The organism is Methylobacterium fujisawaense (genome assembly GCF_039619325.1).
Lineage (GTDB): Bacteria > Pseudomonadota > Alphaproteobacteria > Rhizobiales > Beijerinckiaceae > Methylobacterium > Methylobacterium fujisawaense.
The window spans coordinates 3396954-3510172 of sequence record NZ_CP155000.1 but is presented as its reverse complement, the minus strand read 5'-3'; the positions used below and the strand labels follow the sequence as shown (position 1 = coordinate 3510172).

Annotated in this window: 102 protein-coding genes, 1 tRNA gene, 1 other RNA gene and 6 pseudogenes (1 of these 110 only partly in view); 59 read left to right on the top strand and 51 right to left on the bottom strand. The window is 69.1% G+C overall.

Features of this window, described 5'->3' with window-relative positions; translation table 11 throughout:
- The 5 genes and pseudogenes from ABC766_RS16700 to ABC766_RS16675 all read right to left on the bottom strand — a co-directional run.
- Positions 1 to 370: the 5' end (the start) of a CheR family methyltransferase gene (locus ABC766_RS16700; RefSeq protein ID WP_345819085.1), read on the bottom strand. Its footprint begins 3107 nt before the window's first position; only the first 370 of its 3477 coding nucleotides appear in the window; the start codon lies at positions 368 to 370; its stop codon lies off the left edge, out of view.
- Positions 351 to 911, bottom strand: coding sequence for a PAS domain-containing protein (locus ABC766_RS16695; RefSeq protein WP_053610625.1), 561 nt, complete (start codon positions 909 to 911; stop codon positions 351 to 353). Before ABC766_RS16695 ends, ABC766_RS16700 begins: the two co-directional genes overlap by 20 nt.
- Positions 912 to 1230: 319 nt before the next feature.
- Positions 1231 to 4261 (bottom strand): annotated as a pseudogene (locus ABC766_RS16690) (PAS domain S-box protein).
- Between the two features lie 112 nt (positions 4262 to 4373).
- Entirely contained in the window at positions 4374 to 4733 is a 360-nt protein-coding gene (locus ABC766_RS16680) for a hypothetical protein (protein WP_043351061.1), read from the bottom strand.
- Positions 4734 to 4840: 107 nt separating this feature from the next.
- On the bottom strand, positions 4841 to 5941 hold the full coding sequence (locus ABC766_RS16675) for an SMP-30/gluconolactonase/LRE family protein (protein ID WP_345819084.1): 1101 nt from the start codon (positions 5939 to 5941) through the stop codon (positions 4841 to 4843).
- Positions 5942 to 6157: 216 nt separating this feature from the next.
- Here ABC766_RS16675 and ABC766_RS16670 point away from each other — a divergent pair, with 216 nt between their 5' ends.
- A complete protein-coding gene (locus ABC766_RS16670; protein WP_043387267.1) occupies positions 6158 to 6400 on the top strand; it encodes a DUF6894 family protein in 243 nt (80 codons plus the stop codon).
- Between the two features lie 3 nt (positions 6401 to 6403).
- Positions 6404 to 7414: a Holliday junction branch migration DNA helicase RuvB gene (gene ruvB, locus ABC766_RS16665; protein ID WP_043759692.1), complete on the top strand. Its 1011-nt coding sequence runs from the start codon at positions 6404 to 6406 to the stop codon at positions 7412 to 7414.
- Positions 7415 to 7475: 61 nt separating this feature from the next.
- Here the strand turns inward: ruvB and ABC766_RS16660 are convergent, their stop codons facing one another.
- On the bottom strand, positions 7476 to 9425 hold the full coding sequence (locus ABC766_RS16660; RefSeq protein WP_342140833.1) for a putative bifunctional diguanylate cyclase/phosphodiesterase: 1950 nt from the start codon (positions 9423 to 9425) through the stop codon (positions 7476 to 7478).
- A gap of 416 nt (positions 9426 to 9841) precedes the next feature.
- On the opposite strand from ABC766_RS16660, the gene ABC766_RS16655 reads away from it, so the two are divergent.
- Both ABC766_RS16655 and gph read left to right on the top strand, forming a co-directional pair.
- Positions 9842 to 10207: an MliC family protein gene (locus ABC766_RS16655; RefSeq protein ID WP_043351262.1), complete on the top strand. Its 366-nt coding sequence runs from the start codon at positions 9842 to 9844 to the stop codon at positions 10205 to 10207.
- A gap of 397 nt (positions 10208 to 10604) precedes the next feature.
- Positions 10605 to 11309 (top strand): phosphoglycolate phosphatase, encoded by a 705-nt coding sequence (gph, locus tag ABC766_RS16650; protein WP_342140834.1) that lies wholly within the window; start codon positions 10605 to 10607, stop codon positions 11307 to 11309.
- Here gph and rclC read toward each other — a convergent pair.
- The 4 genes from rclC to ABC766_RS16630 form a co-directional block, all read right to left on the bottom strand.
- A complete protein-coding gene (rclC, locus tag ABC766_RS16645; protein ID WP_342140835.1) occupies positions 11306 to 11929 on the bottom strand; it encodes a reactive chlorine resistance membrane protein RclC in 624 nt (207 codons plus the stop codon). The two genes, gph and rclC, sit on opposite strands and share 4 nt — an antisense overlap.
- A gap of 37 nt (positions 11930 to 11966) precedes the next feature.
- Positions 11967 to 12314, bottom strand: a complete 348-nt coding sequence (locus ABC766_RS16640; protein ID WP_342140836.1) for a carboxymuconolactone decarboxylase family protein — start codon at positions 12312 to 12314, stop codon at positions 11967 to 11969.
- An 87-nt stretch (positions 12315 to 12401) separates the two neighbouring features.
- Entirely contained in the window at positions 12402 to 13385 is a 984-nt protein-coding gene (locus ABC766_RS16635) for an AraC family transcriptional regulator (RefSeq protein WP_345819083.1), read from the bottom strand.
- Between the two features lie 90 nt (positions 13386 to 13475).
- Positions 13476 to 14189 (bottom strand): TetR/AcrR family transcriptional regulator, encoded by a 714-nt coding sequence (locus tag ABC766_RS16630; protein WP_345819082.1) that lies wholly within the window; start codon positions 14187 to 14189, stop codon positions 13476 to 13478.
- Positions 14190 to 14353: 164 nt separating this feature from the next.
- Here ABC766_RS16630 and ABC766_RS16625 point away from each other — a divergent pair, with 164 nt between their 5' ends.
- From ABC766_RS16625 to ABC766_RS16610, 4 genes are all read left to right on the top strand, one after another.
- A complete protein-coding gene (locus ABC766_RS16625) occupies positions 14354 to 15559 on the top strand; it encodes an acyl-CoA dehydrogenase family protein (protein ID WP_345819081.1) in 1206 nt (401 codons plus the stop codon).
- A gap of 70 nt (positions 15560 to 15629) precedes the next feature.
- Positions 15630 to 16808, top strand: coding sequence for a beta-ketothiolase BktB (gene bktB / locus ABC766_RS16620; protein WP_345822779.1), 1179 nt, complete (start codon positions 15630 to 15632; stop codon positions 16806 to 16808).
- Between the two features lie 17 nt (positions 16809 to 16825).
- Complete coding sequence (locus tag ABC766_RS16615; RefSeq protein WP_345819080.1) at positions 16826 to 17869, top strand: phosphotransferase family protein; 1044 nt, start codon at positions 16826 to 16828, stop codon at positions 17867 to 17869.
- A complete protein-coding gene (locus ABC766_RS16610; protein WP_345819079.1) occupies positions 17866 to 18228 on the top strand; it encodes a DUF6285 domain-containing protein in 363 nt (120 codons plus the stop codon). Before ABC766_RS16615 ends, ABC766_RS16610 begins: the two co-directional genes overlap by 4 nt.
- A 238-nt stretch (positions 18229 to 18466) precedes the next feature.
- Here ABC766_RS16610 and ABC766_RS16605 read toward each other — a convergent pair whose 3' ends face one another.
- From ABC766_RS16605 to ABC766_RS16590, 4 genes and pseudogenes are all read right to left on the bottom strand, one after another.
- The gene (locus ABC766_RS16605) at positions 18467 to 18850 is read right to left on the bottom strand and encodes a CsbD family protein (protein WP_043350215.1); all 384 of its coding nucleotides are present in this window, start codon (positions 18848 to 18850) and stop codon (positions 18467 to 18469) included.
- A gap of 76 nt (positions 18851 to 18926) precedes the next feature.
- The gene (locus ABC766_RS16600) at positions 18927 to 19130 is read right to left on the bottom strand and encodes a CsbD family protein (protein WP_342140842.1); all 204 of its coding nucleotides are present in this window, start codon (positions 19128 to 19130) and stop codon (positions 18927 to 18929) included.
- 107 nt (positions 19131 to 19237) lie between these two features.
- Positions 19238 to 20161 (bottom strand): PhnA-like protein, encoded by a 924-nt coding sequence (locus ABC766_RS16595; RefSeq protein ID WP_345819075.1) that lies wholly within the window; start codon positions 20159 to 20161, stop codon positions 19238 to 19240.
- 218 nt (positions 20162 to 20379) lie between these two features.
- Positions 20380 to 21841: pseudogene (locus ABC766_RS16590) on the bottom strand (helix-turn-helix transcriptional regulator).
- Positions 21842 to 22580: 739 nt separating this feature from the next.
- On the opposite strand from ABC766_RS16590, the gene ABC766_RS16585 reads away from it, so the two are divergent.
- Complete coding sequence (locus ABC766_RS16585; protein ID WP_345819074.1) at positions 22581 to 22952, top strand: hypothetical protein; 372 nt, start codon at positions 22581 to 22583, stop codon at positions 22950 to 22952.
- 77 nt (positions 22953 to 23029) lie between these two features.
- On the opposite strand, the gene ABC766_RS16580 is transcribed toward ABC766_RS16585, so the two are convergent.
- Entirely contained in the window at positions 23030 to 24358 is a 1329-nt protein-coding gene (locus ABC766_RS16580) for an alpha-amylase family protein (RefSeq protein WP_345819073.1), read from the bottom strand.
- A gap of 275 nt (positions 24359 to 24633) precedes the next feature.
- A tRNA-Ala gene (locus ABC766_RS16575) sits at positions 24634 to 24709 on the bottom strand.
- Between the two features lie 123 nt (positions 24710 to 24832).
- On the opposite strand from ABC766_RS16575, the gene ABC766_RS16570 reads away from it, so the two are divergent.
- Both ABC766_RS16570 and ABC766_RS16565 read left to right on the top strand, forming a co-directional pair.
- Entirely contained in the window at positions 24833 to 25135 is a 303-nt protein-coding gene (locus ABC766_RS16570; RefSeq protein WP_010684838.1) for a YggT family protein, read from the top strand.
- A 12-nt stretch (positions 25136 to 25147) separates the two neighbouring features.
- Positions 25148 to 26191 (top strand): MaoC family dehydratase, encoded by a 1044-nt coding sequence (locus tag ABC766_RS16565; RefSeq protein ID WP_043353002.1) that lies wholly within the window; start codon positions 25148 to 25150, stop codon positions 26189 to 26191.
- Between the two features lie 60 nt (positions 26192 to 26251).
- Here ABC766_RS16565 and ABC766_RS16560 read toward each other — a convergent pair whose 3' ends face one another.
- The 4 genes from ABC766_RS16560 to ABC766_RS16545 all read right to left on the bottom strand — a co-directional run bounded on the left by ABC766_RS16560 (position 26252) and on the right by ABC766_RS16545 (position 29859).
- Positions 26252 to 26902 carry a hypothetical protein gene (locus tag ABC766_RS16560; protein ID WP_342143443.1) on the bottom strand — a complete coding sequence of 217 codons (651 nt, stop codon included), beginning with the start codon at positions 26900 to 26902 and terminating at the stop codon, positions 26252 to 26254.
- Between the two features lie 88 nt (positions 26903 to 26990).
- Positions 26991 to 28343 carry an L-serine ammonia-lyase gene (locus ABC766_RS16555; protein WP_342143442.1) on the bottom strand — a complete coding sequence of 451 codons (1353 nt, stop codon included), beginning with the start codon at positions 28341 to 28343 and terminating at the stop codon, positions 26991 to 26993.
- Positions 28344 to 28495: 152 nt separating this feature from the next.
- The gene (locus ABC766_RS16550; protein WP_043353007.1) at positions 28496 to 29044 is read right to left on the bottom strand and encodes a formaldehyde-activating enzyme; all 549 of its coding nucleotides are present in this window, start codon (positions 29042 to 29044) and stop codon (positions 28496 to 28498) included.
- Positions 29045 to 29298: 254 nt separating this feature from the next.
- Positions 29299 to 29859: a L,D-transpeptidase gene (locus ABC766_RS16545; RefSeq protein WP_043379390.1), complete on the bottom strand. Its 561-nt coding sequence runs from the start codon at positions 29857 to 29859 to the stop codon at positions 29299 to 29301.
- 207 nt (positions 29860 to 30066) lie between these two features.
- On the opposite strand from ABC766_RS16545, the gene ABC766_RS16540 reads away from it, so the two are divergent.
- The 8 genes from ABC766_RS16540 to ABC766_RS16505 all read left to right on the top strand — a co-directional run bounded on the left by ABC766_RS16540 (position 30067) and on the right by ABC766_RS16505 (position 41241).
- A complete protein-coding gene (locus tag ABC766_RS16540; protein WP_342143439.1) occupies positions 30067 to 30480 on the top strand; it encodes a hypothetical protein in 414 nt (137 codons plus the stop codon).
- Between the two features lie 157 nt (positions 30481 to 30637).
- Positions 30638 to 31918, top strand: coding sequence for an efflux RND transporter periplasmic adaptor subunit (locus ABC766_RS16535; protein ID WP_236952749.1), 1281 nt, complete (start codon positions 30638 to 30640; stop codon positions 31916 to 31918).
- Between the two features lie 17 nt (positions 31919 to 31935).
- Entirely contained in the window at positions 31936 to 35094 is a 3159-nt protein-coding gene (locus ABC766_RS16530; RefSeq protein WP_345819053.1) for a multidrug efflux RND transporter permease subunit, read from the top strand.
- 293 nt (positions 35095 to 35387) lie between these two features.
- Complete coding sequence (locus tag ABC766_RS16525; RefSeq protein ID WP_043759712.1) at positions 35388 to 37004, top strand: ABC transporter substrate-binding protein; 1617 nt, start codon at positions 35388 to 35390, stop codon at positions 37002 to 37004.
- Between the two features lie 9 nt (positions 37005 to 37013).
- A complete protein-coding gene (locus ABC766_RS16520) occupies positions 37014 to 37994 on the top strand; it encodes an ABC transporter permease (protein WP_345819051.1) in 981 nt (326 codons plus the stop codon).
- 175 nt (positions 37995 to 38169) lie between these two features.
- A complete protein-coding gene (locus ABC766_RS16515; RefSeq protein ID WP_053609380.1) occupies positions 38170 to 39141 on the top strand; it encodes an ABC transporter permease in 972 nt (323 codons plus the stop codon).
- A 142-nt stretch (positions 39142 to 39283) separates the two neighbouring features.
- The gene (locus ABC766_RS16510) at positions 39284 to 40264 is read left to right on the top strand and encodes an ABC transporter ATP-binding protein (protein WP_043354012.1); all 981 of its coding nucleotides are present in this window, start codon (positions 39284 to 39286) and stop codon (positions 40262 to 40264) included.
- A complete protein-coding gene (locus tag ABC766_RS16505; protein ID WP_043759716.1) occupies positions 40261 to 41241 on the top strand; it encodes an ABC transporter ATP-binding protein in 981 nt (326 codons plus the stop codon). The genes ABC766_RS16510 and ABC766_RS16505 overlap by 4 nt, the downstream gene beginning before the upstream one ends.
- A gap of 30 nt (positions 41242 to 41271) precedes the next feature.
- Here ABC766_RS16505 and ABC766_RS16500 read toward each other — a convergent pair whose 3' ends face one another.
- From ABC766_RS16500 to ABC766_RS16490, 3 genes are all read right to left on the bottom strand, one after another.
- Entirely contained in the window at positions 41272 to 42933 is a 1662-nt protein-coding gene (locus ABC766_RS16500) for a methyl-accepting chemotaxis protein (protein WP_345819048.1), read from the bottom strand.
- A gap of 294 nt (positions 42934 to 43227) precedes the next feature.
- On the bottom strand, positions 43228 to 43671 hold the full coding sequence (locus ABC766_RS16495; RefSeq protein ID WP_053609379.1) for an MEKHLA domain-containing protein: 444 nt from the start codon (positions 43669 to 43671) through the stop codon (positions 43228 to 43230).
- Between the two features lie 6 nt (positions 43672 to 43677).
- A complete protein-coding gene (locus tag ABC766_RS16490; RefSeq protein ID WP_345819043.1) occupies positions 43678 to 44838 on the bottom strand; it encodes an SMP-30/gluconolactonase/LRE family protein in 1161 nt (386 codons plus the stop codon).
- Between the two features lie 270 nt (positions 44839 to 45108).
- Between ABC766_RS16490 and ABC766_RS16485 the strand changes: the two genes are divergently transcribed.
- On the top strand, positions 45109 to 45837 hold the full coding sequence (locus ABC766_RS16485) for a ParA family protein (RefSeq protein ID WP_043354018.1): 729 nt from the start codon (positions 45109 to 45111) through the stop codon (positions 45835 to 45837).
- 4 nt (positions 45838 to 45841) lie between these two features.
- Here ABC766_RS16485 and ABC766_RS16480 read toward each other — a convergent pair whose 3' ends face one another.
- Positions 45842 to 47227 carry a M20/M25/M40 family metallo-hydrolase gene (locus ABC766_RS16480; protein WP_043379370.1) on the bottom strand — a complete coding sequence of 462 codons (1386 nt, stop codon included), beginning with the start codon at positions 47225 to 47227 and terminating at the stop codon, positions 45842 to 45844.
- A gap of 273 nt (positions 47228 to 47500) precedes the next feature.
- Between ABC766_RS16480 and ABC766_RS16475 the strand changes: the two genes are divergently transcribed.
- The 5 genes from ABC766_RS16475 (at position 47501) to ABC766_RS16455 (ending at position 52172) form a co-directional block, all read left to right on the top strand.
- Complete coding sequence (locus tag ABC766_RS16475) at positions 47501 to 48025, top strand: (2Fe-2S)-binding protein (RefSeq protein WP_043379471.1); 525 nt, start codon at positions 47501 to 47503, stop codon at positions 48023 to 48025.
- Positions 48022 to 49029, top strand: a complete 1008-nt coding sequence (locus ABC766_RS16470; protein WP_043354027.1) for an FAD binding domain-containing protein — start codon at positions 48022 to 48024, stop codon at positions 49027 to 49029. The genes ABC766_RS16475 and ABC766_RS16470 overlap by 4 nt, the downstream gene beginning before the upstream one ends.
- 8 nt (positions 49030 to 49037) lie before the next feature.
- Positions 49038 to 51305 carry a xanthine dehydrogenase family protein molybdopterin-binding subunit gene (locus ABC766_RS16465; protein ID WP_345819037.1) on the top strand — a complete coding sequence of 756 codons (2268 nt, stop codon included), beginning with the start codon at positions 49038 to 49040 and terminating at the stop codon, positions 51303 to 51305.
- A 188-nt stretch (positions 51306 to 51493) separates the two neighbouring features.
- A complete protein-coding gene (locus ABC766_RS16460; RefSeq protein WP_043346438.1) occupies positions 51494 to 51931 on the top strand; it encodes an EamA family transporter in 438 nt (145 codons plus the stop codon).
- Between the two features lie 85 nt (positions 51932 to 52016).
- Positions 52017 to 52172 carry a hypothetical protein gene (locus ABC766_RS16455; RefSeq protein WP_167380420.1) on the top strand — a complete coding sequence of 52 codons (156 nt, stop codon included), beginning with the start codon at positions 52017 to 52019 and terminating at the stop codon, positions 52170 to 52172.
- A gap of 31 nt (positions 52173 to 52203) precedes the next feature.
- On the opposite strand, the gene ABC766_RS16450 is transcribed toward ABC766_RS16455, so the two are convergent.
- From ABC766_RS16450 to ABC766_RS16440, 3 genes are all read right to left on the bottom strand, one after another.
- Complete coding sequence (locus ABC766_RS16450; protein WP_345819033.1) at positions 52204 to 52884, bottom strand: glutathione S-transferase family protein; 681 nt, start codon at positions 52882 to 52884, stop codon at positions 52204 to 52206.
- A gap of 73 nt (positions 52885 to 52957) precedes the next feature.
- Complete coding sequence (locus ABC766_RS16445; RefSeq protein ID WP_043379364.1) at positions 52958 to 54442, bottom strand: M48 family metalloprotease; 1485 nt, start codon at positions 54440 to 54442, stop codon at positions 52958 to 52960.
- A 5-nt stretch (positions 54443 to 54447) separates the two neighbouring features.
- Positions 54448 to 55275: a thermonuclease family protein gene (locus ABC766_RS16440; RefSeq protein WP_427902325.1), complete on the bottom strand. Its 828-nt coding sequence runs from the start codon at positions 55273 to 55275 to the stop codon at positions 54448 to 54450.
- Positions 55276 to 55908: 633 nt separating this feature from the next.
- Between ABC766_RS16440 and ABC766_RS16435 the strand changes: the two genes are divergently transcribed.
- From ABC766_RS16435 to ABC766_RS16420, 4 genes are all read left to right on the top strand, one after another.
- Positions 55909 to 56316 (top strand): helix-turn-helix domain-containing protein, encoded by a 408-nt coding sequence (locus ABC766_RS16435; protein WP_043346443.1) that lies wholly within the window; start codon positions 55909 to 55911, stop codon positions 56314 to 56316.
- Between the two features lie 171 nt (positions 56317 to 56487).
- Entirely contained in the window at positions 56488 to 57666 is a 1179-nt protein-coding gene (metK, locus tag ABC766_RS16430; protein ID WP_053609375.1) for a methionine adenosyltransferase, read from the top strand.
- A 345-nt stretch (positions 57667 to 58011) separates the two neighbouring features.
- Entirely contained in the window at positions 58012 to 58746 is a 735-nt protein-coding gene (gene trmB, locus ABC766_RS16425; protein WP_043759730.1) for a tRNA (guanine(46)-N(7))-methyltransferase TrmB, read from the top strand.
- 169 nt (positions 58747 to 58915) lie between these two features.
- Complete coding sequence (locus tag ABC766_RS16420) at positions 58916 to 60631, top strand: sensor histidine kinase (RefSeq protein ID WP_342145405.1); 1716 nt, start codon at positions 58916 to 58918, stop codon at positions 60629 to 60631.
- A gap of 130 nt (positions 60632 to 60761) precedes the next feature.
- Here the strand turns inward: ABC766_RS16420 and ABC766_RS16415 are convergent, their stop codons facing one another.
- Entirely contained in the window at positions 60762 to 61634 is an 873-nt protein-coding gene (locus ABC766_RS16415; RefSeq protein WP_345819026.1) for a hypothetical protein, read from the bottom strand.
- A gap of 301 nt (positions 61635 to 61935) precedes the next feature.
- Here ABC766_RS16415 and ABC766_RS16410 point away from each other — a divergent pair, with 301 nt between their 5' ends.
- The 5 genes from ABC766_RS16410 to ABC766_RS16390 all read left to right on the top strand — a co-directional run bounded on the left by ABC766_RS16410 (position 61936) and on the right by ABC766_RS16390 (position 66159).
- Positions 61936 to 62535: a superoxide dismutase gene (locus ABC766_RS16410; RefSeq protein ID WP_342145407.1), complete on the top strand. Its 600-nt coding sequence runs from the start codon at positions 61936 to 61938 to the stop codon at positions 62533 to 62535.
- 200 nt (positions 62536 to 62735) lie between these two features.
- Positions 62736 to 64262: a murein biosynthesis integral membrane protein MurJ gene (gene murJ / locus ABC766_RS16405; protein ID WP_179697490.1), complete on the top strand. Its 1527-nt coding sequence runs from the start codon at positions 62736 to 62738 to the stop codon at positions 64260 to 64262.
- 71 nt (positions 64263 to 64333) lie between these two features.
- Entirely contained in the window at positions 64334 to 65011 is a 678-nt protein-coding gene (locus tag ABC766_RS16400) for a haloacid dehalogenase type II (RefSeq protein ID WP_075381084.1), read from the top strand.
- A gap of 172 nt (positions 65012 to 65183) precedes the next feature.
- Positions 65184 to 65657 carry an SRPBCC family protein gene (locus ABC766_RS16395; protein ID WP_043379349.1) on the top strand — a complete coding sequence of 158 codons (474 nt, stop codon included), beginning with the start codon at positions 65184 to 65186 and terminating at the stop codon, positions 65655 to 65657.
- A gap of 175 nt (positions 65658 to 65832) precedes the next feature.
- Complete coding sequence (locus tag ABC766_RS16390) at positions 65833 to 66159, top strand: hypothetical protein (RefSeq protein ID WP_043351105.1); 327 nt, start codon at positions 65833 to 65835, stop codon at positions 66157 to 66159.
- A gap of 54 nt (positions 66160 to 66213) precedes the next feature.
- Here the strand turns inward: ABC766_RS16390 and ABC766_RS16385 are convergent, their stop codons facing one another.
- The 3 genes from ABC766_RS16385 to tlpA all read right to left on the bottom strand — a co-directional run bounded on the left by ABC766_RS16385 (position 66214) and on the right by tlpA (position 69939).
- Positions 66214 to 67971 (bottom strand): carbamoyltransferase family protein, encoded by a 1758-nt coding sequence (locus ABC766_RS16385; RefSeq protein ID WP_043379345.1) that lies wholly within the window; start codon positions 67969 to 67971, stop codon positions 66214 to 66216.
- Positions 67972 to 68031: 60 nt separating this feature from the next.
- Entirely contained in the window at positions 68032 to 69228 is a 1197-nt protein-coding gene (nhaA, locus tag ABC766_RS16380) for a Na+/H+ antiporter NhaA (protein WP_342144181.1), read from the bottom strand.
- A 69-nt stretch (positions 69229 to 69297) separates the two neighbouring features.
- A complete protein-coding gene (gene tlpA / locus ABC766_RS16375; RefSeq protein WP_287090941.1) occupies positions 69298 to 69939 on the bottom strand; it encodes a thiol:disulfide interchange protein TlpA in 642 nt (213 codons plus the stop codon).
- A 42-nt stretch (positions 69940 to 69981) separates the two neighbouring features.
- On the opposite strand from tlpA, the gene argH reads away from it, so the two are divergent.
- The 4 genes from argH (at position 69982) to ABC766_RS16355 (ending at position 73356) form a co-directional block, all read left to right on the top strand.
- Positions 69982 to 71361, top strand: coding sequence for an argininosuccinate lyase (gene argH, locus ABC766_RS16370; RefSeq protein ID WP_274926507.1), 1380 nt, complete (start codon positions 69982 to 69984; stop codon positions 71359 to 71361).
- 209 nt (positions 71362 to 71570) lie between these two features.
- Complete coding sequence (locus ABC766_RS16365; protein WP_043351093.1) at positions 71571 to 72062, top strand: AAA family ATPase; 492 nt, start codon at positions 71571 to 71573, stop codon at positions 72060 to 72062.
- Between the two features lie 190 nt (positions 72063 to 72252).
- Positions 72253 to 72534: a hypothetical protein gene (locus ABC766_RS16360; RefSeq protein WP_043379336.1), complete on the top strand. Its 282-nt coding sequence runs from the start codon at positions 72253 to 72255 to the stop codon at positions 72532 to 72534.
- Positions 72535 to 72642: 108 nt separating this feature from the next.
- Positions 72643 to 73356: an invasion associated locus b family protein gene (locus tag ABC766_RS16355; RefSeq protein ID WP_342144179.1), complete on the top strand. Its 714-nt coding sequence runs from the start codon at positions 72643 to 72645 to the stop codon at positions 73354 to 73356.
- Positions 73357 to 73364: 8 nt separating this feature from the next.
- Here the strand turns inward: ABC766_RS16355 and ABC766_RS16350 are convergent, their stop codons facing one another.
- Positions 73365 to 73652, bottom strand: coding sequence for a hypothetical protein (locus ABC766_RS16350; RefSeq protein WP_342144178.1), 288 nt, complete (start codon positions 73650 to 73652; stop codon positions 73365 to 73367).
- A 405-nt stretch (positions 73653 to 74057) separates the two neighbouring features.
- Positions 74058 to 74735: an HAD family hydrolase gene (locus ABC766_RS16345; protein ID WP_111473528.1), complete on the bottom strand. Its 678-nt coding sequence runs from the start codon at positions 74733 to 74735 to the stop codon at positions 74058 to 74060.
- Between the two features lie 220 nt (positions 74736 to 74955).
- On the opposite strand from ABC766_RS16345, the gene ABC766_RS16340 reads away from it, so the two are divergent.
- Positions 74956 to 75276 carry a hypothetical protein gene (locus ABC766_RS16340; RefSeq protein ID WP_043351099.1) on the top strand — a complete coding sequence of 107 codons (321 nt, stop codon included), beginning with the start codon at positions 74956 to 74958 and terminating at the stop codon, positions 75274 to 75276.
- A gap of 36 nt (positions 75277 to 75312) precedes the next feature.
- Here the strand turns inward: ABC766_RS16340 and ABC766_RS16335 are convergent, their stop codons facing one another.
- The gene (locus ABC766_RS16335; RefSeq protein WP_345819003.1) at positions 75313 to 75777 is read right to left on the bottom strand and encodes a PAS domain-containing protein; all 465 of its coding nucleotides are present in this window, start codon (positions 75775 to 75777) and stop codon (positions 75313 to 75315) included.
- 217 nt (positions 75778 to 75994) lie between these two features.
- Between ABC766_RS16335 and msrA the strand changes: the two genes are divergently transcribed.
- The gene (gene msrA / locus ABC766_RS16330) at positions 75995 to 76651 is read left to right on the top strand and encodes a peptide-methionine (S)-S-oxide reductase MsrA (RefSeq protein WP_342144173.1); all 657 of its coding nucleotides are present in this window, start codon (positions 75995 to 75997) and stop codon (positions 76649 to 76651) included.
- A gap of 3 nt (positions 76652 to 76654) precedes the next feature.
- Here msrA and ABC766_RS16325 read toward each other — a convergent pair whose 3' ends face one another.
- The 6 genes from ABC766_RS16325 to fumC form a co-directional block, all read right to left on the bottom strand.
- Positions 76655 to 76816, bottom strand: a complete 162-nt coding sequence (locus ABC766_RS16325; RefSeq protein WP_164706358.1) for a hypothetical protein — start codon at positions 76814 to 76816, stop codon at positions 76655 to 76657.
- A gap of 165 nt (positions 76817 to 76981) precedes the next feature.
- The gene (gene mepA / locus ABC766_RS16320; RefSeq protein ID WP_345819000.1) at positions 76982 to 77902 is read right to left on the bottom strand and encodes a penicillin-insensitive murein endopeptidase; all 921 of its coding nucleotides are present in this window, start codon (positions 77900 to 77902) and stop codon (positions 76982 to 76984) included.
- A gap of 144 nt (positions 77903 to 78046) precedes the next feature.
- Positions 78047 to 78673, bottom strand: coding sequence for a ParB-like protein (locus ABC766_RS16315; protein WP_043351110.1), 627 nt, complete (start codon positions 78671 to 78673; stop codon positions 78047 to 78049).
- Positions 78674 to 78754: 81 nt separating this feature from the next.
- Positions 78755 to 78979, bottom strand: a complete 225-nt coding sequence (locus tag ABC766_RS16310; protein WP_043351112.1) for a ribbon-helix-helix domain-containing protein — start codon at positions 78977 to 78979, stop codon at positions 78755 to 78757.
- A 10-nt stretch (positions 78980 to 78989) separates the two neighbouring features.
- On the bottom strand, positions 78990 to 79193 hold the full coding sequence (locus ABC766_RS16305) for a DUF4169 family protein (protein WP_043351113.1): 204 nt from the start codon (positions 79191 to 79193) through the stop codon (positions 78990 to 78992).
- Positions 79194 to 79248: 55 nt separating this feature from the next.
- The gene (fumC, locus tag ABC766_RS16300) at positions 79249 to 80658 is read right to left on the bottom strand and encodes a class II fumarate hydratase (RefSeq protein WP_043351115.1); all 1410 of its coding nucleotides are present in this window, start codon (positions 80656 to 80658) and stop codon (positions 79249 to 79251) included.
- Between the two features lie 121 nt (positions 80659 to 80779).
- Between fumC and ABC766_RS16295 the strand changes: the two genes are divergently transcribed.
- A complete protein-coding gene (locus ABC766_RS16295; RefSeq protein ID WP_345818995.1) occupies positions 80780 to 82168 on the top strand; it encodes a cytochrome P450 in 1389 nt (462 codons plus the stop codon).
- A gap of 196 nt (positions 82169 to 82364) precedes the next feature.
- Here the strand turns inward: ABC766_RS16295 and ABC766_RS16290 are convergent, their stop codons facing one another.
- Positions 82365 to 82991, bottom strand: coding sequence for an SspB family protein (locus ABC766_RS16290; protein ID WP_043379326.1), 627 nt, complete (start codon positions 82989 to 82991; stop codon positions 82365 to 82367).
- A 65-nt stretch (positions 82992 to 83056) separates the two neighbouring features.
- Positions 83057 to 83438, bottom strand: a transfer-messenger RNA (tmRNA) gene (ssrA, locus tag ABC766_RS16285).
- On the opposite strand from ssrA, the gene ABC766_RS16280 reads away from it, so the two are divergent.
- The 9 genes and pseudogenes from ABC766_RS16280 (at position 83430) to ABC766_RS16240 (ending at position 95002) form a co-directional block, all read left to right on the top strand.
- Complete coding sequence (locus tag ABC766_RS16280) at positions 83430 to 84284, top strand: type II CAAX endopeptidase family protein (RefSeq protein WP_345818992.1); 855 nt, start codon at positions 83430 to 83432, stop codon at positions 84282 to 84284. The two genes, ssrA and ABC766_RS16280, sit on opposite strands and share 9 nt — an antisense overlap.
- Before the next feature lie 77 nt (positions 84285 to 84361).
- Positions 84362 to 84889, top strand: a pseudogene (gene thyA, locus ABC766_RS16275) (thymidylate synthase); the annotation flags it as partial.
- A 640-nt stretch (positions 84890 to 85529) separates the two neighbouring features.
- Positions 85530 to 86375: a thymidylate synthase gene (locus ABC766_RS16270; RefSeq protein WP_345818990.1), complete on the top strand. Its 846-nt coding sequence runs from the start codon at positions 85530 to 85532 to the stop codon at positions 86373 to 86375.
- Between the two features lie 404 nt (positions 86376 to 86779).
- Positions 86780 to 88783, top strand: coding sequence for a hypothetical protein (locus ABC766_RS16265; RefSeq protein ID WP_345818988.1), 2004 nt, complete (start codon positions 86780 to 86782; stop codon positions 88781 to 88783).
- Positions 88777 to 90747: a hypothetical protein gene (locus ABC766_RS16260; RefSeq protein ID WP_345818986.1), complete on the top strand. Its 1971-nt coding sequence runs from the start codon at positions 88777 to 88779 to the stop codon at positions 90745 to 90747. The genes ABC766_RS16265 and ABC766_RS16260 overlap by 7 nt, the downstream gene beginning before the upstream one ends.
- Before the next feature lie 2 nt (positions 90748 to 90749).
- A complete protein-coding gene (locus ABC766_RS16255) occupies positions 90750 to 91235 on the top strand; it encodes a hypothetical protein (RefSeq protein WP_345818985.1) in 486 nt (161 codons plus the stop codon).
- A gap of 4 nt (positions 91236 to 91239) precedes the next feature.
- On the top strand, positions 91240 to 91644 hold the full coding sequence (locus ABC766_RS16250) for a hypothetical protein (protein WP_345818982.1): 405 nt from the start codon (positions 91240 to 91242) through the stop codon (positions 91642 to 91644).
- Entirely contained in the window at positions 91638 to 93776 is a 2139-nt protein-coding gene (locus tag ABC766_RS16245) for an AAA family ATPase (protein ID WP_345818981.1), read from the top strand. The genes ABC766_RS16250 and ABC766_RS16245 overlap by 7 nt, the downstream gene beginning before the upstream one ends.
- A complete protein-coding gene (locus ABC766_RS16240; protein ID WP_345818979.1) occupies positions 93773 to 95002 on the top strand; it encodes a tyrosine-type recombinase/integrase in 1230 nt (409 codons plus the stop codon). Before ABC766_RS16245 ends, ABC766_RS16240 begins: the two co-directional genes overlap by 4 nt.
- A 435-nt stretch (positions 95003 to 95437) precedes the next feature.
- Here ABC766_RS16240 and ABC766_RS16235 read toward each other — a convergent pair.
- The 7 genes and pseudogenes from ABC766_RS16235 to ABC766_RS16205 form a co-directional block, all read right to left on the bottom strand.
- Positions 95438 to 96237 (bottom strand): annotated as a pseudogene (locus tag ABC766_RS16235) (IS630 family transposase); the annotation flags it as partial.
- 177 nt (positions 96238 to 96414) lie between these two features.
- Positions 96415 to 97161: an IS21-like element helper ATPase IstB gene (gene istB / locus ABC766_RS16230; protein WP_345818977.1), complete on the bottom strand. Its 747-nt coding sequence runs from the start codon at positions 97159 to 97161 to the stop codon at positions 96415 to 96417.
- A gap of 9 nt (positions 97162 to 97170) precedes the next feature.
- Positions 97171 to 98712 (bottom strand): IS21 family transposase, encoded by a 1542-nt coding sequence (gene istA, locus ABC766_RS16225; protein WP_345818975.1) that lies wholly within the window; start codon positions 98710 to 98712, stop codon positions 97171 to 97173.
- A 205-nt stretch (positions 98713 to 98917) separates the two neighbouring features.
- Positions 98918 to 99181, bottom strand: a pseudogene (locus tag ABC766_RS16220) (helix-turn-helix domain-containing protein); the annotation flags it as partial.
- 68 nt (positions 99182 to 99249) lie between these two features.
- On the bottom strand, positions 99250 to 99645 hold the full coding sequence (locus tag ABC766_RS16215) for a hypothetical protein (RefSeq protein ID WP_345818972.1): 396 nt from the start codon (positions 99643 to 99645) through the stop codon (positions 99250 to 99252).
- Between the two features lie 2 nt (positions 99646 to 99647).
- Positions 99648 to 100538, bottom strand: coding sequence for a 3'-5' exonuclease (locus tag ABC766_RS16210; protein ID WP_345818971.1), 891 nt, complete (start codon positions 100536 to 100538; stop codon positions 99648 to 99650).
- A 69-nt stretch (positions 100539 to 100607) separates the two neighbouring features.
- Positions 100608 to 101513, bottom strand: coding sequence for a hypothetical protein (locus tag ABC766_RS16205; RefSeq protein ID WP_345818969.1), 906 nt, complete (start codon positions 101511 to 101513; stop codon positions 100608 to 100610).
- Between the two features lie 116 nt (positions 101514 to 101629).
- On the opposite strand from ABC766_RS16205, the gene ABC766_RS34005 reads away from it, so the two are divergent.
- The gene (locus ABC766_RS34005; RefSeq protein WP_427902244.1) at positions 101630 to 101860 is read left to right on the top strand and encodes a helix-turn-helix domain-containing protein; all 231 of its coding nucleotides are present in this window, start codon (positions 101630 to 101632) and stop codon (positions 101858 to 101860) included.
- 278 nt (positions 101861 to 102138) lie between these two features.
- On the opposite strand, the gene istB (ABC766_RS16200) is transcribed toward ABC766_RS34005, so the two are convergent.
- Both istB (ABC766_RS16200) and istA (ABC766_RS16195) read right to left on the bottom strand, forming a co-directional pair.
- Positions 102139 to 102927: an IS21-like element helper ATPase IstB gene (istB, locus tag ABC766_RS16200; protein ID WP_127991182.1), complete on the bottom strand. Its 789-nt coding sequence runs from the start codon at positions 102925 to 102927 to the stop codon at positions 102139 to 102141.
- On the bottom strand, positions 102927 to 104225 hold the full coding sequence (gene istA / locus ABC766_RS16195; RefSeq protein ID WP_427902312.1) for an IS21 family transposase: 1299 nt from the start codon (positions 104223 to 104225) through the stop codon (positions 102927 to 102929). Before istA (ABC766_RS16195) ends, istB (ABC766_RS16200) begins: the two co-directional genes overlap by 1 nt.
- A 457-nt stretch (positions 104226 to 104682) precedes the next feature.
- Here istA (ABC766_RS16195) and ABC766_RS16190 point away from each other — a divergent pair.
- The 8 genes and pseudogenes from ABC766_RS16190 to ABC766_RS16155 form a co-directional block, all read left to right on the top strand.
- A pseudogene (locus ABC766_RS16190) lies at positions 104683 to 105053 on the top strand (transposase); the annotation flags it as partial.
- Between the two features lie 767 nt (positions 105054 to 105820).
- On the top strand, positions 105821 to 106396 hold the full coding sequence (locus ABC766_RS16185) for a dimethylamine monooxygenase subunit DmmA family protein (RefSeq protein WP_345818967.1): 576 nt from the start codon (positions 105821 to 105823) through the stop codon (positions 106394 to 106396).
- A complete protein-coding gene (locus tag ABC766_RS16180; RefSeq protein ID WP_345818965.1) occupies positions 106393 to 107340 on the top strand; it encodes a PDR/VanB family oxidoreductase in 948 nt (315 codons plus the stop codon). Before ABC766_RS16185 ends, ABC766_RS16180 begins: the two co-directional genes overlap by 4 nt.
- A gap of 10 nt (positions 107341 to 107350) precedes the next feature.
- Complete coding sequence (locus ABC766_RS16175; protein ID WP_345818964.1) at positions 107351 to 108412, top strand: DUF3445 domain-containing protein; 1062 nt, start codon at positions 107351 to 107353, stop codon at positions 108410 to 108412.
- A gap of 317 nt (positions 108413 to 108729) precedes the next feature.
- Positions 108730 to 109113, top strand: coding sequence for a group II truncated hemoglobin (locus ABC766_RS16170; RefSeq protein ID WP_287082970.1), 384 nt, complete (start codon positions 108730 to 108732; stop codon positions 109111 to 109113).
- Positions 109114 to 109305: 192 nt separating this feature from the next.
- Positions 109306 to 111057 carry an APC family permease gene (locus ABC766_RS16165; protein ID WP_345818962.1) on the top strand — a complete coding sequence of 584 codons (1752 nt, stop codon included), beginning with the start codon at positions 109306 to 109308 and terminating at the stop codon, positions 111055 to 111057.
- Between the two features lie 254 nt (positions 111058 to 111311).
- Complete coding sequence (locus tag ABC766_RS16160; protein ID WP_345818960.1) at positions 111312 to 111695, top strand: cupin domain-containing protein; 384 nt, start codon at positions 111312 to 111314, stop codon at positions 111693 to 111695.
- 129 nt (positions 111696 to 111824) lie between these two features.
- A complete protein-coding gene (locus ABC766_RS16155; RefSeq protein ID WP_287082963.1) occupies positions 111825 to 112958 on the top strand; it encodes an aminomethyltransferase family protein in 1134 nt (377 codons plus the stop codon).
- Positions 112959 to 113219: the final 261 nt, after the last annotated feature.

Below are 113219 nucleotides of genomic sequence, written 5' to 3'. Positions count from 1 at the left end.
GCTGGACGAAGTGGGTGAGTTCGAGGACGCCGTTCTGGATGACGAGGCCCCGCCCGGGCGGGATGATGTAGACCTTGTCGCCCGCGATCCGCTCCCCGCCCTCGCACTGGAGCACCTCCAGCTCGGTCTGCCGGTCGAGGAGCTGCGCCAGCATGCTCTCGTGGTTGGGGTCGAGGTGCTGGACGATGACGAAGGCCATGCCGGTCGGCGGCCGGGCGCGCGCCAGCATCTCCCGCAGGGCCTCGAGGCCCCCCGCAGAGGCGCCGATGCCCACGACGGGGCCGGCGAAGGGCGGGGCTGTCACCGTGCCGGCGCCGTCCAGGACCTCCGAGGCCTCGCCTCCGGGGGCGTTATGGAAATCCTGGTGCATCGAGATCCGCGAGCGTGAGCTTGGCCTGCGCGACCGTGGCGACCGTGTTGGCGATCGTCATCAGCGAGCCCTCGATGACGAGCCCACTCTCCGCAAGCGTCGGGGTCAGCCGGCTCAAGGTCCGGCCGAGTTCGGTATCGTAGGCGGAAAGCAACGCGGGTTGCGAGCGGCTGACATCGAATTGGGATGCGAAAAGAAAGCGCACCTCGCCCGAGAGCGCCTTCAGTTTGGACATGTACAGCAGATTGACGAAGGGCTTCCCGTCCTTGCGGAAATTCAGGATCGGCGTGCGCACGGAGTCCTGCCGGTCGTTCTCCAGGAAGGCGTGGATCTTGGCCCGCGCCTCCCGGTTGTCGGCGTCGCGCTGGAGGAGGCGGCAATTGCGCCCGACGACCTCCGCGCCCGTATAGCCGGTGAGCTGGTGGAACGGCGCGTTCACCAGGAGCAGGACGTTGTCGTCGGTCGCCGCGGCCAGCGCCAGGGCGATGTGGGATTTCTCGAAGAAGGTGCTGAGTTCGGCCGGGATGGTCTGCGTGTCCACGGTAGCTTCCCTGTCGCCTCCGTTCGGCGCGGCCCGGCCGGTCGCCCCGCGTTCGCGCTGCCGGCCTCGGCACGGGTCGACATTCCTGACGCGCAACCGCGGCTGCCGCTCTCCAATTCGGGCACCGCGCTGAGGCCGTCCTCATGGGCGCGTCGGATCGGTATGGCAATGACGCCCGGCCCCGCCCGCCCGTTCCGCGCGGGCCTGCCGCACCCCGTGTCCGGCTGGGGCACCGACGTTCCGCCGGGCGCCGCCCGGTCCGGCCCGACCGCACCGCCCCGGAGGCGGCCGCCTGGCGCCCGACCGCGGCCTCCGGATCTCAGCCCTCGCCCCCGATGATGCCGCGGATGCGGGTGGCCAGCGCCTCCAGGGCGAAGGGCTTCGTCATCACCTGCATGCCGGGGCCGAGATGGCCGTGGTTGAGGGCGGCGTTCTCCGCGTAGCCGGTGATGAACAGGACCTTCAGGTCGGCACGGTGCTGGCGGCCGGCATCGGCCATCTGGCGGCCGTTCATGCCGCCGGGCAGGCCGACATCGGTGATGAGCATGTCGATGCGCACGTCCGACTGGAGCACCTTCAGGCCCGAGGCCCCGTCCGCCGCCTCGATCGCCGCGTAGCCGAGGTCTTCGAGCACCTCGGTCACCAGCATCCGCACGGTGGGCTCGTCGTCCACCACCAGGACCGTCTCGCCCTGCTCGGCGCGCGGGGCGTGGGCGAGGTCGGGCAGGCTCGCCTCGGCCTCCGCCTCGCCGAGATGGCGGGGCAGGTACAGGCAGACCATCGTGCCCTGGCCGACCTCCGAGTAGATCCGGACCTGCCCGCCGGACTGCTTGGCGAAGCCGTAGATCATCGACAGGCCGAGGCCGGTGCCCTCGCCGATCGGCTTGGTGGTGAAGAACGGGTCGAAGGCCTTGGCGACCACGTCGGGGGTCATGCCGGTGCCGTTGTCCGAGACGCAGAGCGTGACGTACTGGCCCGGCTCCAGCTCGCGCTCCTGGGCGGCCCGGTGGTCGAGCCAGCGGTTGGCCGTCTCGATGACGATGCGGCCGCCCTCCGGCATCGCGTCCCGGGCGTTGATGCACAGGTTGAGCAGCGCGTTCTCGAGCTGGCTCGGGTCGACCAGCGTCGGCCACAGGCCGCCGGCCCCCACCGACTCGATCGCCACGGCGGGGCCGACCGTGCGGCGGACGAGGTCCATCATGCCCTCGACCAGACGGTTCACATCCGTCGGCTTCGGGTCGAGGGTCTGGCGGCGCGAGAAGGCCAGCAGGCGGTGGGTCAGGGCGGCGGCGCGCTTGGCCGCCCCCTGCGCCGCGCCGATGTAGCGGTCGAGGGTCGCCGACCCGGCCCTGCAGCATCCGGGTCTGCATCAGCTCCAGCGAGCCGACGATCCCGGCCAGCATGTTGTTGAAGTCGTGGGCGAGCCCGCCGGTGAGCTGGCCGACCGCCTCCATCTTCTGCGACTGGCGCAGGGCCTCCTCGGCGCGCATCAATTCGGCGGAGCGCGCGGCGACCCGCTGCTCCAGGGTCTCGTTGAGGCTGCGCAGCGCCGCGGTGACCCGGTCCCGCTCCGCCTCGACGGCCTTGCGCTCGTCCACGTCGATCAGGACCCCGGGGAAGCTCAGGGGCGTGCCGTCGGGCGCATGGTCGACGCGGCCGTTCGCCTCCAGCCAGTAGTAGTTCCCGTCGGCACGGCGAACCCGGTACTGGTGCGCGTAGGCGCCCCCCCGGGCGATCGCGGCCGTGATGGCCTCGGCCAGGCCGTCGCGGTCGTCGGGATGTACGGTCTCCACCACCTGGGCGAGGCTCAGGCCCTCGCGGCCGAGGGCCGGATCGAGGCCGAAGCTGCGGGCGAAGGCCTCGTCGACGGTGAAGCGGTCGCTCGGCAGGTCCCAGAACCACGTGCCGATGATCGCCCCGGCCGCGAGGGCGAGCTGCACGCGCTGGATGTTGGTGCGGGCGAGCGCCTCGCTGGCGCGCAGCGCGTCCTCCGCCTGCCGGCGCGCCGTGACGTCCCGGAACAGCACCGAGACCTGACGCCGTCCCGGCGGCTCGACCCGGGCCGCCGAGACGTCGATGAAGCGGTCGGCCTGCGCGAAGAAGCGTTCGAACCGGATCGGGCGGCCGGTGCGGAGCACCCCGCCGTACAGGTCGAGCCACGCATCCGCGTCCTCGGCCGCGACGAGGCCGCGCAGGGTCCGTCCGACGATGTTGGGAATGCCGGTGTGGCGCTCGTAGCCCGGATTGGCCTCGATGTGGACGTAGTCGCTCAGGGGGCCGTGCGGGCCGTCGAAGAACTCGATGATGCAGAAGCCGTCGTCGATGGCGTCGAACAGCGTCCGGTAGCGCTCCTCGCCGGCGCGCAGGGCGTCCCGGGCCTGCCGCTGCTCGGTGATGTCGCGCGCCACCCCGGAGAACCGCACCGGGCGCCCGTGGACGTCGCGCTCGATCTCGCCCTGCCGCGCGATCCAGCGGATCTCCCCGGTATCCGGCCGCCGGATCCGGTAGGTGACGTCGCGCGGGGCGTCGCCCCGGCGCCGGCTCGCTGCCGTCGATACGAGGGTCTGGTCCTCCGGCAGGATCAGGGCCTCGACGATCTCGGCCGGGTAGGTGCTGCGCTCCGGCAGGCCGTAGAGCCGGCAGAATTGCGGGGTCGGGTGCAGGAGCCCGTCGTCGACCCCCACGGTGAACAGGCCGATCCCGCCCGCCTCCTGCGCCCGCAGCAGACGGGCCTCGGCCTCCCGGAGCGCCCGGTCGGCGGTGTCGAGGTCCAGGCTGTCCTGGAGCACCGCCACGTAGCCGACATGGGCACCGGCCCCGTCGCGCAGCGGCGTCACCGAGCCGGACATCCGCCGGCGGCCGCCGACGGCGCGCAGGTGCCAGTCCGCGTCCGCGACGCCGCCCTCGTCCAGGGCCCTGCGCAGAGCGGCCCCGGGATGGCCCGCCGCCCGGTCCTCGGGCGTGAACAGCGCCGCGAAGGGCTGGCCGCCCATCGCCTCCGCCGTCCAACCGAGGATGTCCTCGGCGCCGGCGTTCCAGGCGGTGATGCACCCGTCGCGGTCGAGGGCGATGGCGGCGAACCGGGCGGCGCCGTCGGGGATCGGCGGCGCGCCGCCGGTGCCGGTGGTCGCCGCCCGCGCCCGCAATCCGGCGGCCTCCTCCTCCAGCGCGCGGGCGCGCCGCAGGAGCATGTCGGTCCCTGTCGCGTCCACGCTCAGGGTCCGGGCGTCGCGACGGGCTCCGCCGCCGGCCGCGCGGACGCGACGGGGCCGATCTGCGCGGGGCGGTCGGGGCTGGTCGCCGGGGCGGGGAGGGCCGGTGAATCGGGCACGGGACTGGCGCTGTGACAGAGGTGGCGGGTCGTGGGGGCCTTCTGCCGGAAACGGACCTGGGACGCCACGGGAACGCACCATAACGCGCGGAAACCGCCAAGGCTGCGTCGGCCGGCCCGCGAGGACCGGGTCAGTGCGGCTCGGCGAGGCGGCAGGTGGCGCCGCTCGCGCGGGGCCAGCCGTAGTAGATCGTCTCGGCCTGCACGTCGGCGAGGCCCACGACCTCCGGCACCGAGGCCTGCTGCGTGTCGAGCACCGCCCCACCGGCCCCCGTGAAGGTACACAGGACGGTCACGTTCGTCGCCAGGTCCGGACCGGTGTTGCGCAGGTTGACCATCGCCCGCTGCGGCTCGTGGGAATCCGGTGGCGTGTGGAGCCGGGTCTCGCGAAGGACGAGGGCGGCGTCGGCCCGCGTCGGCGTCGCGCACGTGACGATCAGGCCGGCCGCCAAGAAGGCGGCGGCCGGCCGCGACGTCCGAATCCTGCGCATGATCCGTCCCTCCCATCCTCGCGCCGGGGCCCGGCCCCCGCTTCGGTCAAACTTGGGAACCGGCATCCCGGTTCTCCGCGCGGTGCGTCCGGCGCTTCATACCCGGCTCAGTTGCGCAGCGGCTTTGCGTCGATCTGCATCCGGTAGATCGTCGTCGGGAACTTGACCGCCGAGGCCTCGCCGCCGTTCATCGCCGGCGTGCGGTTCATCTGCGCCGCCGGGATCCACAGGCCGCCCTGCTCGTCGATCCACATCGCGTCGACCCAGACGAGCCGCGGGTCCTGCACCAGGGTGCTCATCGTCCCGTCCGGCGCGATCTTGAGGATCCGCAGGCCGTCCGTGTCGCTCGCGTAGATCGTGCCCGCCGCGTCGATGGCGGTGCCGCCCGTCGCCACGGTGGCGGCGTGGAGCTTGACGTGCTTGGCGCGCTCCGCGTCGCTCACGGTCGCGTCGTCGAGATACCGGGTCTCGATGCTGTAGAGCGGCCCGGTGCAGGCCAAATAGTAGAAGATCTTGCCGTCCGGCGAGACCTCCAGCTGGTCGGCGTGGATGAAGAGCAGCTTGCCCTGGTCGTCCCGGAGCACCCGGCCCTGGCCGGTGAGCGGGCGCTGCGCGATGGTCGACCAATGGCCGTCGAGCACCCGCCGCAGGCCGCCGGTCTCGCGGTCGAGGACGATCAGCCCGGGCTGGCCGGCATCCGTCAGGTAGATGTGGCTGCCGTTGAAGCGGAAATCGTCGATGAAGCTCTTCTCGCCGGTCGCCGCCTGCAGCGGATAGACCTTGCGCACGGCGTTCGTGGCGAGGTCGATCTGCACGAGCTTCGGGCCGCCCGGCAGCGGCGCCGCGCCCATGCCCGGCGCGCCCTTGTCGACCACCCAGAGGTCCCCGTCCGGCCCGATCCGGATGGCGTTGACCGCCACGAAGGCCTTGGCCGGATCGTCGCCCGGCTTCCAGGCGTTCCAGGCCGCGTCGGGAAACGGGACCGCCTTGCCGTCCCGCCACTCGCCGAGTTCGAGGCCCGTGTCCTTGCTCTGCCGCTGGAACGGGGAGAACAGCCGGCCGTCCGGGGATCGGGTGATGCCGTTGAAGACGAGGCTGTCCGATTTCACCATCGGCTTGAGGGCGTCGGACTCGGCCGGCGCCTCGGCGGCGCGGCCGGGCGTGCCCAGGGCGGCGGCCAGCAGGAGGGCGAGGAGCGTGGCGCGCATGGCGGTATCCCGGTCCGATGGTGAAGCGTCCGGGCCGGTAAGCCCGCAGGGCGCGCGGTGTTCCCTGCCGATCCCGTCGGCCGCAACCGAACCTCCGACGCCCCGGCCCCGCCGGGGGCGCCTGCGACGCTCCGCCGGGGCTGGATCCTGTGAAAATGAGAACATATAATGAACAGACGACGCGGGCCGCACGGGGCGGCCGAGGAGGAGCGAGGGATGGCCAAGTACCGGTTCCACTGCACCAACGGCCTCGAATGCGTGTTCGATGCCCGCGGCACCGAGGTCCGCGCCGCGGCACGCCTGGTCGACCGGGCCCGGAAGGTCGCCTCCGACGTGCGGCAGTCGCTGGCGAACCGGACCGACTGGGCCGAGTGGCGGGTGAGCGTGCACGATCTCTCGGGCCGGCGCGTCCTGGTCCAGCCCTTCGAGGGGGCGTCGGGCCGCGCCAGGGCGGCCTGAACGATGGCGCCGCTCCGGACGGGCGCGGATCCGGTCGCCGGCGAGCCGGATCAGACGATCCGCCCTCTGAGCCTGTCCGAGTTCATCGGGCAGCGTGCGGCGCGGGCGAACATGCAGGTGTTCATCGAGGCGGCGCGGAAGACCGGCCAGGCGCTGGACCACGTGCTGTTCGTCGGCCCGCCGGGCCTGGGCAAGACGACGCTCGCCCAGATCGTGGCGCGCGAACTCGGCGTGAACTTCCGCTCGACCTCCGGCCCGGTGATCGCCAAGGCCGGGGACCTGGCCGCGCAGCTCACCAACCTGGAGGAGCGCGACGTCCTGTTCATCGACGAGATCCACCGGCTCAACCCGGCGGTGGAGGAGATCCTCTACCCGGCCATGGAGGATTACCAGCTCGACCTGATCATCGGCGAGGGCCCGGCGGCGCGCTCGGTCAAGATCGAGCTGCCGAAGTTCACGCTGGTGGGCGCCACGACCCGGGCGGGGCTGCTGACCACGCCGCTGCGAGACCGGTTCGGGATCCCGATCCGGCTGGAATTCTACGAGATCGACGAGCTGGAGCAGATCGTGGCGCGCGGGGCGCGGGTCCTGGGCCTGGGGATGTCGGCGGAGGGAGCCAACGAGATCGCCCGGCGGGCGCGGGGCACGCCGCGGATCGCCGGGCGTCTCCTGCGGCGGGTGCGGGACTTCGCCGTTGTGGCGGAGGCCGAGACGGTGACGCGGGCGATCGCCGACCGGGCGCTGCAGCTGCTCGACGTGGACGCGGCCGGGCTCGACGTGATGGACCGCAAGTACCTGAGCCTGATCGCGCGCTCCTTCGGGGGCGGCCCCGTGGGGATCGAGACGATCGGGGCGGCCCTGTCGGAGCCGCGCGACGCGATCGAGGACATCATCGAGCCGTATCTCATCCAGCGCGGCTTCGTGCAGCGCACCCCCCGCGGCCGCGTCCTCACCCGGCACGCCTACCGCCACATGCAGCTGCCGGAACCCGGGGCGGCCCCGGTGGCCGCCTGAGGCTGCGGCCCGACGAACGGCGGCCGTGCCGGCGGATGGCGACGCACCGCCCGCCCGTCCCTCAGGCCCTGCGACGCACCGCGCCGGCGTCGTGGTCCATCCGCTGGAGCAGGGCGGCGAGGGGCATCGGCCGGCCGATGTGATAGCCCTGGACGTAGCGGCTGCCGTGCCGCCGCGCCACGTCCAGCTGGGCCTGCGTCTCGATCCCCTCGACGATCCCGTCGAGACCGAGGTTGCGACACAGGTCCAGGATCGTGGAGATCAGGCTGCAGCCCCGGTCCGTGTTGATGTCGACCATGAAGCTGCGGTCGATCTTGATCTTGTCCAGCGGCAGGCGGTGGACGTAGCCCAAGCTGGAATAGCCCGTCCCGAAATCATCGAGCGCGATCTTGATGCCGAGGCTGCGCAGGGCGGTGATGGCCGCCTTGGCGTGATCGAAGTCGCGCATCAGGGCGGTCTCGGTGAGTTCGAGCGTCAGCCGGCGCGGGTCGAAGCCGCTGCCCTGCACCGCGGCCAGGATCGCCAGGACGGTCTCCGGCGAGGCGAGATCGTGGGCGGAGAGGTTGAAGGACAGGCCGGTCTCGGGCGGCAGCCGCGCGCCGTCGGCGAGCGCCTTGCGCAGGAGCAGGAGCGTGACCGTGTGGATCATGCCGCAGCGCTCGGCTGCCGCGATGAACCGGTCCGGCCCGACCTGGCCCAGCGACGGGCTCGTCCACCGCGCCAGACCCTCCACGAAGGCGATCCGTCCCGTCTCCGTGTCGAGGATCGGTTGGTAGTGCAGGACCATCTCGGCGGCGAGGTCGGCCGTCCGCAGGGCCGTCTCCACCGCCTGCTCGGCATGGATGGCGTCCTTGTGCTCCTGCGAGAACAGGGTCGTCGCGCCGCGCCGCTGCTCCTTCGAGTGGTAGAGCGCGTAGTCGGCGCGGTCGAACAGGGCGTCCGCGTCGCGCGTGGCCTTGCAGGAGAGGGCGAGGCCGCCCGAGCAGCCGGTGACGACCCGGATGTCGCCGATCCGCGTCGGCTGCTGCAGCGCCGTGCAGATGCCGTCGCAGAAGGCGAGCGCCGCCGCGGCCCCTTCGGACGCTCGGAGAATCACGCCGAATTCGTCGCCGCCCAGCCGCGTCACCACCACGTCGGCGCTGGCGAATTCCGCGAGGCGCCGGCCGGCTTCCGCCAGGACGCGGTCGCCGACATTATGCCCGTAGGTGTCGTTGATCGGCTTGAAACGGTCGAGGTCGAAGATGGCCAGGGCGAAGGGCGCGCCCGCTTCCGAGGGCGAGCGGATCGCCTCGTCGAGCTTCTGGAAGAAGTAGCGGCGGTTCGGCAGGCCGGTCAGGCTGTCGGTCTGGGCAAGGCGCGCATTCTCCTCGGAGAGCCGGCTCGCCACGGCCTGGGATGCCACGAGGTCGACGAAGGCCCGGTAGTTGGTGTTGAGGGTCCGGACCATCACCACCGTCACGAAGGCCGTGTTCGCCGCGATGGCGAGGAAGACCTTGTTCCCGCTCGTCACGCAGCAGAACAGGAACACGCTCATGACGATGCCGGTCACCAGGAAGGCCGCGACCGGCAGATGGGTCAGGCAGAAGATGCAGGCGATCACCGTGACGGCCACGAAGATCGCCGCGTGGCCCTGCTCGTAGGGGCCGCCGAACCCGGTCAGGACCATCGCCCAGACCACGAAGACGATCGAGAAGAAGATCGTGAGCACCGTGGTCCGCCGCAGATGATGGACCGCCTGCGCCTCGCTCAACGTCTCGGGCCGCAGGCGCAGCCAGTGGACCCCGCGGATCAGGCACAGCGAGATCACGACCGCCGGAATGCCGAGCGTCAGGACGGCGGGCGCCAGGGCATAATGCGTCGCGGCGAGCGCGCAGGCATTGACCGAGAGCAGTCCGTAGAGGGACGGGACCTGTTTCTGCAGTTCCGCGAGTTGACGGATGGCGGTCAGGCCGCGCGGGGATTTGGTCAGCGCCGCGATCAGTGTCGACAGAGCGTGTTTCGGGCGGTTCATTGGAGCTGCAGCTGCGCGATTTTCGCATTACTATTTTCCTTTCATTAAGGAGCCATTTAAGCGGCGCGCGCGGACGGTGGTCAGCCACGACCCGGATTCGCGTCCGGGACAGCCCCGTCGCAACAGCCCCGGACGCTTGACTCGCCGACCGGACCGATCTTCGATCGCGGCCGGCACACCGTGATCGACGGGACTGGACCGTGATCCGTCTTGTCGCGTTGGACGAATCGTGAATTATTTACTGTATTGGTCTTTCGTTTCTGTGCGGCAATGAAACATTCTAGATCAATACAATTGTTCGGTTGCGCGCATTTCAGTGATCCGGGAAGGCCTCCGATTGCCCGCAGGGCGCATCCCGGCGATGATCGTCGGGACGGCCGCCACGCGGCCGCCGGAACGTGTCTGGAGAGTGGTCGATGAGAATCCCTGCCCGTGCCGTCCGGCCCGCGATCCTCGTGGGCGGCCTGCTCGTGGCCGCCGGGCCGCACGGGGCTGCGGCCGGACCGGGGCGGCCCGAGACGATCCACGTGACCTTCGCCTGTCCGACGGGGCGGACGCTGGCCGTCACGTTCGTGAACGGCGCGGGGCCGGAGCAGGCAATCGTCCGGCCGGGCGACGGCGGCGCCGTCACCCTGCCGGTGCAGCTGAGCGGGTCGGGGTTCCGCTATGCCGACGCCACCCACGAGCTGCGGGGCAAGGGGCGGTCGGTCACGTGGACCGACGGGTCCGGCAAGCCCATCACCTGCACCGATCAGACGCCGGCCGGCTCCGGGCCGCGATAGGCGGTGCCGCATCCGGGCCGCCGGGTCCGGACGCGGATGCCTCCCGTCCGGTCACGCTTCGTGTCCCGGCGCGCCGGGCCATCGGGACGATCCGCGTCGCGGCGGCCGAGCGGATCCGGGCGGTGACCCGCCTGCCATCGGGGCGATCGCCCAGGAGGCCGGATTCGCCAGCCGCGTGCGGATGCGCCGCGCGATCCGCCGGGCCGCTCGCAATCGTCCGAACCCGCGGGGCCGGTCACGGGCCGTTCACGGGCCGGACATGGCCGCGTCATCGCGGGTCGCGCCCGTTGCGAGCGGCGCTCCCTGGCCCGGCCGCGCGCGACCCGCTAGGAACCGCCCGTCCCGGAGACCGAAGCGTCGGCGTCCGGCGGCGGCCCCCTCGACGCGGAGAACACCCTTGCCTGCGGCCCCGTCGCGCTTCGACGCCGTTCTCCTCGATCTCGACGGCACCCTCGTCGACAGCCTGGCCGATCTCCGGACGGCCCTCAACGCGACCCTGGCGCAGGAAGGCCTGCCGCCGGTCGCGGCCGCCGCGGTGCGGGCGATGGTGGGCGACGGCGCCCTGGCGCTGATGCGGCGCGCCCTGCGGGCCTCCGGCGGCGACGCCGACCGGGCGGCGGAGCTGCTGCCGGCCTTCCTGGCCGTGTACGAGCCGATCGCGGCGGCCGGCACGGCCCTGTTCCCCGGCGCCGCGGAAGCCGTCCGCGCGCTCCGGGAGGCCGGCCTCGCGCTGGCGATCGTCACCAACAAGCCGGCCCGCGCCACCGGCCTGATCCTGGATGCGGTGGGGCTGACGCCGCTGATCGACACGGTGGTGGGCGGCGACACGCTGCCCCAACGCAAGCCCGATCCCGCGCCGCTCCGGGAGGCCCTGCGCCGGCTGGGGGTCGAGCCCGGCCGGGCCGTCATGGTCGGCGACATGCACCACGACATCGCGGCGGCCCGCGCGGCGGGCGTCGCCGCGATCCTGGCCCGCTACGGCTACGGGCGCCCCGAAGACGCAGACGCCGCCGATGCCGTCCTCGACCACATCGGCGGCCTGCGGGTCCTGATCGGGGCGCTGCCCGGGGCGCTGGCGTCGGGCCGCGCCCCGGCCTCCTAGCGGCTTCCCGCGAGCCCGAAGCGGGCGGGGGCGCCCGGCGCCCGGGCCTTCCGCTCGAGGACGGCACGAGCGCTGTCGGCGAGGACGAGCCAGGCGCCGGCCATGAGGGTGACGTCCTTGAGGACAAGGCGTCCGGCGCCCGAGAGGTAGGGGAAGCCGTGCTCGGCATCGCCGAGCGCCGCGACCCAGGCCTCGGGGGTGGTGACGAGGAACGACAGGGTCACCACCGGGGTGAGGAAGGCCAGCACCGCCCCGGCCAGGCCCAGCCGCCGCGACGCCAGCCCGGCGAGGACGAGCAGGCCGATCAGCAGCTCGACCGTGCCGAGCCCGCGGGAGAACGCGTAGGTGTGGTTGGCCGTCTGCCAAGCGCGCGCGGCGAGGTTCAATTCGCCCTCGTGGGTGAGATGCTGGGCGTATTGGTCGGGGTGGGCGTAAAAGAACGCCATCACCGGGCTGTTGGCGACGAAGGGCGTGATGCTGTCGGCCTCGTAGGGCACGAACTTGAGCGCGCCGATCCAGAGGAAGATGACCGCGATGGCGACCCGCATGGCCTGGAGGCCGAGGCGGTTCGATCCCGGCCCCGAGACGAGGCCGAGGACGCGACGAACCTGCGTGTTCATGGCACGATTCCTTGCTCAATCGGATGGGAGGAGGGGGCTACGCCTCGGCGGAGGCCGCGAAGGCGTCGAGCGCGCGGGTCGCGTAGACGACCGCGGCACCGGCATTGAGGCTGGTGGCGACCCCGAGGGCCTCGGCCAGCTCGGCCTCGGTGGCCCCGAGCTTGCGGGCGGCGTCGGTGTGGACCGTAATACAGCCGTCGCAGCGCAGGGAGATCGCCACCGCCACCGCGATCAGCTCCCGGGTCTTGGCGTCGAGCTGGCCGGTCTTCTGGCCCGCCGTGCTGAGGGTGCCGTAGCCCCGCACCGTGTCGGGGCTGAGCTTGGCGAAATGTCCGACGCCGGCGGTGACCTGCTGGCGGTAGGTGTTCCAATCGATCATGGGCATGACGACCTCCTTCGTGATGACGAGGAAGGTAATCGGGGCCGGCCGCCCTCTCGATGACCGCGCGGCGCAGGCGGATGACCGTGCGGATCAACCCGCCGTCGGCGGCGCCTCGGCCTGCCGGGCCTGTCCGGGGCGGACCCCGTACTTGCGCAGGAACGCCCGGCTGAGCGCGGCCGCGGACTGGTAGCCGACCTCCGCGGCGAGACGATCCAGCGAGACCGTCTCGGTGCGCAGGCGGTGATGGGCGAGCCCGAGCCGCAGGTCGGTGAGGAATTCCAGCGGGGCGACGCCCGCGGCGGCGCGGAAGGCGCGCACGAGGCTCGCCCGCGACGCGGCGGCTGTCGCGGCCAGTTCGTCCAGGGTCCAGGGATGCACCGGATCGCGCACCATCGCGCGCACCGCCCGGGCGGTGAGCGGCTGCCCCAGGAGGCGCAGCAGCCCCTCGGCCGGGGCCGACGTCTCGAGATGCGCGCGCAGCATCATCATGAACAGCGCGCTCGCGAGGTTCTCGGCGACCGCCACTGCCCCGGCGCGGAGGTCGTTCAGCTCCTCGCGGATGCCCGCCAGCAGCGGCGCGAAGCGGGTGGCGAGGGGCTGTGCGCCGACGCTCAGGACGAGGAGGTCCGGCAGGGCGGTGACGATCAGGGTCTGGGGTGCCGCCTCGAAGGCGAGGCGGCCGCAGATCAGCTCGACGTCCGGCTCGGCCCCGACGGTGGTCTTGAACCGCAGGCTTTGGGCGTGGCGGACGGTGACGGGGAGCTGGGTCGACGGCGGGGGCCCCACGCCGTGGAACACGTGCGCGTCACCGCGCGGCAGGAGCAGGATGTCGCCGGCCGTGACCTGCAGCGGCGCGCGCCCGGGCCGCCACAGGGTGGCTTGGCCGCGCGTGACGAGGTGGAAATAGGCCTGCCGTGCCGGCTCTTGCTCGTGCGGCGCGGCCCAGGCGCCGCCGAAGCGGCAGACGTCGTCCAGGCGCGGCTGCACGCGCAGCAGCGGCGCGAGGCCGCTCAGCGGATCGTCTGCCCCGGCGGCCTCGGGCTCGCCCGCGCGGCGCCTGATCGGTCCGGCCATGCTCCCCGCGCTCCCGGAATGCCCTCGGAGCACGGCATAGGCGCGCGCGGCGGCCTCGACCAGGGGTAGTTCGCCCGCCGCCGCGCGGGGTCAGCCCGCCGCGATGGCCTTTTCGACGAAGGCGATGACGCCGGCGATGTAGAGCTGGATCGGGATGCCGCGCTTCCGGTGCTTGGCCCGCTTCACGTACCAGTCCTGCAGGAGCGGCTTGATCAGCGCGGCGGTGAGATCGACGTCGGCGACCGCGAAGACGCCCGCCGCAATGCCGCGGGCAAGGACCTCGGCGAAGATGCGCTCCGTGGCGGCCTCGCTCTCCGTCGCCATCGTCCGGGCGGGGGCCGGAAACCCCTTCGCCTCCATGAAGGCGAAGACGAACCAGGGCTGCATCGCCTCGGTGAGGCGGATATGGGTCTCGATCAGCCAGCGCAGATGCGCGGCCGGATCCCCCTCGATCCCCGCGGGAGCCTGCCGCAGGACGGCCTCGGCCGTCTCGGCCACCTCGGTGAGGATCATCACCAGAAGCGTGTTCTTGTTGTCGAAGTACGAGTAGAGCCCGCCCATGCTGAGGCCCGAGGCCTGCGCGAGGTCGCGCAGGCTGGTCTCGTGGAAGCCCTGCCGGCTCGACAGCTTCAGCACCGCCTCGATGATCCGGGCGAGGTTGGCGGTGGCGACGTGATCCTTCCGGACGCTGATCCGGTCCCGGTGCCGCGCCAGGATCCGCGCGCAGATCGCCTCGGTCGCGTAGGCGTCCTTCGCCGGCAATTCGGCCGGACGGGCGGACGGGGGAGCGTCAGCGGGTCTCATCGATCCATCGTCGCGCGGGCCGGTCGGGGCGACGGCCGAAGACGGTCCCCGTCGCTTGGCCCGTTGCCAGTCGCCCTTAGCGCGTTGCCAGATCCGAATCCAGGCGATAAAAAGCGAGCGCTCGCTCGATTTTTATCGCCTGGGCCGGCACAGCAGGTGGGCTCATGGATTTCACCATCTCCCCGCGCGTCGAGGATTACCGCGCCCGGATCGCGGCCTTCGTGGACACGCACATCCTGCCGCTGGAGGCCGATCCGACGGCCTATGACGGCCACGGCAACATCAGCCTCGCCGAGCTGGCCCGGCTGCGGGGTCTCGCCCGCGACCAGGGCCTGTGGTGCCTGCAGCTGCGGCCCGAGACCGGCGGCGCCGGTCTCGACAGGGTCGGCATGGCGGTCTGCTACGAGGCCATGAACCGTTCGATCTTCGGGCCGGTCGTGTTCAACGCGGCCGCGCCCGACGACGGCAACATGATGGTGCTGGAGAAGGTGGCGACGCCGGCCCAGAAGGCGCGCTGGCTCGCGCCGATCGTCGACGGACGGGTCCGCTCGGCCTTCGCCATGACCGAGCCGCATCCCGGCGGCGGCTCCGATCCGGGGATGATCCAGACCCGGGCCGAGCGGCGGGGCGACCGCTACGTGGTCACCGGCCGCAAGTGGTACATCACCGGCGCCGAGGAGGCCGCGCACTTCATCCTGATGGCGCGCACCTCCGACGACGCACGCAAGGGGCTGACCGCCTTCCTGTTCCACAGGGACCAGCCCGGCTGGCGGATCCTGCGCCGCATCCCGATCATGGGGCCGGAGGAGCATGGCGGCCATTGCGAATTGCTGTTCGAGGGCCTGGAGATCCCGGCCGAGAACGTGCTGATGAGCGAGGGCGACGGCCTCAAGCTCACCCAGATCCGCCTCGGGCCGGCGCGGCTGACCCACTGCATGCGCTGGCTCGGCCTGTCGAAGCGCTGCGTCGCGATCGCCCGGGCCTATGCGGCCGAGCGGCACGGCTTCGGCGTGCGCCTCGCCGACCGGGAAAGCATCCAGCTGATGCTCGGCGACCTCGCCATGCGGATCGAGATCGGCCGCCTCCTGGTGATGAAGGCCGCCTGGGCGCTGGACCAGGGCAGCTTCGCCCGCAAGGAGGTGTCGATGGCCAAGGTGCACGTGGCCAACCTCCTCCACGCGGCCGCCGACACGGCGATCCAGATCAACGGCGCCCGGGGCTATTCCACCGACACGCCGCTGGAATGGATCTACCGCTACGCCCGGCAGGCCCGCCTCGTGGACGGGGCCGACGAGGTCCACAAGATGGTGCTCAACCGCAATCTGGAGGCCGAGGGCGACGCCTTCTGGTCGTGGGGTGTCGGGGCGTGAGCACGGCCTCGTCCAGGCTGTCCGCTGTCCCATCCGCCGATCGGCCGAGTAAGCCATGGAGCCCAAGACGATGACCGATGTCGTGATCACAGGCGCGGTGCGCACCGCGATCGGCACGTTCGGCGGCGCGCTCGCCGGAACGCCCCCCTCCGTCCTCGCCGCCCGCTGCGTCGCGGAGGCCTTGCGCCGGGCCGGGACCGCGCCCGAGGCGGTCGGCCAGGTGGTCCTCGGCAACGTCATCCCCACCGAGCCCCGGGACGCCTACATCGCCCGCGTCGCCGCCCTGGAGGGCGGCCTCCCCAAGGAGGTGCCGGCCATGACGGTCAACCGCCTCTGCGGCAGCGGCCTGCAGGCGATCGTCTCGGCCGCACAGTCCATCCTGCTCGGCGACGCGGAGATTGCGGTGGCCGGCGGGGCCGAGAGCATGAGCCGCGCGCCCCACCTCCTGACCACCGGGCGGACCGGGTCGCGCATGGGCGACGCCGTCCTCGTCGACTACATGCTCGGCGCGCTGAGCGACCCGTTCGGCAACGGCCATATGGGCGTCACCGCCGAGAACGTGGCCGAGCGCTACGCCATCCCCCGCGCCATGCAGGATGCCTTCGCGGCCGAGAGCCAGGCGCGCGCCGCCCGGGCGATCCGCGAGGGCCGGTTCCGCGATCAGATCCTGCCGATCGACGTGCAGCGGAAGCGCGAGACGGTGGCCTTCGACACCGACGAGCACCCGAAGGCCACGAGCGCCGACGACCTCGCCAAGCTCCGCCCGGCCTTCTCCAAGACCGGCAGCGTCACGGCCGGCAACGCCTCGGGGCTGAACGACGGCGCCGCCGCCCTGGTCCTGTCCAGCGCCGCGCAGGCCGAGCGCGACGGCGCGACGCCGCTCGCCCGGATCGTCGGCTACGCCCATGCGGGCGTGGACCCGTCCGAGATGGGCATGGGCCCGGTGCCGGCGGTGCGGCGCCTGCTGGAGCGGACCGGGCTGCGGGCGGGGGATTTCGACGTCATCGAGTCGAACGAGGCCTTCGCGGCCCAGGCCTGCGCGGTCTCCCGCGCCCTCGACCTCGATCCCGACACGGTCAACCCCAACGGCGGCGCCATCGCCCTCGGCCACCCAATCGGCGCCACGGGGGCGATCATCACCGTGAAGGCCCTCTACGAGCTGGCCCGGACCGGCGGCCGCTACGGTCTCGTGACCATGTGCATCGGCGGCGGCCAGGGGATCGCCCTGGCCCTCGAGCGCGTCCAGTGACGCGGCCCTGAACCCCCATGCTGGACGCAGGTCAAAGGACGGCGCTCTGCGCCTGGATCGGCCGGACCCTGGGGGCCGGGACGGTCACCCTCGACGACATCCGGCCGCTGACCGGCGGCTCGATCCAGGAGAACTGGATGCTGGCCTGCCGTGTCGACGACAGCGAGCGGGGCTTCGTCCTGCGCAAGGACGCGCCGGCCACCATCGCGTCGAGCCGCCCGCGGGCCGAGGAGTTCCGGATCCTGCGCGCCGCCTTCGCGGCCGGCGTGCGGGTACCGGAGCCGGTCGGATTCTGCGCCGATCCGGGCGTGGTCGGGGCGCCCTTCGCCCTGATGGGGCTCGTCTCCGGGGTCGGGCTGGGTCCGCGGGTGGTGAAGGACACGCGCCTCGGCGGCGACCGGACGGCCCTGGCCGAGCAGCTCGGGCGGGAGCTGGCCCGGATCCACGGAATCCTGCGGGCCGATGGCCCCGGCCGCGCCGCCCTGGCGGACGACCTCGCCTTCCTCGGTGCGCCCGACGCGCATCCGGCGCTCACCGAGATCCGCACCCTGCGGGCGAATCTCGACGGGATCGGCGCCGTGCGCCCGGCCCTCGAATGGGGCCTGCGCTGGGCCGAATGCCACGCGCCGCCCTGTCCCGAGCCGGTCCTGGTCCATCGCGACTTCCGCACCGGCAACTACATGGTCGATGCCGAGGGCCTGACCGCGATCCTCGATTGGGAATTCGCCGGCTGGGGTGACCCGGTCCAGGATATCGGCTGGTTCTGCGCCGCCTGCTGGCGGTTCGGCCGGCCCGACCTGGAGGCCGGCGGCATCGCCCCGCGGGCCGCCTTCTACCGCGGCTACGAGGCCGAGAGCGGACGCAGGATCGACCCGGAGGCCGTGCGCTACTGGGAGATCATGGCGCATCTGCGCTGGGCGGTGATCGCCCTGGAGCAGGGCCACCGCCACGTCTCGGGCCAGGAGACGTCGCTGGAGCTCGCGCTCACCGGCCGGATGGCGCCCGAACTCGAAGCCACGATCCTGCGCGAGACCGCGCCCGAACGATGGGGAGCCCGATGAGCGCCGCCTACCCGGACGCGCCCGCGGGCGCCGCCCTCCTGGCGGTGGCCCGGCAGAGCCTCCTCGACGAGGTCGCCCCCGCCCTGTCGGGGCGCCAGCGTTACGTCCTGCTGATGGCCGCCAACGCGATGGGCATCGTCCTGCGGGAGATCGAGCAGGAGGGAGCCGCCGCCGAGGCCTGGGCGCGGGTGCTTGGCGTGCTCTCCGCCGAAGGGGACGCCGCCGAAGGGGACGCCGCCGCGCCCGCGGCTCTGGTCGCGGCCATCCGCGCTGGCCGCTGCGACGGCGACGCGGCGCTCCACGCGGCACTGGTCGAAACGACGCGGATCGCCGCCGGCATCTGGAAGGCGCCGGGATAGCGGCCCGCGGGTCGCGCAGGGCGTGCGGGTGCCGCCGCGGAGGCGGGCCGCGTGGCCCCGGCCGGTCCTCCCGGCGTCCGCGACCGGGGCGGGCGCGGGAACGCCGGCCGCCGCGACGGCGCGTTCCCTCAGTAGGTCCGGCCGGTGCGCTGGCGCCGTTCGAAGCGGCGGCCGAAATAGGCGATGAGCTTCGGCACGATGAAGGCCGTCAGGATCTTGCGCAGCATGGGGACCTCCTTCAGCGGGTGCGGCGGACGAGCCAGCCGGCCGCGAAGGCGAGCGCGGCCAGACCCAGCAGGGTGTTCGTGCGGTTGGCCTCGACCGTGCGGATCGCCTGCCGGCCGTAGACCGCGCCACGGCGGCGCACGTCCCGGGCGCGTTCGCGGCCCTCGCCGATGAGATGGTCGGCCCGCGTCCGGGCGGCCTCGGCCAGATGGCGGCCATCGTCGGCCAAATCCTCGGCCCGGTCGCGGGCGCGACCGTAGGCATACTGAGCGCCGCCGGCCACTTGGTTCACGGCGCCGCGCACTTGGCGGGCCGGGTCACCGGTCAGGCCGCCCAGGGCGGTCTGGGCGCGACCCTTGAGGTGACGGGACGCGCCACGGATCTGGTCGCGGTTCATGCTGCTCTCCTGTCTCGGGGTGATGGGACCTCGCCGGGGGCCGCGGCGCCGGTGGCCCGGCGCCGCGGGATGAGGATCAGTGCGTGCCGGTGATCTTGTCGGCGAGGGTCTTGGCGCCGTCCTTGACGTCGCCGACGGTCTTCTGGGCCTCGCCCTTCAGCTCCTGCGCCTTGCCCTCGGCCACCAGCTTGTCGTTGCCCGTGGCCTTGCCGGCCGCCTGCTTGACGTTGCCGACCGCCTCGTTGGCCAGGCCCTTGATCTTGTCGGTGGTGCTGCTCATCGCGTGTGCTCCGTGCGGTTGGAGGGGGGGGCAGAGATCCCGGCCGGGCGCGTTCCGCCCGCCGGGGATGGGCGGCGCCCGCATGGAGGCGCGGGCGCCGAAGGCGGTCAGACGCGCGGGGTCTCGTAGGCGCCGAGCAGGGCCGCGGGCTTCGGCGCGCCCAGGCGGCCGCCGAGGAAGGCCGCCAGGGCCCCGAGGATCAGCGCCAGCGCCGCGTAGAAGGCGCCCTGCGTGGCCGCCGACTTGGCCGTCACGGCCGCGGCCTCGGCCTTCTGCTTGGCGGTGGCCACCGCCTGGTCGTACTGCGTCTCGTAGTCCTGGATCTGCTGGCGGGCCTGATCGATCGGGATGTTCTGCGCCTTGGCCAGGGCGTCGGCCGCGCGGGCCTCGGCCTGCTGCTTCTGCGACGCGTCACCCGTGAACAGCGCCTTGATCGCCGCCACCGCCGCGTCGCGGGCCGCCTGCGGGTCCTGGCCGGCGGTCTGCTGGCGGACCTTCTGCTCGATGCCGTCCAGCGGGTTCGAGATCTTCGCCAGCGACGGCGCCGCAGCCTGGGCCGCCGTCTGCACGGTGCCGCCCACGAGGGTGCCCGCGCCGCCGAGCGCCCCCGAGACCGTGCTCAGCGTGCCGCCGACCAGGCCGCTGGCGGCCGAGGTCAGCAGGTAGAGCACCACCAGCGTCGTCACCGCCCAGGAGACGAGACCGTGCAGGGCGGCGGCGCCCGGCAGGGGCTTGCCCGAGAGCCGGCCGGCGATCAGGCCACCGGCCAGCGAGGCGACGATGCCCGAGGCCACGAACCAGATGCCGGCGCCCATCGAGGCGGTGGAGGCGGAGGGATTGTCGGCGGCGCTGGTGCCCACCGAGGCCAGGCCCACCCCGACGCCGACGAGGTTCACGATCACCTGGGTGACCAGGGCGGTGACGGCGCCGGCGAAGATCGCCCCCCAGGACACTTGGTTGAGCAGGACGGCGCGCGTGTCGGCGTGCGCGTCCGGCGCGAGGGGCGTTGCTACGGTCTGGATGGTGGTCACGCTGTCACTCCGGTGGTGGTGGTCGTCGTGGGTCGTCGTGGGTCGTCGCAAGGGGGTGTCGCCGGTGGGGGCGTCGCCAGGGAGCCTCGCGGTGGGGCGGCGCCGGCGAGGGGGCTCAGTCGCGGGCGCCTCATCCTGCGCGGAAGAACTTTGGCCGCGCGGAAGATGAGGGCGGACATCGCCCGATCAATGGTACGCCCATACCGGTATGGCGGTATTCATCCGTCAGGCCTGCTCAGCGGAAAGCCGTTCTCGCGCCCCCACACCACCGCCTCGCTGCGCTTGTGGATGCCGATCTTGCGGTACAAGGCGGCGCCGTGATTGCGCACCGTGTTGCGCGACAGGCCGAGCTTGCGCGCGATCGCGTCGTCGCCGAGCCCCGAGCAGATCAGGTTGAGGATCTGGCGCTCGCGCACCGTCAGGTTCGGCGCCGCCCCCTCGGCGGCCTCCCGGCCGGGGCGGCGCAGGGTCGCGAGCTTCTCGATCAGCCCGCGGCTGAACCACGACGTGTCGGCCATCACGGTCTCGATCGCGTCGAACAGTTCCCGCTCGGTGTGCTTGCGCTCGGTGATGTCCTGCAGGACCAGCAGGGCGAACTCGGCATCGTTGATGGTCACGCGCTCGGCCGAGACCAGGCAGTCGAGGTTCGTCCCGCTCTCGTGGCGCAGGCACACCTCGACCCCGAGGACGTAGCCGTGCCGGTCGAGGGCGGCCTCGACCTGCAGGCGCTGCTTGTCGGCGACCCACAGCCCGGCCTCGTCGAGGCTGCGCCCGACGATCCGGTCCTCGCCGTGGCCGAAGACCCGGCTGAACGCCTCGTTGATGCCGGTGACCTGGAACGTGTCCGCCCGCACCAGCACGGTCGGCACCGGCGTCATCCGGAACGCCTTGGCGAAGCGCTCCTCGCTCTGGCGCAGGGCCGTCTCGGCCTTCCGGCGCAGTTCGAGGGTCGGCGAAGGTGAACAGCATGCACGGCTCGTCGCCCATCGCGATCGGCTGGCCGGCGACGATCACGAACCGGCTGCCGCCGTCGGGCAGGTCGAGGCAGGCCTCCATCTGGGGGATCGTGCCGCCGGACTCGAGGCGCGCGACCGCGAGGTCGCGGTTGCGGGCGCCGGCCAGGACGTCGACCTCGTAGACGCTGCGGCCGATCACGGCGTCGCGGGTGAAGCCGGTCATCTCCAGGAAGCCGGTGTTGACCTTGACGTGGCGCAGGTCGGACAGGCGGGTGATCACCGCCGGGGCCGGGTTGGCGTTGAAGGTCCGCTCGAACCGCTCCTCGGCCTCGAACTGGTCGGAGACGTCCTTGAGGATCAGCGCGAGGCAGCTCGGCTTGCCGTCGCGGTCCGTGGCCACGAGGCTGCGCAGCGAGTGGACGAAATCCATCTCGGGCTTGTCGGCCCGGCGCACCTCGACCACGACATCGTGGAAGCGCTCGCCGGCGACGACGCGCTCGATCGGATACTGGTTGGGCGCGACGTTGTTGCGGTAGCGCAGGCAGAACCGGTCCCGGTACGCGTCCACGGTCGGCCCGAGCTCGTCGAGGCTCTCGGCGCCGTGCATCGCCAGGGCGGCGGCGTTGGCGTACGCGATGGTCTGGTCGGGCTCGACCAGGATCACGCCCTCGCTCAGGCCGGCGATGATCTGCCGGAGTTCATGCCTGTCGACGCCCGCCGTCACCGCTCTCGCACCCCAAGCCGCGCTCGCCGCCCCTCCGGCAGCCGGGCACAAACGGGTTGCGCACAAGCAGGTTCCCTCACCTAAGTTATTTTCTTGGTATACACGCATCATCGACGCGGGCGTTTTGAGCCAAGGATTGATGCCCGGCCCGTCGAGGCGTTGTCTCGCGCAGATCGCCGACGAACCGCCCAGCAGACCTGGACGTGCCGAACGTGCGGACATCGACCGAACACCGGGCCAGAAGCTCCGGGGCCGGTGCGACCCCGGGGCGGATCTTCGCGATCACTGTTTAGAAGTTGCGGAAGTCGATGCCGCATCGCGTCCGGGGCACCGGCCGGCCCGCCTGCCGGCCGTGTCGGGCACCGTGGGCCGCGCCGCCTGGGCGGCGGGCCTTCGCGGAACTTCTCCTGACGGGAGCGGTCGCGCGTCCGGATCGGCGGCGTGAAAAAAGCGCGCCGTACTGGTACAAATCTCTCATTTGAAAGAACGTGTTAGGGGCCATATCGGGGCTGCGGGACGTGCCGTGGGGTCCCAGGCTTCCACGGCGTCCCACCCCTTTGTCGAGGTTGTGCCGGGCGGATGGCCCTCTTGTCCGGCACGGCCGCGAGGCCGGACGCCCGCGCCACTCCGGGCGCGCGTCCGGCCCGTTGCCCTTTCAGGCCCGCACCCGATCGGCCCTGTCGATGATCCGGCCGCGGATGAACCGCGCCCGCGCTTCGAAATCACCACAGAGGAGACGATGACCCGACTTCGTGCTGCACTGTTCGCGCCCGCCCTGTTCCTCGCCGTCGGCGTTCCGACGGGAGCCTACGCGGCCAACCGGTTCGATGGAGCCTGGTCGGTCATAGCCACCGCGGAGAGCGGGAGCTGCACGGGGCCGTACAGCTACCCGATCGTCATCCGGGACGGGACCGTGGACGATGCCGGCGGCAACGGCGTCGACGCGTCCGGCCGGGCGGGCGCGGACGGCCGGATCACCGGCACGATCCGCAAGGGGCTCGCCAGCGTCCTGGTCTCGGGCCGTCTGCGCGGATCCGCCGGGACCGGCCGCTGGACCCTGTCGGGGCTCGGCGCCTGTGCGGGCCGCTGGACCGCTCGCCGCACGGGGTAGGGCACGGGGTAGGGCAGGGCCGCGACCGGCGGCCGCTGCGGGCCCCGGCCGATCCGTCGCGGGCCGACCCGCGACGGTCAGACAACCAGGATGGCCCAGCCGTGGGGCGGAAGGGTCACCCGGGCGCTCGGGCCGCCGGCTTCCGCGAGATCGCCTTGGCCGGCCTCGATCGCCCGCGCATCCGGGACCGGCAGCGGCACTGCCGCGTCGGCGAGGTTCAGGGCCAGCAGGACGCGCGCGGCGCCGTCGCCCAGCACGACCACGATCTGCTCGTTGGCGAGGTGCAGGGTCCGCGTCCGCGCGCGGTGCAGCCCGTCATGACGGCGCCGCAGCGCAATGAGGTCCCGGTGCAGCCGGTAGATCGGCCAGCCGTATGGGGCGAGATCCGCGGGCGTCGGCGGGAAGGCCGGCCGGATCGCGTCGTCGCCGCCGACCCGCTCCTCCTTCACGCCGCGGAAGGCCTGCTCGTCGCCGGCATAGATCGAGGGCGTTCCGCCGCAGGTCAGCAGGATCGCCAGGGCGTGCGGCAGGTGCCGGTCGTCCGTGAGCCGGCTGGCGATCCGCGTCACGTCGTGGTTGCCCACGAAGGTCAGAGGCGCGAACGTGTCGAGGCAGCCGTTGTGCCGGTCCAGGGCGTGGGCCAACTCGAACAGGTTGCGATCGTTGAGGGCGCTCCAGATCGCCTTCCACAGCTCGTACTGGGTCACCGCATCCATGCCGGTGTCCCGCACGAAGCGGGCGTAATCGCCGTGGATCACCTCGCCGACGATGTAGGCCTCCGGGTGGGCGATGCGGACCTGCCGCAGCACCCGCGCCCAGAAGTGCGGGGGAACCGCGTAGGCCGCGTCAAGCCGCCAGCCATCGGCGCCGCGGGCGATCCAATGGTCCATGACGGCGGCGACATGGTCGGCGACCTGCGGCGCGTCGTGGTTGAGCGTCACGAGTTGCCGATGGCCCTCGAAGCAGGCGTAGTCCGGCTCGATGCCCGGGCCGGAGCCCCGCGACCAGGACAGCCTGAACCAGTTGGCCTGCCGGGCTTCGGGCCCGTTGCGCAGGACGTCCTGGAAGGCGGGATGGGCCCGCCCGACATGGTTGAACACCCCATCGAGCAGGACGCGGAGGCCGCGGGCACGGGCCGCGGCGATCAGCGCGTCGAAATCGGCCTCATCGCCCAGGCGCGGATCGATCCGGAAAGGGTCGATCGTGTCGTAGCCGTGCGTGGCGGCCGCGAAGATCGGCCCGAGCGCCAGCCCGGACACGCCGAGCTCCACCGCGTAGTCGAGCCAAGCCTGCAGGTGGGAGAGGCGATGCACGACCGGTGCGGCCGGGTCGGCCTGGTCGGGGGCGCCGACGAAGCCGAGGGGGAAGACCTGCCACCAGACTGTCTGTTCGATCCAGGGCGCCACCCGGCCTCCGCCTGTCGTCAATCGGGAGCGAACCCCGGTCCGCCGCAATGGTTGCAGGGCCGCCGGTCCGGACGCGGCCGCGCGGCGTGAGACGGCCCGTGGTCGCCCATCCCTCCGCGCCCGCGGATCGGGCGCGGTCCGAGGGCCGGCAGGCTTGAGATCGGTGATCGGACAGGGGCGCAGGGCGCGAAAATCGCGGCTGGTTACCGCTAAGTCCTGGCTGCGACGGCGATATCGCCGCGTCGCCAGGATGCTGACTTGTCACCAGGAAGGCCTGGTGGAGCTGAGGGGATTCGAACCCCTGACCTCCGCAGTGCGATTGCGGCGCTCTCCCATCTGAGCTACAGCCCCGTCGAGGCGCCGGCCTTGTAGGCGCGGGCGGCTCAGCCTGTCAATTCCCTGTTTCAACGTCGCCCGCCGCGCGCCGCTCCGGCGCTGGGGTGCGGGCGCCCCGAGGATAGCGCGCGGACCTGCATGAACGCCCTGATCTGGCTCTTCGACACGGTCGTCCAGCTTTTCATCTATGTCCTCATCGCAAGCGCGGTTCTCAGCTGGCTGGTGGCGTTCAACGTGGTGAACGTGCGCAACCCGATCGTCGCGCAGATCGGCGAGGTGCTCTACCGGCTGACCGAGCCGGTGCTGCGGCCGATCCGCAACCTGCTGCCCAATCTCGGCGGCGTCGACATCTCGCCGATCATCCTGATCCTGCTGCTGCTGTTCATCAGCCGCCTGCTGCACGAGTACGCCGTGCCCGCAACCTACGTTTACGCGCAGTAGGACCGAACGCCCGTGAAGACGAATCCCGGCCGCTTCTTCGAGGATTTCCGCCTCGGCGAGACCATCCGCCACGCCACCCCGCGCACCGTGACGGTGGGCGACGTGGCGCTCTACACCGGCCTCTACGGGCCGCGCTTCGCCGTGCAGTCGTCGGACGCCTTCGCCCGGGCCATCGGCTACCCGAAGAGCCCGCTCGACGACCTGCTCACCTTCCACATGGTGTTCGGCAAGACCGTCCCGGACGTCTCGCTGAACGCGCTGGCCAATCTCGGCTACGCGGAGGGCGGGTTCCGGCGGCCGGTCTACCCGGGCGAGACGCTCTCCACCGTGTCGGAGGTGATCGGCCTCAAGGAGAGCTCGAACCGCCAGACCGGCGTGGTCTATGTCCGCTCGGTGGGCTCCGACGAGCGCGGCGAGACCGTGCTGAGCTATTGCCGCTGGGTCCTCGTGCGCAAGCGCGACCCCGAGGCGGCCATCGCCGAGGAGCACGTGCCGAGCCTCGCCAAGGTGGTCGACCCGCAGGATCTCGCGGGCGCCCTGCCGAAGCTCTCGGCCGCCGCCTACGACACCGACCTCGCCGGCAGCCCGCACCGCTTCGCGGATTACGCGGTCGGTGAGAAGATCGACCACGTCGACGGCATGACCGTCGAGGAGGCCGAGCACCAGATCGCCACGCGCCTGTTCCAGAACACCGCCAAGGTGCATTTCGACGGGCTGGCCGCCAAGGACACCCGGTTCGGCCGGCGCCTGATCTACGGCGGCCACGTCATCTCGCTCGCCCGGGCGCTGAGCTTCAACGGGCTCGGCAACGCCTTCGCCCTCGCGGGCATCAATGCCGGCCGCCACGTGGCACCGCTGTTTGCCGGCGACACGGTCTATGCCTGGAGCGAGGTGCTGGCCACAGCCGATGTCGGCCGCGACGATGTCGGGCTCCTGCGCCTGCGGACGGTCGCCACCAAGAATCAGCCCTGCGGCGCCTTCCCGGACCGCGCGGGCGACGGCTACGACCCGGCGGTGATCCTCGACCTCGACTACTGGGCCTTCGTCCCGAAGTAGGGGGCCGATCAGGGGGCCGCCTCCCGGCACCGCCGCGCGGCGGTGCCGGCAGAGACCGCCTCAGCGGATCCCGCCGCCGACCACGCCCGCCTCGACCGCCAGCGAGAGGCGGTCCGTGACCGCCCACTCGACGCCGACGCCCGCGACCGGCCGCACCGCGATGTCCTGGCGCGTGAACGGCAGCGACCCCGGGGTCGGCCCGACGCGCAGCGTCTGGTGCAGGGCCAGGGCGCCGGTCTTGGCGTAGACCAGCACGTCCGGCGCGACGAGGGTGCCGACCTTCACCTCCAGGGACCCGGCGAAGTCGTTGGAATAGGCGAGCCGCCCGAAGCCCGGCGTGAGGGTGCCGCCGAGCCCGGCCAGATAATCGAACCCGCCGCTGATGCCGTAGACGATCGGGCCTTCCTGCCACATCCGGCCGCCCTCGAACCCGATCGTCGGGCCCGAATAACTGCCGAAATGCCGGGACGTGCTGACCGCGTAGCCGGTCGAGAGGCGCGCGTAGGAGCCGGTCCAGCGGCCATACGCGTCCTCGGGCATCTGCGGCCAGGCGAAGGAGGGCAGCGGCGCGAAGCCGATGGACGGCCAGAACAGCGCCTGGGCGGCGGCGGGACCCGCCGGGAGACACGCGGCCCCGAGCCCGAGACCGGCCCCGAGCGCGAGACCGGCCGCGAGGCGGCTGAACGGACGGGAATCGGCGCGTCTGATCATCCCGCCATCCTAGCCGAAGCTCCCCGCCCGCGACAGGCGGAACCCGCGCACCCGCGGGATCGTGCGCGGCGCGCCGGGGCCGGCGTGCTCAGCAGGCGGCGACGTTGACCGCGAGGCCGCCCAGGGAGGTTTCCTTGTACTTGGCCTGCATGTCGTGCCCGGTCTGGCGCATGGTCTCGATGACCTGGTCGAGGCTCACGAAATGCACCCCGTCACCGTGCAGCGCCAGGGAGGCGGCGGCCACCGCCTTGTTGGCGCCGAAGGCGTTGCGCTCGATGCAGGGGATCTGCACCAGGCCGCCGATCGGGTCGCAGGTCATGCCGAGATGGTGCTCCATGGCGATCTCGGCGGCGTTGGCCACCTGGGGCGGCTCGCCCCCGAGGATCGCGGCGAGGCCCGCCGCCGCCATGGCCGAGGCCGAGCCGACCTCGCCCTGGCACCCGACCTCGGCGCCCGAGATCGAGGCCCGGCGCTTGATCAGCCCGCCGATGGCCGCGGCGGCGAGGAGGTAGTCGCGGCCGCGCGACTCGCTCCAGCCGGGGCAGAAATCCACGATGTAGCGCAGCACCGCGGGGACGATCCCGGCCGCACCGTTGGTCGGCGCCGTGACGATGCGGCCGCCGGAGGCGTTCTCCTCGTTCACCGCCAGGGCGAACAGGCTGATCCAGTCCATGATCTCGTGGGCCGGACGGCTGTTGGACAGCCGGTTCGCTTCGAGCGTCGCGTGGAGCCGCTTGGCGCGCCGCCGCACCTTGAGGCCGCCCGGCAGCTCGCCGTCCATGCGCAGACCCCGGGCGATGCAGGCGAGCATGGCGTCGCGGATGGCATCGAGCCCGGCCTCGATCTCCGCGTCGGAGCGCAGGGCGCGCTCGTTGGCCATCTGGACCTGCGGGATCGTCAGGCCGGTCTCGGCGCAGGTCCGCAGGAGGTCGGCGCCGCTCTCGAACGGATACGGCAGCGCCACCGCGTCCAGGCCGGCGGTGCCGGGCTCGTCCTCTTCTTCCACGAAGCCGCCGCCCACGGAGTAGCAGACCACCTCGTCCAGAAGCCCGCCGGCAGGACCGTAGGCGCGAAAGCGCATGCCGTTGGTGTGGCGCGGCAGCACCTCGGTGAAGTTGAAGAGAAGGTCCCGCGTGCCATCGAAGGCAATGCCGGGCAGGCCGAGGGCGCCGGTCTCGGCGAGGGCCTGCGTGTAACCGGCCACGGCGTCGGGATCGACGGTGGCGGGCTCGTGCCCCAGGAGGCCGAGGAAGATCGCCACGTCGGTGCCGTGGCCGCGCCCGGTCCAGGCGAGGGAGCCGAAGATCTCCGCGCTCACCCGCGCGACGCCGGACCGGCCGGCGACGCGGTCGCGGAAGCGGCGCGCGGCGACCATCGGGCCGATCGTGTGCGAACTCGACGGGCCGATCCCGATCTTGAACAGATCGAAGGCGCTGATCATGGCGTGGCGTCTCTCCCTATCGGCACGGGCCCCGGACGCGGCCCTGCAGGAAGCCGGCCATGCGGGTCCCGCAGGAACGCCCGCCGGGTCCGCGCCGCGGCCGCCGGCCGGGAGCCGACGGCGGGAGGCGTGATCGCGGCGCGGACGGGCGCTCAGATCTTCCCGTCGAGGCCCATCTGGTAGTACTTGTGCACGATCTTGTCCTGGTTCTCGAGGAGCCAGTCGATCGAGGGCTCGTTGGTCATGGCCTTGCGGATGGCCTCGGTCATGCCGCGGCGCTGGATGTCGAACAGCGCCTTGTGGTCGACATGCTGGGCCTCGATGACGCCGGGGCTGAGCCAGACCGAGCAGATGATGCCGAGATCGTTGGCCTTGTGCTTGGGGATGTAGCCCGCCCGCACGGCGTCGAGGACGCCGTTGGCGATGGCGAACTGCACGGTGCCCATCAGGATCGAGGTGTACTTGCTCTCGGTGACGCTGACCTTGGATACGCAGAGCGTGACCGGGCGCACCATGATGTCGGTGTTCAGCAGGGCGAAGACGCGGCTGTGGCCGACGACCTGATCGCCGGTCAGCGTGGCGAGGGCGGTGCCGACCGGCCCGTCGAGTTCGCCGATGATGACCTCGGGCTCCGAGGCGGTGTTGGGCGGCCCGCCCGCCACCAGGGCCTCGCCGGCCCGCAGGATGATGCGTTCGTTCATGCTGTCCCTCGTGGAGATCGGGCGATCCGGCTCTGCCCGACGGCGCGGCTCCTATCACCGGCCCGCCACGCCTGTCGACGCGGACCCGGCCGCAGCCGCAGCCGCGCCGATCCAGCCGCCCGCGCACGGCCTTGCGCGTCGCGGTCGGTCCGCGCGCCGCCCGGGGCCGCTCCGAGGCGCAGGGGAGAGGGCGACGCAGGGGAGAAGGCGACGCAGGGGGGAGGGCGGCGGCCGGGCGCCGCCACCCGCCGCGATCAGTCGCGCACGACGACCTTGGTGCCGACCCGGACCCGGTCGTAGAGGTCGACCACGTCCTTGTTGGTCATGCGGATGCAGCCCGACGAGACCGCCGCCCCCATCGTCTCCGGCTCGTTCGAGCCGTGGATGCGGTAGAGCGAGGAGCCGAGATAGAGGGCGCGGGCGCCCAGCGGGTTGTCCTGGCCGCCGGCCATGTAGCGCGGCAGGTCCGGGCGGCGGGCCAGCATCTGCTGCGGCGGGCGCCAATCCGGCCATTCCTTCTTCATGGTGACGGTCTTGGTGCCCGACCACGAGAAGCCCTGCCGGCCGACGCCGACGCCGTAGCGGACCGCCGCGCCGCCGCCCAGCACGTAGTAGAGCCGGCGCTGGCGCGTCGAGACCACGATCGTCCCGGGCTTCTCCTTGCCGGTCCACGCCACGGTCTCGCGGGGGATCGCCTGGCTGCGGAAGACGTTGAGGAAGTCCGCGATGGGGCCCCTGTCCAGCGGGTTGGCCAGCGCGGGGGCGCTTCCAAGCAGCAACCCCGCGAGCCCGAGCAGCGCGATCCGTCTCGGCATGGTCTCCATCCTCCGTCCGTCGTGGCGCAGACCTTCGCGGTGCCCTGCGCGCATCGGGCGAGCCGGCCCGGACTTCACGGCAAGGTTGAGGCCGGGCCGTCGGGATGTGCACTTCCGGGCGTAGCTGTGTGCTGCATGCAACACTCCGCGGACGCCGCGACGCCGTGGGTGATTGCGCCCGGCGACAGCCGTGCTTATCTCAGATCCGTGATCCGATCCGTCGCCCTTCTGGCCCGCCGTGTCGCGGCCTTGCCGGACCGCCTCGCCCGGGGCCTCGCCGTGCTGGCGCTGCTCGTCCTCGCGGCGGCCGCGATGGCCGCCGTGCCGGCACGGGCCCAATCCGCGCGGCCGGAGGGCCCGGCCTGCGCGATCACGAGCCCGCGCCTCTCGGTTCTGTCGGGCACGCCGGACGCGCAACCCGAGGCCAAGCGGTCCGTCTTCGGCCGCACCGATCTCTGCGCCGCCGACAGCGAGATCCTCACCGAACTGGGGCTGCCGCGCCCGCCGGTCGAGGCGCCGCGGCCCCGTCACACTCTTTCCGCATCGTTCGAATACAGGTCCGACATCCTGCCGGCTTCCGCGCCGGACGGTTCGCCGCACCGGCCTCCCCGCTTGGCCTGACGCGCGCCCCGGCCCTGGCGGCCGGCGAGGATGCGCGCCTGTCCTGATCTCCGTCCGACCGGCCTCGTGACCGGTCCCGAGATCTGCCACGACGATGCGCGGGTCCATGCTCCGCGCCAGCCTCAGCAGACGCATGTTTTCAGGAGCGTCGGAAATCGTGACCCGCACTCTGTCCGTCAGAACCTCATCCTCTCGCCGCCGTCCGGGCCGGGCCAGGACCGTCCTGCCCGCGGCCCTGCTTCTGCTCGGCCTCGCGGCCTGCAACCCGAAGCAGGTGGCCGCGCCGGCGCCGCCCGTGCCCGAGGTCGGCTTCGTCAAGGTCGAGCCCCAGGCGATCCCCTATCTCCGCGACCTGCCGGGCCGTGTCGCGCCCATGCGCATCGCCGAGGTCCGCTCCCGGGTCTCCGGGCTCGTGGTGAAGCGGCTCTTCGAGCAGGGCAGCCAGGTCAAGGAGGGCGACATCCTCTACAAGATCGACCCGGCGCCCTATCAGGTCGAGCTCGCCAGCGCCGAGGCGGCGCTCGCCCGTCAGGAGGCCGCCCTCGTGCTGGCCCGGCAGCAGGCCGACCGGCTCGAGCAGCTGCTGACGCGGGCCACCGCCAGCCAGGCCCAGTACGATGCCGCCTTCGCGGCCAAGAAGCAGGCCGAGGCGGAGGTCGCCGGCGCCAAGGCGGCCCGCGACCGGGCGCAGCTCAACCTCGGCTGGACCGACGTGCGCGCGCCGATCACCGGCCGGATCGGCCGGGCGCTGCTCACCGAGGGTACCCTGATCGAGCCGGGCTCCACGGGGGCGCTCGCCACGATCCAGCAGCTCGACCCGATCTACGTCGACATCACCCAGTCGGTGGGCGAATTGAATCGCCTGCGCCGGGATCTCGCCAGCGGGGAGCTGGCGCGGCTGGAGGAGAACACCGCCAACGTCCACCTGATCATGGATGACGGCTCCCTCTACCCGCTGGCCGGCCGGCTCCTGTTCTCGGACGTCACCGCCGATCCGAGCACCGGCCAAGTGACCCTGCGGGTGCAGTTCCCCAACCCGCACGACGAGCTGTTCCCCGGCATGTACGTGCGGGCGCGGATCAAGCAGGGCATCGATTCCGACGCCATCGCGGTGCCGCAGCAGGCGATCCAGCGCACCGACGACGGCCGCGCCGAGGTCTGGGTGGTGCGCGCCGACGAGACGGTCATGCGCCAGCCCGTCGAGGTCGGGCCGGTGGTCGGGCAGAACTGGCTGATCCGCTCGGGGCTGAAGGCCGGCGAGCGGGTCGTGATCGACGGTTTCCAGAAGATCACCGTCGGCGCCAAGGTGAAGCCCCGCGACCAGACGCCGGTCCACGGCGAGACCGGTCCGAAGCACGATACCGACGAGGCTCCCGACGCCTCGGGTGACAAGGCGGAGGTCGCGCCGCGGGCCGCCGCCGTCCAGCCGCGCCACTGAGCCGGGAGAGCCCGATCATGGCACGCTTCTTCATCGACCGGCCGGTCTTCGCCTGGGTCGTGGCCCTGTTCATCTGCCTGGGCGGGGCCCTCGCCATCCCGAACCTGCCGGTGGCGCAGTACCCGGTGATCGCCCCGCCCTCCATCGCCCTGTCCACGGCCTATCCGGGGGCCTCGGTGGAGAGCCTCTACATCGGCACCACCCGGCTCATCGAGGATGAGCTGAACGGCGCGGCCAACATCATGAGCTTCGAGTCGACCACCGACTCGTTCGGCTCGGTGAACATCACCGCCACGTTCCAGCCCGGCACCGACCCGTCGCTCGCCTCCGTGGAGGTCCAGAACCGGCTGAAGCGCGTCGAGGCGCGCCTTCCGGCGGAGGTGCGCCAGCAGGGCATCCTGGTGGAGGAGGCCTCGGCCGCGACCCTCAACATCATCACCCTCGTCTCCAAGGACGGGTCGATGGACGAGGTGGGCTTGGGCGACTTCCTGATCCGCAACGTCATCAACGAGATCCGGCGCATCCCCGGCGTCGGCCGCGCGACGCTCTACTCCACGGAGCGGTCGCTGCGCGTCTGGGTCGATCCCGACAAGCTGCGCGGCCTCTCGCTCAGCGCCTCGGACGTCACCGAGGCGATCCGCAACCAGAACGTCCAGGTCGCGTCCGGGGCGGTCGGCGCGCAGCCGAGCCCGACCCGGCAATCGCTGACCATGCCGATCATCGTGAAGGGCCAGCTCGGCACCATCGAGGAGTTCGGCGCGGTCGTGCTGCGGGCCAATCCCGACGGCTCGAACGTGCGCCTGCGCGACGTCGCCCGGATCGAACTCGGCGGCGACGCCTACCAGTTCTCCACCCGCCTGAACGGCGGCCCCGCCGCCGGCATCTCGGTGACGCTCGCCCCCGACGGCAACGCCCTCGAGACGGCCCGGGCGATCCGCGCCAAGATGGTGGAGCTGTCCCAGTTCTTCCCGCCGGATCTGAAGTGGGACATCCCCTACGACATCACCCCGGCGGTGGAGGCCTCCATCGAGAAGGTGCTGCACACGCTGGTCGAGGCGGTGGTGCTGGTCTTCCTGGTGATGTTCCTGTTCCTGCAGAACATCCGCTACACCCTGATCCCCACCATCGTGGTGCCGATCGCCCTGATGGGCACCGTCACGGTGATGTGGATCTCGGGCTTCTCGGTGAACGTGCTCACCATGTTCGGCATGGTGCTGGCCATCGGCATCCTGGTCGACGACGCCATCGTGGTGGTGGAGAACGTCGAGCGGATCATGAACGAGGAGGGGCTGCCCCCCAAGGAGGCCACCAAGAAGGCCATGGGGCAGATCACCGGGGCGATCATCGGTATCACCCTGGTGCTGATGGCCGTGTTCATCCCGATGGCGTTCTTCCCCGGCTCGGTGGGCATCATCTACCGGCAGTTCTCGATCGCGATGGTGACCTCCATCGCCTTCTCGGCGCTGCTCGCCCTGTCGCTGACGCCGGCCCTCTGCGCGACCTTCCTGAAGCCGATCGAGAAGGGCCACGGCCACGCCAAGGGCGGCGTGTTCGGGATGTTCAACCGGTTCGTCGACCGGGAGACCGCCCGCTACGGCCGCGGCACCCAGTGGTTCATCCGGAAATCCGGCCGGGTGATGCTGGTCTACCTCGCGCTGGTCGCCGGCACCGCCTACGCCTTCGTGAACCTGCCGGAGGGCTTCCTGCCGGTGGAGGATCAGGGCTTCTTCACGGTCGACATCCAGACGCCCCCGGGCGCCTCCTACAACCGCACCCAGGAGGCGGTCCGCAAGGTCGAGGAGCACCTGCTGGCGCAGCCCGGCGTCGCCACCGTGACCATGCTCAACGGCTTCTCCTTCTCGGGGCAGGCCCCGAGCACCAGCCAGGCCTTCGTCACCCTCAAGCCCTGGTCCGAGCGCGACGCCAAGAACTCGGCCGCCGCCCTCGTCGCCGGCACCAACGCGGCGCTCGCCAATTACCGCGACGCCACGGTGGACGCCCAGGAACCGCCGCCCGTGGACAATCTCGGCAACGCGGCGGGCTTCTCGTTCCGCCTGCAGGACCGCGCCAACCGCGGCTACGCGGCCCTGCTCTCGGCCCAGGAGCAGCTGCTCAAGCTCGCGCAGCAGAGCCCGATCCTCCAGAAGGTGAAGATCGAGGGCCTGCCGCCGACCCCGCAGGCGGAGCTGGTGATCGACCGCGAGAAGGCGGCGGCCCTGGGCGTGAAGTTCGAGGACATCAACGCCACGATCCAGCTCAACCTCGGCTCGGTCTATCCGAACGACTTCCCCAACCGGGGCAAGATGCAGCGCGTCTACGTGCAGGCCGAGCAGCTCCAGCGCATGAACGCGTCGGACATCCTCAACTACGCGGTCAAGAACGCCGGCGGCACGATGGTGCCGATGTCGTCCTTCGCGGAGCTGAAATGGGGCATGGGGCCGAGCCAGATCGTCGGCTTCAACGGCTACCAGTCGGTGCGCTTCACCGGCGAGCCGAACCCCGGCTACACGTCGGGCGACGCCATCGCCGAGATGGAGCGGCTGATGCTCCAGCTGCCCAAGGGCTTCGGCTACGCCTGGACCGGCCAGTCCTACCAGGAGAAGCAGGCCGGCAGCCAGGCGAGCCTGCTGCTCGCCCTCTCGGTGCTGATCGTGTTCCTGTGCCTCGCCGCGCTCTACGAGAGCTGGGCGATCCCGGTCTCGGTCATGCTGGTGATCCCGCTCGGCGTGATCGGATCCGTGGCGGCCGTCTACCTGCGCGGCATGCCCAACGACGTGTACTTCAAGATCGGGTTGATCACGATCATCGGCCTCTCGGCCAAGAACGCCATCCTGATCGTGGAATTCGCCAAGGACCTCTGGAAGCCCGGAACCTCGGTGATCCGGGCGGCGGTGGACGCCGCCACGCTCCGGTTCCGGCCGATCGTGATGACCTCGCTGGCCTTCATCTTCGGCGTGGTGCCGCTGGCCATCGCCACCGGCGCCGCCTCGAAGAGCCAGCAGGCGATCGGCACCGGCGTGATGGGCGGCATGATCACCGCCACCGTGCTGGCGGTGTTCTTCGTGCCGGTCTTCTTCGTCGTCGTCATGCGCCTGTTCCGGCGCAAGGCGGTGGCGGAGGGCGAGCGGGCGGACGCGGAGACGCGGCACGAGCCGGCGCGGGCGGCGGCCGAGTAGGCGGGCGTCGGCCGCGCGCTCCGTCATCACGAGCGGAGCGACGTGACCCAGGGCAGCGCGACGTCGCGAGGCGTGGGGCCGCCTGGATTGCTTCGCTGCGCTCGCAAAGACGGGGCGTGTCGAAGCTATCGATCGAAACCGGGGAAAACGCGCTTTGGAACGCGAGTAATGTCACTCTGCCGCGACAGCCTCGGCCGCCGCCTTGTATACAGATGGTCCGAAGCTTGCTGACGCCGCGGTGGACACCGCCGGGGCTGCCGGCCGGTGGCGCATTCACGGTTCCGGAGATCCGCTTGTCCCGTTCGACCCTGAAGACCCTCGTCCGCGGCGTGGCCACGGGTGCCGTCGCGACGTTCGCTTTCGCGGCGTTGCCCGCGCAGGCCGCGAACGTCTTCCGTTTCGCCTTCCAGGGTGACCTGAAATCCCTCGACCCGTACTCCCTCAAGGAGAGCTTCACCGAGGGCATGCAGCAGGCGGCCTACGAATCCCTCGTCACCCTCGACAAGAACCTGAAATTCGCCCCCGGCCTCGCCGAGTCCTGGGAGACGCCCGAGCCGACCCGCTGGCGCTTCCACCTGCGCAAGAACGTGAAGTTCCACGACGGCACGCCCTTCACCGCCGACGACGTGATCTTCTCCGCCCAGCGGGTCCGCGCCCCGGGCTCGAACTTCACCACCAACGTCCCGTCCGACGCCGAATTCGTGAAGGTCGACGACTTCACCGTCGACATGGTGCTGAAGAAGCCGAACCCCATCGCCATCGCCCAGTTCCCGACCTGGCTGATCATGTCGAAGGCATGGTCCGAGAAGAACGGCGTCGTGCAGCCGACGCCGCCCAACGCCTCCAGCCCGAGCTACGCCACCCTCCACGAGAACGGCACCGGCCCCTTCGTGATCGCCGAGCACCAGCCGGGCGTGAAGACGGTGTTCAAGAAGTTCGACGGCTACTGGGGCAAGGTCGAGTCGAACCTCGACGAGGCGGTGCTGACCACCATCGCCAACCCGGCGACCCGCGTCGCCGCGCTCCTCTCCGGCGAGGTCGACTGGATCGACCCCGTGCCGCTGCAGGACCAGCAGCGGGTGAACGCCAGCGGCACCGCCACCGTGATGGCCGGGCCCGAACTGCGCACGATCTTCCTCGGCATGGACCAGGACCGGGACGAGCTGAAGGATTCGAGCGTCAAGGGCAAGAACCCGTTCAAGGACATCAAGGTCCGCGAGGCCTTCTACCTCGCCATCGACGAGGACACGATCGCCAAGCGGGTCATGCGCGGGCAGGCGGTGCCCTCGGCGCTGATGATCGCCCCGAGCCTCTACGACCGCGGCGCCGAGTTCAAGCGCCCCGCCACCGACCTGAAGAAGGCCAAGGAGCTGATGGCCCAGGCCGGCTACCCGGACGGGTTCTCGCTCACCATGGATTGCCCCAACGACCGCTACGTCAACGACGAGGCGATCTGCCAGGCGGTGGTCTCGATGCTCGCCCGCATCAACGTCAAGGTGAACCTCAACGCGCAGCCGAAGGCCAAGTACTTCGCCAAGGTGCTGGCCCCGAACTACGACACGTCGTTCTACCTGCTCGGCTGGACCCCGTCCTCGCTCGACAGCCACAATATCCTCTACGAGATCGTCGGCTGCCGGAAGCCCGGCGACAAGTCGGGCCGGGGCAGCTGGAACCTCGCGGGCTATTGCGATCCGAAGATCGACGCCATCGCCGACAAGGTCGAGGGCGAGACCGACAAGGCCAAGCGCGACGCCCTGATCAAGGAGGGCTTCGACGTCCTCAACACCGACTGGGGCTACATCCCGCTGCACCAGCAGGCGCTGGCCTGGGGCGTCTCCAAGAAGGTCCACCTGACCCAGCGCGCCGACAACCTGCTCCTGCTCTACTGGGTGTCGAAGGATCCGCAGTAGGATCCGGGCGTGCTCGCCTTCCTGCTGCGCCGGATGATCCAGGCGGCCGCGGTCCTCGCGGTCGTCGGGCTCATCGCCTTCGCGATGTTCCGGTTCGCGGGCGATCCCGTGAACCAGATCGTCGGCCCCGACACCACCGTGGCCGAGCGGGCGGAGATCCGCAAAAATCTCGGCCTGGACGATCCCGTCCTGGTCCAGTTCGCCCGCTACGCCGGCAGCGTGGCGCGGGGTCAGTTCGGCATCTCCTACCAGTTCCGGCAGCCGGTGGCGCAGCTCCTCGCCGAGCGCATGCCGGCGACGCTGGAGCTCGCCTTCTGCGCGACGGTCTTCGCCCTCGTGGTCGGCGTCCTCATGGGCGTCTACTGCGCCCTGCGCCGCGACTCCTGGCTCGCCGGGCTGTTCCAGGCCGTCTCGCTCATCGGGATCAGCCTGCCGACCTTCCTGATCGGCATCCTCCTGATCTACCTCTTCTCGGTGACGCTCGGCTGGCTGCCCTCCTACGGGCGGGGCGACACGGTCCGGCTCGGCTGGTGGACGACGGGCTTCCTCACCGCGTCGGGGCTCAAGGCCCTGATCCTGCCCTCGGTGACGCTCGGCCTGTTCCAGATGACGCTGATCATGCGGCTGGTGCGCGCCGAGATGCTGGAGGTCCTGCGCACCGACTACATCCGCTTCGCCCGGGCGCGGGGGCTCACCACCCGCGCCGTCCACCTGCGGCACGCCCTGAAGAACACCCTCGTGCCGGTGATCACCATCGCGGGGCTGCAGCTCGGCTCGGTCATCGCCTTCTCGATCATCACCGAGACGGTGTTCCAGTGGCCCGGCATGGGCCTGCTGTTCGTGCAGGCCGTGCAGAACGTCGATATCCCGATCATGTCCGCGTACCTGCTGCTCGTGGCGCTGATCTTCGTGACCATCAACCTCGTGGTCGACATCCTCTACACGGTGGTGGATCCGCGCCTGCGGCTCTCGACCGGGCGGGCGGCGTGAGACCGGACATGACGCACCGTTCCGCCGGGCCACCCCGTCATCGCGAGCGCAGCGAAGCGACCCAGGGAAGCGCGCGTCCGGTCGGCGTGGCGCGCCTGGATTGCTTCGCTCCGCTCGCAAAGACGACGGCAGCCGCCCCGAAGCTTTCCACCGGACACGGCGTGAAGGGCGACCGATGAGCGGATACGACCTCGACGCGGGCGATGCCCCGCCGGTCCCCCTGCCGGAGGCGGCGCCCTCCCGCCTCGCGCGCTGGCGGGATTCCGACCTGCTGGCGAGCTTCCTGCGCTCGAAGACCGCCATGGCGGCGCTGGTCGCCACGGTGCTGATGGTCGGGCTCGCCTTCGCGGCGCCCCTGATCGCCCCGCAGAACCCCTACGACCCGGCCCAGCTCGACCTGATCAACTCCAACCTGCCGCCGATCTGGCAGGCGGAGGGTCAGGCGCCCTACTATCTCGGCACCGACGACCAGGGCCGGGACGTGCTCTCGGCGGTGCTCTACGGCCTGCGCCTGTCGCTGATCGTCGGCGGGCTCGGGGTGCTGACCTCCGGCGTCATCGGCATCGCGCTGGGTCTGATCGCCGGCTACGCGGGCGGCGTCCTCGACACGCTGATCATGCGGATCGCCGACGTGCAGCTCACCTTCCCGGCGATCCTGATCGCCCTGGTGGTGGACGGCGTCGCCAAGGCAACCTTCGGCAGCGCCCTCGACGTCGGGCCGCTGATCGGGCTGATCGTGGTGTCGATCGGCCTGTCCTTCTGGGTGCAGTACGCCCGGACCGTGCGCTCCTCCGTGATGGTCGAGAAGGGCAAGGACTACGTCCAGGCGGCGCGGCTGATCGGCCTGTCCTCCCCGGTGATCCTGGTCCGCCACGTGCTGCCGAACGTCACCGGCCCGGTCTTCGTCATCGCGACGATCAACTTGGCGCTCGCGATCATCACCGAGGCGACCCTGTCGTTCCTCGGCACCGGCCTCCCCGAGACCATGCCGTCGCTCGGCACGCTGATCCGCACCGGCAACCGCTTCCTGTTCTCCGGCGAGTGGTGGATCGTCGCCTTCCCGGGGCTGGCGCTGGCCGGGCTGGTCATCGCCATCAACCTCCTGGGGGATTGGCTGCGCGACGCGCTCAATCCGAAGCTGCAATGATGGGACATCGTCAGCGCGAGCGCAGCGAAGCGACCCAGGGCAGCGCGACCTTGGTGAACGTGGCGCCGCTGGATTGCTTCGCTCCGCTCGCAAGGACGGGGGCGCCCATCCGACGCCCGGTTGCCACCGGAGCCGCCACGCCATGACCGACACGATCCTCTCCGTGCGCGATCTCACGGTCGCCTTCGACACCCGCCGCGGGCCGCTCACCGCCATCGACCGGGTCTCCTTCGAGATCGGCCGCGGCGAGATCCTGGGCGTCGTCGGCGAATCCGGGGCCGGCAAGTCTGTGACCGGCTCGGCGGTGATCGGGCTGATCGACCGCCCTGGACGCATCGCCGGCGGCGAGATCCGCCTGCGCGGCGAGCGCATCGACAATCTCTCCCCCGAGGCCATGCGTCGGGTGCGGGGCAAGCGCATCGGCATGATCTTCCAGGATCCGCTGACCTCGCTCGACCCGCTGTTCCGGGTGGGCGACCAGATCGTCGAGACCCTGCGCACCCACACCGACCTGTCGGGGAAAGCCGCCCGCACCCGCGCCATCGACCTGCTCGCCGAGGTCGGCATCCCGGCCCCCGAGCGGCGGATCGACGGCTACCCGCACGAGTTCTCCGGGGGCATGCGACAGCGGGTGGTGATCGCCCTCGCGCTCGCCGCCGAGCCGGAGCTGATCATCGCCGACGAGCCGACCACGGCGCTCGACGTCTCGGTCCAGGCCCAGATCATCACCCTGCTCAAGCGCCTCTGCCGGGAGCACGGCACCGCGGTGATGCTGGTGACCCACGACATGGGCGTGATCGCCGAGGCCGCCGACCGGGTGGCGGTGATGTATGCCGGGCGCGTCGCCGAGATCGGCCCGGTCGCCTCGGTGATCGCGAAGCCCCACCATCCCTACGCGGTCGGGCTGATGGGGGCGATCCCGACCCTGTCGCAGGAGGCCACGCGGCTGAGCCAGATCCCCGGCTCGATGCCGCGCCTCACCGCCATCCCCAAGGGCTGCGCCTTCAACCCGCGCTGCCCGAAGGTCTTTTCGCGCTGTCGGGTTGAGCGGCCGGAGCCGCAGGCCGTGGAGGCGAGCCGGGTGGCCTGTCACCTGTACGATGCAGCGGAGCGCGCAGCGTGAGCGCCTACGTCGAAGTCACCGATCTGCGCCGCCGGTTCGACGTCTCGAAGCCCTGGCTCAACCGGGTGCTCGAGGGCGAGCCGCGGAAATTCCTCACGGCGGTGGACCGGGTCGGGTTCACGATCGAGAAGGGCGAGACCTTCGCGATCGTGGGCGAATCCGGCTCCGGCAAGTCGACGGTGGCGCGGATGGTGGTCGGCCTGCTGCCGCCCTCGGCCGGGGAGGTGACGATCACCGGCGTCTCGATGACCGACCCGCGCCAAGCCGCAGCCCGGCGGCGCCTGCGGGCGCGCATCCAGATGATCTTCCAGGACCCCTACGCGTCCATGAACCCGCGCTGGCGGGTGGGCCGGATCATCGCGGAGCCGATCCGGGCCTTCGGCCTGATCCAGGGGGAGGGGGCGATCCGCGCCCGGGTCAGCGAGCTGCTCGGCCTGGTCGGGCTCCACCCGGACGATGCGAAAAAATACCCGCACGAATTCTCCGGCGGCCAGCGCCAGCGGGTGGCGATCGCCCGGGCGCTGGCGAGCCAGGCGGAGTTCCTCGTGGGCGACGAGCCGACCTCGGCGCTCGACGTCTCGGTGCAGGCGCAGATCCTCAACCTGATGCGCGACCTGCAGGACCGGCTCGGCCTCACCTACCTGTTCATCTCCCACAACCTGGCCGTGGTCCGCCACATGGCGACCCGGGTGGGGGTGATGTATCTCGGCCGCCTCGTGGAGGTCGCCGCCGCCAAGGACCTGTTCGCCAGGCCCCGCCATCCCTACACGCGGATGCTCCTCGACGCGGTGCCCGACCTCGCCCATGTCGGCCGCGCCCGGGTGCCGGTCTCCGGCGAGATCCCGAACCCGATCGACCCGCCGCCCGGCTGCACCTTCAATCCGCGCTGTCCGCTGGCGAACGACCGCTGCCGGACCGAGGTGCCGGCGCTGCTGGACGGCGTCGCCTGCCACGCCGTCCAGGAGGGGCGGGCCTGAGGAGGCCCGCCCGGTCGGCCCGAGGGGCCGTCAGGCCGCCCGGACCGTGGCGAGGAAGCCCGACACTTCGGCCCCGAGCTGCTCGGATTGCCGTGACAGCTCCGACGCTGCGGTGAGCACCTGCGCGGAGGCGGCGCCGGTCTCGCTCGCGGCCTGCGTGACGCTGCCGATGCTGACGGTGACCGACTGGGTGCCCTGAGCCGCCTGCGTGACGTTGCGGACGATCTCCTGGGTCGCCGCGCCCTGCTCCTCCATGGCGGCGGCCACGCCGACGGCGATCTCGCGGAGTTCAGTGATTGTCGCGCCGATCGACTGGATGGCCGCGACGGCCTCGCGGGTCTCGCCCTGGATGGCGTTGATCTGCGCGGCGATGGTGTCCGTCGCCCGCGCCGTCTGCGAGGCCAGCTCCTTGACCTCGCCTGCGACGACGGCGAAGCCGCGCCCCGCCTCGCCCGCACGGGCGGCCTCGATCGTGGCGTTGAGCGCCAGCAGGTTCGTCTGAGCGGCGATCCCGGAGATCAGGCCGACCACCGCCCCGATCTTCTCGGCGCCCTCGGCCAGCCCGCGCACGATCGTGGTGGACTGCGCGGCATCCGCGGCGGCCCGCTCGGCCATGATTGTGGAGCGGGCGACCTGCTGGGCGATCTCGCCGATGGAGGCCGCCATCTCCTCGCTCGCCGCCGCCACGGTCTGGACGTTGGAGGAGGTCTGCTCGGCGGCCGAGGCGACGCTCATGGATTGACCCGCCGTCTGATCGGCCGTGCGGCTCATCGACTGGGCGGTCGCCTCCATCTCGGTGGCGGCCGAGGCCAGGCCGTGCGTGAGCTGCGTGACCTGGCTCTGGAACGCCCGCGTCGCATCGTCCAGCACCTGGGCCCGCCGCATCTTGGCGGCGTTCTCGATCGCCGCGGCCGCGTCGGCGTCCCGCTTGGCGATCATCGCCTCCTTGAACACCTGGACGGCCTGGGCCATCCCGCCGATCTCGTCCGCCCGCCCTGCGCCCGTGACCGGCGCCTCGAGCTCGCCGGCGGCCAGGCGGGTCATCGTCGCCGTCATGCCGCCGAGCGGACGGATCACCTGCACGACGATCGTGTAGATGCCGTAGGCGATGCTGAGCGCCGCGAGGACGAGGGCGGCCAGCAGGGCGAGGCGCGACCAGCCCGCGGTGGTCTCGGAGCGCTCGAACTCCGCCTCCGCTTCACGGACCTGCAAGGCCGTGAGCTTGCCGAGGGTCGCGTTGGCGGTCCGCAGGCTCGTCAGCAGGTCCGCATGCGTGGACTCGAAATCCGAAGCGCGACCCGCGGCGATGCGCTTGAGGATCTCGGCCGCGACGGCATCGTTCCGGTCGAGCGACCCCTGCAGCTCGGTGGCCAGAGCCTTCTCCTCCGGGGTCAGGTAGGTCGCCAGATAGGCCGACCACTGCGTGTGCAGGTTGGAGAGATCGCGCTCGATCTGGTCCTTCGCCTGGACCGGGTCGATCTGCCGGCCGCGCAGCCTGCGCGAGACGTCGATCAGGTCGTCATAGGCATCGCGGATGATGCTGAATTGCCGGAGGCAGACGACGCGGTCGTCGAAGACGGTCTTGAAGCTCTGGTGATTCCAGTGAAGGGCGAGATTGCCCATGGCGGCACATGCGAGCAGGAGCAGGCCCATGACGGCCAGGAGTGCGAGCAGTCTGAGTTTGATGGTCATCGTGGGCGGGTGGCCTTCCAGACGGTGGCATCCGAGACCGGCGGCGGCGCAGACACGCGCGCAGTGATTTCGGAGTTTGCACCTTGGTGAGGCACGATGATTAAAGTTTAGTCGATAAATGCAGTCGAGTTTCGAGCCAAGACAAGATTTCAAACGAACGTGATCGTGACTGCAAAGCGCGTGACTGATTTCTATCTAGAACTGATATTTTCAAGAAACTTCTATCGGAAGGTGTAAGGCCCGGCCTGCGACGGGGCTGGCCCGGCGACGGAGCCGGCAGGATCGGCCGCTTCCTCAGGCGTCGCGCCATGCCGAGAAGGTCGCGGCCTGTCCCACATTCGTGCCGTCGCGGTCGAGCTGCCAGACCACCGCCTGGTCGATCCAGAACCGCCGGCCGTCCTTGGCGATCCGCAGGCCGCGATAGCCGCGGCTGAAGCCGTCCCGGGTGACCGCGTCGAGGAGGCTCTGCCGCGCGGCCCGTTCGGGCGCCTCGGCCGAGAGCCGCGAGGGCAGGCCGATCAGTTCGTCCCAGGCGTAGCCGAAGCAGGCCTGCGCGGCCCGGTTGCCGTAGACGAAGCGCGGATCCGCGCCGCCATCGTGGGCGAGGACCGCGAAGGGGGCCGCCGCGTAGAGCCAGGCCGCATCGGCACCGGCCGGCACCAGGGACTCGCCGAGCCGCCGCGCATAGCTGCCGGTGAGCAGGGCGAAGAAGTCCGGGTCGTGCGAGAGGTCCGTCATGATCCGCTACAGGACAGGGTCCGCGTCGATGCGCATGCGCAGGATCGCGTAGGGCGGCTGCTGCAGGTCCCGGCCGCGGTTGAATTCCGGCCGCCGGTTGACCTGGGCCGCCGAGATATAGAGCCATCGGTCCGGGGTGATCCAGAAGGTGTCGGCCCAGATCAGCCGGTCGTCGGCGGCCAGCACCTCCACGGTGCCGTCCGGCAGGCGCCGGCCGACCGCGTTGTGCTCCTGCAGGCTGAGATAGACCCGGTCCTCGGAATCGGTGGTCAGCCCGCCGGTCATGCCCTTCTCGCCGAGATCCATGACCGCAGCGGCCACGGCCGCGTCGGAGACGTTCGGGTCGCGCAGGGCCGCGGTCTCGACCGCGTAGAGCCGCCGGCTCATCAGCGGCGCGTAGTACAGGCGGCGTCCGTCCGGGCTGATCGCGATGCCGTTGGCGCCGCCCTTCGGGCTCTTCTCCGGCGCGTCGCCCTTCCGCTCCATCACGGGCCGCCGCTCCACGAACTTGACCAAGCCCTCCTCGGAGCGCGTGCTGGGATGGTCCGCGAGGCGCCGCACCACCCGCCCGCTGTCGAGATCGACCGCGAGGATCGCCCCCGCGCCGGCCTGCCCCTGATCGGTGACGTAGGCCAGCGCCCGCCCGTCGCGCACGTCGACCCGCAGGTCGTTCAGCGAGGAATCCGGCACCACGCCCGCGTCGAGGGGGATCGTCCGGCGGATGCTGTTCCGGCCGATATCGATTGCCAGGATCTTCGCGCCGCCCGGCACCGGCCGTCCCTTGCCGGTCGGCAGGCCGGCATCGAGCACCCAGAGGGTGTCGTCACGGTCGAAGACGCCGTTCGGCACATGGAACAGGGTGGCCTGCGGCGCCTGCGGATCCGGGCGGTTGGCCGCCGCGTCGGGGTAGGGCTTCACCGATCCGTCGGGCAGCACCTCGCCGAGGGTGATCGGCTCCGCACCGGTGAAGCGCGGCATCATCACGAAGATCCGTCCGCCCCGGGCGATGGCGAGTCCCGTGGGGGTCGAGGGCGCATCCGCCGCGATGGCGAGGTCCAGAATCCCCGCAGGCCGGCTCGTCGGGGGCGGCGGCGTCCCGGCGCGGGCCGCGGGGGCGGCGAGGGCCAGGAGCCCCGTTCCGATCAGGCGGCGGCGGTCGAGGCGCATGCGGATCCCGGCGTGGCGGTCATCGGAGTCCCGGCGGGGGCGCGGCGCGCGCCCGACGGGATGCCGGCCCAACGCATGGGCCGTCCGGGCGATCCCGCGCGCCGGAATCCGCGCCCCGCCGATCGGGAGCCGGCGACGGGCGGTCCACAGGCGCCGCCGCGCGACGCTGGCCCCAGCCAGCGGCGTCACGGTAAGCACGATCGTGCCGGACCTCGATTCGGCGCCGCACGGGCCGAGGCCCGGGCCTGAGATTGGAGAGGTGGGACACGCATGGATCCCGAAGGATCCGAACCGGCGCCGGACACCGCGCCCCGGCCCGGCGCCGGCTCGCTGCGGGTCCTCGCCCTGGCGGTGCAGAAGGGCGGGACGGGCAAGACAACCCTCGCGGCCTCCCTGGCCGTCGCCGCCGCGGAGGCCGGCGAGCAGGTGACCGCCCTCGATCTCGACCCGCAGGGATCCCTGGCCGGCTGGGGGGCCCTGCGCAAGAGCGACCGCGGGAGCGACCGCGAGAGCGACGCCGTCGCGGTCGACCGGATCCAGCCCTGGGAGATGGGCCAGCTGTCGGAGATTCTCGGCATCCTCGCCGAGCAGGGCACGACGCTCGCCGTCCTCGATACCGCCGGCAGCGCGTCCGGCCTCGCGCCGGCCCTGAAGGATGCCGACTTCGTCCTGATGCCGGTCCGCCCCTCGCGGCTCGACATCGTGGCCGCCCGGCCGACCCTCCAGGCGCTCGTCGGGCTCGGGCTGCGGGAGCGGCTGGCCCTGGTGCTGAACCAGTGCCCGCCGCCGCCCTCGCCGCGCACCAGCGCCTACGCGGCGCAACTGCGCGCCCTGGGCGTCCTGGCCGAGCCCGGCATCATCCACCGGGTCGACCACCAGGACGCCCTGGCGACCGGGCTCGGCGTCACGGAATACGCCCCCGTCAGCCCGGCCGCCGACGAGGTCCGGGCCCTCTGGACCTGGATCGACGGGAAGATGCGGTCGGCCTCCGCCCGCTGACGGCTCAGCCCTGGCCGAGGGCCGCGAGGATCCGCGCCCAGGAGCGCGTGCCCTTGTGGAAGCTCGTCAGGTCGTACTTCTCGTTCGGCGAGTGGATCCGGTCGTCGTCGAGGCCGAAGCCGATCAGCAGGGTGTCGCGCCCGAGGATCCGCTTGAAGTCGCCGACGATCGGGATCGAGCCGCCGGCCCCGACGGTCACCGCCGGCACGCCCCACTCGTCCTGCAGCGCGGCCTTGGCGGCCCCGAGCTGCGGCATGTCGAAGGGCAGGCTGATCGCCCGCGAGCCCTTGTAGGTGATGACCTCGACCCGGCAATCTGCCGGCACGCGTTCCCGCACGAACGCCTCGAAGCTCTCGGCGAGCCGCTTCGGATCCTGGTCGTCCACGAGGCGGAACGAGACCTTGGCGGAGGCGGTCGAGGCGATCACCGTCTTGGTGCCCTCGCCGGTATAGCCGCCGATGATGCCGTTGGCGTCGCAGGAGGGGCGCGACTGCACCAGCTCGATCGGCATGCGCCCGCGCTCGCCCGCGGGCTCCTTGAGGCCGATCGGCCCGAGCAGAGTCTCCGGCGTCAGGCCGAGGCCGCGCCACTGCTCCAGCACCTCGGGCGGGCGCTCGTGCACGCCCTCGTAGAAGCCCGGAATCGTCACGCGACCGTCCGCGTCGTGCAGGTCGGCGATGATCTTCGACAGGACGTGGATCGGGTTGCGGGCGGCGCCGCCGAAGAAGCCCGAATGCAGGTCGCGGTCGGCGCAGGTCACCTTCACCTCGAAATAGGCGAGGCCGCGCAGGGACGAGGTGATGGCCGGGGTCTTCCGGTCCCACATGCCGGTGTCGCAGACGAGGACCACGTCGCAGCCGAGCCGGTCGCGGTTGGCGGCGACCCATTCGGGGAGCCCCTGCGAGCCGCTCTCCTCGGCGCCCTCGATCAGGATCGTGACGCCGCAGGGCAACTCGCCGTGCATTGCGATGTAGGCCCGGCACGCCTCCACGAAGGTCATCACCTGCCCCTTGTCGTCGGAGGCGCCGCGCCCGACGATTTTCTTGCCGCCTTGCCCGTCATCGGCGAGGTGCGGCTCGAAGGGCGGCGTCGTCCACAGGTCGAGGGGGTCGACGGGCTGCACGTCGTAATGGCCGTAGAACAGGACGTGCGGCGCGCCCGGCTTCGGCTTGTGGGCCAGCACGACCGGATGGAGCGAGGTCTCCTCGACGGAGGTCTCGAAGCCCAGCGCGGTCAGGTCCTTGGCGAGCCAGGCGGCGGCCTCGCGGCACTGGCCGGCATAGGCGGGATCGGTGGAGATCGACGGGATCCGCAGGAAGGCGAACAGCCGCTCCAGGGCGTTCTCCAGATCCGTGTCGATGTCGTTGAGGATCGCGTCGAGCGCGGCCATCGGGGGCTCCGGGGTGCGGCGGGGACTCTGCGGGACGAGGGTTAGCCGAGGCGGGGCGGGGGCGGCAACGTCGGAGGACGGGTTGATTGGCCCCGGAGCCGCTTCGCGGACCCGCCAGCGATCATGGGGTGAGACAGCGCGCACCGGAACAGGCGCAGATTGGAATGGTTATCGATCGAGCCCTCAGGCCGGTGCCCGCGCGTCTCTGCCGGTTGCCGCTTCGGCCGATCCGTTCCCGCCCGGCCCCGGCCGGCCCAGACCGTGGACGACATCATGCGACTCGAGACCCAGCCGCCGGTGTCGGCGGATACGCCCATCGGCATCACGCTGACGATCAACGGGCAGCGGCGCGAACTCCGCGTCGCGCCCTGGACCACGCTCCTCGACCTGCTGCGCGAGCGGCTCGACCTCACCGGCACCAAGAAGGGCTGCGACCACGGCCAGTGCGGCGCCTGCACGGTGCTGGTGAACGGCACCCGGGTGAATTCCTGCCTGACCCTCGCGGTGATGAAGGACGGGGCCGAGATCACCACGGTCGAAGGGCTCGCCGCCCTCGGCGACCGGGCGGGCAGCAACGCCCTCCACCCGATACAGGAGGCGTTCATCGAGCACGACGCCTTCCAGTGCGGCTACTGCACGCCCGGCCAGCTCTGCTCGTCGGTGGGCCTGATGAACGAGGGCCACGCCCACACCCGGGACGAGATCCGCGAGGCGATGAGCGGCAACCTCTGCCGCTGCGGCGCCTACACCAACATCGTCGACGCCATCGAGGACGTCATGCAGGGAGACGCCCGATGAACCGCTTCGATTACGTCCGCGCCGGCACGGTGGCGGAGGCGGTGCAGGCCTTCGGGGCCGGGGCCCGCTTCATCGCCGGCGGCACCAACCTGATCGACCTGATGAAGTACGAGGTCGAGAAGCCGGGCCGGCTGATCGACATCACCCACCTGCCCCTCGACCGGATCGAGGCGCACGGGGACGGGCTCCGGATCGGGGCGCTGGTGACCAACGCCAAGGTGGCGTACGACGACAGAGTGACGGCGCGCTATCCGCTCCTGCGCAACGCCATCCTGGCCGGCGCCTCGGCGCAGCTGCGCAACGCCGCCTCCACGGGCGGCAACCTGCTGCAGCGGACCCGCTGCTACTATTTCTACGACGTGGCCACGCCCTGCAACAAGCGCGCGCCCGGCTCCGGCTGCCCGGCGATCGGCGGGATGAACCGCATCCACGCGATCTTCGGCACGAGCGACAAGTGCATCGCCACGCACCCCTCCGACATGTGCATCGCGCTGGCCGCCCTGGAGGCCACCGTGCAGGTGAACGGGCCGCAGGGCGAGCGGTCGATCCCGTTCTCCGAATTCCACCGCCTGCCGGGGGAGTCCCCCGAGACGGACACGAACCTCGCCCCCGGCGAGATCGTCGTGTCGGTGGACCTGCCGGAGAGCCGCTTCCCGCAGCACTTCACCTACCTGAAGCTGCGCGACCGGTTGTCCTACGCCTTCGCGCTGGTCTCGGTGGCGGCGGGGCTCGAACTCGACGGCGACCGGATCAAGACCGCGCGCCTCGCGCTGGGCGGCGTCGCCCACAAGCCCTGGCGCAACCGCGAGGCCGAGGCCCTGCTCGAAGGCAAGCCCGCCACCCGCGCCAGCTTCCAAGACGCGGCCGACCTGATCGTCGCGGAAGCCAAGCCGCAATCGGAGAACGGCTTCAAGATCGATCTCGCCCGGCGGGCCATCGTGCGCGGCCTCGAACAGGCCGCCGCCGGCACGCCCCAGTCGCTCAGCGACAAGCGCATCCAGTAGGCCCCGCCATGACCCAGACCTCGAACCCCCAGACCTTCAGCTCCACCGGCCGCGACACCTTCGTCGGCACGCCGCGCAGCCGCATCGACGGGCCCGCCAAGGTCACCGGCCTCGCCAAGTACGCGGGCGAGTTCGCCGCGCCCGACCTCGCCTACGGCTATGTGGTGTCCAGCTCCATCGCCAAGGGCCGGATCACCGCCATCGAGTCCGCCGAGGCCGAGGCGGTCCCGGGCGTCCTCAAGGTCATTACCCACGCGAACCGGCCGCGCACCGCGTGGCGGGACAAGAACTTCCAGGACGCGGTGGCGCCCCCCGGCTCGCCCTTCCGCGCCCTCTACGACGACCTGATCGTGTTCAGCGGCCAGCCGGTCGCCCTGGTGGTGGCGGAAGATTTCGAGACCGCGCGCTACGCCGCGTCCCTCGTCCGCGTCAGCTACGCGATGCAGGAGCCCGTCACCGACCTCAAGGCCGTGCGCGGCGACGCCTACGATCCGCCCACCAAGCGCGAGGGCATCAAGCCGCCGCCGGCTCCGTGGGGCGACGCCGACCAGGCGTTCGGCAGCGCGCCGATCCGCGTGCAGGGCGGCTACAGCATGGCCAACGAGCACCACAACCCGATGGAGCCGCACGCCACCACGGTGGTGGTGGAGCAGGACGGGACCTACACGGTCTACGACAAGATCCAGGGCGTCTCGAACAGCCACCAGTACCTCGTCAACGTGTTCGGCCTGAAGCCCGATCAGGTCCGGGTGCTCAATCCCTATCTCGGCGGCGGCTTCGGCTCCGGCCTGCGTCCCCAATACCAGGCGTTCCTGGCGATGCTGGCCGCCCAGGAGCTGAAGCGCTCGGTCCGGGTCACCCTGACCCGCGACCAGATGTGGTCCTTCACCTACCGGGGCGAGGCGCTCCAGACCGTCGCGCTCGGTGCCGAGCCGGACGGCACGCTGACGACGCTGCGGCACGACGCCGTCCAGGGCACCTCCACCTTCGAGGATTACCAGGAGGTGATCGTCAACTGGTCGGGGGTTCTCTACCGCTGCGAGAACGTGGCCCTGACCTACCGCATCGCCAAGCTCGACACCGCCACCCCGGGCGACATGCGCGCCCCCGGTGCCGTGACCGGGGTCTTCGCCATCGAGACCGCCATGGACGAGCTCGCCTATGCGACCGGCCAGGACCCGATCGCCCTGCGGCTGAAGAACTACGCCGAATCCGACGCCACCGCCCAGGACAAGCCCTTCGGCTCGAAGGAGCTGAAGAGCTGCTTCCGGCAGGGCGCCGAGCGCTTCGGCTGGGCGAAGCGCAATCCCGAGCCCCGCTCCATGCGCGCGGGGCGGGAGCTCGTCGGCTGGGGCGTGGCCACCGGCATCTGGGAATCGATGATGATGCAGTCGAGCGCCATCGCGACCCTGACGCCGGACGGCCGCCTGACGGTGGGCAATTCCACCGGCGATATCGGCACCGGCACCTATACGATCCTGACGCAGATCGCCGCCGACACCCTCGGCCTGCCGATGGACGCGGTGACGACCAAGCTCGGCGACACCCGCCTGCCGGAGGCGCCGGTCGCCGGCGGCTCCTGGACGGCGGCCTCCTCGGGCACCGCCGTGATGAAGGCCTGCCGCAACGTCGGCGAACAGGTGTTCAAGCTCGCCCGCGGGCTCGAGAACTCGCCGCTCGCCAATGTCGACTTCGACCGGGCCGTCTTCGCGGACGGCCGCATCGCGGTTGCCGGCGATCCGGGCCGCAGCGTCTCCCTGGTCGAGGTGATGCAGGCGGCCGGCATCGACAAGGTCGAGGCGGTGGAGCAGGCCGGGCCCGACAAGGACTTCAATCAGAAATACGAGGCCTACACCCACTCGGCGATCTTCGTGGAGGTGAAGGTCGACGAGGAGCTGGGTCAGGTCCGGGTGACCCGCGTCGTCTCGGCGATCGCGGCCGGCAAGGTGCTCAACCCGAAGACCGCGCGCAGCCAGATCCTCGGCGGCGTCGTCATGGGGATCGGCTCGGCCCTGGAGGAGGAGTCGATGCTCGACCACCGGATCGGCCGGTTCATGAACCACAATCTCGGCGAGTATCATGTGCCGGTGAACGCCGACATCTACGACATCGACGTGATCTTCGTGGAGGAGGAGGACAAGGCGAACCCGCTCGGCGTGAAGGGGCTCGGCGAGATCGGGATCGTCGGCACCGCGGCGGCGATCACCAACGCGGTGTTCCACGCCACCGGCAAGCGGGTGCGCGACCTGCCGATCACGATCGACAAGCTGCTCTGAAGCCGAGATCCGAGCGCCGCCGCGCCCCGGGCGCGGCGGTCACGTCCACGTCAACGTCCATGGGCGCATCCGCATCGCGAGCGCCGTGATGCGATCTGGGGGTGCGCGCTCGGTCGGCGTGGCACTCCGCCTGTCGCTCCGCGCGCGAAGGCGCCAAGCGCCCGGAACCGAAACGGCGTGAGAGCTCCGTGAGCCACCTGCTGCACTCCTGGCGCTTCTGGGCGCTCGCCGCCGCCGGCTTCGCGGCACTCACCGCGATCCTCGCCAAGGTCGGGGTCTCGGGCGTCCAGTCGGATGTCGCGACCTTCGTGCGGACCGCCGTGATCCTGGTCTTTGCCGGGGCGATCGTCGTCGGCTCCGGTCAGGCCGGCGGCCTCGCGCAGATTTCCGGCCGCAGCCTCGTCTTCCTCACCCTGTCGGGGCTCGCCACCGGGGCGTCGTGGCTCTGCTACTTCCGGGCCCTGTCGCTGGGCGACGCCGCCCGGGTCGCGCCGATCGACAAGCTCAGCGTCGTGCTGGTGGCGATCCTCGGCGCCACCCTGCTCGGCGAAACCCTCAGCCTCGCCGCCTGGATGGGCGTCGGCCTGATCGCCGCCGGGGCCGCCCTCGTCGCATCCGGCTGGTAAGCGCTGGTCAGCGGATGCGTGCCGGCGCACAGATCCGTTAACCGGTGGAGCGCATCCTGACGGTCCCTCGCGAAAGGGGACCGTCATGGATTGGGTCTATCGTGGCTTCGAGACCTCGCTGATCGGTCTCGCCCTGTGTCTCGGCCTCGCCGCCTGTTTGACGCTCGGTACCGAGCGGACACCGACCGGCACGCTCTCCGTCACCCTGCCGATGCTCACGGTGACCGCTCCCGCGCCCTGAGGCGAAGGGAGCGGTCGGATCCGGCGGAGCGTCAGCCGGCGCTGTTCACGGCGCGGAACATGAAGCTCCGGGCCTCGTCGTCCATCTCGGCCTTGAAGGCGTGGCGGCCCTTCAGCGCCTCGGCGGCCTGCGCGGCCGGCCGCGCGTTGAGCGCGTCGAGGTGGCGCTTGACGTTGGGCAGGTCCCCGAAGGCGCCTTCGCCGAGGATGAACGGCACCATCCGGGCCCAGCCCCAGACCGCCATGTCGACGATCGTGTAGATGTCGCCCAGCACGTAGGTGCGGTCGGCGAGGCGCTGGTCGAGGATGCCCCAGTGCCGGCGCGCCTCGAAGGTGTAGCGTTCGGTGGCGTAGGCGCCCCCGTCCTGCGCGAAGTGGCGGAAATGCACGCACTGGCCGGAGAACGGCCCGATGCCGGTCGCCACGAACATCAGCCACGACAGCATCTCGCCGCGGACCGGCTCGCCCTCCGGCAGGAACCGGCCGGTCTTGCCCGCCAGATACATCAGGATCGCGTTCGAATCGAACACGGTCACGTCGCCGTCGACGATCGCCGGCACCTTCCCGTTCGGGTTGACCGCCGTGTAGGCGGGATCGAACTGCTCGCCCTTGCGGGTATCGACCGGCACCGGCTCGTAGGGCAGCCCCATCTCCTCGAGGCAGAGGGCGACCTTCATGGGGTTGGGGCTGAGATTGTAGAAGAATCGAATCACGGCGCTCTCCCTGAACGACCCCGGCAGGATGTCCGGGCCGGGCGAACGCACAAGCCGCCGCCGCGCAGGGCGGCTATTCCACGATGATCTTGTAGCCGCGACCCGGCACCAGCGCGGCGCCGCGCTCCAGGCCGTTGAGGACGAGGAACCGGTCGAGCGCCCGGTCGGGCACCGCCATGCGGCGGGCGAGATCCTCGGCATTGGCCGACATCGCCTGGACCACCTGCAGCCGCAGGGGACGCAGGACCGCCTCGTCCGGCGACACGGCGACGAGGGTCGCGGTCCAGCGGCGGAAGGCCGGGTCGGGATCGGCGGTGCCCTTGGCGGCCATGATCATCCGGTAGGTCGAATCGCCGATCCGGATCGCCGCGAGGCGGAAGGTCCACTCCTTCCCCCGCGACAGCGCGAAGGCCGCCGGGTGGCCGCCGACCTCCCGGGTCTCGAAGCCGGCCGGGTCGAAGGCGTCGTTCCAGCTCGCCTTGAGCACCGCGTCGAGGGGTTGGCCCTCCTTGGCCTCGATCTGGTCGAACAGCAGGCGCCGGCTGCCGTCCTGGGTCGTCCCGAGCACCGCCGAGCGGGTGTTCTCCAGGGTGAAGCCCTCCGGCACCTCGAAGGCGATACCGAGGCCGGGATGGATGAAGCGGTGCCCGCGCACCGCGCCGTCGCGCGGATTGTCGCCGTAGGCGAGGCCGTCCACCGCCGCGAGGTAGGTGGCGCGGTCGTCGGTGCCGATGCCCGGCGCGCCGATGCGGCGGGCCGCCCGGGTGACCTGGGTGATGCGCTCGGCCGTGCCCGGATGGGTCGCCAGCATGTCGGGCGCGTTGGCGCTGCCGGCCTTCAGCCCGGTCGAGCGGCTGAGGGCGGTGAGGAAGCGCCCGGCCGCGAACGGATCGTAGCCGGCCTTGGCGAGGGTGCGCACGCCGGTGGCGTCCGCCTCCAGCTCCTGCTCGCGGGAGAACCGGGCCAGGGCGAAGCGGGACTGGTGCTGGAGCTGCGCGCCGGTATCGGGATCGTTCAGCACGTCGGCCACGACCCGGCTGACGAGCGCCGAGCGCAGCTCCAGCTCGCTGCGGGCCGTGGCGTGGTTGAGGGTCACGTGGGCCATCTCGTGCGCCAGGACGGCGGCCACCTCGGAGGTGTCGCTCGCCAGGGCCACGAGGCCGCGGGTCACGTAGAGCCGCCCGTTCGGCAGCGCGAAGGCGTTGACCACCGGCGAATCGAGGAGCGTCACCGTGTAGCTCTGATCGGGCCGGTCGCTGGCCCGCACGAGGCGGTCCGTCACCTCCGTGAGCAGCCGCATCACGTTGGGCGCCCGCGCCTCGCCCCCGAAGGAGGCCACGAGCTTGAGGTGGTCGGCGTCCGCGGCGCGCTCGCGGCCCGTCGTGCGCGGCGCCTCCGCGGGCACCCGGACCACGGCCGGCCGCACGGTCGCCTCGGTCTGGTCGGCGACGCAGGCGCCGAGCAGCAAGGCGAGCCCGCCGAGCGCCGCCGCACCGCGCGGGCGGCGTCCCGCCCCGTGGACGCACGCCCCGATGATGTGACCCGTGATCCCGCCCATCGCGATCAGCGCCGCAATTCCCGTTCCCCGTCCGGACCGGCCTCCGGCCGGTCCGCCTCGTCCAGAACCTCGATCCCGTCGACGGCGGCCTCCAAGGTCGGGCCGCGCCGGACCTCGAGGAGGCCGCGCACCCGCACGCGCCGGTCTTCGAGCGAGGCCGCACTCAAACCACGGGCGCGCATCATTCGCCAAGTGCGTTTCGATACCGTCACCGTGAGCCCGTCCGTGCCCCGGGCCGCGAAATCGAGATAGGTGCGCGCCCCCCGCTCGCCGATATGGCGGATGCGCCCCTCCACGACGACGAAATGCCCCGCCTTCGCCCGGAGCGCCGGGCCGTCCTGCGCCCCTGGAAGCGGCGCGCGCCAGAGGCCGAGCCTGCGCGCGCGGGCCGCCGCCTCCACGAGGCGCAGGGCGGGGCGGCAGAGCGAATCGGCCTCGTTCGCGTCCGCGACGGCGAGGCCCGCCCCGATGAGGCCGCCCGCCAGATCCTCCTCACCCTCCGCGATCAGGAGATCGGCCCGCACCCGATCCCAGCGGTCGGGTTGCCCGCGCGGAATCATCGTGACCCTGGCGCCCAGACGGGCCTCCAGCCAGGCCTGGGCCGCGGATGCGGCCTCCGGCGCGTCCGGCCACCGCAGCGAGTCCGGCACCGCCCGGACGCCCGACGCGAGGCGGATCTCCCCCCGGGGACCGATCCCCGCGATGACCTCGACGCGCGCCGGCCCCGCCATGCATTCGGACAGGCTGGTCCGCGGGGCGGCCCGGACCGGCAGGACGCCCGGCGTCGCGGCGAGGGAGGCCGTGAGCACGACCGCGCGCACCGCCGCGCGCATCCCCGCGCGCACCACCCGCGCCGCTGCCGCGCTCCGCTGTCTCTTCCAGCCCGTGATCCCGCCCATGGAACACCCCCGAGGCCGCGAGCCCCGGCCGTCCGCCTTTCCACCGGGCGCGGTTGGCCTCGGACGGGGAGAATGCTATGGAGCACGCGGTTGTCTCCGTAGCTCAGCTGGACAGAGCACAGGTTTCCTAAGCAGGTTCAATTGGGCGTCGCGTCGGGAAACCACGCGGCGGATCCGCTCAAAGTCGGGGAAAGCTTCCGGCATCGGCGCTCAGGCGTCCGATGCTCTGCCGATCCCGAGCCAAGCCCGACGGTGCCCCGGCGGGAAGGTGTAGAGACTAGACGGGCGGCACCTAACGGCTGGAGGGATCCAGTCCACGGTGAAGGGATAGTCCAGGCCACGAACGCGAGCCTTCGGGACGCGGCGGCGAAAGCCGAAGTGGTATGAAACCTGGGGTCGCAGGTTCGAGCCCTGCCGGGGACGCCAAGTTTTCGCGTCTTGCAATTCTCTCCGGCCGCGGAGCCGCGCGCAAATCGTCCGCCACGGTGACCGCCTGCCGGTGACAAGTACCGAGGGCCGCGCTAAGCTTTGCTGCCAGGATTCATGGCGGGGGTGGACGAGCACTTCATGGCGGGCCAGAAGACCGATCAGCGCGACGTCTATGTCGGGCAACGCATCGCCGAGCAGCGCCGGAAGGCGTCGCTCACACAGCGCCGCGTCGCGCAGAGCTTCGGTATGTCTGCTGCCCAGCTCCAGAAGTATGAGAAGGGCACCAACCGGATCAGCGCCGTCCATCTCGATATCTTCTCGCGGATGACCGGCGTGCCGATGGATTACTTCTTCAAAGGCATGCCCCGGAACGATGACTTCGTCGCGCCGGGCTTCGGCGAGCGCGAGCAATCCGCCCTGTCGGATGGCGGCCTGAAGGGGCTGGCCGAAATCGTGGGCCGTCACATCACCGAAAACTTCTCCGAGGAAGCGCGCCGCGACGTGGCCGACGCCATCCGCGCCCTGGAGAGCAAGATCGGCGGTTGAGGCCGCGGCGGGATCCCCGGGGCGGCCGTTCTTTCGGTCGTTTCGTTCGTTATAGCGGATCCGTTCGTTCCTCCATCTTGACCGTCCACTGCTCGGGTGCGAGAACGCCCGCCCCATGAAGGGTCTAACGCCGCGATCGCGACGGCGTACCTCTGAAACCGAGGCCGTCTGATGCCGCGCTCAAACTATCTGTTCACCAGCGAGTCCGTGTCCGAGGGGCACCCCGACAAGGTCTGCGATAGAATCTCCGACACCGTCGTCGACGCCTATCTCGCGGCGATGCCGGAGGCACGGCTCGGCGTCGAGACCCTCGCCACCACCAACCGCGTCGTCATCGCCGGCGAGGTGCGCGGGCCCGATTCGGTCACCTTCAAGGACCTCGAGGCCCTGACCCGCGAGGCCGTGAAGGATATCGGCTACGAGCAGTCGGGCTTCCACTGGAAGAACAACGACGTCGCCATCTACCTGCACGCCCAGTCGGCCGACATCGCCCAGGGCGTGGACGCCGCCGGCAACAAGGACGAGGGCGCGGGCGACCAGGGCATCATGTTCGGCTACGCCGCCGACGAGACCCCCGAGCTGATGCCGGCGCCGATCTTCTACGCCCACAAGATCCTCAAGGACCTCGCCGACGCCCGCAAGGCGAAGCAGGGCGACGCCGCCAAGCTCGGGCCCGACGCCAAGAGCCAGGTCACGGTCCGCTATGAGAACGGCCGCCCGGTCGAGGTCACGCAGATCGTGCTGTCGACGCAGCACCTCGACGAGTCCCTCGATTCCGCGGACGTGCGCGCCATCGTCGAGCCCTACATCCTCAAGGCCCTGCCGCAGGGCTGGGTCAACGAGGGCACGGCCTGGCACGTGAACCCGACCGGCAAGTTCGTGATCGGCGGTCCGGACGGCGATGCCGGCCTCACCGGCCGCAAGATCATCGTCGACACCTACGGCGGCGCGGCCCCGCATGGCGGCGGCGCGTTCTCCGGCAAGGATCCGACGAAGGTCGACCGCTCGGCGGCCTACGCGGCGCGCTACCTCGCCAAGAACGTGGTGGCCGCGGGCCTCGCCAGCCGCGCCACGATCCAGCTCGCCTACGCGATCGGCGTCTCGAAGCCGCTCTCGATCTACGTGGACCTGCACGGCACCGGGAACGTGGACGAGGCCAAGCTCGAAGCCGTGCTGATGGACGCCATGGACCTGTCGCCCCGCGGCATCCGCACGGCGCTCGGCCTCAACAAGCCGATCTACGCGCGCACCTCGGCCTACGGCCATTTCGGCCGCGCCCCGGAGGCCGATGGCGGCTTCTCCTGGGAGCGGACCGACCTCGCCGGCAAGCTGAAGTCCGCCCTCGCCTGACGACGGAATCGCCCCGGACCCGCGGAGCGGGTTCGGGGCAGCGCCGGTTCCGGTGTCGTCCGGGGCCTGCGCCGGACGCACACCCACCGCGATCGGCGCCCCCATGCCTGGGTCCGACCGATGGCCGGCTCGGGCCGGCAACCGCTGCGTCATCCGGGGCCGCCCCGCGGAGTCCGCATCCAGACGCGCCGGCGGATCCGGATCTGCGTCGGGACGGCGATCCCGGATCCGGGCTTGCCCGCGGCCCCCGGACCGACGGCGCGAGACACCGGCACGGGACGAAGGCCCCACGCCGCCGAGCAACCCCGCTGAGATGCGCAAGCCCTTCGACGGCGCACCGTGACCATGTCTGACACGTCTGGACGCGCCGCACCGCCGGCCGAGGAGCTGGAGCGCGCCTTCTTCGGCCGGCGCAAGGGCAAGCGCCTGCGCGGCCAGCAGGAGCGCCGGCTCGCCGAGCTTCTGCCGGCCCTGCGCATCGACCTGCCGCCGGACGACCGGCCCCTCGATCCGCGGACGCTGTTTCCCGCGATGGCGGCGCCGCCCGAGGCGCTCTGGCTGGAGATCGGCTTCGGCGGCGGCGAGCACCTCGCCGCCCAGGCGGCCGCGCAGCCGACCGTCGGCATCATCGGCGCCGAGCCCTTCGTGAACGGTGTGGTCAAGCTGCTGGCGGCGATCGAGGCGCAGGGTCTGCGCAACGTCCGCATCCGCGACGCGGACGTGACCGCCCTCCTGGCGCGCCTGCCGGATGCCTGCCTCGATCGGGTCTACCTGCTCTATCCCGATCCCTGGCCCAAGCGCCGGCAGCGCAAGCGCCGCTTCGTCTCCGATGCCTCGCTCGCCGAGATCGGCCGGGTGCTGAAGGATGGCGGCCTGTTCCGCTTCGCCAGCGACATCGACGACTACGCCGGCTGGACGCTGGTCCGGGCCGCGCGCTGCCCGGACCTCACCTGGACGGCACGGGGTGCGCAGGACTGGACGCAGCCCTTCCCGGGTTGGCCCGGCACGCGCTACGAGGCCAAGGCGCTGGACGCGGGGCGGCGGCCCACCTACCTGGAATTCGCCCGGCATCCGCGCTGAGACCGGCCTCGATCGCGCCGCCCGGGCGCCCGGTCGCCGCAGGCGGAGCGGAACGCCTTGCCACAGTCACGCTCGATCGCCATCCTGAAGTCCCGCCGCGGTTGCGGATCGCTGGGCGGGGTTCATCTCCGGCGGGAGCGTGCCACGGCACGTTCGAGGATTCTTCCGAGTGAATGAGAGGGTGGGGCAGGACCCGGCGGCGGCGGACCCGTCCCGCACCGGCTTCGACGACGCCGCGATCGGCCTCGTCGTGCTGTCGACGGACGAGGCGACGATCGCTGCCGCCAATCGGGCGCTGCACGATCTCCTCGGCTGGCCGCAGGGCACCCTGCCCGGGCGGCCGGCCACCGATCTCCTGACCGAGGGACCGGAGGGGCTCCGGGACGGCCTCCAGTTCTGGCGCCGCTCGGACGGCACCTCCCTCGACGTGCGGGTCCGGCGCGCAGGCCTGACCCTGGTCGTCGAGGCGGTCGACGTGGATGCGGCCGCCCATTCCGAGGCGAACCGGGAGGCGCTGGCGGCCGCCGGGCTCGGGGAATGGCGCTGGGACCGGGCGACGGGCCTTCTCACCCTGTCGCGCCGCGCCGCCCGGATCCTCGGCCGGCCGCCGGGTCGCTCCGTCTCGTGGGAGGCGCTCAAGACCGGCCTGTCGCAGGCGGAACTCACCCGCCTGAGCGCGCTCATCGACGACGCGGCCGGAACCGAAGAGCCCTATCAGTTCGACACGGCCACGACGGTGGCGGGGCGCTCCGTGATCCTGCGGGTGCGGGGACAGGCCGTGCCGGGCCCGGACGGCAGACCGGCCAGTATGGTCGGCGTCATCCAGGACATCACCACACGGGTCGAGGCCCGGGACGAGATCCTGTCCCGCGACCAGCGCCTGCGGGTCGCGACCACGGTCGCCAAGCTCGGGATCTTCGAGTGGCACATGCTCGAGGACCAGGCGATCTGGGAGAACGAGCACATGTACGAGATCTTCGGGCACACGCCCGAGGACGGGACGATCGGCAAGACCGAGTTCCTCAACGACATCCTCCATCCCGAAGACCGTCCCGCGGTCCGCCGGGCGATCTCCAAGGCGCTGCGGGAGGACGGGGATCTCCACATCAGCGGCCGGATCCGGCGCAAGTCCGACGGCGTGTGGCGCACGATCGACATGGCCGGGCGGTTCGAGCGCGACGCCCCCGGCCGCCTGCCGCGCCGCCTGATCGGCGTCGTGGCGGACGTGACCGACCGCCGGGTCGCTGAGGAGCGCCAGAGCCTGCTGATCCGGGAACTGCATCACCGGGTGAAGAACACGCTGGCCACCGTCCAGGCCATCGTCGGCTCCACGGCGCGGACGGCGTCGAGCATCGAGAGCTTCTACGAGGCGTTCGTCGGGCGCATCAAATCCCTGGCGCACACGCACTCGGTCCTCACCGAGGACACGTGGCAGATGGCGTCCCTGGCCAACCTCCTGCGCAACGAGCTGAAGCCCTACGCGGAGGTGGCGCCGGACGGCGGCGCCGAGGGCCGCATCAGCCTCGACGGGCCGGCGATCGACCTGCCCTCCGAGATCGCGGTCCCGATCGGCATGGCGATCCACGAACTGACCACCAACGCCGCGAAGTACGGGGCGCTCTCGAACCGCACCGGGCGGGTGGCGGTGGAATGGTCGCTGGAGCCCGGCGGACCGGCCGGGATCCTGCGGTTCTCCTGGCGTGAGACGGGCGGTCCCCCCGTCTCGCCGCCGAGCCGTCAGGGTTTCGGGTCGCGCCTGCTGCAGCGCGTCCTGATCACCCAGGTCCAGGCCGAGGTGACGACCGACTACGCCCCCGGCGGTTTCGCCCTGACGATGCGGGCGCCGATCCCGCCGCGCAACGACAGCCTCAACCCGCTGGTGTGAGGCCGCGTCCCCGCCGCCGGCTCGGACAGGTCACCGTCCTTGCGGGGGCCGGGGCCATCGAGCAGCGCACCGCGCCCGCAGACGGCGCGCGGCCCTGGGTCGCTGCGCTGCGCGCGCGCGGACGCGGGGGTCAGGCCGCGCCGCGGGTCCCGGCCTCGCCGCCGCCATCCACGAAGGCCTTCAGCTCGTCGAGCGACCCGAAGGTGAAGCGGCCCTGCGGCGTCTCAGCCTCGATCGAGCCGTCCTCGAACATCACGTAGGTGTTGCCGCCCGAGGCGTAGCGCCCCACCACGGTGCGCGTGGCGGGCTTCGGAGCCGGCTCGGGCTCGGGGGGAGTGTCGAGGCTCGGGCGCAGGGCGGGTGTCTCCTCCTGCGGTCCCTCCTGCGGCCCCTTATGGGGCTCCTCCGACCGGGATTCCGGAGGCGGCTCGGGGGCGGCGAACAGGTCGTCGTCGGGCGCGATCGCGGCTTCGGCCTTCGGGGCTTCCGGCGCGGCTGCGCGGATCGGCTCCGCCACGTGGACGGGAGGCGCCACATGCAGCGGCGGCGGCTCGGCCGGAACGGGTCTCTCCACCTCGGCCAAGGAGGGGCCCGCGACGGGCGCGCGGGCCTCGTCGGCCCGAAGTTCCAGGTTCGGCTCGATCCGGGGGCGCTCGGGGTCGAAGGCCGGCTCCACCACCGAGGGCACGATGAAGGCGGGCGCCGCCGGCAGGACCGGCGGCAGCCGGATCCGGCCCTCGTCGGGGGACATCGTCGGTGCGGCGCCCGCGGTGGCCTCCCGCGGGCCGGCCATCGGACCCCGCCCGATCGCCCGTTCGACCCGTCGGAAACCGAGGGTCACCACGCCGAGGCCGAGGAGGACCGCACCCGACGAGGCCGCCACCGACCCCGCGATCACCATCGCGAGCCCGCTCTCCAGACGCACGTACGGGAAGCCCTGGATCACGGCGGCGCAGCCCCCGATGATCATGGCGGCGGCGAGCGCGAACAGCGCAGCGATCATGATACTCTCTAGACACGGGCCGGCTGACGGCCGGCACTCAAGGCGGTCGCACAGTAAGGCCTACCGGTCATATTGCAAAACTCGGAGCTGAGATTGTCCGGGAAAGCGGAATAGTCCGGATCTCACCCGGCAATCCGCCGCGCGGACCGATCCGCCGCCGCGGCTTCGGGATCGACGGAACGTCCCGCGCTGCGGCCGAACGGCGTTGCCGTCCCGCGGTCACCGACTTACCTAGCGGGCTCTCGACTCGGGACCCCCCGCCGGGGACGAGGCCGCCCCCTGCTAAGCGGAGAAAGACGCGATGACCTTCACCCTGCCGGAACTGCCCTACGCCTACGACGCGCTGGGGCCGTACATGTCGAAGGAAACCCTCGAGTTCCACCACGACAAGCACCACAAGGCCTATGTCGACACGGGCAACAAGCTGCTTGAGGGCACGGATCTCCAGGGCAAGAGCGTCGAGGAGATCGTCAAGGCCGCCTACAACACGAATCAGCCGCTCTTCAACAACGCCGGCCAGCACTACAACCACATCCACTTCTGGCAGTGGATGAAGCCGAATGGCGGCGGCGCGATCCCCGGCGCGATCGCCAAGAAGATCGACGAGGATCTCGGCGGCGCCGAGAAGTTCAAGGCGGACTTCATCCAGGCGGGCGTCGGCCAGTTCGGCTCGGGCTGGGCGTGGCTCGCCGTCAAGGACGGCAAGCTCGTGATCATGAAGACCCCGAACGGCGAGAACCCGCTGGTCCACGGCGCCAAGCCGATCCTCGGCGTCGATGTGTGGGAGCACTCCTACTACATCGACTACCGCAACCGCCGGCCCGACTACCTCAAGGCGTTCATCGAGAACCTCGTGAACTGGGAGCACGTCGAGAAGATGTACGCCGAGGCGACCCGCTGAGGCGCATCGCCGGTGCCGCGGACCCTGTGTCCGCGGCACCCTTGAGGTGGCGCACGAAACCGGCTCTTGATGCGCCCGAGGCCGGATGACCCGGTGCAGAAGGGGCCGGCCATTTCCTTTCGATCGACACGCGCGACGCTTCGACCGTGCTCCCGCCCGCCCCCGCTGCGGGGGGAGGGGGTGAGCGAGCGCCCTGCCCGATGATCCGCTCCATCCTGTCCGTCGGCGGCTGGACGCTGGTCTCCCGCGTCACCGGCTTCGCCCGCGACGTGGTGATGGCCGCCGTGATGGGCGCCGGGCCCATGGCCGACGCCTTCGTGGTCGCCTTCCGGCTCCCGAACCACTTCCGCGCGATCTTCGGCGAGGGCGCGTTCAACACCGCCTTCGTGCCGGCCTATGCCGGGCTCGCGGAGGCCGGCGAGCCCGGGGCGGCGCACCGCTTCGCCGACCGCGTCTTCACCCTGATGCTGATCGTGCAGCTCGTGCTGCTCAATCTCGCCCTGCCGGCCATGCCCTGGGTGGTCCACGCCCTGGCGCCGGGCTTTGCCGAGGACGGCGAGCGCTTCCAGCTCGCCGTGGCGCTGACCCGCATCACCTTCCCGTACCTGCTGTTCATGACGCTGGTGACGCTGCTGTCGGGCATCCTGAACGCCCACCGGCACTTCGCGGTGGCGGCGGGCGCCCCGGTCCTGCTCAACCTCGCCATGCTGGCGGCCTTGAGTGTGAGCTTCCTGTTCCCGAACGCCGCCTACGCCGCCGCCTGGGGCGTCGCCGTCTCGGGCGTGCTCCAGTTCGGCCTGCTCTGGTGGGGCTGCCGCCGGGTCCGGGTGATGCCGGACCTCGCCGTCCCGCGCCTCGATCCGGCGCTGAAGCGCTTCTTCACGGTGCTCGGTCCGGCGGTGGTCGGCTCGGCCGGCTTCCAGATCGCGGCCTTCGCCGACACAATCATCGCGAGCTGGCTGCCCACCGGGGCGGTCTCGGCGCTCTACTACGCCGACCGGCTCTACCAGCTGCCCTTCGGCGTCATCGCCATCGCGGCCGGCACCGTCCTGCTGCCGGAGATGAGCCGCCGGATCGCGGCCGGCGACGTGGCCGGGGCCCACGCGGCGCAGAACCGGGCCGCGGGCTTCTCCCTGGCCCTGTCGGCGCCGTTCACCGTGGCCTTCCTGACCATCCCGGGCCTGATCATGGCGGCCCTGTTCCAGCGCGGCGCCTTCAGCGCCGAGGATGCGGCCCGGGCGGCCTCGGTGCTGGCGGCCTACGGGCTGGCGCTGCCGGCGGTGGTGCTGGTGCGCAGCGCCGTGGCGAGCTTCTACGCCCGCCAGGACACCAAGACGCCGCTCTGGGCCTCCCTCACGGCGATCGGCGTCAACGTGGTCCTGAAGCTCTGGCTGACCGGCCCCTACGGCGTCACCGGGCTGGCGCTCGCCACCGCGGTCAGCCAATGGGTGAACCTGCTGCTGCTGCTCGTCCTGGCCAAGCGCCGGAACTGGACGGCGCCGGGGCGCACGCTCGGCCTCACCGTCGCCGGGGTGGCCCTGGCCTGCCTCGGGCTGGCGGCGGTCGCCGTCTTCGGCCAGGGACTCGTCCAGGCGCTGGTGCCGGCCCTCCCGCACGGGCGCGACCTCGTCGTCCTGGCGGTGCTGGGGCTCGTGGGGGCGCTGGTCTATGGCGGCCTGCTGGCGGGCCTTCTGCACCTGTTCGGCCTGCGCCTGCGCCGGGCCTGAGTGACCCGGCCGGGCTCGCCGCAGCGCGGGTTCGGCCCCAGATCGGGCGAGAGCACCGAGTGAGGAACACCATGACCGACGCATCAGGACCCCTCGCGGGCGTGAAGGCCGCGGTGTTCGACGCCTACGGCACCCTGTTCGACGTGAACGCCGCGGTCCAGCGCTACGCCGAGGCGGTGGGGCCGGACGCCGCCCACCTCTCCGAGGTCTGGCGCAACAAGCAGCTCGAATACAGCTGGACCCTGTCGCTGATGGGCCAGTACGCGGCCTTCTGGGACCTCACCGTGCGGGCCCTCGACTACGCCCTGGCGGTCCACCCGCAGGTCGATCCCGGCCTGCGCGAGCGGCTCCTCGACGCCTACCGCGACCTCGATGCCTATCCGGAGGTGCCGGGCGTGCTGGCGGCCCTGCGCAAGCGCGGGATCCGCACGGCGGTGCTCACCAACGGCAACGCCGCCATGGTCGACCGGGCGGTGGCCTCGGCGGGGCTGGCCGACCACCTCGACGCGGTTCTCTCGGTGGACGACGCGCAGGTGTTCAAGACCCATCCCGACGCCTACCGGATCGCCCTGACCCGGCTGGCGGTGGGGCAGGGCGACGTGCTGTTCTGCTCGTCGAACCGCTGGGACGTGGCGGGGGCCGGGGTCTTCGGGTTCCGGACCGCCTGGGTCAACCGCAAGGGCCTGCCCGACGAGTACATGGATTCGGCGCCGACGGTCGTGATCGGGGCCCTCGACGGTCTGCTTTGACATCCGAGCCCGCGGGGGACGCGGTGCACCGGCTGGCCCGCAGCGCGGCCGGGGCGGAATTTTTCGGCCGCGTCTTGGACTAAAGTCGATCTTGCAACGTGGGCGTGTCGCTCTTGGTTTGGGCCTGACTCGGACGCCGGGAAATCGAGCGTCGAGCGGGAGGAAGCGACTGATGAAGCGTATGTTGTTGGCGGCCGCCGCGATCTGCCTCGGGGCGGCGGGGCCGGCCTGGGCCCTGGACGTCACCAAGTCGGTGGATGTGGCCGCGTCGCCCGAAGCCGTGTGGAAGACGATCGGCGGGTTCTGCGGGATCGGCGACTGGCATCCGGTGATCGAGAAATGCGCCCTGTCGAAGAAGGGCGGCAAGGCGGTCCGGACGCTCAGCCTGAAGGGTGGCGGGACGATCGTCGAGGAGGAGGAATCCCGCAACGACACCAAGATGGACTACACCTACACCATCCTGGAAGGTCCGCTGCCCGTCACGGACTATCATTCCACGATCATGGTCGCGAAGGCCGGCAGCGGTTCCAAGGTGACCTGGAAAGGGACGTTCAAGGCCAAGGGCGCTCCCGACGCGAAAGCGGAAGAGGCCATCGCGGGCGTCTATGAGGCCGGCCTGAAGGGCATCGCCGACAAGGCGAAGTAGCCGGCCGGCGGAGGCGAGCCCTGCGCGCCTCCGCCCAGGAACTTCGGACGGGCCGATGCCATATCCGGCACACAATTCAATTGGCCCACTTCGGGGATTCTTAATCCTCCCGGTGTTGGATCGTCCTCAACACGAACGGGAGATCTTTCGCGTGTCCTTGAACGGTTCCTTCACGATGATTCGCGCTGGGGCCGCAGCCCTCGCGGCGACCCTGGTGCTCGGTGCGGTCGCCCCGGCCACCGCCCGCGACCAGACCGGTGCCATCGTCGGCGGCCTCGCGGCCGGCGTCGTCGGCGGCATGGTCGGCAGCGCCCTCGTCAACGGCGCGAACCCGCCGCCCCCGCCGCCCCCGCCGGAGTACCGCCCGCGCCGTGTCGTGGTCGAGGAGCCCGAGACCATCGTGGTGCGCGAGCGCCGCGGCCCGATCTGCCACTACGAGCGCCGCAAGGAATGGCTCGGCGACGGCGAGTTCACCTACCGCCGCGTCGAGGTCTGCGAGTAAGGCATCCGCGCGGTCGCGCGACCGGCGCCGTGTCCCCCGGGGGCGCGGCGCTTTTCATTTCACCACCAGCCAATCCTCGACCACGAGGGCGTCGAGGCCGGTGGTGTAGAACATCAGGATCGCGTCCTCCGCGCCGTGGAGGATCGGCTTGCCCATCACGTTGAAGCTCGTGTTGAGCAGGATCGGCACGCCGGTGATCGCCGCGAAGGCGCCGATCAGGGCCGCGTAGGCCGGGTTCCGCGCCGCCGTGACGCTCTGGAGCCGGCCGGTCCCGTCCGCGTGGACCACGGCCGGAACCCGGGCCCGGACCGCCTCGCGCCAGACCAGGGTGCGCTCCATGTAGGGGCTGTCGGCGTAATCCTCGAACCAGTCCGGCCCGGCCTCGGCCAGGATCGACGGCGCGAACGGCCGGAACGCCTCCCGGTACTTCACCTTGGCGTTGAGGGCGTCCTTGGCGCCCTCCGGCCGCGGATCGGCCAGGATCGACCGGTTGCCGAGCGCCCGGGGCCCGAACTCCGCCCGGCCCTGCACCCAGCCGACGAGGCCGCCCTCGGCGAGGATCCGCGCCGCCGCGCGTGTCGCCTCCGCGTGGCCGACGCGCTTGGCGCGGGGCTCCTGCTCGGCGAGCCGCTCCATTGGGCCGGTCGAGACCCGCGAGCCGAGATAGGGGGTCAGCGGGCGCTGCGCGTGCGGCGGTCCCGCCCAGTCCGGATGGTCCTCCGCGTAGGCGAGCCACGCGGCGCCCACGGCGTTGCCGTCATCCGCCGGGGCGGAGGGCACGTGCAGCCGGGTGAAGCCGGAGCGGCCGAGCACCCGGCCGTTGTAGGAGGAGTTCAGCCCGCAGCCGCCGGCGATCACGAGGTTTTCGGCGGGCGCCAGGGCGTAGGCTTCGGCCACCAGCGCGTCCATGAGGGTGCCGAAAAGATCCTGGCCGCAGCGGGCGAGATCGGCCCAGCCGGTCTCCAGGGCGTCCGCGGGGCGGCGGGCGCGGATCTCCGCGGCCACGGAGCGGATCGTCTCCGCGTCGGCATAGCGCAGGCGGTGGCCCTCGACCGTGCAGAGCCGGCCGAGCAGCGCGGCGAGATCCGGATCGGACCGCCCGTAGGGGGCGAGCCCCATGATCTTCCACTCCTCGCCCTTCACCTGGTCGAAGCCGGCGAGATCCGTGATCAGCCCGTACAGGAACCCCAGCGAGCCGCGCCCGCGATGGCGGCGCAGCTCCGTGATCCGGCCGCCCTCCAGGCGGTGGATCGCCGCCGCGCCGGTCTCGCCCATGCCGTCGACCACCAGGGCCGTGGCGGTGTCGAAGGGGCTGCCCCAGAGGCCGTAGGCGGCGTGGCAGAGGTGGTGCGGGTAGCGCCGCTGCCCGGCGATGGTCGCCCGGGGCGCCGCGCCGGTGATCCGGGCTTCCTGGTTCAGGGCCAGCAGGGTGCCGTGGCCGGCCCGCTCCTGCGCGCCGTGGAGGTCGGCGATGAACACCCGCTCGGCCTGCTCGGGCACGAAGGAGCGGTTGAGCGCCGTGGTGTGGGCGGACAGCGCCATGAGGTCGAAGGCGCCGGTGCCCGCCTGACCACGCAGGAAGTCGGTGAATTGCGGGCCCCAGCTGGAGGCGACGACGAGTTCGGAGCCCGGCGGGACGTGGTCCTTCAGCAGCGACGCCATCACGGCCGGGGCGTCCGGCTCGCAGTTCGGCGCGCGCTTGTACTGCAGGACCCGCTCCGCCGCCTCGGCGAAGAGCAGGGTGCCGTCGGGCCCGACCAGGGCGAGGGCCGGGTCGTGGAAGGTGGTGGCGAGGCCGAGATAGAAGCGCATGCCGACGCGGGGTAGCGCATTTTTCCGCGCAGCGGATCCCGCCTCGTGCGCGGGACGCCGCTATCGCGTGGCGGTCCGCGGCTTGGCCAGCAGCAGAATCGCCGCGCCGGCGAGCCCCGACAGGACCGAGCCCGCGAGCACGCCGAGCTTCACGGCGGTCTCGTGCTCCGGATCCGGGAAGGCGAGGCCGCCGATGAACAGGCTCATGGTGAAGCCGATCCCGCACAGCACCGCGACCCCGTAGACCTGCCCCCAGCCGGCCCCGGCCGGGCGCTTGGCCCATCCCAGCGCCACTGCCAGCCGGAGGCTCGCGAACACGCCGGCCTGCTTGCCGAGGAACAGCCCCGCCGCGATGCCGAGCGTCACCGGCTGGAGCAGGGCCTCGGGGGTGAGGCCCGAGAGGTCCACGCCCGCATTGGCGAAGCCGAAGACCGGCACCACCAAGTAGGTGATCCAGGGGGCGAGGGCGTGCTCCAGCCGGTGCAGGGGCGAGAGCGCATCCTCCGGCCGGCCCGGGCTGACCCGGATCGGGATGGTGAGCGCGAGCAGCACGCCCGCGATCGTCGCGTGGATCCCGGAGCGCAGCACGAGGACCCAGAGCACGAGGCCGAGCAGCCCGTAGGCCGGAAGCCATCCGATCCCCGCCCGGTTGAGGCCGTAGAGGGCGGCCACCACCAGGGCGGCGAGCCCCAGCATGGTGAGGTCGAGGCCGGAGCTGTAGAACAGCGCGATCACCACGACGGCGCCGAGATCGTCGACGATGGCGACCGCGCTGAGGAAGATCTTGAGGGAGACCGGCACCCGCGATCCGAGGAGCGCCAGGACCCCCAGCGCGAAGGCGATGTCGGTGGCCGCCGGGATCGCCCAGCCCCGCAGGGTGCCGGCGCCGAGATTGGCCAGGGCGTAGAAGGCGGCCGGCACCGCCATGCCGCCCAAAGCCGCGCAGCCGGGCAGGATCCGGTCGGGCCAGGTGCGCAGCCGCCCGTCGAGGGCCTCGCGCTTGATCTCCAGCCCGACCAGCAGGAAGAACCCGGCCATCAGGCCGTCGTTGATCCAGTGCTGGGCGCTCATCGGCCCGAGGGCCGCGTGGAGCCCGTGCGCGTAGGTTTCGGCGAACGGCCCGTTGGCGACGACGAGCGCCAGGGCGGCGGCTGCCATCAGGATCAGCCCACCCACCGCCTCGCCGGCGAGCAGCGTGCGGATGATCGAGAGGGGGCGCGGGCCCCGCCTCCGCGGCGCGGTGTGGGGAGATGTCATCGCAGCAGGCCTTGCCGCGCATCCCAGGTGGGCGCAAGGGCGCGACCGTAACCCCTATGGCGCCAACCTCTATGACGTCCGTCCCAGCGCCGCACGGATCAGGGCCAGCCCGTCCGGGCTCGACCACGCGGCCGGTCCCTTCATCACCCCGAGGGTGCAGCCCTGCGCGTCGATCAGCATCGTGGTCGGCAGGCCGGGCGATTGCGTGTCGCGCTGGAGGATCGGAAGCACGCGGCCCCCGGGATCGGCATAGAAGGCGAGGTCGCGGATGCCGGCCTGCTTCAGCCAGGCCGGCGGCGTCTCGAGGTTGCGCGTGTCGACGTTGATAGCGACGACCTGGAAGTCGGGCCCGCCGATCTGCGCCTGGAGCCGGTCGAGGGCCGGCATCTCGGCCTTGCAGGGGGCACACCACGTCGCCCAGAGATTCACGAGGAGCAGCCGGCCCTTGAGGTCGGCGAGGCCGGTCTCGGCGCCGTCCGGCCCCTTGAAGCGGATGTCCGGCGCGGGCCGGGCCTGCGTCAAGGCCTGCATGGCGGCGACCTCGCCCTTCGCGGCGGCGTCGACCCGGGAGAGGGCGGGCTTGGCGGCGGCGCAGGGCTGAAGGGCGCCGCCCATGTTGCCGGGCAGGAGACCGCTCCCGTATAGGGCGAGGCCGAGGACGGCGAGCGCGGCGACGCCCGCGCCGGCCAGGATGGGCGTGCGGCCGGGCATCAGGCTCGGGCCTCGGGACGGTCAGGGCGCGGAAGGATCGACATGAGCAACCGGATGTGGGGCGGCCGCTTCGCGAGCGGCCCGGCGGAGATCATGGAGGAGATCAACGCCTCCATCGGGTTCGACAAGCGCCTCGCGCCCCAGGATATCCGCGGCTCGCTGGCGCATGTGGCGATGCTGGGCCAAGCCGGCATCCTGCCGGCGGAGGATGTGGCCGCGATCGAGGCCGGGCTCAAGTCCGTGCGCGACGAGATCGAGGCCGGCACCTTCACGTTCAAGCGCGAGCTCGAGGACATCCACATGTCCGTGGAGAGCCGCCTGACCGAGATCGTCGGGCCGGCCGCCGGCCGCCTGCACACGGCGCGCTCGCGCAACGACCAGGTCGCCACCGACATGAAGCTCTGGGTGCGCGACACCCTGGATTCGCTCGACCAGCAGGCCGCCGACCTGCAGCGCGCCCTCAGCCAGACGGCGCTGCAGCACGCCGGCACGGTGATGCCGGGCTTCACCCATCTCCAGTCGGCGCAGCCGGTGACCTTCGGCCACCATTGCCTCGCCTATGTCGAGATGCTGGCCCGGGACCGGGGCCGGTTCCGCGACGCCCGGGCGCGCCTCAACGAGTGCCCGCTGGGCGCCGCGGCGCTCGCCGGCACCTCCTTCCCGATCGACCGGCACGCCACCGCGGCGGCCCTCGGCTTCGACCGGCCGACCGCCAATTCCCTCGACTCGGTGGCCGACCGCGACTTCGCCCTGGAGGCGCTGGCGGCGGCCTCGATCTGCGCGGTGCACCTGTCGCGCTTCGCCGAGGAGCTGGTGGTCTGGACTTCGGCCCAGTTCAACTTCGTGCGCCTGTCGGACGGCTACACCACCGGCTCGTCGATCATGCCGCAGAAGCGCAACCCCGACGCCGCGGAGCTGGTGCGGGCCAAGAGCGGCCGGATCATCGGCGCGCTGACCGGCCTACTCATCGTCATGAAGGGCCTGCCGCTCGCCTATTCGAAGGACATGCAGGAGGACAAGGAGGGGACGTTCGACGCCCTCCAGGCCCTGTCGCTGTGCCTCGCCGCCATGACCGGCATGGTGAAGGATCTGGAGCCCAACGCCGAGGTGCTCAGCCAAGCCGCCGGCTCCGGCTACGCCACCGCCACCGACCTCGCCGACTGGCTGGTGCGCGAGCTCGGCCTGCCGTTCCGGCAGGCCCACCACGTCACCGGCCGTCTCGTCGGCGTCGCCTCCGCCAAGGGCGTCGGGCTGGAGGCGCTGTCGCTGCCCGAGATGCAGGAGGCAGAGCCGCGGATCACCGATGCGGTCTACGCGGTGCTCGGCGTCGCGAACTCGGTGGCGAGCCGCACCAGCTACGGCGGCACCGCGCCCGACAACGTCCGGCAACAGGCGCAGGCCTGGATCGAGCGGCTGGGCTGAGCCGGCGCGCCCCCGCGGGCCTCCGCCGCTCCTCGGTGCTCCTTGGCAGTGGAGCCCGGCGGATGTCAGAGTGGGTTCATGACCTTGTCGATTCACGGCGGAGGGGCCGCGTTGCGCGGGCGAATTCGGAACCCGGCCTGATCCGTCAGGCCGGGCCGACCCGCCCGTGAGCGCCCCGCGGCCGTCGCGCCGCATCCAAGGTCCCCGCCATGCCCACCCACGTCCCGACTCTGCACCTCGTGTGCGGCAAGATCGCCGCCGGCAAATCGACGCTGACCGACCGCCTGGGGCAGCAGCCCGGCACGGTCGTGGTCGCGGAGGATCACTGGCTCGCCCGGCTCTATCCCGGTGAGCAAACCTCCCTGGCCGACTACGCGCGCAACGCGGCGCGCCTGCGCGACGCGATGGCGCCGCACCTCGTGGCGCTGCTGCGACTCGGCCTCTCGGTCGTGCTGGACTTCCCGGCTAACACCGTCGCCAGCCGGGCCTGGATGCGGACCCTGTTCGAGGCGGCCGGCGTCGCCCACCAACTCCACGTCCTCGACGTGCCCGACGCGGTCTGCAAGGCCCGCCTCCGCCTCCGAAACGCCGAGGGTGCCCATCCCTTCACGGTGACGGATGCCGAGTTCGACCTGTTCAGCCGCTACTTCGTGCCGCCGGACCCGGAGGAAGGCTTTACCCTCGTCGTTCACCGGGCGTAGCGCGGGCCGGGGGGCGTTTCGCTCCGCCGACAGGGCGGCGCCCCGACCGCCTCGGGCCCGATGACGGGCGCCCGGTCATCCACAGCGCCCATTAAAATTGTGCATTGCAACCCTCGGCCCGTCCGTGCGTTCAGCGTCTGGATAAGTCCGCTCAGTTACAAGCTTCGCCGTTCGGATCGGAGTTCGCAGGATGCCTGTCGAGAGTTGGCTTAACCCGGAGGACGTGCCGGATTTCGCGGCGCATGCCACGGCGATGATCGACGCCGCGTTGACCGGGTCGGGCCTGACGCGCGAATCCTACTGGGCCGCGGTCCGCAAGGGCTACAACACGCCCTACAACGATCCGCCCCGCAAGCGCGCCGCGCCGGCCCAGCCGGACGCGATCGCGGTCCCGGCCGGCCAGGCGGTCGAGCCGCTGCCGGTTCCGGCCGGACTGATCGCAGCCCGGGCGACGGAAGCCCGCGCGGTCTGATGTTCGAGAGATCCGGCCTCGCCATCTTGCCGACGTTTTACGCAAGCTTCACTAATCCCGATCCCCGGTCCGGCTCCTGACGGAGCCGCCCGTCGTCAGGAAGTGAAGATGGTCCGCGTTTCCCGCTCGCTCCCGGTCGGAGCTCTCGCCCTGCTCGCATCCGGGCTGGCCACCGGTTTGCTCGGCGGGGTCGGCCTGTCGGCGACGACGGCCCATGCCCAGGAGGTGGCGCAGGCCCCGGATGCCGGGGGCGGCGACGCGGCCCCGAGCCGCCGGGGGCGGCGGCATGGGCGCGAGCGGACCAAGCGCGCGGAGAAGGCGGCGACGCCGCCCGGCATGCAGCAGGCCACGCCGGTGGCGATCTTCGGCGACTGGAACGTGTTCGTGAACGGCGACGGCCGCAACAAGCTCTGCTACGCCATCGCGCAACCGCAGACGCGCTCGCCCAAGACCCTGAAGCGCGACACCGCCTATCTGTTCGTGAGCGTGCGCAAGGGCGAGAATGTCCAGAACGAGGTGGCGGTGATGCTGGGCTTCCCGTCGAAGCCCGCGGCCTCCCAGATCAAGCCCGGCTCCGCGGCCGCGCCCACCGATCCGAGCCTCAACCTCGGCGCCAGCCGCTACGGCCTCGTGGTGAAGGACGGCAATGCCTGGCTGCAGAACCCCGCCGAGGAGGCGCGGGTCGTCTCGGAGATGAGCGCCCGCAACCCCAAGCTCGTGATCAAGACCACCTCGCTGCGCGGGAACCCGACGAGCGACGAATACGCCCTCGGCGGGTTCGCGGAGGCCCTGAAGCGCACCCGCGACGAGTGCGGCCGGTAGCGCGCGGGTCAGGCCCGGCGCAGCGCGGGGCGATGCGCCCGCGCGGCCGGCCGGGTCGGGGCAGGCATGCGCGCGCGAGCCGCCCGGGCCGCCTGCTCGGCCGTGCGGAACACGGCGCCGTCGAGACCGTCGAACGCGCGCGCCGATGAGAAGAACCGGACGCCGCGCCCCTCGGGCACGGCGATCCCGGCGGTGACCTCACCGATCTCGATCACCCGGGCCGGTTCGGCAGGCCCGATGGCCGGGTCTGCGAAATCGGGACGGTCTTCGGGCTGGAACTCTGCGAGACTGTGCATCGGACTGGGAACTCCCTGGGCCGGCATATCGCCGTGCCGGATCGCGTGGGCCGCTGCGGACGGTCGACGGGGCTAGCGTCGACAGCGCCGACGGGCGGCGGGGCAGCAGGGCGCGTTCAGGAGCGGGTGTCGAAGGGACGGTGTTCGCAGGACCATCGGATGTCCTCCAGACTGAAGGACCGCGCGGCACGGGGCCGTCGCAGTGCTTTAGCGTTTGATCACGCGGCGCAAGCTACGCTTCTCAAATCACCGCGGCCGGGCCGGCGGAGCGCCCGGGCGTTCAGCCCGGCCGGCACCCTGAAAATGGTCGTGGCGCCGCGCACCGTCAACGGAACGGACTTCCGATTTTCGGTGCCCGCCTGGCAGGAATCCGGTGCCGGCCGCGCTCGGGGGAGGCGGGATCGTTCAGGCGGCGGCGATCACCGCGGCGAGGTCGGAGAAGTCCGAGAAGATCCGGGTCGCGCCGGCCTCCGCGAGGCCGGTGCCCGCCGGGTCGTGCCCCCAATGGCCGCCCCCGGTGAAGCCCGCCACCCGCATGCCGGCGCTCCGGGCCGCCGTGACGCCGGGCACGCTGTCCTCGATCACCAGGCAGGCGGCCGGAGCGGCGCCCATGCGCGCGGCGGCGAACAGGAACAGGTCGGGGAACGGCTTGCCCCGTGCCACCTGGGCCGAGGAGAAGACGTGGTCGCCGAACAGCGGCAGCAGCCCCGTCAGGGTCAGGGAATGGCGCAGCCGCACCGGGTCGCTGCTCGACGCGACGCAGACCGGCAGGCCCACGGCGGCGACCGCCTCGGCGACGCCGCGCATCGCCCGCAGCTCCGCGTCGAACAGCGCCAGGGTCTCGGCCTTCACCGCCTCGACGAAGCCGGCGGGAGCGGCGACCCCGTAGTCGCTGGCGATATGGGCCATGATCGAGGGCATCGCGGTGCCGGTGAAGCGGGCCCGCACGGTGGCGAAGTCGATATCGACGCCGATCCGGTTCAGTCCGGCCGTCAGGCAGGCGAGGCTCAGGGGCTCGCTGTCCACCAGAACGCCATCGCAATCGAAGATCACGAGGCCGAGATTCGTCGCGCGCGCGTTCAAGGTCGACCGCTCTCCCGCGGCCCGCCGCCGCGGGGCGAGCCTGTGGCACGGGCCCGGCGACCCGGCAACCGCTCGGATCGACGCTCGCCCGGGACGCGCCGCAGACGCGCCGCAGGCGCTTGCACCTTGCGGTCCGGACCCATACTCCCGGGGCGGGCGCCCTCGGGCGCGCCGGCGAAAGCCCAAACGGTCCGTAAGGCAAGGCTCAGAAGGCCCCGCGATGTTCCGCTTCCTGGCCCGCGTCCTGGGCTTCCTGCTGATGGCCGGCGGCTTCGTCGCGCTGATCTATGACGGCGCCCGTTCCATCGCCAACAACGGCCTGCGGGTGACGCCCCTCTCCGACGTGATCGCCACTCTGTTCAAGGACAAGGCCAGCGCCCTGCAGGGCAGCGTGGAGGGGGCGGCGCCCTGGCTCTGGCACATCCTGGGCCTGCCGCTCACCCTGGCGCCGGCCTCCCTGATCGGCCTGGGGCTCGGCGCGGTGCTGCTCTGGCTCGGCCAGCCGGGCCGCGAGCCGATTGGCTTCCTGACGAAGCCCTGACGAAGTAATGATGAAGCCCTGACGCTCGGGCGCGGCCTAACGGCCCGCGAGCCGGGCCTCGGCCTCCGCCAGCGCCCCCTTCAGCCGTTCGACCTCGGCGGTCAGCGCGTAGCGCTCGCTGACGTCGAACTGCGAGGCGAAGAAGTAGACGACCCGGTCCGCCTCATCCCGCACCGGCCCGACATAGAGGGCGTTCTGGAAGGTCGAGCCGTCCTTGCGATAGTTGAGGAGGTCGACCCGGATGTCCTCCTCCCGCCGGATGGCCTCGCGCAGGCGATCGACGGCCTCCGCCTCTGTGTCGGGACCCTGCAGGAAGCGGCAGTTGCGGCCGATCACCTCCATCCGGGTATAGCCGGTCAGCGTCAGGAAGGCGTCGTTCACGAAGACGATCGGGTTGTCGTGCTGGGCCGGATCCGTGATGATCATCGGCATCCGCGTCGCGCGCACGGCTGCGGCGAACGGATCCCCCCGCTGCGACCCCACCTTCACATTGTCCGGCACGTGGCTCGTGGCAGTCCCGCCCGTCTCCATGCGGATCAGCCCTTCCCAACGCCGCTCGGAGCGGCCATTCGATCGGTGTCTCTCGGGGGTACAAGCCGGAATTCGCGCCCGAGGTCCAGTCTCGCGTCAAGGTTTCGCGTCGCCGGGCCGCCGAACGCTTTTCCGGCCGCCTCCGCCTCCCCATATCGGCGGGAGTTCGACACCGGAAGGCAAGCCGATGTTTTCGTTCCGCAAGCGTCCCGAAATGCCGGCCCCGGCCGACGCCCTGCCGGGCCGCCCCACGCCGGTCCCGACAGCCGAGACGCATTTCGTCAACGGCAACCCGCTCAAGGGGCCGTATCCGCCGGGCATCGAGACGATCGTGCTGGGGCTCGGATGCTTCTGGGGCGCCGAGCGGCGGTTCTGGCAACTGCCCGAGGGCGTGTTCGTGACGGCGGTCGGCTATGCCGGCGGCTACACGCCGAACCCCACCTACGAGGAAGTCTGCACCGGCCAGACCGGCCACAACGAGGTCGTGCTGGTGGCCTTCGATCCGGCGGTGCTGTCCCGGGAGGCGGTGCTGCGGACCTTCTTCGAGAGCCACGACCCGACGCAGGGCATGCGCCAGGGCAACGATGTCGGCACGCAGTACCGCTCCGGCATCTACACCGTCGGCCCCGACCAGGAGACCACGGCCCGGGCCGTGCGCGACGCCTACGCCGAGGCGCTCCGGACGCGCGGCTTCCCCGACGTCACCACCGAGATCAAGCCGCTGGAGCGGTTCTATTTCGCGGAGGCCTATCATCAGCAGTACCTCGCCAAGAACCCGGCGGGCTATTGCGGCCTGGGCGGCACCGGCGTCAGCTGCCCGGTGGGAACCGGCGTCGCCGCCTGAGCCTCACGGGCTCCGTCCGTCGGGCCGCGTCTGCGGGCCCGGCAACGGGGCGGCGCTGCCGTGCGGCGGCGGCGTGCTGTTCGGGCTGCGGAGCACGATCAGCACGCTGCCCAGCACCGAGAGGGCGACGGCGGTCGCGAAGAGGATGAAGAGCCAGCGGGGCATCCGCAGGCGTTAGCACATCGCGTCCGGCGCGCCGAGCGACCAGTCTCGCCGGGCGGATCGTTTCCGCGCCGCTCATCCCCTCGGCGGTGCCACCGTCAGCGCGGGTGGCGCGCGGCCGGGTCGCCGCGCCCGCGATGGCGGCCGCCCCGCCTCCGCGCCTCCGCCCTACGGCGCCTTCAGAACCGCCCGGCAGGCGTTGGGGAGCGCGGCCATGGTCATGGCGGGCTTGGGCTGCGGCGGCACCTTCGGGGGCTTCGGATGCAGCACCGCATCCGAGAACCAGTAGCTGAGGTCGTCGCAGCCGTCGCCCGGCGGCGGCGCGCCCTGCGGCTGGCAATCCTCCTGGCCGGCCGGACAGGCGAGCCGGATATGGTAGTGGTAATTGTGCCCGTACATCGGGCGCACCTTGGACATCCAGCGGCTGCCCGCGGCGTCGCGGCAGAGCGCCTTCTTGATCGCCGCGTTGACGAAGATGCGCTCCACCTCCGGCTGCTCGGCGGTGACCTTGATCAGTTGCAGGTGCGTCGGCGTCCAGACCTCCGGATCGATGTCGAGACGGTCGCGGCGGACCATGTCGGTGGCCGAGGTCTCCTCGCGCTCCGCCCGGCTCATGCGGTGGTCGGGCATCGGCGTCAGCCAGACATCGGCGTCGATGCCGATCTGGTGCGAGGCGTGGCCGGTGATCATCGGGCCGCCCCGGGGCTGGGCCATGTCGCCTACGAGGAGGCCGGGCCAGCCGACCCGGGCCGCCTTCTGCGACAGGCGCTCGATGAAATCGACGAGGTAGGGCGTGCCCCACATCCGGTTGCGGGACGGGCGCATGACCTGCCAGTTCGGACCGTCCAGCGGCAGCGCCTCACCCCCGGAGAAGCAGCCCTTGGCATAGAAGCCGTAGATGTGCGCCGGCCCGGAGGCCGCCTTGGTGACGCGCCCGAACAGCGCCTTGGCGGGCGTCGAGGGCGCGTCCGGATGCTCCAGGGGCGGCAGGGGCTTCGGATTGACGCTGCCGCGATCCTGGGCCTGCGCGGCGGCGGGCAGGAGCAGGGCGGCGAGCGCGAGGCTCGGGGCGAAACGCGGCATCGGCATGCGGGGGCTGTTCGTCCGGCTGGAGGGGGCGGGCGCGGGCGGCCCCCCCGAACCTCGCCCAGGGGCGGGGCGTTTTTCGGGCAGACAGCCCGCCGCGTCACGCGAAACGGTCGGGCGGATCCACCGCGACGACCCGGCGGCGCCCTAGCGGATGGGGCGGGTCACCGGTCCGCACCAGCCGGGCAGGTAGTCGGCGTCCTTGGATTTCGCCAGCGCCATCGCCCGCTCCAGGGCGGAGGAGAAGTCGCCCTCGATCCGCTTCTCCTTGATGTTCCGTCGCAGGAAGTCGGCCCACAGGAACTCGCTGAACGGGGTGGTATCCTTCGCGAAGCCGCCGGCCCGGCGCAGCTCGCCGGCGAGGCTGCGGTAGGGATCGTCCGCCAGGGCATCGACCGATTTCGGGATGTCCTTGAAGTGCTGGCGCACGCCCTCGGCATCGTAGGGATGCGCCCAGGATTTGTGGTCGCACACCGTCCAGAAAGCGTCCTTGTCGAGGTAGTGCAGGTCGGCCACCACGGTGACGAGCACGCTCTCGACCCCCTCCTCGTGCAGGGCGCGGGAGAGGTGGTGATGATCGATGATGTAATGGCGCTTCTTCGGCCCGAGCAGCGTCGGGATCATATGGGCGCCGAGGAACTCCTCTTTCTTCTCGCCGTCGTATTCCCGCCAGCGCCGCCGCTTCTCCGCCACTTCACGGTAGCCCACCGTCATCTGCGTCGGGCGCAGCTCGGCGATCGGGATTGTTCTGAGCAGCGGCTCTCGGGTGGCCATGGGATCTCCTGACTGCGGGATTTTGTCACGCGCACGTCACAAGCTATTCGGGACCGGCAGATCGGACAGGGCGCGACGCGCTCACGTTTCCGGCATCGCGCGCACGGCTTCGAGGACGAAGACCCGGATCGCCGAAGACAGGTTCTGTCCGTCGCGCCCGGCATCGATCGCCCCGATGAGGGCCTGGACGGACTGGCCCCGCGCCTCCGCGATCTCCCGCAGCGCCGCCCAGAACGGATCCTCCAGGGACACGCTGGTGCGGTGACCGGCGATCATCACGGAGTGCTTGGTGAGGCCGGCGCTCACGGGAGGCGGATCATGCGTTCGGGTCGGAATCCGGCTCGTGCCGCGCGAGGCGATGGCCCTCGTGGCGCTCGGTCTCGAGGGCCTTGCGCCGCTGCTGGAGGGTCTTGGCCTTCTTCGGCTGGCCGAAGGCGATCCGGTTGGCCTCGGCCTTCGTGTCGGCCTCGGCACGGGCCTTCGCCTTGCGGATCTGGCGCAGATTGATGATCTCGGCCACGGATCGCCTCCCGTAACCGGCGCGGGAGGCTCCGCGCCGGGACGTCACACAACAATCAGTCGGCGCTCGGCGCCAGCATCGTCTCCGGCCGGACCACGCGCTCGAACTCCGCCTCGGTGACGTAGCCGAGGCGCAGGGCCTCCTGCTTGAGGGTGGTGCCATTCTTGTGCGCGGTCTTGGCGATCTCGGCGGCCTTGTCGTAGCCGATCGAGGGGGCGAGCGCGGTCACCAGCATGAGCGAGCGGCTCATCAAGTCGGCGATCTTGTCCTCGTTGGCCTTGATGCCGACGACGCAATTGTCGGTGAAGCTCACCGCCGCGTCGGCGAGCAGCCGCACCGATTGCAGCACCGCGTTGGCGATCACCGGCTTGAAGACGTTGAGTTCGAAATTGCCCTGACTGCCGGCGAAGCTCACCGTCGTGCCGTTGCCGATCACCTGGGCGCAGACCATGGTCAGCGCCTCGCACTGGGTCGGGTTGACCTTGCCGGGCATGATCGAGGAGCCGGGCTCGTTCTCAGGGAGCGACAATTCGCCGAGGCCGGAGCGCGGGCCCGAGCCGAGGAAGCGGATGTCCTGGGCGATCTTGAACAGGCCGGCGGCGAGGGCCGCGAGCGCGCCCTGCGTGAACACCAGCGCGTCGTGGGTGGCCAGCGCCTCGAACTTGTTCTCGGCGGAGGTGAAGGGCAGCCCGGTCAGCTCCGCGACCTTGGCGGCGAAGCGGTCGGCGAATTCCGGATGGGCGTTGAGGCCGGTGCCGACCGCGGTGCCGCCCTGGGCGAGCGCCAGGACCCCCGGCAGGGTCGCGGCGACCCGCGAGCCGCCGAGCGCCACCTGGGCGGCGTAGCCGGAGAATTCCTGGCCCAGCGAGACCGGCGTCGCGTCCTGCAGGTGGGTGCGGCCGATCTTGACGATCGACGCGAACGCCTTGGCCTTGGCGTCCAGCGCGCCGTGCAGGTGGGAGAGCGCCGGCAGCAGGCGCCCCTGGATCTCCCGCGCCACCGCGATGTGCATGGCGGTGGGGAAGGTGTCGTTCGAGGACTGGCCGCGGTTGCAATGGTCGTTCGGGTGGACCGGCGACTTGCCGCCGCGCTGGCCGCCCAGCCGCTCGTTGGCGAGGCTCGCGATCACCTCGTTGGCGTTCATGTTCGACTGCGTGCCCGAGCCGGTCTGGTAGATGACCAGGGGGAACTCGTCGTCGTGGCGGCCCTCCACCACTTCGGCCGCCGAGGCCGCGATGGCGTCGGCGAGCGTCGCGTCGAGGGCGCCGAGATCCTTGTTCACCAGGGCGGCGGCCTGCTTCACCACCCCGAGGGCGTGGACGAGGGGCGCCGGCATCCGGTCGGTGCCGATCTTGAAGTTCTGGATCGAGCGCTGCGTCTGCGCGCCCCAGTAGCGATGCGCCGGAACCTCGATCGGCCCGAAGGTGTCGGACTCGGTGCGGGTGGCGGTCTCGGTGGGCGACATCGTGGCCTCTACGTCTGGTGCCGTGCGGTGCCTACTTAAATGAGGCGCGGGTGAATCGCGATGCCGGTTTTCCCGGCACCCCGACAAGAGCGAAGCTCTGTTCCCGCCGGACAAGGAGCCGATGAGCGCGACGATCGATCTGTCCGAACCCGCCGCCCGGTTCCGCTCCGTCGTGCCGCCGCCGCTGAAGGCGCCGCTCGGCCTGTTCGACTTCCTGCGGGCGGCCCGGAAGAATCCGATCACCACCTGGATGGACGCGCATTTCAAGCTGCCGGTGGTGGCGGCCGAGGGCGCGATGGGCCGGATCACCCTGGTGAGCGACCCGGCGCTGATCCGCTACCTGCTCATCGAGAATGCCGACGGCTACCGCAAGGACGACCTGCAGCGGCGTGTCCTCGCCCCGGGGCTCGGCAACGGTCTGCTCAGCGCCGAGGGCGACGAGTGGCGCCTCCAGCGCCGGACGCTGGCGCCGATCTTCAACGCCCGCACGGTCCAGGGCTTTTCGGAGGCGATGAACGCCGCCGGCGCCCGTCTCGGCCGCCGCCTCGTCCGCCGCGACGGCAAGCAGGTCGATGTGGCCCTTGAGATGACCCGCGTCACGCTCGACGTGCTGGAGCGGACGATCTTCACGCAAGGCCTGCCGAGCGATCCCGATGCCCTCGGCCGTGCGATCACGCGCTTCCTGGAAGCGGTCGGGCCGATCGACCCCCTCGACGTGTTCGGCGTGCCCGATTTCGTGCCGCGGATCGGCCGCCTGCGGGCCCGTCCGGCGGGCCGCTTCTTCGCCGAGGTGGTCGATGAGCTCATCGCCCGCCGCAAGGCGCTGATGGCGCGGGGGGAGGCGCCCCGGGACCTGCTGACCCTGCTGCTCGAAGCGCAGGATCCCGAGACCGGCAACGGGCTCTCGGATCTCGCCGTGAAGGCCAACATCGTCACCTTCATCGCCGCCGGGCACGAGACCACGGCCAATTCCCTGACCTGGACGCTCTACTGCCTGTCGCAGGATCCGGCCGCCCAGGCGCGGATCGAGGCCGAGGTCGATGCCGCCGGGCCGGGGGATTTTTCCGCGGAGCGTCTGCCGTTCACCCGGGCGGCGATCGAGGAGGCGATGCGCCTGTTCCCGCCGGTGCCGTTCCTCAGCCGTCAGGCGATCCGGGACGACCGGCTCGGCCGGATCAAGGTGCCGCGGGGCTCGCTGGTCATGGTGGCGCCCTGGGTGCTCCACCGCCATCGTCTGCTGTGGGAGGATCCGGAGGCCTTCGTGCCGGAGCGGTTCCTGCCCGAGAACCGCGACACGATTCCGCGCTTCGCCTATCTGCCGTTCGGGGCGGGGCCGCGGATCTGCATCGGCCAGAGCTTCTCGATTCAGGAGGCCGTGATCGTGCTGGCGCATGTGGTGCGGGCGGTGCGCTTCCGGCTGCCGGCGGATCATCCGCCGGTGACGCCGCTCCACCGGGTGACGCTGCGGCCGGAGCACGGCTTGCGCATGGACGCGGTGGCGCGGGGCTAGGCCGGGCCCGGTCACCGTGCCGCGATGCAGCAGGACGGCCGGAGGGGACGGGCGACCGGATCTGATCGACGGTCTCGAGGGTCGCGGATCGCCTGGCGATCGGGCGCGGGCTCCCCGCAGCCGCCGACAGCATCGACGGCGCGACCGTGTCGTCTCCCGTACGACGTCCCGGCCGTCGATCCGGCCCGGGAGACGCTCAGCTCTTCTTGCGGAAGGCGTCCAGGCTCACGACCTCGGCACTGCCCTCCTCGCCCTCCTTCTTGGCGGCGGGGCGGGGGGCCTTGTCGTCGGACTTGCCGGCGGCTTTCTCGCCCTGAGCGGCGGGAGCGGGCAGCCCCTTCGGCGCACCGGAGCCGATCGTGGCGAGACCGGCGCTCTTGGGCCGCACCTCGCCGGGTTCCGAACCGGCCCCGCGCGGGCCGGGCTTGGCCGGGGCGGCGTTCGCCTCCTCGGGAGTCTCGCCGGCTTCGCTGAGATCGAACTTCAGGCCGAACTGCACGGAGGGATCGAAGAAGCCCGACAGGGCGTCGAACGGCACCAGCAGCCGCTCCGGCACCCCCGAGAAGGACAGGCCGACTTCGAAGGCGTGCTCGGTGACGTTGAGGTCCCAGAACTGGTGCTGCAGGACGATCGTCATGTCCTGCGGGTACTTCTCGCGCAGGGCCTGCGAGATCCGCACGCCGGGCGCTTCCGTCCGGAACGAGACGTAGAAGTGATGCTCGCCCATCAGGCCCTCGCGGGCCGCGTCGGTCAGCACCTTGCGGACCACGCCGCGCAGGGCGTCCTGTACCAGTAGATCGTAGCGGATGAGGTCGTCTGCCATCTGCGGTTGCGCTCTCGCCCGGTCTGCCCGGCGCCCCGCCGCGGATGGCTGGACCGAGGATTGGAAGTGGAGGCTTCTGTTGCCAGGTGCCTCCGAACCCCGCCTATGCGGTGCTACCCGCTAGGACTTTAGGTCGGTATTGGGGACCGCTTACGCGGCCACCGCCACCGGAGCAAAGTTGTCGTTGGCAACTATTGCAAAGGCCCGATAACGGCGGAACCATGCCGAGCGAAAGTCCAACCTTTACGCCCTCGTCGATCCTATTTCGCCCCCGCCAAAGCCCAGGCTGAGATCACGCGCCTTGCGGCAGCATGTCCTGGGCTCGGGTGGAGGCGCCGGGTACCGCCCCCGGGTCCGATAGGTTTATTGCGAAGAACGTTTATCGCCATAGCCGGCCTCGCGACCGGCTCCCAAGATATAGAGGGGATCGGTCCGGTTTTGAAGCCCGATCGTGTCGCGCCGCCGTCTCATTTGGAGCCTCCGGGTGAGGCTGTTGCCGGAAGCGCGCAGTCGTCTTCCGGCGCGGCGGCCGACGCCCCTCGTCCCGGCATCTGGTCGGCGACCTGGCATCTCGGCGGGCTGGTCGCGCTCGTCGTCTTCTATCTCGGCGCCGCGAGCCTGCTCGCGCTGGCGGTCGTGCGCGTCGGGTTCGATCTGTGGAGCGGGATCGATCCGTTCCTGCCGCCGGAGCGGCGCCCGTTCCTCGGTGCGGTGGAGCTGACCCACCGTGCCTTCGCCACGGACGTCCTGCGTCAGGTGTTCCTCGCCGTTCTGGTGGTGGGTGCGGCCTGGTGGCGCGACCGGACCGGCTGGCGCCGCCGCCTCGCCCTCGACCGCGAGCGCCCGAACGGGATGCGGCCCGTCGCCCTGCTGGGGCTCCTCCTCGTCTGGCCGGTTCTGCACATCGCCTGGGTCACCGGCACCGCGGAACTGTTCGGTGCCAGCTTCGGCCAGCACGTGCGGCTGTCCCCGTTCATGAGCCAGGCCGCGGTGGCGGCGTGGCTCGCCTATCTGGCGATCCTGGCGCCCGTGGCCGAGGAGCTGCTGCTGCGCGGCGAGGCTTTCGCCCGTGCCCGGGCGGTGCTGGGGCCGGCGGGGGCGATCCTGGTCACGGCGGTCATCTTCGCCGCCGCCCACATCTCCTCCTGGGGGCTCGCCCGGCCGGTCTCCCTGCTGCCGCTCGCCCTGGCGCTCGGCTGGCTGCGCTGGCGGACCGGCCGGCTCTGGCCCGGGATCGCCCTGCACGGCTGGTCGAACCTCGCCCTCGTGACCTACCTGCTCTGGCCGGCCTGACCGCCAGCTGGTGACGGCGGTGGACAGATGTCGGCGGCGCGCTTGCCCGCCGTCGCGTCGGCGCGCAGGAATGACCGATGGACGCTTATCAGGACCTGCTCCGGCGCATCCTCGACGAGGGCGTGGCCAAGGACGACCGCACCGGCACCGGCACGCTCTCGGTGTTCGGCCACCAGATGCGCTTCGACCTGTCGGCCGGCTTCCCGCTGGTCACCACGAAGCGGCTGCACCTGCGCTCGATCATCCACGAGCTGCTCTGGTTCCTGACGGGCGATACCAACGTGGCCGCGCTCCAAGCCAACGGCGTGACGATCTGGGACGAGTGGGCCGACGCGCACGGCGATCTCGGGCCGGTCTACGGCAAGCAGTGGCGCTCCTGGGAGAAGCCCGGCGGCGGCACCGTCGACCAGATCGCCTGGGTGCTCGACGAGATCCGGCGCAACCCCGATTCCCGCCGCCTGATCGTCTCGGCCTGGAACCCGGCCGACCTCGACCGGATGGCGCTCGCCCCCTGCCACTGCCTGTTCCAGTTCTACGTGAGCGAGGGGCGGCTCTCCTGCCAGCTCTACCAGCGCTCGGCGGACGCCTTCCTGGGCGTGACCTTCTTTGCCCACGGAAACCCGTGCTATGCGTGATTGATCGATTTGCCAGATAAGAGATTTTTGGCTTGGCGAGTGCGATAGCGCTATCGCTTATCGTCCCGATGAAACGCACAGGCGGTGTTCGACGAAGGCGGCGAGCTCCCGCGGATGACATCCATATTGACGGCGAAGCCTGACTGCGCGTTTCGTTAAGACTGGCCCACCCTTAGGAGAAAGCCGGCAAGCTGGATGCGGCATCGGCCGCGGCGTCGAAGCTGCAGAAATGAGCTTTCGCGATGGTGCCCGGCCAGAGTGCGTATCGTACCATCGTTTCAGTCCGGGACGCCCGGTGTTGGGGCGGCACGCCGGTGCGAAGCTCAGCTGGATGTCGCACGAGCGCTGCCTCGAACTATCGGGCGGGGATCCAACGAGGTGTCCGCGGTGCCTGTGCACGTGACCAGCATGCACCAACGCGATGGATCAAAAAAATGTAGTGTGGCCGACTGTGGCGGCTGGTTTTGGAAGGGCCTTCAACCGTTGCCTAGGGTATGCTCGCAGTACGGCACGGCTAGAGCCACCAGCGCGGGGAGCTCTGATGTAGAGGCCTAATTTGTGCGACAATCTGACGCAAGTGGGTCAAGCAGGTGTCCCGACGGAGCCGCCGATGAATGATCAAGAGCAAGCCTATCTGGATCTCCTCGCCCACGTTATGGCTCATGGGGTTGAGCGAGGCGACCGGACCGGAACAGGCACACGCTCCATCTTCGGGGCGCAACTACGCTTTGATCTGAGACGTGGCTTCCCGCTGATCACGACCAAGCGGGTGTTCTTCAAGGGGATCGCCGTCGAGCTCCTCTGGCTCCTCAAGGGCGATACGAACACGCGGTTCCTCAAGGAACATGGGGTTGGCATCTGGGATCAATGGGCGACCGAGGATGGTGATCTCGGGCCTATCTACGGGGCTCAGTGGCGGACATGGCGGACGCCAGATGGCAACGTCATCGATCAGATCGCGGAGGTCGTCCAGCAAATCCGGGAGCGACCCGAGAGCCGTCGACACCTCGTGACGGCTTGGAACCCCGCCGTGCTGCCAGACGAACGAATCGGACCGCAGCAGAATGTCGAGGCCGGGCATGCGGCCCTGGCATCCTGCCATGCGATGTTCCAGTTCTACGTCGCGGGCGGACGCCTGAGCTGTGCATTATTCCAGCGATCGTCGGATCTCGCGGTTGGTGGGCCGTTTAACATTGCACAATATTCCTTGCTAACGCATCTCATCGCTGATCAATGTGATTTGGGCGTTGCCGACTTTATCTGGATGATCGGTGATGCACACATATATCTGAACCAGTTCGGCGCGGTAAAAGAGCAGCTTTCACGTCAGCCTACGCATTTTCCCACATTACGCTTGCGGCGGAAGCCTGATACGGTGTTCGACTACAGCCTGAACGATTTCGTTCTGGAAGGCTATAATCCTGCAGCGTCTATCAAGATACCGGTGGCGGTATGAGGTTCGTTCCAGGGCCGAGAAAGGATTGGCGTTCAATCGAGCGTCAGTTGGCGACCTTCCTAGAGGATAGATTTGTCCAGAAATCGCTGCCGGTGTCATGGCGGCCCGACGGTACGCCGACTGTCTCGCGTGCGATGGTGCGGGATCAGCTCGGGTTGTCGCACGGAGTGCTTCACGGCCGCGCTGAGCTTCGGGCGCTCCTGGAAAGCTATGATCGTCAGATCGATCCTGCCGTTTACACCCGCGGCCTAAAATATGCGTTGTCCGAGGATCTGCGGTCCGGCCTTATGGCTCGAGCGCGAGAGGGTGCATTGCCGACGCTGCCAGGACGGCCTCACCGCATCGATCGGGCGGCGATCGCGCGTGAGCTTCGTTGGCGTATGGGAGCTTGTAACAGCCCGGGGGTGAGTGACTTCCTGAGCGGGCTCGAGGCAGAGCTCACGGTCCGCCTTGATGAGCGTGGCCTATGCCCATATGTTCATCGACATAAGAGAAGGTTCGATTTCCGCGGGTTCGCAGACCGCTTCGGGGCCGATTTCGTACAACGTCTCGCGGCGGGGTTCGCGCAGACCGCGGAAATTTTTGCGAATGCGAAGCAACGTTATAACATTTGCACGAACGTGCTCGAAGAACTCTCTGCCGACGATGAAATCGTCGGCCAGGTGCGTGCTGGAAAGCTCGAGGCGCGCGCGTTGGAGGCGGCGCTGTGGCGGTGGCGCGACAAGATCGTTGCGGACACGTCCAAAGCGCCGAACGGGGTGGCTGGCCGGATACACGTTGCCAATTCAGTGCTGCACGACTTGGCCGCACTTCAGATCGTTCCCCCTGTCGCGCGCCTGACCAAACCGAGGAACTACCGGAAGAACATCAAGCATCGCCCAACTCTCGTTGAGCCACCGCTCGCGCAGCAGGCGGGGCCGCGCAGCAATGCTGAGCTGATTAAGTCGGAAGAAGAAGACTTCAAGGCCGCGCTTGAACTGGAGGAGGTGAAACAGGGAGGGCTCTTGGAAGGTCGCATCGAGGTCCTTCGACAGTTGAATGAGCGCCGCTTGGATGCGGTCCGAAAAATTGCCGAAGATGTTCTCTTGGATGCGCTGGCGCACTGGGAGCGAGGTCAGCAGCTTATGAATGAATGCCAGTGCTCCGGTGCCCAAATCGATGACGCCATTCGCGGACTTAGTAAGATACTTAGAGAGCGCGCCCAAGGAGTGAGCTCTATATTTCCGCGAAGTCAACCCGATCTTGCGCTGGGAAAGTTTCTCACATTTCTAGCTTATCGATGGGGCGCTATGATCCCTAGCGTTCCTCAGGATGAGCTAGGACAGTTCTATCAGGGGCAGTACAATCGATATGGAGGGTACGATGTAATCCAAGGGTATCTGTCTGCTGGGAGGCAGGCCGTCGCGGCGGCGCTAACGGTTTTCATGTGCGATACCGGGGCTAACCTTGGAACCGCGATGGCGATGACCAAAGGTAGTATTCGAAAGTCCGCGATCAAGGGGTATGTTCAGTACTTTGGATCAAAGGACCGCGCGGCTGGCAAAATTGTCTATTGCGATCTCCCGCGGCAAGCTGATCAAGCGAGAGGTCAGCGCATATCTACGCCGGAAGCGATTGATATTGTGCTGCGAATGACGCGACCTCTACGGTCCGGTCCAGAAATGAAAGACGACAAAATCTTCATCATGAGGAGGCGGAAAAATCGTGTCGGGCCAATAAATCAGCAAATGGCGACGCTTCTGTACAAGAACATGGTATGTGCTGCCAGATTGGCGCCGTCAACACCAAGTATGATTAGGACTTCTGTGCTTCTGAAAGAGTCTCTGAGCCATCAAGGTGGGACAGCTCGTGCGAAGCTGATCGCGGACCATGGCTCGCATACTGTGACTGCAGGGTATACACAAAGATATCCGGTTCGGTTGCTTCACGAGTACAAAATCAGGACTTTTCAAAAGCAATTCCAGGCAGTCTTGATCGAGGATATTCCTGGCGCTGCGGCAAAATTGGGTATCGATCCGGAAACGGCGCGCAGCCTTCTTGTCGAAGCGAACCGCAACGGCCTCGGCACCTCGTGCATCGACCGCCATATGCCGGGGCGGCGAGCCAACGCGGCAGGGGAGTGCACCGAGGCTGAGAGTTGCATCGGCTGCTCGCACATGATCGTCGTGGCTCATGCCGAAACGGTGGCGGACCTGCTGCAGTGGAAGGCGGTCCTAGTCGCGGTACAGGAAGACTGGAAGCAGAGGCGGCCGGAGAGGTGGAACGCGGTTTGGGCTCCCTCACTCGCGTTTGCAATCGTGGTCCTCAGTGGGCTCGAGCGTGGTCCTCACGCGCGTGTCTTGGTTGAGGCCGAACAGATTGTTGCGCGACGCAAGTTCCAGAAGCAGCATGAGCCCGCGCCGTGGTGAGCTCAGGAAATTCCGCCCAGCCCCTGCACGAGCGGTTGCGACCTGCAGACGTTGCTGACCTGAAATCGTTTCGGGCCTCTTGGCTGCTCTCGGACTACCGCGCCGACGAGTGGGTCGTCACAGACGCCTCCGGACGACGCGTAACCATCGACTTTGCGTGCCCGTTCGCGGACGGTACGACGCTGACCGATCCCGAGAACCGCGACGTACTCGCGACTGTCAAGGCTTACGCTCGCGAGGTCAGGCAAGGCCCGTACGAGTGCACGAGCCATGCATCGGTCCAAGCGCAGCTCGTTCACAGCCTGATGTACACGCTTGGTTGGATGCGGAGAAATCACATCCGGCGCTTCTCGCAACTCAAGACGTCGGACATCCGGATCTTCCTGAGGGATGCTCCCTACGGGATTGAGGCGGTCACTGACGCGGCCAATCGCCTGGGCGGTTTTCTCCAGACCATCGACGAAGACACCGTCCGCCTGCTGACGCGCAAGACGGGCTACGCCAAGCGAACCTTCGACGTTTCCGCGCTCCTCAAGGCAGCCGGGATAACCCCCGCCGTCCAGAAGGAGGGTCGGATCGCTTGGGTCATCGCTCGGCAAAGCCAGAGGCTCGGCTTGCGAGTGCCAGTGAGCCGACGTCGCTTCTTGAACGAAGGGCTGCCGGAGCGGGAGGTTCTGAAGGCAGAAGCGATGCGTCGCATCCTTCGGCCGCTTGAAGACATCTACCGCATGCGAAGACGCATCGAAGGCGATACGATCACGTTCTTGCCTTTTAAGGACGGTGCCTCGGCAACAGCGCACCGGCTCGGCGATATTGTCGGCCGGACGCCGACGGTTCCCGCCCAGCAAGCCTTGCACCTCATCGATCAGTCCATCCGTTGGGTCGTCGACATCTCCGATGAGGTTTTGAAGGCGAGACAGCGCGCTTACCGCGGGGGCAAGCTCGTCGGGGTGCCGAACCTGCCAGATATCTCCTTGAACGACGCTCTCCGCTTCGTTGGGATCGCGGCGTACGTTGTCATTTTCGCTTTCACGGCTCGGCGCCGGGTCGAGGTGATCACGCTTGAAGCTGGAGCGGTCTCCGAGGACGCGGAAGGCCTCTGGCTCACGAGCTACATCGCGAAAACGCTGCAGGAAGTTGGGCGAACACCCTGTCCAGAGATCGTCCGGGCTGCCGTCGACAGACTGGAGCGCCTGAACACGACCCCGTTGCAGCCGTCTGAGCGTCGCATCCTCGATCGCTTTTGTGGCGCAAAACCTGGAACAAGCTATCGGATCAACCTCGAGGCGCTCGACGACTTCGCGACGTATGCGAAGGTCCCGCTGCTGCCAGATGGTTCTAAGTGGCATTTTACGCCACATCAGTTCCGTCGGTTCTTCGCTCTTGTCTATTTCTGGCAGTGGAGCCTCGGAGACCTCCCTTCGCTGGCGCATCACCTTCGGCACACGAACCTCGACATGACGGAGCGCTATCTCCGAGAGGCGGAAGCCGGCGCAATCATGGCCGATACCGGCCGCTACTTCACCCATGAAGTCCTGACGGACGTCGTCATGCGTGGGCGCACCTTGCAGGGGCAAGCGGGCGATCGCATCGCCGATCTCGCGCGCAAGATCGTCCTCCTCGACCGCGAGCGCATCAGTGGTCGGATCGAGCGGCTTATCCAGCGCACCGGCGTCATCTTCAAGCCGACGCCCTACGCCTTCTGTGCCTGCCCGACGGACCGGGAAACCTCATCGGCAGCCTGCCGCGCGGAGCCCGGGGTCGGGCCTGACACAGCTGGGATCACGGCCGATGCCTGCTCCGGGTGCCCCTTCGCCGCGATCGGGTCGGAACATGCGGCCCTGCTCAGGCGGGAATTGACCACGAACGCAGAGATCATCGCGGACCAGCGTGTTCCCGCGATCATTCGCGAAGCGGCCGCAGAACGCAACCGCTCGCTCGAACGGCTGGTAGGCAGCGATTGACTATGGCCAGCAACGTGAACCGAACCCGCGAAAAGCTCGCGTGTAAGATCGCAGTGCTTCGCCGATGGGCGCTGGAGGGCATGCCTCCGGAGCAGCGGGACAGGGCGCCAAAGAGCATACGGCAACTCGCGTCGTGGACAGATGCCGGGCTCGGGCTGGAAGCGATCGGATCCCCGAATGCGGTGTCAACGAAGGGTCCTCACGGCGAGCTCGTGAAGGAAGCGCTCGATTACCTCGGCCGACTGCGCGTGGTGGAACGCAGGGCCGAGAAGAAGGGTGAGCGGCTCGCCCGGCTGGATGCGGAACTCGCGGAGGCGCGCGAACGGATGGGGAAGCTTGCCGGAGCCTGGCACATGGCCAGGGAGCGCGCGTCCGAACTGGAGGACGACTGCGCATCCCAAGCCGCCCGGATCGGGGAGCTCGAGGCGGAGAATGCCCGTCTCAAGCGGCTGCTTGCCGACGTCGTTCCCCTGAGACGGAAGGAGTGATGGCGTGAGCGAAAACAGGTCGAAGCGCGAACTGGGCCAGTGCAACGCCGAGCGGCTCGAGGCCTACCTCGAGGCCGCAAGCCGATCAAACGCGATCCCGATGGCGAACGGACGTCCCAATCGAAGCAAGATTGCCGAAGCTCTCGGTTTTTCGAGGAGCGTCTTCCAACAAAATCCTGCCGTGGCAGCGATCATGGAGCGGTTCGAGCAGGGCGATCGACCGGATGTCGCCGAAGTTCGGAAACCAGGCCGCCGTGATCCAAGAGAAGTCGAGAAGGACAGGCGTATCGAACAGCTCGAGCAGCGCTTGGCGTCGGTCCAGGCCGAGAACCGTGACCTGAAGGACCGCCTTCGGCAGAGCAAGTGGCTGCTGGACGAGCTTCCTACGACGGGACGCCTCCCATGGTGACGGTTCAGGTGCGCCACCTCCGATACGAGGGCATCGGGGGGACCATCCTTGTGGGGGATGCACTTTCCGCCGACGGTGCTGCTTCCGGTGAACAGGTCGTGTGTGCTGTGCCCTACGGGGTCAACGACGAGGTCGGACAAATCCAACCTGGCAATATCTACGACGTTGAAGGTGCAGAGGTCACCTACAAGGATGAAAGACAGGTCAAAGTTAAACGCCTGATTGCCCGCCGGCCGTTTGGGGCAAATCTTGTGACGGCACTGGTCCGCAATCCCGCCTTCAAAGGTGTCGGCTCTGTGGCTGCACAGCGGCTCTGGGACCGATTCGGGGGCGAATTGTATCGGCTTCTCGCGGAAGGAGACGTCGCGAGGCTCGAGGTCGAGGGCGACCTCTCTCGGTCGCGCGCCGAGGTCTTGGTTTCGGCCTGGGCGCAGTTCGATGTTGGCGACGTCATCCGCTGGCTCGACGAGCGGCAGATTCCAGCGCGCCTTGGATCGAAGGTCATCAGCTTCTTCGGTCGGAGCGCCATACGGGCGCTCGAGGCAGATCCCTACAGGCTGCTCGCGTTCTCACAATCTTGGAACATCGTCGACAACCTTGCGGTCGGGCGAATGCGCATCGATCGGGCCGATCCACGTCGGCTGCACGCGGCCACCATCGAAGCGCTTTATCGCCGCTATGAGGCGAAGGATACCGCGGCCACTGCCGACGATCTTCTGGGGGAGGTCGCCGACCTCCTGGGATCACAAGAGCTTGGCCGACGCGCATTGCGCAGCGTCTACGCCGCCGGCGGGTTCGTCCAGACCGGTGATCTGTTCCAGACGCGCGGCGCCAGGATCATGGAGGCTGCCATCGCTGAGGCCGTTAGGCGGCGCATTCCTGAATGCCAGGGCGTCGCCGTACCAGGTGCGTCGGGGAGCCTCGCAGAAAAACTCTCAGTCGAACAGCGCGAGGCCGTCGACATGGCCTATGGGGCCGCGCTGTCGGTTATCACAGGCGGTGCTGGCACCGGCAAAACGGCGACGCTCCGGGTGCTCCACGCCTTGATCGAGCGGGATGGTGGCAAGGTCCTGCAAATGGCCCTATCCGCGCGGGCTGCGCGCCGCATGCAGGAGGCGACCGGCCGACCGGCGATGACGATTGCCGGCTACTTCCAGAACGTCGCGCCGGATGATCACGCGGATGCCACCCACCTCATCGTCGACGAAGCATCGATGCTCGACGTTCCGACGAGCTACCGCCTGTTCCAGCGCCTTCCCGAACAGGTTCGCCTCGTCTTGGTCGGCGATCCTCACCAGCTTCCCCCGATCGGCCCCGGCTTGGTCTTCCACATCCTCGCCGAACATGCAGCCATCCCGGCAGTTCATCTCACGCGGATCTTCAGGCAATCGGAGCAATCTGGCATTCCGGTCACCAGTCGCGCCATCCGCTCTGGCACCTGGCCGGACCTCCCCCAATTTGACGGATTGGGGCCTGGAGCCAGTGTCCTGCCATGTAGCCCGAAACACATCGCCCAGATTGTCGCTGACATCCATGCGGCGCTCGGAGGAAATGACCCCACCGCCGACGTGCAGGTCCTCTGCGCGACGAGGGCAGACCGTCCATGGGGGACGTTCGGCCTCAACCAGCACCTACATCGAAAATATTGTTCGCACGCGCAACCGGTGTTCAGCACCGAAGAGGGGCGGTTGATCAACACGGGATTTTGCGTCGGCGACCGGGTCATCTGCACGCGGAATGATTGGGATCGCGGTCTTCTGAATGGAATGCTCGGCCGGATCGTCGCTGTCGAAGGTGACGAGCCGGCGGACGGCCAAGCAGCCTGCTGCATCGCGGACTTCGACGATCGACGCGTTCCGCTGTTCGCCGCAGACCTCCACCATCTCGACCACGCTTATGCCATCACCGTCCACAAGGCCCAAGGCAGCGAGTTCGGTCGCGTTGTCGTACCCGTCATGCCATCGCGCATCCTGGACCGGACGATGATCTACACGGCCGCGACGAGGGGCATCGAACAGGTGGTGTTCGTGGGTGACTTACGCGCCGCAACTGTCGCCACAGCCGCACAGCCCCGCGCGTTCGGACGTCGCATAGGCCTCCGGCATCTGCTTCGACAGAAGGCGTTACCATGATTCTCTTGAGCGACGGGCGATGCTGGATCGCCAACAAAGCCTATCCAGCTCTCCCCTTGGTCCTCGACCGACGTGGAGAGGTCATCGAACCAATCTCCGACTACCTGCGCGTACTTGCGGTCCATCGTGGAAAGGCCCCGTCAAGCGTCTACGAGTACGCCAAGAAACTCCGTTCTTGGTGGTATTATCTCTCTTCCAGAAAGGTGGATTGGAAGGTCGCGAGTGACTACCTGTTGATCGCATTTCGAAACGATCTACTCGCCAGAGGTACCTCGAAGCAGGTCGCAAACGATTATATCGGGCAAATCTTCGGCTTCTACGTATGGGCGCAAGAGCGGGGCTTGATCCAAGCCCTGGTCGCACCGGCTGAACCCCTGCAAGGATGCCGTTATAGGATCTCGTCGAGCTCCTCCCGAGACCGCCGCGGCGTCGTGCGGCTCAAATCTACACTCCTATTCAAGACTGTTCGAAAGCCGTTCCGACACACGCCAACGGACACAGAGATAACCCGCCTTCATCAGGTGAGTGCTGGGTTCCGGCATGCGGTCCGCAACACACTGATCATGTCCTGGGCCGAATTCGCGGGCTTGCGGCGTGCGGAAGTTCTGTCTCTGGTTGTATCCATGATCCCCTCTTGGGACCAGATCGATCGGCATGAGGCGGAGGAAAAGACTTTCACACTTTCCGTCACGGGCAAGGGTCGAAAGACCAGAAAGATTGCAGTGCCACCATCGCTGATGGCGCTAACACGGGATTATATTGAGCTAGATCGCCGCAAGCTGCTAGCAAAATGTCATGAGAGATTTGGCGGCCGAGCTCCGGACGCGATATTTTTGACCGAGCGAGGAGCCGCACTGGCCGAAGGCTCTCTGAGCAACCTCTGGACATGTACGTTCCGGCGTGCCGGCGTCCGAGACGCGTCCGGGCATCGCTTGCGGGCGGTCTTCTTGACGCGTCTGGTCGAGGCCTTCAGCAGGTCCGACGCGACGCGTGCCGATCACATCGACAGCCAGAGTATCCTACTCCGAGCCGCGGAGGCCGCTGGGCATAATCATCCAAGCAGTCTGCAACCATACCTGCATTCCGCCATGAAGAACAGGATTGCCACTGAAAAAGGCGAGTACAAGCGAGCATTGGAACAAGATATCGCACTTCTGGAGCGACGCCGCGACGTTCTGAAGGCCGAATTTTCCAGGAAAAATCTGTCACGTGAGAAAACACGATAGTTGGAGCGGCATAGGGCACACTCGGATCTCGCGACTGAGGAGGGCCATTCGGCCGCTAGTCACACTTCAAGATGCGTTTACGTCAGCCGATCCCTCGGCGAGACGGGCGGTGGCGCGCTCGCGAATGAGCTGCGGGAGAGGTTTGTTCGCGCCTTCGCGAGAGGACGTCGAGTAGCGGACTCCGAGGTAGGAGGTACGCAATGTGGCGTGGACTAAAGAGTGATCGCCCTGGATCTCAGCGGGCCCGGGCGCGCCGAGTTGCAGCGCGTGCCGCGGCGGCACTGGACCGGTCACGCGCTTGCGTACCATTCTGGCTGCTACAGAGCCGGGATCGAGGAGCCTGAGCGTCGCGGTCACCTTGGGAGTGATCTAGCATAACTCTAGGGAGCGTCACCGCTGCCCGTCACCTCGCCGCAGCCTTCCAATCGACCCGTTCTAGTGGTGCGAGTCTAACGCTTGGTGTCCGCGTTTGGCGGCCTGGATGATGCGATCTGGATCTGCGGTCCAGACGAAGGGCTTCGGTTCCCCGTTGTTCTCGGCGATGAAGCGTTTGATGGCGGTCTGGACCTCGACCAGTGATCCGAACACGCCCCGTCGCAGCCGGCGCTTCGCGAGCTTGGCGAAGAAGCCCTCGACGGCGTTGAGCCAGGAGGCGGAGGTGGGGGTGAAATGGAAGGTGAAGCCGCGCCTGTCGGTCGAGCCAGGCGCGGACCTTCGGGTGCTTGTGGACGGCATAGTTGTCCAAGATCGCGTGGACGACCTTTCCGGCCGGGACCGCCGCCTCGACTGCGTTGAGAAAGTGGATGAACTCCTGGTGCCGGTGGCGCTGCATGCAGCGGCCGATCACCTTGCCCTCCATTACGTCGAGGGCGGCAAACAAGGTCGTCGTGCCGTGGCGCTTGTCGTCATGGGTGTGCGTCGTCGGCTGACCCGGCCTTCATGGGCAACGGGGCCTGCGTGCGAGCGAGTGCCTGGATCTGGCTCTTCTCGTCGACAGAGAGCACCACGGCATGGGCCGGTGGATCGACGTAGAGCCCGACCACATCGCGCAATTTGGCGGCGAAGGCCGGGTCGGTGGAGAGCTTGAACTGCCGGACCCGGTGCGGCTGCAGGCCGTGTCCGCGCCAGATCCGCTGCACCGACGAGACGCTGATGAATGCGGCCTTGGCCATGGCAGCAGCCGTCCAATGCGTGGTCTCGCCGGGTGGCTCTCCTTGCGTCAAAGTCACCACCCGCGCTGCCACCTGCGTATTCCGGTGAAGGTGATGGGCTGTTCCGGCCGATGGTGATCATCGGTTCCGGCGTTCGTGATGGCCGAGGACGCCCCCAGGACGGGCTCGATCGGCGACGCGACTGCCTCTCTCACTGACGGTTGTTGTGTGCGCCGGCAGAGTCGTGCCGGTCAAGGTCGTTCAAGCCTCGTTCGTCTCCCGTGCGCCGCGTTTGCGCAGGCTCTCGCCCCGGAGCTCGATGCGATGGGCGGTGTGAAGAACACGGTCCAAGATCGCGTCGGCCAAGGTGGGGTCACCCACGACGTCGTGCCAAGCTGAGATCGGAACTTGGCTGGTGATCAGCAGCGAGCCGCGATCGTAGCGGTCGTCAACGATCTCCAGAAGGTCGCGCCTCTGCTCGGCGGTGAGCGGCTCGGGTCCCCAATCGTCGATGATGACCAACTGCGTGCGTTCGATCTGGGTCATGAACCGCGCCAGCCGGCCCTCGCCGCGCGCCTGGGCGAGGTCGGCAAACAGGCGCGGCGCGCGCCGGTAGACAACCGAGATCCCGTCGCGGCAGGCCTTGTGGCCGAGCGCGCAGGCCAGCCAACTCTTGCCCGTGCCGGTCGGACCGGTGATCGCGACGTGGCGATGCTCACGGATCCATGCCCCCGTCGCGAGCGCCTGGAACAGGGAGCGGTCGAGCCCGCGCGGCGTGCGGTAGTCCACGTTCTCGACGGCCGCGGCCTGGCGCAGCTTGGCGACCTGCAGCCGGCGCGCCAAGCGGCGGTTGTCGCGCACGCTCGCCTCCCGGTCGACGAGCAAGCCGAGCCAGTCGGCATGCGGCAGCTCAGCGGCTTGCGGGTTGTTCTGCAACTCCAGCAGCGCGTCAGCCATGGCGCAGAGACCGAGCCCCCGCAGGCGCTCGGCGGTGGGATGGATCAGCATGGTCTCTCCTCAATGATAGTAGTCGGGGCCGCGGATGTTGGCGTGGACCAGGACGGGGGTGTCGTCCGTGGTGGGCAGAGCCTTCGCCTCGGACCGGTTCGTCAGGATCGCGGCCACCGAGGTGTAGGAGCGTGTGTTAAGGCAAAGCGCCCGCGCGCACGCCGCATCGACCCGCTCGGCCCCGTAGCGCTTGACCAGGCCGATGATGCCGATGGCGGAGCGGAAGCCCTGCTCCGGGTGAGGCCGCGTGCGCAGGATCACCGCGATCAGACTGGCCGCATCCGGACCGATCCGGGCGGCCTCACGCCCGATGCGCTCGAGCGTCCAGTCGCGATAGCGCCGGTGTGAGCTGGGCATGTGCTCGGGCAGCGTGGTTTGCCGATGCGGACGGGTCGAGCGCAGGTGCGAGGCGACGCGCTTGCCGCGATGGAACAGCTCGACGGTGCTCGTGGTGATGCGGGCCTCGACCTCCTGGCGCAGCAGGCCGAAGGGCACGCTGTAGAAGTGGCGGGCGATCTCGACATGGTAGTCGAGCCCGACCCGGCAGCGCTTCCACTCGGCATAGGCGTAAGGCTCGTCCGGCAGCGGCGTCAGCGCCGGCCGGTCGAGATCGTCGAACAGGGCTCGCCGGGAGCGCCCCCAGCCCCGCAAGGGACGCGCATTCAAGTCGATCAGGAGTTCGCCGATCGCGGCGTTGAGTGCGGCGAGCGAGAAGAAGCGGCGGTGGCGCAGGCGCGCCAGGATCCAGCGCCCGACAACCTGGACGCCGACCTCGACCTTGGCTTTGTCCCGGGGCTTGTAGGGGCGCGCCGGCAGGATGGCCGCCCCATAGTGCCGAGCCAGGTCCGCATAGGTGCGGTTGACCATCGGTTCGTGGAAGCAGGCCCGCGTGACGCCGGCCTTCAGGTTGTCGCTGACGATCTGACGGGGCGCCCCGCCGAGGAAGGCGAGCGCCCGGGCATGCGCGCCGATCCAATCCGGCAGTGACTGCGTGAGGGTGGCTTCGGCATAGGTGTAGTTCGAGGCTCCGAGCACGGCCACGAAGACCTGCGCGGCGTGCACGGCCCCGGTCTCGGGGTCGTGGATGGGCATCGTGCGTCCGGCGTAATCGACGAACAGGCGCTCACCGGCCACATGGACCTGGCGCAGTGTCGGCTTGAGGTGGCCGGCCCAGGCTTTGTAGAGGTCGCAGAACCAGGAGTAGCCGAAGCCATCGGGGGCACGGGCCCGGTACTCCTCCCACAGCAGGGTGAGCGTGACGTCGGGCCGGCGCAGCTCGCGATGCACCTCGCCCCAGTCCGGCCGCGGCCGTTCGTCGGCCGGCAGATCGGGTGGGGGCGGGAACAGCAGCGCCTCGAGCCGCGCATCGTCGAGATCCTCGGGCAGAGGCCAAGCGGTCAGACCGGCGCGACGGGCGCGGCGGAGATAGTTGCTGACGGTGCCCTGACCCAGCCCGAGGCTGCGGGCGATGGCCTCTTGGGAGAGGCCGTTGGCCAGACGCAGGCGCAGGAGATCACGCAGGTGGCGCATAAGCAGTCTCGGGGCGGGCATCACGGCTCCTTCGGGCTGAGGAGCCGAGCGTCAACCCAGGGTTGCAGACTGCCAGCAGGACAGGCGGTCGCGCCGCCATCACGTTCACCGGAACCGGCCATCAACTTCGACCGGAAACCGTCATCACCTTGCGCCGGAAACCTCCATCACGTTCGACCGGAATCCATCATCACCGTCGGCCGGAACACGCAGCCACCTCCGGGCCTAGCGGTGGGATGCGCGCTGGCCGTGTCTTGTCTCGAAGGAGCCCACCGATGCCCGCCTGTGCGAAGCGTTCCTGCCAGCGCCAGACCGCGGTCTTGGACACGCCCGCCGCGCGCATGATCGCGTGAGTGCCCAGGCCATCGGCGCTCAGCAGCACGATGCGGGCGCGCCAGACATGCTTCTGCGGCGTGTTGCGGTCCGCCACGAGGGCGTCGAGCTGAAGGCGATCCGAGGCAGAGAGCGTGAAGGAGATGCCGCTACGCATCCCGCCAGACTCGCAGGGCACAGCGCAAACCGAAACCCGGGACGGACTCAACCGTCAGAGTTCAACCACTAGGGTGCGCGCCAGGCTCCTGCGTGCGCCTCGCGCAGCATCCCCCCGCCTTGTATGCTGTCGACGCGCGCACCAAACGAAGCAGCCACATCGCGCGCGGTGAGCGGCACGGTGTGCGAGGCCGGTCTGACCCAGGGAGGCGGAAGCGGAATACCGGTCGTGCGTACCATCAATATAACGAGTATGGCGATGCCAATCTGCGTCAGGAGGTAAAGCGCGAGGTAGGCATGCCACTTGGCCAACGTTTTGCCCAACGTGTCCACGGCTTCGCTGGACGCCGCATGGACGGCCTGCGTGATGGCGGCCGCCTGGGCTTCGGTGAAACCAGACCTGATGAGGTCCGCAGTAGACGCGGGCCGGAACAGCGCGTTGGCGTGTTCAAGCGATGCCATCATCTTTAACCATGTCGGTTCGAGAAGCGGACAAACGCATCGAGCTCTAAGACCAGAGGCTCAATCGCATCGTGATCCTGAAGACTATCCAAGAACGCCAACTCCTCATCGACGCTGTCCACTTCGACATCGCGATGCCATGCTCTTGGGCGGCCGTCGTCGCCGGTCGACCATCTATAGCCGCGCGCACGCACTTCATCTTTCAGATTGAATGGAAGGTTTAGTGCGTAAACGCGCCGACTTGGGCGCGAGGCCGCTTCTAGCAGCTCCGCCAACACTGTGTGCCCGGATCGAGGTAGAGGTTGATCGAGGATTTCGAGCAGTGCGTAAGTATCATCCAGACTTCGATGGCCGTCGAAAAAGAAACCGAATCGATAGGCGAGGTAAGCCAATTTTGTGCTTTCGACACCTTCCTCAGCCCATCGCACTTGTGTTTGCGAGCAAGCCCAGGGCAGGCATTCAAACACCGGTAGCACACGCTCAATGTGGCGCCGGTCAAAGCCCGCATTGTGCGCGATTACAATATCGACGTCTTCGGAGAAGGCCTGCAAGGATGGGATGTCGAGGCGGTGACCGCGCACCACCTCGTCCGATATGCCAGTCATGCGCGTGATAGCAGGCGGAATGGGTTTGCTAGGTTCATTGAATGACTGTCTTTGGCCGAGTGTTCCGAGGATGACGCCGGCTGGCGTGTAGGCAAATTTGACGAGCCCAATTTCGATGATCTCGGCCCAAGCTTCGAGACCATTAGTCTCGACGTCGACGATTAGGCCGGTTTTGGCCCAGGGACCGAGCGGGCGTTCACAATAGTTTCGACGCACAAGCTTGCGCAAGACGCGGAAGTCTTTTGCGCTTCGCAACGCTGCAGCGTGCAGCTCAGCCTCGAACGAATCCATCATAGACCTCACGGCGTTAATTGATGTGATCTCAGTGCGGCGTTCCGCGTCGCGGCGTAGTTTTCAGCGTCAGCGTTGGCCGACAGCGCGCGGAACCGTTGAGGCTGCGGGGTGCGTTTGCGAGGGGGTGCTCATACGGAACGCACCCGGACCGACTGGGTAAATCCCGTCGATCGGCGATTTAGCATTCGGCTCTCGTCCGCCGTCCATCATCTCGTCCGGATTTATATCTTTTCGAGACGGTGACATCGAGCTCGATTGTAGAGCGTCAAATCGATCAAACAATGGTGCGAGCAGGCCAGGCATAGTCCTATGGAGCTCTTGGCGTAAATGACGCGTCATAAGCTCTACAGTTGCGATTACGGGTACGCCGAAATGGGCGTCCACATCGGGACCTTGCACGGTGAGGTGTGGAGGCAGACCTGCTGCACCGAACCAGTCGATGCAGGCGCTCGTCGTGGTGTCGATGGTGGAATAGCTTTGATCTCTCAGGTAAGAGCGAAGCAAAAGTCGGACGGATGCAACATCTCGCTCGAGTGGCTTACGTAGGCGGGGCCCCATGTCGCCGCCGCCACGCTTAACTGCGTAGGCGCCAGCCCAGCCCGCGGCGACGTCGATCACCACCAGATCCTGGTTGACGGATCGGACCGCAGGCTGATCATACCGCAAACTGAGTCGCGCGAGGCACTCGGCGGTGTTTGAGGAAACCAGACCATCTGCTGAAGCGGTGATGGGGATAGTTGGATTGTGCAATACTTCGAAACGACCGCTGGCTTTGAGCGCTTCAACGAAAGCTTTTTCCAGTAAAATACCGTGCCGCTTAACGACCGATGCCGAAATACTTATAAGGCGGCTGAGTTCGGGGCCAAGGAGCTCATCAAGAGGAAATTTCGTGTTCACCGCGGCCGTGACGGCATCAGTCGCCGCTTTTAGAAGCGCCTCGTGCGAGAAGCGCTCAGACGGATGAGACAGCATTCAATTGCCTCCATACTTCCAAGTTCGGGGCCGATGGATGGCGTTTATTGCCTTCGCAAAATACGCATGAATGCGCATCGTACGCAAATCGGCATGTTTTCTGTTTCGAGGAAATTATGATTACGCCGGGGCAATGCCGGGCAGCCCGTGCGCTTCTAGAACTCTCACAGAAGGAGCTTGCCGAATCCGCGGGCGTCAGCCTGCGCACGCTTCAAGGATTCGAGGCCGGCGATCGTGAACTACAGAGCTTGGCCCTAAGCGCGATTAAGAGAATCCTCGAAGAAAAGGGAATCGCGTTGATCAGGCAAGACGACTGGATCGGTGTGAAATTGTCCCTGCAGAAATAGCGTCTGCAGGAGGCCCTTCAAGTGTCGGTGCGGATAAGTACTTAGATTGAGAATTCTTGGGAAATTCACGATTTCCACAGCGGCATGGGGTCTATTGTGACCATGCCGGAAAAGGTGACTGTTGGGTGTGGTCCGACGATCATGGTGCGTTGTCGTGCGCGACGCTCAGCTTCGTCGATCGGGCGTGTCGTTGTTTGAGGGCTTTGAAGGTTTCAAGCGACAACCGGAACTGACCCCTTCGCGTCACGAGGATCTGACCCCCATGCCGGTTTCCTCGCCTAGACGGGCGTGGGGTTGGGGACGATAGCGGCCCTCTGTAGAAGTCCGCTGCGACGCTTCTCGCGCAGGCGGTAGCTGTCACCGCGGATGGTGACGACGTGGCTATGGTGCAGCAGCCGGTCGAGGATGGCGGTGGCCACCACCGCGTCCCCGAACACGCTGCCCCACTCGCCCACCGCCCGGTTCGAGGTCACCAGCATCGCGCCGCGCTCGTAGCGGCGACTGACGAGCTGGAAGAACAGGTGCGCGGCATCCGGCTCGAACGGCAGGTAGCCGAGCTCATCGATGATCAGCAGCTTCGGCTTGGCATAGTGCGTCAGCCGCTCCTCCAGCCGCCCCTCGGCGTGCGCCTTGGCCAACTGCGCCACGAGCGTCGTGGCTGGGGTGAACAACACGCCGTAGCCGGCCACGATCGCCGCACGCCCGATCGCCACCGCCAGATGCGTCTTGCCCACCCCGGGTGGTCCGAGGAGCAGCACCGCCTCACCGTTGGCGATGAAGCGGCCGGTGGCGATCTCGCGGATCTGCGCCTTGTCCAACGAGGGCTGTGCGCCGAAGTCGAAGCCGGTCAGGTCGCGCACGAACGGGAAGCGGGCCAGCCCGAAGGCCATGTCGATGCGCCGCTGATCGCGCCGGGCGATCTCCCGCTCGCAGAACAGCGTCAGCGCCTCGCGGATCGTCAGTTCGCCCCGGCCGGCCTCGTCGATCAGGCTGTCGAGTTGGTCACGCATGGCCGTCAGCTTCAGGCGGTCGAGCAGTACGGTGAGGTGATCGTGTTCCTCGCTCATCAGAAGCCTCCCCCGGCGACAGCCTCGTACTCGGCGAGCGGACGCAGCAGTTCCGGCGTCGCCACGAGAGGAGGCGGGTCGCGCCGATGAGCCGGTCGCTCACGGCTACCCACGAGCCCGGCCAGATGAGCGTCGTCGACCGCACGGCCGTGACGTCCCTTCAGTTCGGCATGCGCGGCGACCTCCCGTCCGCCGTGGTGGACGCGCACCACCGCTCCGCTCACGGTGACCCGCACCCGCTCACCGATCAGCCGCCAGGGTACCGAGTAAGCGTTGCCGTCGACCGCAACCGCGCAGTCCGCTCCGACCCGGCGCACGAGATCGCGCGCGGCGGAAAACGGCGGCACGCCCGCGAGCGGCCGTAGCGCCCGAGCCTCGTCGCGGGCGAACCGCTCGCCCGGCGCCTCGCCGGTCGTGCCGTGCACGCGCCGGTCGGCGACGTCCCGCGTCCAGGCATCGAGATGCGCCTCCAGGGCTGCGAAGCTCGCGAAGCGGCGGCCGGCCACGGCATTGTTCTTGACGTAGCCGACGCCGCGCTCGTCCTTGCCCTTCGTGCGCGCCCGGTACGGGGCGCAGGCCCGCACCCGGAAGCCCCAGTGGCGGGAGAAGGCGTGCAGGCGCGGGTGCAGGACGACCTCGCGGCTCACAGGGTCGTGGTGCAAGACCAGGGCGCGAGCGTTGTCGAGCAACACCTCGTGTGGCACGCCGCCGAAAGCCCGGAAAGCGCTCTCCAGCCCGGCGAACCAGTCCTCCTGCCGTTCGTGGCCGAAGGCACGCACGTGCAGGCGGCGCGAGTAGCCGAGCGTCGCTACGAACAGGGAGACCCGAGTCGGCACGCCGCCGATCTCGACGCGCCGTTCGCCAAAGTCGATTTGCATCTGCTCGCCCGGCCGCGTCTCGAACCGCACGCTCGCCCGCGCGGCGATCACCAGATCCCGCCGCAACGGCGCGACCGCCCGCTCCACCGTGCGCAGGCTGACGTGGATGCCCTTCTCGGTCGCCAGATCCTGGCGCACGACGTCGGCGTTGCCCGCATGCTGCCGGAAGCGTTCGACCAGCCAGTCCGCCAAGCCGTCGAGCTGCTTCGAGCGCGAGGGCGTCGCGCAGGGGCGCCAATCCCCCCGTCGCAGCCACTGCTTCACCGTGTTCTTCGAACAGCCAAGCTCGGCTGCGATCCGCTTCGCGCCCCAGCCGAGCGCCTGCAGCCGCATCATCGCCGACACGTCGTCCGGCGTCTTCATCTCGGCCCTCCACGGATCGTCCATCCGCGTCAGAGCCTGAGCCTCGTTCCTGATCATCTCGACCTCCTCGCTCATCGAGGGGGTCAGATCCTCATGGCGTCAGGGGGTCAGTTTGCCGTGTCGCCTGACAGAAGGCGGTCTCATGGGAGGTGAGGGACGACCAGCGCGGCCGTATGGTATGAGGGAGCTCGAGGTCGTAAGGGGGGCTGATAAGCCGGAGAAAAGCTCGAGGGCGGCGAGGGCATCGCGGATGATGACTTCCTTGAGTGCGACCTGCTGCAGAGAAATGTGACCGGACCTCGGCTTTGTCCAAACCTCCATCAGAAGCCGACGCGTCGCCTCGAGGCACGGTCGATCCTGCCCGCCACCCGCAGGCGTTCGCCGTGTCGCCGCGCTCCTTACCGGCGGTACCTGAAAGCGTCAGCGAACCCGCCTCGGCCAGGAAACCTCCAAAAACCTCGCGGTTTGAGGCGGTTCGTGGTGTGATGGCCCCGGCGGTTTGCGAGGTGCTGCGATGCGTGGTCAGCCCGGGTTCTTTGAGGTCGACGAGCGCCTGAAGGATCTTTCGGCCGAGGGCGATACGCTTGAGCGACTGAGCGCCATCGTCGATTTCGAGCTGTTCCGGCCTGATCTGGCCCGCGTGGTGCCCCGCTCAGACGGGTCGAAGGGTGGCCGCCCGCCGTTCGATCTCATGTTCATGTTCAAGGTGCTGATCCTCCAGGCCAGCCACTCGCTCTCGGACGAGCGTGACCCAAGTTCCTGATCAAGGACGGGCTCTCATTCATGCGCTTCCTCGGGCTCGGGCTGTCCGACCCGGTGCTGGCTGCCAACACAATCTGGACCGTTCGCGAAGCGCTCACCCGGGCCCAGATCGAGGGCCAGCCGGTCTCGGGCGAGGCCGGGACGTTTTATCGGCTGTTCGCCCGACACCAGTCCGCGAACACCTTCGTGTCGGCCTGGAGCGCCCGGACGGTGTTATCGGCAAACGCGCCTTGCGCGTCGCGCGCGTACGCGTCGAGCCGCTCGGCGATCGTGTCGAGCGGGACCGGTAATGGCGCGTCGACGCTCGCGACGCGTGCGGTTTCCGTCCTCGTCCTGGGGGCCATGGCCGCTCCTTACCGCGAACGGCCACAGTTATCAACGATAGGTGAAATTATCGGTGGTAACAGAGCCGCTGCTCGATGGCAGGAGGAGCAAGCTGAGTGACCGTTTCAGTACCTCCTGCGATGAGATCGAGCTCGGCTCAGAAGGCCGAACGGTCGTAGGGGCAGCGCGCTTGGATTGCGGATCAACGTTTAGCCGTCGCGTGGCTTCGTGATCATCACACTCGAGGATACCCTCGACCGCCACAGCCGACGCATGTCGCGAGTAGCAAATCCCGCGGACAGCAGGGCTTGGCCGTAGACGCACCGCCACGCCTATTGGGCAGGCAGGTTGCATTAATTTTCAACCGAGGCCGCCAAATCGCAGGCAATTTGGCGGAATGGTGCCAACAGTCACCATTGCGCATGTTCCCCACTCCAATGAAACTTTCTTCCAAGGAAATGCCCGCCACTCCGCGACGTGGCGGACCCAACCGTGGGACGGTTCGTTGAAGACGCCTCTCGCACGCAGCGCTTGAGCTTCGCGAGCCCGTTTTGGAGACCTGATGCATGATCGATCAGGGCATTAAAAGTCGCCCCGTTTACGAGCGGCTCACAATTGATCCCACAGGTCTACGCCACCTCTTGGTGACCGAGGCGCCCGCCTTTCTCTCCGACCCGTTCGCGGCAGGTGCGCGGGGGTTGGAGGTCTGGAGTGTTGGCCCCCACGAAAATGAGGGTGTTACCGCAAGGCCTATGACGGAAAATGGCCGCAACTTCCGGTCTGTCCAGCAGATGCTCGACCGGCTCGCGCGGCGCTTAGAGCACGAGCAGATGGGTTTGCGGCTGTATGCAGCCGGGCAAGAAGGATTTCTTTGGGATGTCCATGGGATTGCGCAACGCGCCGGAATGGGCAAGCGAGAGATCTTTCTGACCCATTTCGGGTCGCAAGCGCGTCGGGTCCATTGTGTTCACTGCCGAACCTTCAACGAACGCGTGACCACAACAATCGTTCGCTGCGACGGATGCGGCGCAAATCTGTTCGTGCGCGATCACTTCTCGCGCCGGCTGTCCGCCTTCATGGGCGTAAAGGTCGACGCAGAAGTTCCGGGCGATGTTCCTTCCGCAGAGCAGGCCTATCTATGATCCTCGAAGGCAATCTGTCGGCGCGAGTGGTTGGTGTTGATAGCATTAGCCCAACGCTCAAGCGCTTCCGGTTCGCACCAGGCAAGGGGAGTGAGTTCCCCACCGCGGCACCCGGCGCACATATTCTGATCACCCTCCGAGGCCGTGATCGCGTCTGGAAGAACTCCTACTCGCTGGTGACATCACCAGATCAGCGCGACGAGTACGCCATCATCGTGCGGCGCGCACAGGAGTCCCGCGGCGGATCTCACTTTCTGCACGATGTCATCAGGGAAGGCGACACAGTCGAGCTCAGCCCCCCAGCAAGCCTTTTCCCAATCGCTTCTCTCGCGCGCAAGCACGTCCTGATCGGTGGTGGTATCGGCTTGACCCCGTTCCTCTCATACGTCCCAGTCCTCAAAGCGCGCGGAGCCGTGTTTGAACTCCACCAATTCTGCTCGCCAGATGAAGTAGTCGCCTTCCAGGGCCTTGTCGGTGACGGAGCCGGAAACGTCAGGGTGCACGGCTCGCATTCGCGTCCCTCGCTCGACGACATCCTCTCACATCAGCCTCTCGGAACGCACGTCTACACCTGCGGACCGGAAGGGCTGATGAACGCCGTGGCCCGAACTGCTCGGCAACTCGGCTTCCCGGAGACTGCAATCCACCAGGAGAGCTTCGGCGCAACGAGCGGCGGGGCGCCATTTGTCGTCCGCCTGGCACAGTCTCAGAAGACCATTCACGTGAGCGAGTCGCAGAGCCTGCTGGAGGCGCTGGAGGCTGCGGGTGTGGAGGCGCCGTGCCTCTGCCGTGGCGGGGCGTGCGGTGTCTGTCTCTTGCCGGTCCTTGATGGGGAGCCTGAGCATCGGGACCATGTTCTCTCTGATGAAGAGAAAGCCGAAGGGCGCCTGATTGCGACCTGCGTGTCACGCGCAAAATCCGACTCTCTCGTGCTTGATCTCTGAGGAGGAAACAATGGGTGTTCAGTTCAAGCCGGACGAGACGTTCCGCGAAAGCTTCACTTATAAGAATAGTGACGCGGCTATCCTTCGTTTTCCGTTTCCGTTCGCGGAAGACAAGTACATGTACTCCGTCAACATGGAGCCGCACGTCAAAAGCGGTGCGTGCCCGGTCTTCGAGCATGCCTTTGACGTCGATGAACACTACATTGCTGAATGTCGCGAGCGAGCGCTGGTCTTAGAAGCGGATCCGAAGCGTTGCCAAGTTCTGCCACACATGATGCCGGCGCAATGGGACACGCTCGAGCTCATCATGCAGAGCTTGGCTGCCGATTACCCAGAGCACTTTACGCTCACGCGCGATGGAGCGAACTGGCACTGGGTCAACCACCCACTGAACATCGACCAGCGGTTTGTCTTCGGTGATGCCAGCACACTTCCCTGTGAGCCATTCGAGTACATCACCCGGCAAGCGCAGGGCGACTTCACGCTGCAGGATCAGCGAGATCACAACCTATATGTCGACGGCGGGATGGTGACCTGCCAGGCGGACTGGTCGCTCGAATTTGATATCGGTATGAGCTTTCACGAGTGGCACGGACCTGTCCCGCTCGCGCACGATATCGGCGTGTTCGACCGCGCCCTGCAGTACCTGCTGCGACTTCAGTACGGCCATCCTGTGCGCCGCCTGAACTGGACGATGACGATCAATCCGAGGATGGATACCTCACCGGAGAACTACCCGGATTGGGGGCCCGATCGGGCAACGGTGACGCCCGAGAACGTGGCTCAGAAGGTTCACCTCCGCGTCGAGCTTCAGACTCTCTTCCGGCTGCCTCGGTCAAATGCCATCCTTTTCGGTATTCGGTGTTACCTAATCAGCCTCCAGGACATCGAACGCGTCGAAAAGTGGCGCAAGCGCCTCCATCGTGTCCTGAAAAGTCTTCCTCCAGAGTTGGCGGAGTATAAGGGCCTGACTCGGTATATGGCTCACGTCACCTCGCGTCTGGAAGCGGCTGACGATGGGGCCCCGTTATCGCTAGGAATTCAGCCTGATCAGTCTTTCCTGCCTACTTAAGGTTCGGAACCGCGAGTGCAGCATGACGCAAATGGTGAGCAATGCGCACTGCAGCGGGAAATTGCTAAGGGCGGCGCTCCTAAGGGGGCAACGCAATCGCGGTCGAGTGCGCAAGGGGATCCCCACCTAGGTCCCCCCGTGAGAAGAGGCGAACCACCCCAGTACATGCTTGGTCCGCTTGAGGCCAAACGCGAATTTAAACCAGCAGACCAATCATGAGGAGCACTTCATATCATCAGACGCGCCCCATACGACAGTTTGCAAATGAAGATCGACGGGCCGGATCGCGCAAGGCAAATTTTTCTGGAGTTTGAGCCATGCGAAATCTCTATAACGAGATAGGCGACGACAAGCTCCGCCTCCTAGTGGATAAATTCTACGACATCGTCGAGCAAGACCCGGCGGCCGAGGAATTGCACCTTCTTCATTTGCGCGGCCACGGCATTGGCCATTCCAGGGCCGAACAATTTAGGTTCTTATCGGGATTTTTCGGAGGGCCCAAGCTGTACGTTGAGAAATTCGGGCATGCTAACCTAACGCGGATCCACGAGCACATCGAGATCGGGTCTTCCCTACGTACGCTATGGCTCGACTGCATGGCACGAGCGGTAAGCGAAGTTAAGTTGCCGGAAGAGACCGGAGCAGAGGTAATGCGGCATCTTACAAAGATAGCTATGAATATTGGCCTTAGCCGTCAGTAAAACCCGCAGAATTTGGCCAGTTGGGATTGACAGAGATCGGTGCGGAGAATTTCGACATCCGACTCGATCCACGATTTCAGCATGGCTGTCCAGCCGGCCGAACGCGGCGTCTCAGCGTCGTGAGCCCATTACGAGACAAGCAAGAAAATACCACAGCCTAAGGTTTATGAAACAAAACCAAGGAGTGTCGCTATGAATACGGTATTGTCCGGGGCAGCTAGCCCCCCTTTGATCAACAATGTGTCTGCAATACACGCGTCGGAGGATGGTAAGCTTCACCGCTCAATCAATTGGACGGGCGCGTTCTGGGTTGCAAGCGGTGTGCCGGCCCTCGTTCTGTTCTCGGTCGGAGGTATTGCTGGCAACACCGGCAAGCTCGCCTTTCTGATCTGGACGCTGTCCATGATCATGGGCTTTCTTCAGTCATTTACCTACGCAGAGATCGCGGGCTTATTTCCGAACAAGTCGGGCGGCGCTTCCGTATATGGAGCGGCCGCATGGGTGCGGTACTCGAAGCTCACTGCCCCCCTGTCCGTCTGGTGTAACTGGGTAGCGTGGTCGCCCGTGCTCTCCCTCGGATGTTCGATCGCAGCTGCCTACATCCTCAATGCGTTTGCGCCTCAACCAGCAGCGACATCGGCCGCGGTGATAGATTGGCTCGCGACCCACGGCGCGAGTCTGCAGATGTCTGATGCCGACAAGACGGCTGCTGCAATTGCCGCGCTGTCGCCTGGGATCCGAACCTGGTCGCTGTTCCAGACGAGCTTTGGCCCAGTTTCCTTGTCGCTTAACGCCGCCTTCTTCATCGGCGCTGCTCTGATGCTCGCTGTGTTTGCAATCCAGCATCGTGGTGTCTCCGGCACAGCCAGCGTGCAAAAATACATCGGCCTGGTCGTGATCATCCCGATGTTCATTGTTGGCGTTATCCCACTTCTGATCAACGGCGTGAACTGGTCCAATTTCTCGCCGCTTGTACCGCTGGCAGCGCCGAACGCACCTGCGTCTGGCGAGTGGAACATCGCTGGCTGGACCCTGGTTCTTGGGGGCATGTTCATCGCGGCGTGGTCGACTTACGCGTTCGAGACGGCGATCTGCTACACGAGCGAGTTCCGGGATCCGGCTAAGGACACGTTCAAGGCAATCTTCTACTCTGGCCTTCTCTGCCTAGTGCTGTTCACGCTCGTGCCCTTCACTTTCCAGAGCATGTTGGGCGTTGAAGGCATGCTCGATCCCTCGATTGCCGACGGCTCAGGCGTTGCAGCCGCACTCGCCCACATGGTTGGTGGCGGCCATATCGTCGAGAGTGCCTTGGTCATGCTGATGATCCTGGCTCTCATCCTGTCCATCATGACGGCGATGGCAGGCTCGTCACGCACGCTCTACCAGGGCTCAGTCGACGGTTGGCTGCCCCGCTACCTTAGTCATGTCAACGGACACGGGGCGCCGACCCGCGCCATGTGGACCGACTTGTGCTTCAACCTGGTGATCCTCGCCATCGCCTGCGCCGACGCGACGAGCTTCTTCTTCATCCTTGCTGTCTCTAACTGCGGTTACATCATCTTCAACTTCCTCAACCTGAACTCGGCCTGGATCCATCGTATAGATTCCGCAGCGGTGCCGCGTCCTTATCGGGCACCGACATTCGTGCTCGGACTCGGCGTCGTCTTCTCCTTCGTAAACGTCGTCTTTCTTGGGGCTGGAGCGAAGGTCTGGAATCCTGTGGCTCTCTGGGCCGGACTTATAACGGCAGCGATGATCATCCCGGTCTTTTGCTTCCGGCACTACATCCAGGACGGTGGCAAATTCCCCGCAGAGATGTTCGAGGACCTGCATGTCGGGACGGAGCGGGCGATGGCTGAGCGCAAGGCCGGAGTCCTGCCCTATCTGGCTCTGGTCGCCGGTGTGGCGGTCCTGCTGCTATCCAACTGGTTCTTCACGATCTGACGCCGCGCCTCTTTAGGGTGCACGGCAGCCGCCATGCACCCTGGGGCAAGGAACAGGGCGAGTGCGCAGTTGCGATACGGCGCATTCATGAGCGGAAGGTCATAGCCGAAAAGGAAGGCTCATAGACCGCTAAGGAGCCGGCCGTGCGGGTGGAATAAGCCTGCCGCCTTCACACGAATGTACTTCCTTCCACCATTCGATCCTCGTTGTGCCAATCTGGCTTTCACGTGAAGAGCAAGCTTAGGGAGGGAGAATTGACGACGCAGATCTTGGTCAAACTAGACCCAAATGGCAGCAAAAGCGGTAAAGAGGTGCGAGGTCCCGCAACGCTGGGCGAAATCGTCGAGGGCACCTGTGAGCAGGTTCTCGATGTCTTCATGACGAACGAGAAGGGTAACTTCCTCGCCGGAGTTTGGACCTGCACTCCCGGAACCATGAGGCTGACCCACTATCCGTTCAACGAGATGGCGACCATCATCGAGGGACGCATCATCGTCACGGATGAGGATAGCGGCGCCGTTCAAGAGTTCGGGCCCGGAGACGGCTTTGCGATCCGCAAAGGCTTCCGCGGCACGTGGCGCATGCCCGAGCGTGTCCACAAGCGCTTCGCGGCTGAGATCCCTAGCTCAGAATCCTGATTTCTTCGAGCAGCCGGTTCATTGCTCGACTGTGGGACGTCAGTGCCGGCTGGTCCGGCAACCCTGAAGCACGCGACATTCTCGACCTCCTCGGTTTAGCTGGCCGAAACACCGTAAAGGAATAAGTACATGAGCTACAAAAATCTTCCGCGCCAGTCGGTTCTGAATGAGCGCCACCTTGCTCTCGGCTCTAAGCTTGACGCAGAGTGGAACGGGATGCCCATCCCTCAGAGCTACAGCACAGATCGCTATGAGGAGACGACCATCGTCCGCTCGCGAGCGGGCCTGTTCGACGTGACGGGTTTGCGAATCGTCAATGTGTCCGGTCCTGACGCCGAGGCGATGCTCAACGCGATGCTCACGAGCGACGTGAGTAAACTCTCTCCGGGTCAGTCAGCAATCAGCAATATTGTTGACGAGAATGGCTCTTTGATCGACGACGTGCTCGTCTACCGCGATGGAGCCCAACAGTTCCGGATTTCGCACGGCGGGGGAAATTTGGAGGACGTGCTGCCCGAGTTCACAGAGGGGCGGAACGTACAGGCGGCGCGGGACGACGATATCCATATCCTCTCTCTGCAGGGGCCTCTCGCACTCGACATCCTCAAGCCCCACACGCCACTCAACTTGGCGAAGCTCAAGTATTTTGAGCACGCCCGCACAAAGCTATTCGGGAAGGACGTCTCGCTGGCTCGCGGTGGCTACTCTGCCGAGCGCGGTTACGAGGTTTTCTGTTCATCCCAGGATGCCGTCGGAATTTGGGACGCGATTATGGAAGCGGGCAAACCGTTCGGCATCGTTGCGGCCTCTTGGGACTGCCTCGATATTGTTCGCGTCGAAGGAGCGCTTCTGTTCTTCCCGTTTGACATGCCTAAGTCAGACACGACGCCCTGGGAGGTTGGTGCGGATTGGACGGTGGACCTTGGCAAGCCCAACTTCCGGGGCAAAGCGGCTCTTCAGAAGAAGAAGGGCAAGGAACGGTTCAAGCAGGTCGGACTTGAGATCCTGCACGATGATGCTGTGGCGCCTGGCTCCAAGATCTTCAAGGATGGTCGGGAGGTTGGGACGGTCAACAGCACAACCTACAGCCGCCATCTTATGAAGTCGCTGGGCCTAGCTCATCTGCCGCCGGAGCTCTCCGCGCTCGGCACGGAGGTCGAGGTCCAAACCGACAAGGGCAAGCTGACAGCTAACGTCGTCCGCACTCCCTTCTACGATCCGATGCGGCTGCGAACGCACCCGATAGAGGAGCGGACAGCGTGATCTGGTGAGACGAGCCACGAATCTCGGCTCCCTAGGCGAGGGCGACCCGACGTTACAGTCAGTCGCGTGGCCCTCGACGACCCTCACCTTCAAGTGAGACTAAACTTTCATACCTGGTAACTCTTGTGAGGCGGATCCCGCGGGGACAGAATTTGTGGCGGCAGAAAGAACTGCCTCCCGCGCGGTCTCGCCTTAGCGGTCTTCACTGCGGGTCTGCAAGGAGCTCCAATCCGGCGGCTTAACTTTTGACACGCCTTTCTG

Excerpts from the sequence above, each read along its gene's own strand:
- ABC766_RS16455 (WP_167380420.1), top strand. The coding sequence starts at position 52,017 with ATGGATTGGGTCTATCGTGGCTTCGAGACCTCGCTGATCGGTCTCGCC.
- ABC766_RS16340 (WP_043351099.1), top strand. The coding sequence starts at position 74,956 with ATGTTCCGCTTCCTGGCCCGCGTCCTGGGCTTCCTGCTGATGGCCGGC.
- ABC766_RS16475 (WP_043379471.1), top strand. The coding sequence starts at position 47,501 with ATGCGACTCGAGACCCAGCCGCCGGTGTCGGCGGATACGCCCATCGGC.
- ABC766_RS16555 (WP_342143442.1), bottom strand. The coding sequence starts at position 28,343 with ATGATCAGCGCCTTCGATCTGTTCAAGATCGGGATCGGCCCGTCGAGT.
- ABC766_RS16390 (WP_043351105.1), top strand. The coding sequence starts at position 65,833 with ATGATTCGCGCTGGGGCCGCAGCCCTCGCGGCGACCCTGGTGCTCGGT.
- ABC766_RS16500 (WP_345819048.1), bottom strand. The coding sequence starts at position 42,933 with ATGACCATCAAACTCAGACTGCTCGCACTCCTGGCCGTCATGGGCCTG.
- ABC766_RS16640 (WP_342140836.1), bottom strand. The coding sequence starts at position 12,314 with ATGCCCATGATCGATTGGAACACCTACCGCCAGCAGGTCACCGCCGGC.
- ABC766_RS16560 (WP_342143443.1), bottom strand. The coding sequence starts at position 26,902 with ATGATCAGACGCGCCGATTCCCGTCCGTTCAGCCGCCTCGCGGCCGGT.
- tlpA (WP_287090941.1), bottom strand. The coding sequence starts at position 69,939 with ATGCCCGGCCGCACGCCCATCCTGGCCGGCGCGGGCGTCGCCGCGCTC.
- fumC (WP_043351115.1), bottom strand. The coding sequence starts at position 80,658 with ATGTCGCCCACCGAGACCGCCACCCGCACCGAGTCCGACACCTTCGGG.
- ABC766_RS16295 (WP_345818995.1), top strand. The coding sequence starts at position 80,780 with ATGAGCGCGACGATCGATCTGTCCGAACCCGCCGCCCGGTTCCGCTCC.
- ABC766_RS16515 (WP_053609380.1), top strand. The coding sequence starts at position 38,170 with ATGAGCGGATACGACCTCGACGCGGGCGATGCCCCGCCGGTCCCCCTG.
- ABC766_RS16485 (WP_043354018.1), top strand. The coding sequence starts at position 45,109 with ATGGATCCCGAAGGATCCGAACCGGCGCCGGACACCGCGCCCCGGCCC.
- argH (WP_274926507.1), top strand. The coding sequence starts at position 69,982 with ATGAGCAACCGGATGTGGGGCGGCCGCTTCGCGAGCGGCCCGGCGGAG.
- ABC766_RS16675 (WP_345819084.1), bottom strand. The coding sequence starts at position 5,941 with ATGCGCGCCACGCTCCTCGCCCTCCTGCTGGCCGCCGCCCTGGGCACG.
- ABC766_RS16215 (WP_345818972.1), bottom strand. The coding sequence starts at position 99,645 with ATGATGGCATCGCTTGAACACGCCAACGCGCTGTTCCGGCCCGCGTCT.
- istB (WP_127991182.1), bottom strand. The coding sequence starts at position 102,927 with ATGAGCGAGGAACACGATCACCTCACCGTACTGCTCGACCGCCTGAAG.
- ABC766_RS16635 (WP_345819083.1), bottom strand. The coding sequence starts at position 13,385 with ATGGCCGGACCGATCAGGCGCCGCGCGGGCGAGCCCGAGGCCGCCGGG.
- ABC766_RS16255 (WP_345818985.1), top strand. The coding sequence starts at position 90,750 with ATGGCCAGCAACGTGAACCGAACCCGCGAAAAGCTCGCGTGTAAGATC.
- bktB (WP_345822779.1), top strand. The coding sequence starts at position 15,630 with ATGACCGATGTCGTGATCACAGGCGCGGTGCGCACCGCGATCGGCACG.
- nhaA (WP_342144181.1), bottom strand. The coding sequence starts at position 69,228 with ATGACATCTCCCCACACCGCGCCGCGGAGGCGGGGCCCGCGCCCCCTC.
- ABC766_RS16490 (WP_345819043.1), bottom strand. The coding sequence starts at position 44,838 with ATGCGCCTCGACCGCCGCCGCCTGATCGGAACGGGGCTCCTGGCCCTC.
- ABC766_RS16315 (WP_043351110.1), bottom strand. The coding sequence starts at position 78,673 with ATGGCCACCCGAGAGCCGCTGCTCAGAACAATCCCGATCGCCGAGCTG.
- ABC766_RS16530 (WP_345819053.1), top strand. The coding sequence starts at position 31,936 with ATGGCACGCTTCTTCATCGACCGGCCGGTCTTCGCCTGGGTCGTGGCC.
- ABC766_RS16360 (WP_043379336.1), top strand. The coding sequence starts at position 72,253 with ATGCCTGTCGAGAGTTGGCTTAACCCGGAGGACGTGCCGGATTTCGCG.
- ABC766_RS16680 (WP_043351061.1), bottom strand. The coding sequence starts at position 4,733 with ATGCGCAGGATTCGGACGTCGCGGCCGGCCGCCGCCTTCTTGGCGGCC.
- trmB (WP_043759730.1), top strand. The coding sequence starts at position 58,012 with ATGTCTGACACGTCTGGACGCGCCGCACCGCCGGCCGAGGAGCTGGAG.
- ABC766_RS16625 (WP_345819081.1), top strand. The coding sequence starts at position 14,354 with ATGGATTTCACCATCTCCCCGCGCGTCGAGGATTACCGCGCCCGGATC.
- mepA (WP_345819000.1), bottom strand. The coding sequence starts at position 77,902 with ATGCCGATGCCGCGTTTCGCCCCGAGCCTCGCGCTCGCCGCCCTGCTC.
- ABC766_RS16410 (WP_342145407.1), top strand. The coding sequence starts at position 61,936 with ATGACCTTCACCCTGCCGGAACTGCCCTACGCCTACGACGCGCTGGGG.
- ABC766_RS16355 (WP_342144179.1), top strand. The coding sequence starts at position 72,643 with ATGGTCCGCGTTTCCCGCTCGCTCCCGGTCGGAGCTCTCGCCCTGCTC.
- ABC766_RS16365 (WP_043351093.1), top strand. The coding sequence starts at position 71,571 with ATGCCCACCCACGTCCCGACTCTGCACCTCGTGTGCGGCAAGATCGCC.
- ruvB (WP_043759692.1), top strand. The coding sequence starts at position 6,404 with ATGGCGCCGCTCCGGACGGGCGCGGATCCGGTCGCCGGCGAGCCGGAT.
- ABC766_RS16395 (WP_043379349.1), top strand. The coding sequence starts at position 65,184 with ATGAAGCGTATGTTGTTGGCGGCCGCCGCGATCTGCCTCGGGGCGGCG.
- ABC766_RS16660 (WP_342140833.1), bottom strand. The coding sequence starts at position 9,425 with ATGAACCGCCCGAAACACGCTCTGTCGACACTGATCGCGGCGCTGACC.
- ABC766_RS16585 (WP_345819074.1), top strand. The coding sequence starts at position 22,581 with ATGACCCGACTTCGTGCTGCACTGTTCGCGCCCGCCCTGTTCCTCGCC.
- ABC766_RS16435 (WP_043346443.1), top strand. The coding sequence starts at position 55,909 with ATGGCGGGCCAGAAGACCGATCAGCGCGACGTCTATGTCGGGCAACGC.
- ABC766_RS16175 (WP_345818964.1), top strand. The coding sequence starts at position 107,351 with ATGGGTGTTCAGTTCAAGCCGGACGAGACGTTCCGCGAAAGCTTCACT.
- istA (WP_345818975.1), bottom strand. The coding sequence starts at position 98,712 with ATGCCCGCCCCGAGACTGCTTATGCGCCACCTGCGTGATCTCCTGCGC.
- ABC766_RS16350 (WP_342144178.1), bottom strand. The coding sequence starts at position 73,652 with ATGCACAGTCTCGCAGAGTTCCAGCCCGAAGACCGTCCCGATTTCGCA.
- ABC766_RS16210 (WP_345818971.1), bottom strand. The coding sequence starts at position 100,538 with ATGGATTCGTTCGAGGCTGAGCTGCACGCTGCAGCGTTGCGAAGCGCA.
- ABC766_RS16440 (WP_427902325.1), bottom strand. The coding sequence starts at position 55,275 with ATGCGCGCGGCGGTGCGCGCGGTCGTGCTCACGGCCTCCCTCGCCGCG.
- ABC766_RS16605 (WP_043350215.1), bottom strand. The coding sequence starts at position 18,850 with ATGAACCGCGACCAGATCCGTGGCGCGTCCCGTCACCTCAAGGGTCGC.
- metK (WP_053609375.1), top strand. The coding sequence starts at position 56,488 with ATGCCGCGCTCAAACTATCTGTTCACCAGCGAGTCCGTGTCCGAGGGG.
- ABC766_RS16240 (WP_345818979.1), top strand. The coding sequence starts at position 93,773 with ATGATTCTCTTGAGCGACGGGCGATGCTGGATCGCCAACAAAGCCTAT.
- istA (WP_427902312.1), bottom strand. The coding sequence starts at position 104,225 with ATGATCAGGAACGAGGCTCAGGCTCTGACGCGGATGGACGATCCGTGG.
- msrA (WP_342144173.1), top strand. The coding sequence starts at position 75,995 with ATGTTTTCGTTCCGCAAGCGTCCCGAAATGCCGGCCCCGGCCGACGCC.
- ABC766_RS16180 (WP_345818965.1), top strand. The coding sequence starts at position 106,393 with ATGATCCTCGAAGGCAATCTGTCGGCGCGAGTGGTTGGTGTTGATAGC.
- ABC766_RS16545 (WP_043379390.1), bottom strand. The coding sequence starts at position 29,859 with ATGCCGAGACGGATCGCGCTGCTCGGGCTCGCGGGGTTGCTGCTTGGA.
- ABC766_RS16630 (WP_345819082.1), bottom strand. The coding sequence starts at position 14,189 with ATGAGACCCGCTGACGCTCCCCCGTCCGCCCGTCCGGCCGAATTGCCG.
- ABC766_RS16480 (WP_043379370.1), bottom strand. The coding sequence starts at position 47,227 with ATGGCCGCGCTCGACGCGATCCTCAACGACATCGACACGGATCTGGAG.
- ABC766_RS16465 (WP_345819037.1), top strand. The coding sequence starts at position 49,038 with ATGACCCAGACCTCGAACCCCCAGACCTTCAGCTCCACCGGCCGCGAC.
- ABC766_RS16445 (WP_043379364.1), bottom strand. The coding sequence starts at position 54,442 with ATGGGCGGGATCACGGGTCACATCATCGGGGCGTGCGTCCACGGGGCG.
- ABC766_RS16205 (WP_345818969.1), bottom strand. The coding sequence starts at position 101,513 with ATGCTGTCTCATCCGTCTGAGCGCTTCTCGCACGAGGCGCTTCTAAAA.
- ABC766_RS16290 (WP_043379326.1), bottom strand. The coding sequence starts at position 82,991 with ATGGCAGACGACCTCATCCGCTACGATCTACTGGTACAGGACGCCCTG.
- ABC766_RS16495 (WP_053609379.1), bottom strand. The coding sequence starts at position 43,671 with ATGACGGACCTCTCGCACGACCCGGACTTCTTCGCCCTGCTCACCGGC.
- ABC766_RS16245 (WP_345818981.1), top strand. The coding sequence starts at position 91,638 with ATGGTGACGGTTCAGGTGCGCCACCTCCGATACGAGGGCATCGGGGGG.
- ABC766_RS16655 (WP_043351262.1), top strand. The coding sequence starts at position 9,842 with ATGAGAATCCCTGCCCGTGCCGTCCGGCCCGCGATCCTCGTGGGCGGC.
- ABC766_RS16615 (WP_345819080.1), top strand. The coding sequence starts at position 16,826 with ATGCTGGACGCAGGTCAAAGGACGGCGCTCTGCGCCTGGATCGGCCGG.
- ABC766_RS16600 (WP_342140842.1), bottom strand. The coding sequence starts at position 19,130 with ATGAGCAGCACCACCGACAAGATCAAGGGCCTGGCCAACGAGGCGGTC.
- rclC (WP_342140835.1), bottom strand. The coding sequence starts at position 11,929 with ATGAACACGCAGGTTCGTCGCGTCCTCGGCCTCGTCTCGGGGCCGGGA.
- ABC766_RS16170 (WP_287082970.1), top strand. The coding sequence starts at position 108,730 with ATGCGAAATCTCTATAACGAGATAGGCGACGACAAGCTCCGCCTCCTA.
- ABC766_RS16165 (WP_345818962.1), top strand. The coding sequence starts at position 109,306 with ATGAATACGGTATTGTCCGGGGCAGCTAGCCCCCCTTTGATCAACAAT.
- ABC766_RS16185 (WP_345818967.1), top strand. The coding sequence starts at position 105,821 with ATGATCGATCAGGGCATTAAAAGTCGCCCCGTTTACGAGCGGCTCACA.
- istB (WP_345818977.1), bottom strand. The coding sequence starts at position 97,161 with ATGCTGATCCATCCCACCGCCGAGCGCCTGCGGGGGCTCGGTCTCTGC.
- ABC766_RS34005 (WP_427902244.1), top strand. The coding sequence starts at position 101,630 with ATGATTACGCCGGGGCAATGCCGGGCAGCCCGTGCGCTTCTAGAACTC.
- ABC766_RS16325 (WP_164706358.1), bottom strand. The coding sequence starts at position 76,816 with ATGCCCCGCTGGCTCTTCATCCTCTTCGCGACCGCCGTCGCCCTCTCG.
- ABC766_RS16400 (WP_075381084.1), top strand. The coding sequence starts at position 64,334 with ATGACCGACGCATCAGGACCCCTCGCGGGCGTGAAGGCCGCGGTGTTC.
- ABC766_RS16670 (WP_043387267.1), top strand. The coding sequence starts at position 6,158 with ATGGCCAAGTACCGGTTCCACTGCACCAACGGCCTCGAATGCGTGTTC.
- ABC766_RS16470 (WP_043354027.1), top strand. The coding sequence starts at position 48,022 with ATGAACCGCTTCGATTACGTCCGCGCCGGCACGGTGGCGGAGGCGGTG.
- ABC766_RS16415 (WP_345819026.1), bottom strand. The coding sequence starts at position 61,634 with ATGATCGCTGCGCTGTTCGCGCTCGCCGCCGCCATGATCATCGGGGGC.
- ABC766_RS16155 (WP_287082963.1), top strand. The coding sequence starts at position 111,825 with ATGAGCTACAAAAATCTTCCGCGCCAGTCGGTTCTGAATGAGCGCCAC.
- murJ (WP_179697490.1), top strand. The coding sequence starts at position 62,736 with ATGATCCGCTCCATCCTGTCCGTCGGCGGCTGGACGCTGGTCTCCCGC.
- ABC766_RS16270 (WP_345818990.1), top strand. The coding sequence starts at position 85,530 with ATGAATGATCAAGAGCAAGCCTATCTGGATCTCCTCGCCCACGTTATG.
- ABC766_RS16510 (WP_043354012.1), top strand. The coding sequence starts at position 39,284 with ATGACCGACACGATCCTCTCCGTGCGCGATCTCACGGTCGCCTTCGAC.
- ABC766_RS16610 (WP_345819079.1), top strand. The coding sequence starts at position 17,866 with ATGAGCGCCGCCTACCCGGACGCGCCCGCGGGCGCCGCCCTCCTGGCG.
- ABC766_RS16385 (WP_043379345.1), bottom strand. The coding sequence starts at position 67,971 with ATGCGCTTCTATCTCGGCCTCGCCACCACCTTCCACGACCCGGCCCTC.
- ABC766_RS16550 (WP_043353007.1), bottom strand. The coding sequence starts at position 29,044 with ATGAACGAACGCATCATCCTGCGGGCCGGCGAGGCCCTGGTGGCGGGC.
- ABC766_RS16570 (WP_010684838.1), top strand. The coding sequence starts at position 24,833 with ATGAACGCCCTGATCTGGCTCTTCGACACGGTCGTCCAGCTTTTCATC.